107 protein-coding genes and 2 pseudogenes (1 of these 109 cut by a window edge) are annotated in these 112,503 nt (G+C 68.9%); 67 read left to right on the top strand and 42 right to left on the bottom strand.

Features of this window, described 5'->3' with window-relative positions:
• The 4 genes from TSO352_RS13465 to TSO352_RS13450 all read left to right on the top strand — a co-directional run.
• On the top strand, positions 1-1,468 hold the 3' portion of the coding sequence (locus tag TSO352_RS13465; RefSeq protein WP_109107829.1) for a nitrilase-related carbon-nitrogen hydrolase. Its footprint begins 62 nt before the window's first position; only the last 1,468 of its 1,530 coding nucleotides appear in the window; its start codon lies off the left edge, out of view; it ends in the stop codon at positions 1,466-1,468.
• Positions 1,465-2,004, top strand: a complete 540-nt coding sequence (locus tag TSO352_RS13460; protein ID WP_109107828.1) for a MarR family transcriptional regulator — start codon at positions 1,465-1,467, stop codon at positions 2,002-2,004. The genes TSO352_RS13465 and TSO352_RS13460 overlap by 4 nt, the downstream gene beginning before the upstream one ends.
• Positions 2,005-2,207: 203 nt before the next feature.
• Complete coding sequence (locus tag TSO352_RS13455; RefSeq protein WP_109107827.1) at positions 2,208-3,308, top strand: mechanosensitive ion channel domain-containing protein; 1,101 nt, start codon at positions 2,208-2,210, stop codon at positions 3,306-3,308.
• A gap of 115 nt (positions 3,309-3,423) precedes the next feature.
• A complete protein-coding gene (locus tag TSO352_RS13450) occupies positions 3,424-5,673 on the top strand; it encodes a cation:proton antiporter (RefSeq protein ID WP_199231594.1) in 2,250 nt (749 codons plus the stop codon).
• A 33-nt stretch (positions 5,674-5,706) separates the two neighbouring features.
• Here TSO352_RS13450 and TSO352_RS13445 read toward each other — a convergent pair whose 3' ends face one another.
• Complete coding sequence (locus tag TSO352_RS13445; RefSeq protein WP_348770614.1) at positions 5,707-6,924, bottom strand: MFS transporter; 1,218 nt, start codon at positions 6,922-6,924, stop codon at positions 5,707-5,709.
• Between the two features lie 308 nt (positions 6,925-7,232).
• Between TSO352_RS13445 and cyoA the strand changes: the two genes are divergently transcribed.
• The 7 genes from cyoA (at position 7,233) to TSO352_RS13410 (ending at position 14,065) form a co-directional block, all read left to right on the top strand.
• Positions 7,233-8,321 carry a ubiquinol oxidase subunit II gene (gene cyoA / locus TSO352_RS13440; protein WP_199231593.1) on the top strand — a complete coding sequence of 363 codons (1,089 nt, stop codon included), beginning with the start codon at positions 7,233-7,235 and terminating at the stop codon, positions 8,319-8,321.
• Positions 8,322-8,336: 15 nt separating this feature from the next.
• Positions 8,337-10,346 carry a cytochrome o ubiquinol oxidase subunit I gene (gene cyoB, locus TSO352_RS13435; protein WP_109107823.1) on the top strand — a complete coding sequence of 670 codons (2,010 nt, stop codon included), beginning with the start codon at positions 8,337-8,339 and terminating at the stop codon, positions 10,344-10,346.
• Positions 10,343-10,972 (top strand): cytochrome o ubiquinol oxidase subunit III, encoded by a 630-nt coding sequence (gene cyoC, locus TSO352_RS13430; protein WP_109107822.1) that lies wholly within the window; start codon positions 10,343-10,345, stop codon positions 10,970-10,972. Before cyoB ends, cyoC begins: the two co-directional genes overlap by 4 nt.
• A complete protein-coding gene (gene cyoD, locus TSO352_RS13425; protein WP_109107821.1) occupies positions 10,969-11,379 on the top strand; it encodes a cytochrome o ubiquinol oxidase subunit IV in 411 nt (136 codons plus the stop codon). The genes cyoC and cyoD overlap by 4 nt, the downstream gene beginning before the upstream one ends.
• Positions 11,376-12,170 carry an SURF1 family protein gene (locus tag TSO352_RS13420; protein WP_348770613.1) on the top strand — a complete coding sequence of 265 codons (795 nt, stop codon included), beginning with the start codon at positions 11,376-11,378 and terminating at the stop codon, positions 12,168-12,170. The genes cyoD and TSO352_RS13420 overlap by 4 nt, the downstream gene beginning before the upstream one ends.
• Before the next feature lie 97 nt (positions 12,171-12,267).
• Positions 12,268-13,542, top strand: coding sequence for an ATP-binding protein (locus TSO352_RS13415; protein WP_247872079.1), 1,275 nt, complete (start codon positions 12,268-12,270; stop codon positions 13,540-13,542).
• Complete coding sequence (locus TSO352_RS13410) at positions 13,532-14,065, top strand: response regulator transcription factor (RefSeq protein ID WP_109107819.1); 534 nt, start codon at positions 13,532-13,534, stop codon at positions 14,063-14,065. Before TSO352_RS13415 ends, TSO352_RS13410 begins: the two co-directional genes overlap by 11 nt.
• A gap of 130 nt (positions 14,066-14,195) precedes the next feature.
• Here the strand turns inward: TSO352_RS13410 and TSO352_RS13405 are convergent, their stop codons facing one another.
• The 7 genes from TSO352_RS13405 to TSO352_RS13375 are packed head-to-tail and all read right to left on the bottom strand — an operon-like array spanning position 14,196 to position 22,133.
• A complete protein-coding gene (locus tag TSO352_RS13405; RefSeq protein WP_109107818.1) occupies positions 14,196-15,290 on the bottom strand; it encodes a glycosyltransferase in 1,095 nt (364 codons plus the stop codon).
• Entirely contained in the window at positions 15,287-16,381 is a 1,095-nt protein-coding gene (locus TSO352_RS13400) for a glycosyltransferase (RefSeq protein WP_109107817.1), read from the bottom strand. Before TSO352_RS13400 ends, TSO352_RS13405 begins: the two co-directional genes overlap by 4 nt.
• Positions 16,378-17,502, bottom strand: coding sequence for a glycosyltransferase (locus tag TSO352_RS13395; protein WP_109107816.1), 1,125 nt, complete (start codon positions 17,500-17,502; stop codon positions 16,378-16,380). Before TSO352_RS13395 ends, TSO352_RS13400 begins: the two co-directional genes overlap by 4 nt.
• Positions 17,499-18,665 (bottom strand): glycosyltransferase family 4 protein, encoded by a 1,167-nt coding sequence (locus TSO352_RS13390; RefSeq protein ID WP_109107815.1) that lies wholly within the window; start codon positions 18,663-18,665, stop codon positions 17,499-17,501. The genes TSO352_RS13395 and TSO352_RS13390 overlap by 4 nt, the downstream gene beginning before the upstream one ends.
• A complete protein-coding gene (locus TSO352_RS13385) occupies positions 18,650-19,954 on the bottom strand; it encodes a TIGR04295 family B12-binding domain-containing radical SAM protein (RefSeq protein WP_109107814.1) in 1,305 nt (434 codons plus the stop codon). The genes TSO352_RS13390 and TSO352_RS13385 overlap by 16 nt, the downstream gene beginning before the upstream one ends.
• The gene (locus TSO352_RS13380; RefSeq protein WP_109107813.1) at positions 19,954-21,024 is read right to left on the bottom strand and encodes an SDR family NAD(P)-dependent oxidoreductase; all 1,071 of its coding nucleotides are present in this window, start codon (positions 21,022-21,024) and stop codon (positions 19,954-19,956) included. The genes TSO352_RS13385 and TSO352_RS13380 overlap by 1 nt, the downstream gene beginning before the upstream one ends.
• Positions 21,021-22,133: an SDR family NAD(P)-dependent oxidoreductase gene (locus TSO352_RS13375; RefSeq protein WP_109107812.1), complete on the bottom strand. Its 1,113-nt coding sequence runs from the start codon at positions 22,131-22,133 to the stop codon at positions 21,021-21,023. Before TSO352_RS13375 ends, TSO352_RS13380 begins: the two co-directional genes overlap by 4 nt.
• Positions 22,134-22,572: 439 nt before the next feature.
• On the opposite strand from TSO352_RS13375, the gene TSO352_RS13370 reads away from it, so the two are divergent.
• The 16 genes from TSO352_RS13370 (at position 22,573) to TSO352_RS13295 (ending at position 39,882) form a co-directional block, all read left to right on the top strand.
• On the top strand, positions 22,573-23,553 hold the full coding sequence (locus tag TSO352_RS13370) for a myo-inositol-1-phosphate synthase (protein ID WP_247872078.1): 981 nt from the start codon (positions 22,573-22,575) through the stop codon (positions 23,551-23,553).
• 8 nt (positions 23,554-23,561) lie between these two features.
• Positions 23,562-24,170, top strand: a complete 609-nt coding sequence (locus TSO352_RS13365) for a histidine phosphatase family protein (RefSeq protein ID WP_109107810.1) — start codon at positions 23,562-23,564, stop codon at positions 24,168-24,170.
• Positions 24,167-24,976, top strand: coding sequence for a TIGR04290 family methyltransferase (locus TSO352_RS13360; RefSeq protein WP_109107809.1), 810 nt, complete (start codon positions 24,167-24,169; stop codon positions 24,974-24,976). The genes TSO352_RS13365 and TSO352_RS13360 overlap by 4 nt, the downstream gene beginning before the upstream one ends.
• Positions 24,973-25,899, top strand: coding sequence for a glycosyl hydrolase (locus TSO352_RS13355; RefSeq protein ID WP_109107808.1), 927 nt, complete (start codon positions 24,973-24,975; stop codon positions 25,897-25,899). Before TSO352_RS13360 ends, TSO352_RS13355 begins: the two co-directional genes overlap by 4 nt.
• Positions 25,900-26,008: 109 nt before the next feature.
• Complete coding sequence (locus TSO352_RS33960; protein WP_158284588.1) at positions 26,009-28,006, top strand: sensor domain-containing diguanylate cyclase; 1,998 nt, start codon at positions 26,009-26,011, stop codon at positions 28,004-28,006.
• A 288-nt stretch (positions 28,007-28,294) separates the two neighbouring features.
• On the top strand, positions 28,295-29,794 hold the full coding sequence (gene ccoG / locus TSO352_RS13345; RefSeq protein WP_109107806.1) for a cytochrome c oxidase accessory protein CcoG: 1,500 nt from the start codon (positions 28,295-28,297) through the stop codon (positions 29,792-29,794).
• 121 nt (positions 29,795-29,915) lie between these two features.
• Entirely contained in the window at positions 29,916-31,340 is a 1,425-nt protein-coding gene (locus tag TSO352_RS13340; protein ID WP_247872077.1) for a PLP-dependent aminotransferase family protein, read from the top strand.
• Positions 31,341-31,373: 33 nt separating this feature from the next.
• Positions 31,374-33,293 (top strand): methanol/ethanol family PQQ-dependent dehydrogenase, encoded by a 1,920-nt coding sequence (locus tag TSO352_RS13335; RefSeq protein ID WP_247872076.1) that lies wholly within the window; start codon positions 31,374-31,376, stop codon positions 33,291-33,293.
• On the top strand, positions 33,265-33,831 hold the full coding sequence (locus TSO352_RS13330) for a c-type cytochrome (RefSeq protein WP_109107803.1): 567 nt from the start codon (positions 33,265-33,267) through the stop codon (positions 33,829-33,831). Before TSO352_RS13335 ends, TSO352_RS13330 begins: the two co-directional genes overlap by 29 nt.
• Positions 33,828-34,856, top strand: a complete 1,029-nt coding sequence (coxB, locus tag TSO352_RS13325; RefSeq protein WP_109107802.1) for a cytochrome c oxidase subunit II — start codon at positions 33,828-33,830, stop codon at positions 34,854-34,856. The genes TSO352_RS13330 and coxB overlap by 4 nt, the downstream gene beginning before the upstream one ends.
• Positions 34,853-36,799: a cytochrome c oxidase subunit I gene (gene ctaD / locus TSO352_RS13320; protein WP_109107801.1), complete on the top strand. Its 1,947-nt coding sequence runs from the start codon at positions 34,853-34,855 to the stop codon at positions 36,797-36,799. The genes coxB and ctaD overlap by 4 nt, the downstream gene beginning before the upstream one ends.
• Entirely contained in the window at positions 36,799-37,407 is a 609-nt protein-coding gene (locus tag TSO352_RS13315) for a cytochrome c oxidase subunit 3 (RefSeq protein WP_109107800.1), read from the top strand. The genes ctaD and TSO352_RS13315 overlap by 1 nt, the downstream gene beginning before the upstream one ends.
• A 1-nt stretch (position 37,408) precedes the next feature.
• Positions 37,409-37,756: a hypothetical protein gene (locus TSO352_RS13310; protein WP_109107799.1), complete on the top strand. Its 348-nt coding sequence runs from the start codon at positions 37,409-37,411 to the stop codon at positions 37,754-37,756.
• Complete coding sequence (locus TSO352_RS13305) at positions 37,753-38,658, top strand: cytochrome c oxidase assembly protein (RefSeq protein ID WP_109108312.1); 906 nt, start codon at positions 37,753-37,755, stop codon at positions 38,656-38,658. Before TSO352_RS13310 ends, TSO352_RS13305 begins: the two co-directional genes overlap by 4 nt.
• Positions 38,659-38,677: 19 nt before the next feature.
• Entirely contained in the window at positions 38,678-39,094 is a 417-nt protein-coding gene (locus tag TSO352_RS13300) for a c-type cytochrome (protein WP_247872075.1), read from the top strand.
• On the top strand, positions 39,094-39,882 hold the full coding sequence (locus tag TSO352_RS13295; RefSeq protein WP_109107797.1) for a substrate-binding domain-containing protein: 789 nt from the start codon (positions 39,094-39,096) through the stop codon (positions 39,880-39,882). Before TSO352_RS13300 ends, TSO352_RS13295 begins: the two co-directional genes overlap by 1 nt.
• Positions 39,883-39,901: 19 nt before the next feature.
• Here the strand turns inward: TSO352_RS13295 and TSO352_RS13290 are convergent, their stop codons facing one another.
• The 4 genes from TSO352_RS13290 to TSO352_RS13275 form a co-directional block, all read right to left on the bottom strand.
• Positions 39,902-40,801 (bottom strand): LysR family transcriptional regulator, encoded by a 900-nt coding sequence (locus TSO352_RS13290; RefSeq protein ID WP_109107796.1) that lies wholly within the window; start codon positions 40,799-40,801, stop codon positions 39,902-39,904.
• Between the two features lie 198 nt (positions 40,802-40,999).
• Positions 41,000-41,341 carry a hydrogenase maturation nickel metallochaperone HypA gene (hypA, locus tag TSO352_RS13285; protein WP_109107795.1) on the bottom strand — a complete coding sequence of 114 codons (342 nt, stop codon included), beginning with the start codon at positions 41,339-41,341 and terminating at the stop codon, positions 41,000-41,002.
• A gap of 84 nt (positions 41,342-41,425) precedes the next feature.
• Positions 41,426-43,597 (bottom strand): formate dehydrogenase subunit alpha, encoded by a 2,172-nt coding sequence (gene fdhF / locus TSO352_RS13280; RefSeq protein WP_109107794.1) that lies wholly within the window; start codon positions 43,595-43,597, stop codon positions 41,426-41,428.
• A 52-nt stretch (positions 43,598-43,649) separates the two neighbouring features.
• Entirely contained in the window at positions 43,650-44,192 is a 543-nt protein-coding gene (locus TSO352_RS13275) for a 4Fe-4S dicluster domain-containing protein (RefSeq protein WP_109107793.1), read from the bottom strand.
• A gap of 549 nt (positions 44,193-44,741) precedes the next feature.
• Between TSO352_RS13275 and TSO352_RS13270 the strand changes: the two genes are divergently transcribed.
• The 12 genes from TSO352_RS13270 to TSO352_RS13215 are packed head-to-tail and all read left to right on the top strand — an operon-like array spanning position 44,742 to position 57,043.
• On the top strand, positions 44,742-45,281 hold the full coding sequence (locus TSO352_RS13270) for a 4Fe-4S dicluster domain-containing protein (RefSeq protein WP_247872074.1): 540 nt from the start codon (positions 44,742-44,744) through the stop codon (positions 45,279-45,281).
• Complete coding sequence (gene hyfB, locus TSO352_RS13265; RefSeq protein WP_109107791.1) at positions 45,278-47,302, top strand: hydrogenase 4 subunit B; 2,025 nt, start codon at positions 45,278-45,280, stop codon at positions 47,300-47,302. Before TSO352_RS13270 ends, hyfB begins: the two co-directional genes overlap by 4 nt.
• 12 nt (positions 47,303-47,314) lie before the next feature.
• Positions 47,315-48,253, top strand: a complete 939-nt coding sequence (locus TSO352_RS13260) for an NADH-quinone oxidoreductase subunit H (RefSeq protein ID WP_109107790.1) — start codon at positions 47,315-47,317, stop codon at positions 48,251-48,253.
• Between the two features lie 19 nt (positions 48,254-48,272).
• Positions 48,273-49,736: a hydrogenase 4 subunit D gene (locus TSO352_RS13255; RefSeq protein WP_109107789.1), complete on the top strand. Its 1,464-nt coding sequence runs from the start codon at positions 48,273-48,275 to the stop codon at positions 49,734-49,736.
• Positions 49,737-49,751: 15 nt separating this feature from the next.
• Positions 49,752-50,405 (top strand): hydrogenase 4 membrane subunit, encoded by a 654-nt coding sequence (hyfE, locus tag TSO352_RS13250; protein WP_109107788.1) that lies wholly within the window; start codon positions 49,752-49,754, stop codon positions 50,403-50,405.
• Between the two features lie 5 nt (positions 50,406-50,410).
• Positions 50,411-52,045, top strand: a complete 1,635-nt coding sequence (locus TSO352_RS13245) for a hydrogenase 4 subunit F (protein ID WP_247872073.1) — start codon at positions 50,411-50,413, stop codon at positions 52,043-52,045.
• Complete coding sequence (locus TSO352_RS13240; RefSeq protein WP_109107786.1) at positions 52,042-53,757, top strand: hydrogenase large subunit; 1,716 nt, start codon at positions 52,042-52,044, stop codon at positions 53,755-53,757. Before TSO352_RS13245 ends, TSO352_RS13240 begins: the two co-directional genes overlap by 4 nt.
• A 13-nt stretch (positions 53,758-53,770) precedes the next feature.
• Positions 53,771-54,343: a formate hydrogenlyase complex iron-sulfur subunit gene (locus TSO352_RS13235; RefSeq protein ID WP_109107785.1), complete on the top strand. Its 573-nt coding sequence runs from the start codon at positions 53,771-53,773 to the stop codon at positions 54,341-54,343.
• Positions 54,340-55,143, top strand: a complete 804-nt coding sequence (locus TSO352_RS13230; RefSeq protein ID WP_109107784.1) for an NADH-quinone oxidoreductase subunit B family protein — start codon at positions 54,340-54,342, stop codon at positions 55,141-55,143. Before TSO352_RS13235 ends, TSO352_RS13230 begins: the two co-directional genes overlap by 4 nt.
• Complete coding sequence (locus TSO352_RS13225; RefSeq protein WP_109107783.1) at positions 55,140-55,619, top strand: formate hydrogenlyase maturation HycH family protein; 480 nt, start codon at positions 55,140-55,142, stop codon at positions 55,617-55,619. Before TSO352_RS13230 ends, TSO352_RS13225 begins: the two co-directional genes overlap by 4 nt.
• Positions 55,616-56,074: a hydrogenase maturation peptidase HycI gene (gene hycI, locus TSO352_RS13220; RefSeq protein WP_109107782.1), complete on the top strand. Its 459-nt coding sequence runs from the start codon at positions 55,616-55,618 to the stop codon at positions 56,072-56,074. The genes TSO352_RS13225 and hycI overlap by 4 nt, the downstream gene beginning before the upstream one ends.
• A gap of 57 nt (positions 56,075-56,131) precedes the next feature.
• Entirely contained in the window at positions 56,132-57,043 is a 912-nt protein-coding gene (locus TSO352_RS13215) for a formate/nitrite transporter family protein (RefSeq protein WP_247872072.1), read from the top strand.
• Positions 57,044-57,119: 76 nt separating this feature from the next.
• Here TSO352_RS13215 and fdhD read toward each other — a convergent pair whose 3' ends face one another.
• Positions 57,120-57,980 carry a formate dehydrogenase accessory sulfurtransferase FdhD gene (fdhD, locus tag TSO352_RS13210; RefSeq protein ID WP_109107780.1) on the bottom strand — a complete coding sequence of 287 codons (861 nt, stop codon included), beginning with the start codon at positions 57,978-57,980 and terminating at the stop codon, positions 57,120-57,122.
• A gap of 464 nt (positions 57,981-58,444) precedes the next feature.
• Here fdhD and hypA (TSO352_RS13205) point away from each other — a divergent pair, with 464 nt between their 5' ends.
• The 3 genes from hypA (TSO352_RS13205) to TSO352_RS13195 are packed head-to-tail and all read left to right on the top strand — an operon-like array spanning position 58,445 to position 59,686.
• A complete protein-coding gene (gene hypA / locus TSO352_RS13205) occupies positions 58,445-58,786 on the top strand; it encodes a hydrogenase maturation nickel metallochaperone HypA (RefSeq protein ID WP_109107779.1) in 342 nt (113 codons plus the stop codon).
• 46 nt (positions 58,787-58,832) lie between these two features.
• Entirely contained in the window at positions 58,833-59,114 is a 282-nt protein-coding gene (gene hypC / locus TSO352_RS13200; protein ID WP_109107778.1) for a HypC/HybG/HupF family hydrogenase formation chaperone, read from the top strand.
• A gap of 26 nt (positions 59,115-59,140) precedes the next feature.
• Positions 59,141-59,686 carry a HupE/UreJ family protein gene (locus TSO352_RS13195; RefSeq protein WP_109107777.1) on the top strand — a complete coding sequence of 182 codons (546 nt, stop codon included), beginning with the start codon at positions 59,141-59,143 and terminating at the stop codon, positions 59,684-59,686.
• A 47-nt stretch (positions 59,687-59,733) separates the two neighbouring features.
• Here TSO352_RS13195 and TSO352_RS13190 read toward each other — a convergent pair whose 3' ends face one another.
• Positions 59,734-60,501, bottom strand: coding sequence for a DeoR family transcriptional regulator (locus TSO352_RS13190; RefSeq protein WP_109107776.1), 768 nt, complete (start codon positions 60,499-60,501; stop codon positions 59,734-59,736).
• A 252-nt stretch (positions 60,502-60,753) separates the two neighbouring features.
• Here TSO352_RS13190 and deoC point away from each other — a divergent pair, with 252 nt between their 5' ends.
• From deoC to TSO352_RS13145, 9 genes are all read left to right on the top strand, one after another.
• Positions 60,754-61,425 (top strand): deoxyribose-phosphate aldolase, encoded by a 672-nt coding sequence (gene deoC / locus TSO352_RS13185; protein ID WP_109107775.1) that lies wholly within the window; start codon positions 60,754-60,756, stop codon positions 61,423-61,425.
• A gap of 190 nt (positions 61,426-61,615) precedes the next feature.
• Entirely contained in the window at positions 61,616-62,662 is a 1,047-nt protein-coding gene (locus TSO352_RS13180) for an autoinducer 2 ABC transporter substrate-binding protein (protein ID WP_109107774.1), read from the top strand.
• 100 nt (positions 62,663-62,762) lie between these two features.
• The gene (locus tag TSO352_RS13175) at positions 62,763-64,265 is read left to right on the top strand and encodes a sugar ABC transporter ATP-binding protein (protein ID WP_109107773.1); all 1,503 of its coding nucleotides are present in this window, start codon (positions 62,763-62,765) and stop codon (positions 64,263-64,265) included.
• Between the two features lie 11 nt (positions 64,266-64,276).
• The gene (locus TSO352_RS13170; RefSeq protein ID WP_109107772.1) at positions 64,277-65,254 is read left to right on the top strand and encodes an ABC transporter permease; all 978 of its coding nucleotides are present in this window, start codon (positions 64,277-64,279) and stop codon (positions 65,252-65,254) included.
• Positions 65,255-65,265: 11 nt separating this feature from the next.
• Positions 65,266-66,273, top strand: coding sequence for an ABC transporter permease (locus TSO352_RS13165; protein ID WP_109107771.1), 1,008 nt, complete (start codon positions 65,266-65,268; stop codon positions 66,271-66,273).
• 37 nt (positions 66,274-66,310) lie between these two features.
• Positions 66,311-67,396, top strand: coding sequence for an aldose 1-epimerase family protein (locus TSO352_RS13160; protein ID WP_109107770.1), 1,086 nt, complete (start codon positions 66,311-66,313; stop codon positions 67,394-67,396).
• Between the two features lie 21 nt (positions 67,397-67,417).
• Positions 67,418-68,341 (top strand): ribokinase, encoded by a 924-nt coding sequence (rbsK, locus tag TSO352_RS13155; protein ID WP_109107769.1) that lies wholly within the window; start codon positions 67,418-67,420, stop codon positions 68,339-68,341.
• A gap of 29 nt (positions 68,342-68,370) precedes the next feature.
• The gene (locus TSO352_RS13150) at positions 68,371-70,014 is read left to right on the top strand and encodes an FGGY-family carbohydrate kinase (protein WP_109107768.1); all 1,644 of its coding nucleotides are present in this window, start codon (positions 68,371-68,373) and stop codon (positions 70,012-70,014) included.
• Positions 70,015-70,784: 770 nt separating this feature from the next.
• Positions 70,785-72,479, top strand: a complete 1,695-nt coding sequence (locus TSO352_RS13145; RefSeq protein ID WP_109107767.1) for a cache domain-containing protein — start codon at positions 70,785-70,787, stop codon at positions 72,477-72,479.
• Positions 72,480-72,555: 76 nt separating this feature from the next.
• Here the strand turns inward: TSO352_RS13145 and TSO352_RS13140 are convergent, their stop codons facing one another.
• The 4 genes from TSO352_RS13140 to TSO352_RS13125 all read right to left on the bottom strand — a co-directional run bounded on the left by TSO352_RS13140 (position 72,556) and on the right by TSO352_RS13125 (position 75,948).
• Positions 72,556-72,810, bottom strand: coding sequence for a hypothetical protein (locus tag TSO352_RS13140; RefSeq protein WP_109107766.1), 255 nt, complete (start codon positions 72,808-72,810; stop codon positions 72,556-72,558).
• 69 nt (positions 72,811-72,879) lie between these two features.
• Complete coding sequence (locus tag TSO352_RS13135) at positions 72,880-73,221, bottom strand: hypothetical protein (RefSeq protein WP_109107765.1); 342 nt, start codon at positions 73,219-73,221, stop codon at positions 72,880-72,882.
• A 1-nt stretch (position 73,222) separates the two neighbouring features.
• The gene (locus TSO352_RS13130) at positions 73,223-74,566 is read right to left on the bottom strand and encodes an acyclic terpene utilization AtuA family protein (RefSeq protein WP_109107764.1); all 1,344 of its coding nucleotides are present in this window, start codon (positions 74,564-74,566) and stop codon (positions 73,223-73,225) included.
• Positions 74,567-74,598: 32 nt separating this feature from the next.
• Positions 74,599-75,948, bottom strand: coding sequence for a citrate:proton symporter (locus TSO352_RS13125; protein WP_109107763.1), 1,350 nt, complete (start codon positions 75,946-75,948; stop codon positions 74,599-74,601).
• A 330-nt stretch (positions 75,949-76,278) separates the two neighbouring features.
• On the opposite strand from TSO352_RS13125, the gene TSO352_RS13120 reads away from it, so the two are divergent.
• Positions 76,279-77,214, top strand: a complete 936-nt coding sequence (locus tag TSO352_RS13120) for a LysR family transcriptional regulator (protein WP_109107762.1) — start codon at positions 76,279-76,281, stop codon at positions 77,212-77,214.
• Positions 77,215-77,220: 6 nt separating this feature from the next.
• On the opposite strand, the gene TSO352_RS13115 is transcribed toward TSO352_RS13120, so the two are convergent.
• Complete coding sequence (locus TSO352_RS13115; protein ID WP_109107761.1) at positions 77,221-77,997, bottom strand: SDR family NAD(P)-dependent oxidoreductase; 777 nt, start codon at positions 77,995-77,997, stop codon at positions 77,221-77,223.
• A gap of 367 nt (positions 77,998-78,364) precedes the next feature.
• On the opposite strand from TSO352_RS13115, the gene TSO352_RS13110 reads away from it, so the two are divergent.
• The 8 genes from TSO352_RS13110 (at position 78,365) to TSO352_RS13075 (ending at position 85,889) form a co-directional block, all read left to right on the top strand.
• Positions 78,365-79,105 (top strand): IclR family transcriptional regulator, encoded by a 741-nt coding sequence (locus TSO352_RS13110; protein WP_348770629.1) that lies wholly within the window; start codon positions 78,365-78,367, stop codon positions 79,103-79,105.
• Positions 79,106-79,164: 59 nt separating this feature from the next.
• Complete coding sequence (locus TSO352_RS13105; RefSeq protein WP_109107759.1) at positions 79,165-80,136, top strand: tripartite tricarboxylate transporter substrate binding protein; 972 nt, start codon at positions 79,165-79,167, stop codon at positions 80,134-80,136.
• 80 nt (positions 80,137-80,216) lie between these two features.
• A complete protein-coding gene (locus TSO352_RS13100; protein WP_109107758.1) occupies positions 80,217-80,747 on the top strand; it encodes a tripartite tricarboxylate transporter TctB family protein in 531 nt (176 codons plus the stop codon).
• A 31-nt stretch (positions 80,748-80,778) separates the two neighbouring features.
• A complete protein-coding gene (locus TSO352_RS13095) occupies positions 80,779-82,329 on the top strand; it encodes a tripartite tricarboxylate transporter permease (RefSeq protein WP_109107757.1) in 1,551 nt (516 codons plus the stop codon).
• A gap of 62 nt (positions 82,330-82,391) precedes the next feature.
• Entirely contained in the window at positions 82,392-83,945 is a 1,554-nt protein-coding gene (locus TSO352_RS13090) for a carboxyl transferase domain-containing protein (RefSeq protein ID WP_109107756.1), read from the top strand.
• 9 nt (positions 83,946-83,954) lie between these two features.
• Positions 83,955-84,347 carry a hypothetical protein gene (locus TSO352_RS13085; protein ID WP_109107755.1) on the top strand — a complete coding sequence of 131 codons (393 nt, stop codon included), beginning with the start codon at positions 83,955-83,957 and terminating at the stop codon, positions 84,345-84,347.
• Positions 84,344-84,751, top strand: a complete 408-nt coding sequence (locus tag TSO352_RS13080) for a biotin/lipoyl-containing protein (RefSeq protein ID WP_109107754.1) — start codon at positions 84,344-84,346, stop codon at positions 84,749-84,751. Before TSO352_RS13085 ends, TSO352_RS13080 begins: the two co-directional genes overlap by 4 nt.
• 10 nt (positions 84,752-84,761) lie before the next feature.
• Positions 84,762-85,889, top strand: a complete 1,128-nt coding sequence (locus tag TSO352_RS13075; protein WP_247872070.1) for a sodium ion-translocating decarboxylase subunit beta — start codon at positions 84,762-84,764, stop codon at positions 85,887-85,889.
• Positions 85,890-86,062: 173 nt separating this feature from the next.
• On the opposite strand, the gene TSO352_RS13070 is transcribed toward TSO352_RS13075, so the two are convergent.
• The 7 genes from TSO352_RS13070 to TSO352_RS13045 all read right to left on the bottom strand — a co-directional run bounded on the left by TSO352_RS13070 (position 86,063) and on the right by TSO352_RS13045 (position 89,982).
• Positions 86,063-87,148 (bottom strand): AAA family ATPase, encoded by a 1,086-nt coding sequence (locus TSO352_RS13070; protein ID WP_109107753.1) that lies wholly within the window; start codon positions 87,146-87,148, stop codon positions 86,063-86,065.
• 185 nt (positions 87,149-87,333) lie between these two features.
• A complete protein-coding gene (locus TSO352_RS13065) occupies positions 87,334-87,759 on the bottom strand; it encodes a diheme cytochrome c (RefSeq protein WP_109107752.1) in 426 nt (141 codons plus the stop codon).
• Positions 87,760-87,770: 11 nt separating this feature from the next.
• The gene (locus TSO352_RS13060; RefSeq protein WP_109107751.1) at positions 87,771-88,301 is read right to left on the bottom strand and encodes a flavin reductase family protein; all 531 of its coding nucleotides are present in this window, start codon (positions 88,299-88,301) and stop codon (positions 87,771-87,773) included.
• A gap of 10 nt (positions 88,302-88,311) precedes the next feature.
• A complete protein-coding gene (locus TSO352_RS13055) occupies positions 88,312-88,746 on the bottom strand; it encodes a DUF1924 domain-containing protein (RefSeq protein ID WP_109107750.1) in 435 nt (144 codons plus the stop codon).
• The gene (locus tag TSO352_RS13050; protein ID WP_109108310.1) at positions 88,743-89,279 is read right to left on the bottom strand and encodes a hypothetical protein; all 537 of its coding nucleotides are present in this window, start codon (positions 89,277-89,279) and stop codon (positions 88,743-88,745) included. Before TSO352_RS13050 ends, TSO352_RS13055 begins: the two co-directional genes overlap by 4 nt.
• Before the next feature lie 52 nt (positions 89,280-89,331).
• Positions 89,332-89,469, bottom strand: coding sequence for a hypothetical protein (locus tag TSO352_RS33220; protein WP_158284587.1), 138 nt, complete (start codon positions 89,467-89,469; stop codon positions 89,332-89,334).
• A 102-nt stretch (positions 89,470-89,571) separates the two neighbouring features.
• Positions 89,572-89,982, bottom strand: a complete 411-nt coding sequence (locus tag TSO352_RS13045; RefSeq protein ID WP_146210759.1) for a cytochrome c maturation protein CcmE — start codon at positions 89,980-89,982, stop codon at positions 89,572-89,574.
• Between the two features lie 227 nt (positions 89,983-90,209).
• Between TSO352_RS13045 and TSO352_RS13040 the strand changes: the two genes are divergently transcribed.
• The 3 genes from TSO352_RS13040 to TSO352_RS13030 are packed head-to-tail and all read left to right on the top strand — an operon-like array spanning position 90,210 to position 92,576.
• A complete protein-coding gene (locus TSO352_RS13040) occupies positions 90,210-90,542 on the top strand; it encodes a PepSY domain-containing protein (RefSeq protein WP_109107748.1) in 333 nt (110 codons plus the stop codon).
• Between the two features lie 4 nt (positions 90,543-90,546).
• A complete protein-coding gene (locus TSO352_RS13035) occupies positions 90,547-91,206 on the top strand; it encodes a response regulator transcription factor (protein WP_109107747.1) in 660 nt (219 codons plus the stop codon).
• Positions 91,203-92,576 (top strand): sensor histidine kinase, encoded by a 1,374-nt coding sequence (locus TSO352_RS13030; protein WP_109107746.1) that lies wholly within the window; start codon positions 91,203-91,205, stop codon positions 92,574-92,576. Before TSO352_RS13035 ends, TSO352_RS13030 begins: the two co-directional genes overlap by 4 nt.
• A 38-nt stretch (positions 92,577-92,614) precedes the next feature.
• Here TSO352_RS13030 and TSO352_RS13025 read toward each other — a convergent pair whose 3' ends face one another.
• Complete coding sequence (locus TSO352_RS13025; RefSeq protein WP_109107745.1) at positions 92,615-93,991, bottom strand: cation diffusion facilitator family transporter; 1,377 nt, start codon at positions 93,989-93,991, stop codon at positions 92,615-92,617.
• Positions 93,992-94,739: 748 nt separating this feature from the next.
• On the opposite strand from TSO352_RS13025, the gene TSO352_RS13020 reads away from it, so the two are divergent.
• A complete protein-coding gene (locus TSO352_RS13020) occupies positions 94,740-95,156 on the top strand; it encodes a HutP family protein (protein WP_109107744.1) in 417 nt (138 codons plus the stop codon).
• Between the two features lie 149 nt (positions 95,157-95,305).
• On the opposite strand, the gene TSO352_RS13015 is transcribed toward TSO352_RS13020, so the two are convergent.
• From TSO352_RS13015 to mdcB, 15 genes are all read right to left on the bottom strand, one after another.
• Positions 95,306-95,881, bottom strand: coding sequence for a biotin transporter BioY (locus TSO352_RS13015; RefSeq protein WP_109107743.1), 576 nt, complete (start codon positions 95,879-95,881; stop codon positions 95,306-95,308).
• Positions 95,878-96,459 (bottom strand): energy-coupling factor transporter transmembrane protein EcfT, encoded by a 582-nt coding sequence (locus TSO352_RS13010; protein ID WP_158284586.1) that lies wholly within the window; start codon positions 96,457-96,459, stop codon positions 95,878-95,880. The genes TSO352_RS13015 and TSO352_RS13010 overlap by 4 nt, the downstream gene beginning before the upstream one ends.
• An 86-nt stretch (positions 96,460-96,545) precedes the next feature.
• On the bottom strand, positions 96,546-97,418 hold the full coding sequence (locus TSO352_RS13005; RefSeq protein WP_109107741.1) for an ABC transporter ATP-binding protein: 873 nt from the start codon (positions 97,416-97,418) through the stop codon (positions 96,546-96,548).
• 151 nt (positions 97,419-97,569) lie between these two features.
• The gene (gene madM / locus TSO352_RS13000; RefSeq protein ID WP_109107740.1) at positions 97,570-98,337 is read right to left on the bottom strand and encodes a malonate transporter subunit MadM; all 768 of its coding nucleotides are present in this window, start codon (positions 98,335-98,337) and stop codon (positions 97,570-97,572) included.
• A gap of 16 nt (positions 98,338-98,353) precedes the next feature.
• The gene (madL, locus tag TSO352_RS12995) at positions 98,354-98,752 is read right to left on the bottom strand and encodes a malonate transporter subunit MadL (RefSeq protein ID WP_109107739.1); all 399 of its coding nucleotides are present in this window, start codon (positions 98,750-98,752) and stop codon (positions 98,354-98,356) included.
• Positions 98,753-98,935: 183 nt separating this feature from the next.
• The gene (locus TSO352_RS12990) at positions 98,936-99,145 is read right to left on the bottom strand and encodes a biotin/lipoyl-containing protein (protein WP_109107738.1); all 210 of its coding nucleotides are present in this window, start codon (positions 99,143-99,145) and stop codon (positions 98,936-98,938) included.
• Between the two features lie 36 nt (positions 99,146-99,181).
• Positions 99,182-99,871 (bottom strand): malonate decarboxylase holo-[acyl-carrier-protein] synthase, encoded by a 690-nt coding sequence (gene mdcG, locus TSO352_RS12985; protein WP_109108309.1) that lies wholly within the window; start codon positions 99,869-99,871, stop codon positions 99,182-99,184.
• Positions 99,872-99,909: 38 nt separating this feature from the next.
• Positions 99,910-100,998, bottom strand: coding sequence for an AMP-binding protein (locus tag TSO352_RS12980; protein WP_109107737.1), 1,089 nt, complete (start codon positions 100,996-100,998; stop codon positions 99,910-99,912).
• Between the two features lie 30 nt (positions 100,999-101,028).
• Positions 101,029-101,919: a biotin-independent malonate decarboxylase subunit gamma gene (gene mdcE / locus TSO352_RS12975; protein ID WP_109107736.1), complete on the bottom strand. Its 891-nt coding sequence runs from the start codon at positions 101,917-101,919 to the stop codon at positions 101,029-101,031.
• A gap of 16 nt (positions 101,920-101,935) precedes the next feature.
• On the bottom strand, positions 101,936-102,892 hold the full coding sequence (locus tag TSO352_RS12970; RefSeq protein ID WP_109107735.1) for a biotin-independent malonate decarboxylase subunit beta: 957 nt from the start codon (positions 102,890-102,892) through the stop codon (positions 101,936-101,938).
• 17 nt (positions 102,893-102,909) lie between these two features.
• Complete coding sequence (gene mdcC / locus TSO352_RS12965) at positions 102,910-103,224, bottom strand: malonate decarboxylase acyl carrier protein (protein ID WP_109107734.1); 315 nt, start codon at positions 103,222-103,224, stop codon at positions 102,910-102,912.
• Positions 103,225-103,236: 12 nt separating this feature from the next.
• Entirely contained in the window at positions 103,237-104,901 is a 1,665-nt protein-coding gene (mdcA, locus tag TSO352_RS12960; RefSeq protein WP_109107733.1) for a malonate decarboxylase subunit alpha, read from the bottom strand.
• On the bottom strand, positions 104,898-105,761 hold the full coding sequence (locus tag TSO352_RS12955) for a biotin--[acetyl-CoA-carboxylase] ligase (RefSeq protein WP_109107732.1): 864 nt from the start codon (positions 105,759-105,761) through the stop codon (positions 104,898-104,900). The genes mdcA and TSO352_RS12955 overlap by 4 nt, the downstream gene beginning before the upstream one ends.
• 28 nt (positions 105,762-105,789) lie before the next feature.
• Positions 105,790-107,004, bottom strand: coding sequence for a Na+-transporting malonate decarboxylase, carboxybiotin decarboxylase subunit (gene madB / locus TSO352_RS12950; RefSeq protein WP_109107731.1), 1,215 nt, complete (start codon positions 107,002-107,004; stop codon positions 105,790-105,792).
• A 135-nt stretch (positions 107,005-107,139) separates the two neighbouring features.
• The gene (mdcB, locus tag TSO352_RS12945; protein WP_109107730.1) at positions 107,140-108,060 is read right to left on the bottom strand and encodes a triphosphoribosyl-dephospho-CoA synthase MdcB; all 921 of its coding nucleotides are present in this window, start codon (positions 108,058-108,060) and stop codon (positions 107,140-107,142) included.
• An 855-nt stretch (positions 108,061-108,915) separates the two neighbouring features.
• On the opposite strand from mdcB, the gene TSO352_RS12940 reads away from it, so the two are divergent.
• The 3 genes and pseudogenes from TSO352_RS12940 to TSO352_RS12930 all read left to right on the top strand — a co-directional run.
• Complete coding sequence (locus TSO352_RS12940; protein WP_158284585.1) at positions 108,916-110,031, top strand: glycosyltransferase family 4 protein; 1,116 nt, start codon at positions 108,916-108,918, stop codon at positions 110,029-110,031.
• Between the two features lie 52 nt (positions 110,032-110,083).
• Positions 110,084-110,180: pseudogene (locus TSO352_RS33955) on the top strand (IS6 family transposase); the annotation flags it as partial.
• Positions 110,181-110,271: 91 nt separating this feature from the next.
• Positions 110,272-112,110: pseudogene (locus tag TSO352_RS12930) on the top strand (tetratricopeptide repeat protein); the annotation flags it as partial.
• Positions 112,111-112,503: the final 393 nt, after the last annotated feature.

Raw genomic sequence — 112,503 nt, 5'->3', positions numbered from 1 at the left:
CCACGCCCTGGCCGGGCGGCTGGAGGCCGACCACGAACGCTCCGGCCGCCTCGCCGCCCAGGCGGCGGAGCGCCTGCGCGACGGTGCGGCGGCGCTGGCGCATTGGGTGCCGGAGGGGGATGACGACGCCGCGCTGGAACGCGCGTTAGCGGCGGCGCAGGCAATCGACCGCTGGTTCGCGCCGCTCGCCTCCTGGTACGACACCCCGTCCTCGACCGACCATCCCCTCGCCAGTGCGCGGGTCGAGGCGCTGCGGCGCTACAACCGCGACAGCCGCTTCAACGCCGATCCCGGCGACGGGCAGTTGATCCTGCGGCCCGGCCTGCTGGCACGGGCGCTCAACATCCGGGAGACCGCGCCGCCGCCCGCCGATTCCGACCCGTTCGATCCGGTCGACCTGTTCCAGACCCTGTTGGTGGTGCCGCCCAGCCTGACCATCGGCGCCCGCCATGACGGCGATCCCGAACGCCGCATTGCCGTGCAATACCATCGCGTCGCCGGGGCGGCCGACCAGACCCCGGCCGATCCCGACTGGACCCCGGTGATCAGCGTCGTGCCGCTGGCCGAGGCGGAGGACGACCTCGCCATCCGACAATTCCGCCGCGACGGCGAGGATTGGTACGATCCCATCCCACGCGCGCTGGGCCAACGCGCCGCCGACGCCATCGCGGCGCTGGCCGAGCGGGGCGCCACCATCGTTCTGTTCCCCGAGGTGTCCGTTCACCCCGACACGCTGGTCGCCATCAAGGACGCCCTGCGCCGGCAGGCGGTCGACGGGTCGATCCGCTACGCGCTGGTCGGCGTCAAGGACGACGGTGCCGACAGCGAAGGCGGCCGGCCGCGCAACCGCGCGCTGCTGCTCGACCGCCGCGGGGAGGAGATCGCGCGCCAGACCAAGCTGCATTGCTGGGACCTCGACAGCGACCAATGCCGGTCCTACGACCTGCGCGACCGCAACGGCCGGCTGCTCGACTGCGCCAAGGAGGACATCGCAACCGGCGACCGCTTCACCATCGTCGAGCTGCCCGATTTCGGCCGGCTCGCCGTCGCCATCTGCGAGGATCTGGGACGGACGGAGCCCAGCGCCTGGATCACGTCGGGCATGATGGTCGACTGGCTGGTGACGCCGGTGATGGACAGCGGCCTGACCACCGAGCGCTGGCAGGCGCGCGAAGGCGGCGCCTCGTCGCGCACCGGCGGGTGCCGGGTGATCGTCGCCAACAGCATGGCGCTGTCGCACCGCTTCAACCGCTATTGCCGCCGGAACGGCCAGGAGGAGGCGATCATCCGCGACTGCGGTGTCGCCCTGCTGTTCCAGCCGCGGGCGAGCCAATCCAGCGCGCCGCACATCGCCTGCCTGACGCTGGACCTGGAGGACCCCTCCCCCGGCCATGTCCACGCCCGCTGGGAGCCGGACCGCTGGCCGACGCTGCCCGACCCCGAGCCGGAAGAAGGATCCGACGCATGACCGGCTTCGACGCCGCGATCCGCTCGCTGACCGACGGGCTGCTCGCCGCCATCGAGCAGGACCGCTGGCGGGAGGCCGACGCCGAGCTGGACACGCTGGCGCAGGAGGCGATGGCTGCGGCGCTTCAGGGCCGGACCGACGAGATGGAGGTCATCGCCCGGCTGACCGCCCGTTGCCACACCGCGCTGGCCCTGCGCGAGGGGTTGAGCGCCGAGGCGATGCACCGGCTCGGCCAGTTGCGCACCATCGCGGTGATGGTCGCCGCTGCCCGCAGCCGCAGGCCGCCGCGCCCGGCGGCGACGCTGGCCGGGGACGGCACGCCGGCGGCGGCCGTGCTGGCGGCGTTGCGGCGCGGTCCGCTGACCGGGCAGGAGTTGGTCGCCGCGACCGGCCTGTCGTCCGACGCGGTGGCGCGGGCGCTGCCGGAACTGCGCGCCGCCGGCCTCGTCCGCTCCTGGCCGGCCGGGCGGCTGACCGTCAACGCGCTGGCCGGAGACGGGGACGGCTCACGCGCCCCGGACGCTGGCGGCGGGTGAACCGCCGGACGGCCCCCTTTCGATTGTAAGACCTGTCTTAAGATTGACCGCTTCCGGAACGGCACCCGCTGCCCGCGGCGGCACGTCCTGCCACCGGCGCTATGCCGGCCGGGCGCATCGCAGCCCATCGGGACAGTCACCCGTACCAAATCCCGCCCCCGCATGTTCACCAGGGGCATCGCGTCCCTTTTCCGATGGAACCGATGGATTTCCTGACCTCCTCGACGGTGATCGCCTTCGCGGCCCCGCTGTTTGCCATGGCCGTGGCCCTCGCCGCCCATCAAATTCTGCTGCGCATCCTGCAACGGCTGTTCCGCCCGGACAACGCGCCGGTGCTGAGCCGCGTTGTCCGCTGCGGCAGCCACGCCACCCGTTTCGCCGTCGCCTTCGCCGTCCTGCTCGCCGCGGTGCCGGCGCTGCCCCTGCCCGCCACGGCGATGGAGATGGTGGCGCGCGCCGTCGGCATGTGCTTCATCGGCGCGCTGGGCTGGACCATCGCCGCCAAGGTCGGGGCGGTGTTCGACGCCTATCTGCACCGCAGCGGCCCCAACGAAAGCGGATCCGAATGGCGGCGCCGGCGCACCAAGCTGACGGTGTTCCGCCGGCTGGCGCTGCTGACCATCATGGCGCTCACGGTGGGCTTCATGCTGATGACGGTGCCGCTGGTGCGAACCATCGGCATCAGCCTGTTCGCCTCGGCCGGCGTCGCCGGCATCGTGCTCGGCATCGCCGCGCGGCCGACCATCGCGAACCTGATCGCCGGCATCCAGATCGCGCTGACCCAACCGATCCGCATCGGCGATTCCGTGGTCGTCGAAGGGGAATGGGGCAATGTCGACGAGATCACCTCGACCTATGTCGTGGTGCGCATCTGGGACGACCGCCGGCTGATCGTGCCGCTGGGCTATTTCCTGGAGAAGCCGTTCCAGAACTGGACCCGCGACGCGCCGAACATCCTGGGATCGGTGATGCTGTACGTCGATTACTCGGTGCCGATCCCGGCGTTGCGCGACCATCTGCGGGCGGTGCTGGACAGCACCAGCCTGTGGGACAAGCGGGTGTGGAACCTCCAGGTCACCGACCTGAAGGAACGCACGATGGAACTGCGCGCCCTGGTCAGCGCCCCCGACGCCGGCACCGCCTGGGACCTGCGCTGCCTGGTGCGCGAGGAGATGATCCGCTTCCTGACCGAGCGCTACCCCGGTTCGCTGCCGCGCGAACGGCTGGACGTCGCCCGTTCGACGGTGGAGCGGGCGGCGGAACGGTCCTTTCCGGAACCGGAGCGGATCAACGGGCAGGCCTGAGGCGTTACCAGCACCCCGCCCGTCGCCCACCACGGAGTCTCCCGATCGTGGCCCTGGTCTTTTCCACACCATTCGCGTCGCTTCCCGCCGTCATTGGCGGACCCGCATGAGGGGCGTGGCCATCCTCCTGGCCGCGCTGCTGCCGGCTTCGGTCGCGCTGGCGGCCGCGCCGGGGGCCGGCGGCGCATCGCCGGCGCCATCGGAAACCATCCTGATCGCCCAGATCGTCGTGCTGATCCTGACCGGCCGGCTGCTGGGCGAGGTGATGCAGCGCATTGGCCAGCCTGCCGTCATGGGGCCGCTGATCGCCGGAATCCTGCTGGGCCCCACCGCGTTGGGCAGCCTGTGGCCCGGCGCCCAGCACGCGCTGTTCCCCTCCGCGCCGGCGCAGACCGGCATGTTGAACGCGGTGTCGCAGATCGGCGTCCTGCTTCTGCTGCTGCTGGCCGGCATGGAGACCGACCTGTCGCTCATCCGCCGGGTGCGGCGGGCGGCCTTCAGCGTGTCGCTGACCGGCATCTTCGTGCCCTTCGCCTGCGGCTTCGCGCTGGGGCAGTTCATCCCCGATGCGATGCTGCCGAACCCGGACCAGCGGCTGATCGCCTCGCTGTTCCTGGGAACCGCGCTGTCGATCTCGTCGGTGAAGATCGTCGCCATGGTGGTGCGCGAGATGAACTTCGTCCGCCGCAACGTCGGTCAGGTCATCCTGGCGTCGGCCATCATCGACGACACCATCGGCTGGATGATCATCGCCATCACCTTCGGGCTGGCGGCGCAGGCGACCTTCGAATGGACGTCGCTGGCGGAAAGCGTGCTGGGCACCGTGGCGTTCATCGCGCTGAGCCTGACGGTCGGGCGCCGGCTGGTCGCGCGGGTGATCCGCTGGACCAACGACAGCCTGGTCAGCGAGGCGCCGGTGCTGTCCGCCGTGCTGGTCATCATGGGGCTGATGGCGCTGGCGACCGACGCCATCGGCGTCCACACCGTGCTGGGCGCCTTCGTCGCCGGCATCCTGGTGGGGTCCTCGCCGATCCTCACCCGGCGGATCGACGACCAGTTCCGCGGGGTGACGACCGCCCTGTTCATGCCGGTGTTCTTCGGCGTCGCCGGGCTGAAGGCCGACCTGACCATCCTGGCCGACCCGATGCTGCTGGGCCTGACCGCCGGGCTGGTGCTGATCGCCAGCATCGGCAAGTTCACCGGCGCCTTCATCGGCGGCTGGATGGGCGGGCTCGACCGGCGGGAGGCGCTGGCGCTCGCCACCGGCATGAACGCGCGCGGCTCGACCGAGGTGATCGTCGCGTCGATCGGCCTGTCGATGGGGGTGCTGACCCAGGAACTCTTCACCATGATCGTCACCATGGCGATCCTGACGACGCTGGCGATGCCGCCGACCCTGCGCTGGGCGCTGCGCCGCCTGCCGATGGGCCGGGAGGAGAGCGAACGGCTGGAGCGCGAAGCCTTCGAGGCCAAGGGCTTCGTCCCCAATGTGGAGCGCGTGCTGCTGGCGGTCGACGAAACCCCGCCCGGCCGCCTCGCCGCCCGGCTGGCCGGCATGCTGGCCGGCCTGCGCGGCGTGCCGGTCACGGTGGTCGGCCTCACCGAGACGGCTCCCGCGGCCGACGCCACCGAAGCCGATGCCCGCCAAACCGACAGCCCCGACACCGGGCATGAGGCGGTGATCCTCGCCAGCGTCGAAGCCACGCAGGAGCGCACCACCAAGCCCGACGAACCGTCGCCGGAGGTCGAGGTGCTGACCCGCCCGTCCGACATGCCCGCCGAGGACATCATCGAGAGCGAGGCGACCAAGGGCTACGACCTGCTGATGGTCGGGACGGAGGAGGAGACGCGGCCGGTGGCCGACCTGCCGGCCCGCCTGTCGGAGCTGGCGAACCGTTTCGACGGGCCGCTGGCCGTGGTGTCGGCCCGCGGGACGCACCAGGACCGGCCGGTCGACGGGCGCCTGGACATACTGGTGGCGGTCAGCGGCACCGAGGTGTCCCGCCGCGCCGCCGAGGTGGCGCTGGCGCTGGGCCGTGCGGGCGACGCGCCGGTCACCGTGCTGTATGTCGGGCTGACGGCGGTCCGCGCCTCCCGCCGCAACCACCGGCAGGCCCGGCGCGACGCCGAGGCGGCGCTGGACGAGATCTCCGGAATCGCCGAGCGCTATGGCCGCTCGGTCCGCACCATCGCCCGCACCGACCTGTCGGCCGAGGACGCGGTGATGGAGCAGGCCCGCCGCGGCGGACACACGCTCGTCGTGATGGGGGTCAGCCGACAGGGCAACGAGGTGCTGTCCTTCGGCGCCGTGGCCGGCGCCCTGCTGGAGCACGCCGACCGCTCGCTCCTGTTCGTCGCCACCTGAGGTGGCGGCGACGAACAGGAGCGTCGTGCCCGGCTACGACGACAGCGTCTTGTTCAGGCGCAGCGCCACCAGGGTGCAGACCGCGCCCGACAGCAGGTAGGCGCCCGACGCGATCAGCCCGAAATGGCTCGACAGGATGAGGGCGACGAAGGGGGCGAAGCCGGCGCCGAACAGCCATGCCAGATCCGAGGTCATCGCCGAACCGGTGTAGCGGTAGTGGCGCGAGAAGCTGGAGGCGACCGACCCCGAGGACTGCCCGAAGGACAGGCCGAGGATCACGAAGCCAAGGATCATGAACACCAGCTCGCCGACCTTGCCGCCGTCGAGCAGCTGCGGGGCGAAGCCGCTGAACACCGCGATGGCGGCGGCGCTGCTGCCCAGCAGGGTGCGCCGCCCGACCCGGTCGGCGACATAGCCCGACGCGAAGATGGCGGCGATGCCGAAGACCGCGGCGATCGACTCGATGATCAGGAAGGAGGCGGTTTCCTCCTTGGTGAACAGGAAGATCCAGGACAGCGGGAAGACGGTGACCATATGGAACAGGGCGAAGCTGGCCAGCGGCGCGAAGGCGCCGACGACGACCCGCTTGCCCTCCATCCGCAGCGTGTCCATCACCGGGGCCGGCTGCAGCTCCCGGCTTTCGAACAGCCGGGTGAATTCCGGCGTCACCACCAGCCGCAGGCGGGCGAACAGCGCCACGACGTTGATGGCGAAGGCGACGAAGAACGGGTAGCGCCAGCCCCAGCTGAAGAAATCCTCCGCCGACAGGCTGGCGACGAAGTAGGCGAACAGCCCGCTCGCCACCATCAGCCCGATCGGCGCGCCGAGCTGCGGGATCATCGCGTACCAGCCGCGGCGGTTCTCCGGCGCGTTCATCGCCAGCAGCGAGGCCAGACCGTCCCAGGTGCCGCCGAGCGCGATGCCCTGGCCGACGCGCGACAGCGCCAGCAGCCACGCCGACGCCACGCCGATGTCGGCGTAACCCGGAAGGAAGGCCAGCGACACCGTCGACCCGCCGAGCAGGAACAGGGCGATGGTCAGCTTGACGCTGCGGCCATGGGCGCGGTCGACCGCCATGAAGATGAAGCTGCCGATCGGTCGCGCGACGAAGGCCAGCGCGAAGATGGCGAAGGACCAGAGCGTTCCGGTCAGCGGGTCGACGTAGGGAAACACCAGTTTCGGGAACACGATCACCGAAGCAATGGCGTAGACGAAGAAGTCAAAAAACTCGGATGTGCGGCCAATGATCACGCCAATCGCAATCTCACCGGGGTTGACCCCGTGATGCCGCGCGTTCACCAGCCTCGCATCGCGTTCACCCGCCGCAATCGATGAAGTCATCATGTCGGCTCCGGCTGCGCTGTTTCTATTGTATGATCCGCAGATCACACAATATGTCACCCCAACATTCTAGGGTGAGTCAAGCGCGCAGGAGTCGGCATTGGACAAATTGTCCAATGTCCACACCGTGGTGCGGTCGCTAGCTCTCTCCCCAAAGCAAACCTTTGCTAAAAGGTCCCGCCTTGAGCCGTTATCGCGCTATAGCCCTGCTGCCAGTGATGGCCGCGCTGAGTGGCTGCAACCTGGTCGTGCTGAACCCATCCGGCGACGTCGCCAGCCAGCAGGGAGACCTCGTGGTCATCTCCACCCTGCTGATGCTGCTGATCATCGTCCCCGTCATGGCGCTTACCGTGCTGTTTGCCTGGCGCTATCGCCAGTCCAATAGCACAGCGCGCTATGAACCGGACTGGGACCATTCGACGCAGTTGGAACTGGTGATCTGGGCGGCCCCGCTGCTGATCATCATCTGCCTCGGTGCCATCACCTGGGTGGCCACCCACAAGCTCGACCCCTACCGGCCGCTCGACCGCATCGCGGCCGACAAGCCGATCGCCGCCGGCGCCAAGCCGCTGGACGTCCAGGTGGTCGCGCTCGACTGGAAATGGCTGTTCGTCTATCCGGAATACGGCATCGCGTCGGTGAACGAGATGGCGGCCCCGGTCGACCGGCCGATCCGCTTCAGCATCACCGCCTCCACGGTGATGAACTCCTTCTACGTTCCGGCGCTGGCGGGGCAGGTCTACGCCATGCCGGGGATGGAGACGAAGCTGCACGCCGTCATCAATCAGGCCGGCACCTACAAGGGCTTCTCGGCCAACTACAGCGGCGCCGGCTTCTCGCACATGCGCTTCGCTTTCCACGGCCTGTCCGACGCCGACTTCGGCGGCTGGGTGGCCAAGGTGAAGGCCGACGGCGGCGCGCTCGACCGCAACGGCTACCTGACGCTGGAGCAGCCGAGCGAGAACGCCCCGGTCCAGCATTTCGGCAAGGTCGATCCGGAGCTGTTCAAGGCGGTCGTCAACATGTGCGTCCGCCCCGGCACCCTGTGCATGAGCGACATGGCGGCGATCGACGCCGCGGGCGGCCTGAACGCCGGCGGTCTCGCCGCGGTGAACGGGCTGATGAAGGCCAGCGCCCTGACCGCCTGGCCGGACGGCCGCTCGGCCACCGGGCTGTGCACCGTCGCCGAAGCGGTCGACGCCGCGGCCGCCCCCATCGCCGGCGCGGATCTGCGCCCCTCCTTCACGCCGAGCAGCGCGCCTTCGACCGGGTATCCGGGCGGGGCGCCGCGGCTGGCCAATCCCTGATTGGGCACACCGGCAATGTTCGACATCTCGTCACTGACCCATTTCGTCTTCGGGCGCCTCAGCCTGGAGTCGCTCCCCTATCACGAACCCATCCTGGTCGCGACCTTCGCCGCCGTGATGCTCGGCGGCGCGGCGCTGGTCGCCGGGCTGACCTATTTCAAGCTGTGGGGCTACCTGTGGACGGAGTGGTTGACCTCCGTCGACCACAAGCGGATCGGGATCATGTACATGATCCTGGGGCTGGTCATGCTGCTGCGCGGCTTCGCCGACGCGGTGATGATGCGCATCCAGCAGGCCATCGCCTTCAACGGCAGCGAGGGCTACCTGCCGGCCCACCACTATGATCAGGTCTTCACCGCCCACGGCGTGATCATGATCTTCTTCGTGGCGATGCCGCTGGTGACCGGGCTGATGAACTACGTCGTGCCGCTGCAGATCGGCGCCCGCGACGTGTCCTTCCCGTTCCTGAACAACTTCAGCTTCTGGATGACGGTCGGCGGCGCCGTGCTGGTCATGATGTCGCTGTTCATCGGCGAGTTCGCGCGCACCGGCTGGCTGGCCTACCCGCCGCTGTCCGGGCTGGAGGCGAGCCCCGACGTCGGCGTCGACTACTACATCTGGGCCCTACAGGTGGCGGGTGTCGGAACCACGCTGTCCGGCATCAACCTGATCTGCACCATCGTCAAGATGCGCGCGCCGGGCATGACCATGATGAAGATGCCGGTCTTCACCTGGACCTCGCTCTGCACCAACGTGCTGATCGTCGCCTCCTTCCCGATCCTGACCGCCGTGCTGGTCCTGCTGTCGCTCGACCGCTATGTCGGCACGCACTTCTTCACGAACGACATGGGCGGCAACCCCATGATGTACGTGAACCTGATCTGGATCTGGGGCCATCCGGAAGTCTACATCCTGATCCTGCCCTGCTTCGGCATCTTCTCCGAAGTGACCTCGACCTTCTCGGGCAAGAAGCTGTTCGGCTACACCTCGATGGTCTACGCGACCGTCGTCATCACCATCCTGTCCTACCTGGTGTGGCTGCACCACTTCTTCACCATGGGCTCGGGCGCCAGCGTGAACTCGTTCTTCGGCATCACGACGATGATCATCTCGATCCCGACGGGTGCGAAGATCTTCAACTGGCTGTTCACCATGTACCGCGGCCGCATCCGGTTCGAGCTGCCGATGATGTGGACGATCGCCTTCATGCTGACCTTCGTCATCGGCGGCATGACCGGCGTGCTGCTGGCGGTGCCGCCGGCCGACTTCGTCCTGCACAACAGCCTGTTCCTGATCGCCCACTTCCACAACGTCATCATCGGCGGCGTGCTGTTCGGCCTGTTCGCCGGCATCGCCTACTGGTGGCCGAAGGCGTTCGGCTTCAAGCTGAACGTGTTCTGGGGCAAGCTGTCCTTCTGGTTCTGGGTGGTCGGCTTCTACGCCGCCTTCATGCCGCTCTACGTCCTGGGCCTGATGGGCGTCACCCGCCGCCTGCGCGTGTTCGAGGACCCGTCGCTCCAGATCTGGTTCGTCATCGCCGCCATCGGCGCCGCGCTGATCGCCGCCGGCATCGGCTGCTTCCTGATCCAGATCGCCTACAGCGTCTGGAAGCGGGAGGAACTGCGCGAGGTGACCGGCGACCCGTGGGATGGCCGCACGCTGGAATGGGCGACCTCCTCGCCGCCGCCGGGCTACAACTTCGCCTTCACGCCGGTCATCCACGACAACGACGCATGGTGGGACATGAAGAAGCGCGGCTACAAGCGCCCGCTGGAGGGCTTCCGCCCGATCCACATGCCCAGCAACACCGGCACCGGCGTCATCCTGGCCGGGATCAGCGTGGCCTTCGGCTTTGCCATGATCTGGCACATCTGGTGGCTGGCGGCGCTGAGCTTCCTCGGCCTGCTGGCGGTCGCCATCGGCCACACCTTCAACTACAACCGCGACTTCCACATCCCGGTCGATGACGTCATCCGGACCGAGAGCGAGCGGACCCGGCAGCTGTCCGGGCAGGTGCAAGCATGACCACGACCGTCAACACCCTGCGCAGCGGCGACGCCCCCGATTTCTATGTGAGGGACGAGGTCGCGCACGAAGGCGGCAGCACCGCGCTGGGCTTCTGGATCTACCTGATGAGCGACTGCCTCATCTTCGCGGTCCTGTTCGCCACCTATGGCGTGCTCAGCACCAGCTACGCCGCCGGGCCGACGCCCAAGGAGCTGTTCGACCTGCCGCTGGTGGCGGTCAACACCTCGATGCTGCTGCTGTCCTCCATCACCTACGGCTTCGCCATGCTGGCGATGGAGCGCGGGCGGACCGGGCAGACCCAGGCGTGGCTGGCGATCACCGGGCTGTTCGGCCTCGCCTTCCTCGGCATCGAGCTGACCGAGTTCGCGCACATGATCCATGAGGGCGCCGGCCCGTGGCGCAGCGCCTTCCTGTCGTCCTTCTTCACGCTGGTCGGCACCCACGGTCTGCACGTCACCTTCGGCACCGTCTGGCTGGTGACGCTGATGGTCCAGGTCGCCCGCCGCGGCCTGATCCCCGCCAACCGCCGTCGCCTGATGTGCCTCAGCATGTTCTGGCACTTCCTGGACGTCATCTGGATCGGCGTCTTCACCTACGTCTACCTGATGGGAGTGCTGCGATGAGCACCCACGCGCACAGCGACCACCACGGCCACGGCGCGCATGGCGGCCACGGCCACGACCAGGGGCACGGCGACGGGCACGCCCACGGCAGCTTCGGCAGCTACATGATCGGCTTCGTGCTGTCGGTGATCCTGACGGCGATCCCGTTCTGGCTGGTGATGAACGGGACGCTCGACAACGGCACCACCACCGCGGTGGTCCTCGGGCTCGCCCTGGTGCAGATCATCGTCCACATGGTGTATTTCCTGCACATGAACAGCCGCTCCGAAGGCGGCTGGACCATGCTGGCGCTGATCTTCACCCTGATCGTGGTGGTGATCATGCTGGCCGGGTCGCTGTGGGTGATGTACCACCTGAACGCCAACATGATGCCGGGCATGAGCCACGACATGAGCCGGATGCCGTGAGCCCTGCCGGCCGCATCGACCCGCAGCCGGCACCGCCACCCGCCGGTGGCACGACGAAGGGGGCCCGCCCGGTCTGGGCGCTGGCCCTCTTCGGCGTTCTGGCCCTGGCCGGGATCGCCGGGCTGACCGCGCTCGGCGTCTGGCAGCTCGAACGGCGGGTGTGGAAGCTCGACCTGATCGAGCGGGTCGACGCCCGCATCCACGCCGCCCCGGTCGCCACGCCGGGACCGGACACTTGGCCCGCCGTCACCGCCGCCAAGGACGAGTACCGGCGGGTCCGCGTGACCGGCCGCTTCCTGAACGACCGCGAAACGCTGGTGCAGGCCGTCACCGATCTGGGCGGCGGGTTCTGGGTGCTGACGCCGTTGCGGACCGACGACGGCTTCACCGTGCTGGTCAACCGCGGCTTCGTGCCGCCGGAAAAGCGCGACCCGGCCAGCCGGGCCGCCGGACAGCCGGAGGGCGAGACCAGCATCACCGGCCTGCTGCGGATGACCGAGCCGAAGGGCGGCTTCCTGCGCGCCAACGACCCGGCCGCCGGCCGCTGGTTCTCCCGCGACGTCGCCGCCATCGCCGCCGCCCGCGGTCTGGGCGAGGTGGCGCCCTACTTCATCGACGCCGACGCCACGCCGAACCCCGGCGGTGGCCCGGTCGGCGGCCTGACCGTCGTCAGCTTCCCCAACAGCCACCTCGGCTACGCGCTGACCTGGTTCGCGCTGGACCTGATGCTGATCGGCTGGGTTGCGCTGGTCGCCCGCAGCGAAGCACGCCGCCGGCATCGCCTGTCCTGACCGCCGCGACGGCCCCGGCTGCGGTTCCATCCCGGCTTGATTAGCCTATATAATGGTCGGGAGGCTAATGTATCCGGTGAGGAGCAGGACGATTTCTGTGCGCGACACGACCGACCGGAAGAACCTGTTCCTGCTCGTCCAGTTACGCTGGCTCGCCGTGGTCGGTCAGGTGGTGACGATCCTGATCGTGCATGTCCAGATGGGCATCGCCCTGCCGCTGCAGCCGATGAGCGCCGTCGTGGTCTTCCTGATCGCGCTCAACACCGCCAGCCTCGTCCAGATCCGCCGCAAGTCGTCGGTGTCCAACACCCAGCTGTTCCTGGAACTGCTGATCGACGTCTTCGCGCTGACCGTTCAGCTCTATCTCAGCGGCGGGGCGACGAACCCGTTCATCTCGCTCTACCTGCTGCAGGTGGCGCTCGGCGCGGTGTTGCTGGAGGCGTGGTCGGCCTGGGCGCTGGTGCTGGTGGCGACCGCCGGTTTCACCTGGCTGACCGGCACCTACCGCGCCCTGCCCCTGCCGCACCAGCTTGAGGGGGGGCTGTTCAGCCTGCACATCCAGGGCATGTTCATCTGCTTCGTGCTGGCGGCCAGCCTGCTGGTGCCCTTCCTCACCCAGATCAACCGCAACCTGCGCGCGCGGGACGCCTATCTGGCGGAACTGCGCCAACGCTCGATGGAGGAGGCGCACATCGTCCGCATGGGCCTGCTGGCGTCCGGCGCCGCGCACGAGCTGGGGACGCCGCTCGCCACCCTGTCGGTCATCCTCAACGACTGGCGACGCATGCCGGCGCTGACGGCCGACCCCGACCTGTCGGAGGAGATGGCGGAGATGCAGAGCCAGATCGACCGCTGCAAGGCGATCGTGTCCGGCATCCTGCTGTCGTCCGGCGAGGCGCGCGGCGAGGGCACGGTCCGCACCACGGTCCGTGACTTCATGGACGATCTGGTGGAGGACTGGCGGTGCAGCCGCTCCCCCGCCCGTTTCGACTACGAGAACGCCTTCCGGTCGAAGGAACGGATGATCTCCGACCTCGCGCTGAAGCAGGTGCTGTTCAACGTGCTCGACAACGCGCTGGAGGCGTCGCCGGGCTGGATCGGCGTCGCGGTGCGCCGGCAGGGCGACAATCTGGTCGTCGCGGTGAACGACGCCGGCCCCGGCTTCGACGACGCCATCCTGGCCGAACTGGGCAAGCCCTATCGGTCGACCAAGAACCGTCCGGGCAGCGGACTCGGCCTGTTCCTGGTGGTAAACGTGCTGCGCAAGCTGGGCGGCACCGTGTCGGCCAAGAACCGCAGCGGCGGCGGCGCCTCGGTCACGCTGACCCTGCCGCTGTCCACCCTGTCGCCGGAAGGCACCGATGGACACTGACCGCACCCTTCTGATCGTCGAAGACGACGATTCCTTCGCCCGCGCGCTGCGGCGGTCGTTCGAACGCCGCGGCTACGCCGTGCATGCCTGCGGCGGGCTGGAGGAGATGCGCGGGCTGCTCGACGCCGTCCGCCCGGGCTACGCCGTCGTCGACCTGAAGCTCGGCAACGGGTCGGGGCTGGAGTGCGTCAAGGAGCTGCACGAGGTCGATCCCGCGGCGAAGATCGTCGTGCTGACCGGCTTCGCCAGCATCGCGACGGCGGTCGAGGCGATCAAGCTCGGCGCCTGCCACTATCTGGCGAAGCCGTCCAACACCGACGACATCGAAGCCGCCTTCGACCGGACGGAGGGCGACACCTCGATCGCCCTGGCGGCGCGGACGACGTCGCTGAAGAACCTGGAATGGGAACGCATCCACGAGACGCTGGTGGACACCGGCTTCAACATCTCGGAAACGGCGCGCCGGCTGGGGATGCATCGGCGGACGCTGGCCCGCAAGCTGGAGAAGAAGCGGGTGCCGTGAGGGTGGCTGTGTCGGTTGGCCCCCTCCCCATCCCTCCCCCGCCTTTGGCGGGAGAGGGGGCGGAATGCTTGTCGGCGTGATTTGATCGCGAAGCGGCGGCAGTCCCCTCTCCCGCGGGAGCGGGGGAGGGTTAGGGAGGGGGCACGAGTGACGACGGGGAGGCAACCCTCCCCCGCTCCACCGCCGCCAGCAACTCCCGCTCCAGCGTCTCTGCCCGGTGAGCGGCGGTGTGGGCGCCCAGGATCCGGCGCCGCGCCTGCTCGCCGATCTCGCCCTCGGCCGCCGGCTGGCGCAGCACGCTCAGCACGTCGTCGGCGGTTTCCGCCAGGATGATTTCGCGCCCCGGCTCCAGCAGGCTGTCGATGCCGTCCCAGATGTCGGAGATGATCGGGGTGGCGCAGGCCGCCGCCTCGAACAGGCGGACGCTGGGGCTGTAGCCGGCGCGGATCATGTCGTCGCGCGTCACGTTCAGCGTGAAGCGGCTGGCGGCGTAGAAGGCCGGATGGTCGGCCGGCGGGACGTGGTGCAGCCGCTCCACATTCGCCGGCCAGACGATGTCGTCAGGGTATTGCGGCCCGGCGACGACGAAGCGCAGGTCGGGCGCGTGGCGGGCCGGTTCCAGCAGCAAGCGGTCCAGCGTCGGCTGGCGGTCGGCGCTGTAGGTGCCGAGATAGCTGAGGTCCCAGCGCTTGGGCACCGGCAGCGGCGCGTAGGCCTCCGCATCCACCGAGCAGTAGAGCGCCCGCGCCGCCGGCGAGCCGTACCGCTCCATCAGCCGGTCGAGCGTCGGCCCGCCGGTGAAGGAGAAATAGACGTCGTAGCCGGGGATGATCGCCGGCGACAGATACTCGAAGTCGCCGCGTTCCAGCTTGGCCAGCGTCACCGGGGTGTCGATGTCGTAGAAGGCGACGACACCCTGCGCCGTCTCCTGCGCCCAGCGGCCGACCGTCACGCCGTCGGGCACGTAGGAGCCGACCAGCACCGCGTCGGCCCCGGCCACCGCGGCGGTGAAGCGCTTCAGATCGTCCAGGTCCTTATAAAAAGCCAGTTCGCACCAGGACGGGTTCGGCAGGTCGCGGTTGTCGGCGTACCAGGGGACGTCGCGTTCGAGGAACAGGATGTCGTGGCCGCGCGCGGCGTAGGCTTTCAGCAGCGCGCGGAAGGTGGTGGCGTGGCCGTTGCCCCAGGAGGAGGACAGGCTGAGCCCGAGGACGACCAGCCTCATGCTGCGCTCCGTTCCCGGCGGGCGGCCAGCGCGCCGCGCAGCAGGGCGTCGACCTCGACCGCGCGGCGGGCGTAGGTGTGGCCGGCGAGGATGCGACGGCGGGCGGCTTCGCCGATGGCGCGGGCGCGCTCCGGCGTCAGGGCGCGCAGATGCTCGGTCACGTCCTGGCCGTCGCGGGCGACCAGCACCTCCTCGTCGGGGGCGAGAAACTGCTCCACCCCTTCCCAGGCATCGGTGATCAGGCAGGCGCCGGCCCCGGCCGCCTCGAACACCCGGGTCGCGGGCGAGAAGCCGACCTCCGCCATGCTGTCGCGGGCGATGTTCAGCACCGCCAGCGCCGAAGTGTTGAAGGCGTTGTGGTCGGCGGTGCCGACATGGCCGATGTGGGTGACGTTGGCCGGCAGGCCCTTGGTCTCCCAGCCGCTGCCGCCGATGATGTAGCGGCCCTGCGGGTTGCGCGCCGCCGGCTCCAGGAAGAAGCGCTCCACCCTCGCCTCGCGGTCGGGCAGCCGGTTGCCGAGGAAGTTCAGGTCGGCCTTGAAGCGCTCCTGCGGCGGCACCGGGTGGTGGGTCGACGGGTCGAGCGCGTTGTAGATCGGCCGGCAGACCGGCGCGCCCATCGCCTGATAGGCCGACACCACCGGCGGCCCGCCGCCATAGGTCAGCACGAAGTCGAGCTGGGGCAGCCGGCGGCGCAACACATGGTCGGGCGCCTGCCGCAGTTCCGCCAGCGTCGCCGGGGCGTCGACGTCCCAGTAGACGCGCAGCGCCTGCGGCCCGGCAGCGTCCATCACCCCGTCGAGCAGTTCGTCGTCGAAGACGCCGACGCCGTTGGCCTTCACCACCACGTCGGCGTTCACCGCCTGCCCGATCACCGCGCGGCAGGCCTCCGGCGTCGCGTCGTAGACGACGACCTTGGCGTAGTCCGGCGGCTCGATGTCGCGATGCTGCTGCCGGTCGAAGGCGTCCGGCTCGTAGAAGGTGATGTCCCAGCCATGCCGGGCGAGTTCGCTCAGCATGCCGCGGTAGTAGGTGGCCGCACCGTTCCAGTAGGAGGACAGCAGGCTCGAGCCGTAGAAGGCCATCTTCATCGGGCGGACTCCAGAAGGGTCGGTGTCTTGTCGGCGCCGCGCAGGGTGTCGACAATGGCCAGCAACTCATCGACGCGGTGGGCGCAGGTGTGGCGGGCGCGGATGGTCTCCAGCCCGTTGCGGATCAGCTCGGCCCGCAGGTCGGCGTCCTGGTCGATGGCACGCAGACAGGCGGTCATCTCGTCACCGCTGCGGGCGTAGAGGAAATCCCGGCCGGGGCGGAACAGCCCGTCCGCGTCGCTCCACGGCGCGCTGACCAGCGGGATGCCGCAGGCCAGCGCCTCGAACACGCGGATGGTCGGGATGCCGGGCAGCGATTCGACGTAGAAGCGCCGCGGCACATGGACGGTGGCGCGGTGGCGGGCAAAGACCTCCGGCGCGCGGGCGTTCGGCAGCCAGCCCTTGTAGGCGATGCCGTAGCGCTTCAGCGTCGCCAGCGCCTCCCGCGGGTAGCGCACGCCGTAGATGTCGAGCGGCAGGCCCGCCGCCCGCGATGGCGCGAAGAGAAAGCGTTCCAGCTCATCCGTCCGCTCGCCGTCGCCCCAGTTGCCGATCCACACCGCGCCGGCGCGTGGTCCTTCCTCGGCCGGCGGGTGGAACAGGCGGGTGTCGGCGGCCTCGTGCCAGACGAAGACCCGGTCGCCCCAGCCCCAGCGGCGGTAGACCGCGGCCAGCGCCTCGCCGAAGGCCAGCACGCCGTCGTAGCCGGACAGATCGAAGGCGTTGATCGCCTTGGGGTCGCTGACCGCGCGGTGGTGGGTGTCGTGGAACAGCAGGGTGAAGGTGCCGCCGCGCCGCCGCGCCGCGCCGACCGCCGCCACCAGCGCCGGGTCGTTCCATTCATGCACGATCACCAGATCGGCGCCGTCACAGGCCGCCGCGACGTCGAACCCCTCCGGCATGCCGCGCGACGACAGCTCCGGATAGGCGCTGCGGTAGGCGTCGAGGCCGGGCTCGCCATGGTCGGCCAGCAGGTTCTGCAGGCTCCAGGCACCCTCGGGTTCGAAGACCCGGACGTCATGGCCGCGGGCGATCAGGTCGCGCAGCACGCCGCGCAGGAAATGGGCGTTGCCGTGGTTCCAGCAGGAGGCCAGCGAATGGGTGAAATAGACGACCCTCACGCGATCACCTCCGAGCGGACCGGATAGGCCGGGCGGCCGATCATCACCGAGCGGTAGACGTTCAGCATGCCGGTGGTGAGGCGGTCCATGCCGTAGCGGGCGGCCCGGCGCCGCGCGGCACCGCCCCGGCGCTTCGCCTCGGCGGGATCGTCGAGCAGCCGGCGCAGGGTCGCGGCCAGCGCGTCGGCGTCGGTCGGGTCGGCGAAGATCGCGGCGCCGTCCCACAACTCGCGGAAGCTGGCGATGTCCGACAGCACCAGCGCGCAGCCGGCCTGCGCCGCCTCCAGCACGGTCAGGCCGAACGGCTCGTAGAGCGGCAGGGAGGCGAAGACCGGCGCCCGCGCCATCCAGCCGGCGACCGACGCGCCGTCGAGCCGGCCCAGCGCCTTGGCGTTGTCCAGCGCCACCCGGTGGCCGGTCGGGCTTTCCAGCGGGCCGGCGGCGAACACCGGCGCGTCCAGCCGCCGCGCCGCGGCGTCGAGCAGGGCGACGTTCTTGCCGCAATCCCACAGCCGTCCGGCGGTGAAGACGAAGCGCTCGCGCCCGCCGCCCGCCCGCCGGGGCGTCGCCTTGCGCGCGCAGCGGCCGTTGCGCACCACCACCGGCCGCTCCACGCCGTAGAGCGCGGCGGTGGCGTCGGCGAAGGCGGCGCTGGGGGCGACCAGCAGGTCGCAGGACTGGTAGCCGCGGCGCAGCAGCTCGGTCCGCCAGCGGAAATCCTCCGGCATGGCGCCGCCGCGCACCGCGCTCCACCAGCTCGCCATGCAGGAATGGCAGACGCCGACCACCGGCATCTCGAAACCGGCATCGGCGGCCAGCGCCGGGCTGTTGAGATGGACGACGTCGGGGCCGAGTTGGCCGGCGAGGTCGCCCAGCGCCTCCGCGGTGCGCCGGACCGTCGCGGCGTCGGCGGCGGTCCAGTCCAGCGCCAGGCCGGTGTCGATCAGCTCCAGCCCGTCCACCGCGTCGGCGGCGGCGACCTGGTCCGGGTGGGGCGACGGGCCGAGGACGGCGAGCGTGACCCGCGTGCCCTGCCCCGCCAGCTCGCGGGCAAGGTCGAGCGCGTAGGTCCACACGCCGCCGACGCTGTCTGCCGTCATCAGCACATGCGGCGGCTTGGCCCAGAGTTTCGGGTTGGGCACGATCCTCAACGGCACGAGCATGCCGCCTCCAACTCCGTCAGCGGCAAGGGTTCATCCTCCTGGATGTCGCTCAGGCGGTCGAACTGGCCCAGATAGTGGGCGTGCGCCCGTTCCCAGGCGCGATCGTCGGGCTCGCCCCACAGGCGGCGGTAGTCGGGCGAGGCCGGATAGGGGTAGAGCGGCACCGGATCGTTGGCCCATACCCCGGCGGCCAGCAGCTTTTCGCGCCACGCCGTTACCAGACCGGCGTCGTCGTCGGCCATGGCGATCAGGTTGGCCTGGACGAAGGGCACGGTGCGGCGGGCGTGGATCAGCCGGTCGGCCAGCTCATCGGTGCTCATCCGGCACTTCTTGTCCAGCGCGGCGCGGCCTTCCTCGGTCAGGCTTTCCACCCCGGCCTCGATCGACACGCAGCCGGCCGCCCCCAGCAGGTCGAGCATCTCCGGCTTCCACAGGTCGATGCGGGTCTGCACCCCGAACTCGATCGGGCGGTCGACCAGCGCTTCCAGCAGGTCGCGGCGGGGCAGGAAGATCTCGTCGACGAAATAGACGTAGCGCACGCCGGCGGCGACCAGCCCGTCGATTTCCTCCAGGATCAGCGCGGTGTCGCGCCGCCGGTACTGGTCGCGGAAGTCGATCTTGGCGCAGAAGGAGCAGTTGTAGGGGCAGCCGCGCGACGCCTCCACCTCGGCCCCCGGCCCGACCGGCTCGGTGCCGTAGCGGTGGTGGTGATGGTGGTGGCGCTGCAGCCACGCGGACGGCCAGGACAGCGCCGGCAGGTCGGTGAAGCGCCCGGCGTGCGGCGCCCCGGTGACCACCATCCCGCCGTCGCGGAGGAAGGCGAGGCTCGGCACGTCATCCAAAGCCGGGGCCAGCGCCGGCCGTTCGGCCAGCCGGGCGACGATCTCCTCGCACTCGCCGCGCACCACCACGTCGACGCCCAGCTTGTCGAGCGCCGCGCGTGGCGTGGTGGAGCCGTGCGGGCCGACCGCGACGGTCAAGCCGCCACGCCCGTCCAGCGCCAGCAGGAACGCCTTCGGCACCCGCAGTTCCGGTTGGGCACAGCGCCAGAACAGGTAGGTCGGCGCCGTCGTCAGCACCGTCATGTCCGGCGCGAAGGCGGCGACCGCGTCGGCCAGTTCCGGGTTGGAGCGCTCCATCAGCGCGCCGTCGAGCAGCAGCACCTCGTGCCCGGCCCGCTCCAGCAACGCCTTGGCGTAGCCGAGCTCCAGCGGCAGGTGCGGCTCGCGGCATCCGAAATAGATGCTGTGCTCGAAGCTCCAGGCCGGGTTGACCAGCGCAACCCTCATCAGGCGGCCTCCACCGACGGGGAGGTCGCGGGCAGCGTGCTCTTCTCCGCCCGCAACCATTCGGCGAGCAACGCGACGCCGCGCCGCCAGTCGGTCGGCTCCCGCAGTTCCAGGGTCCGCCGTACCAGGCGGGTGTCGGACACGTAGTAGCGCTGGTCGCCGGCGCGCCAGTCGCCGTAGCTCACCTCGACCTTGCGGCCCATCAGATGCTCGATGTGGGCGATCAGCTGGCGCAGGCTGATGGCGTTGGCCGGGCCGCCGCCGAGGTTGAAGGCGCGGCCCTTCACCTGTTCGATCCGCTCCCAGGCGGAGACGTAGGCCTGCACCGCGTCGGCGGCGAACAGCACGTCGCGCACCTGCCGGCCGTCGCCGTAGATGGTGATCGGCTCGCCGTTCAGGGCGCGGATCAGGAAATGGGCGACCCAGCCCTGGTCCTCGGTGCCCATCTGGCGCGGGCCGTAGATGCAGCTCATCCGCAGCACGGCGGTCGGCAGGTCGAAGCTGCGGGCGTAGTCCAGCACATACTGGTCGGCGGCGCCCTTCGAACAGCCGTAGGGGGTGTGGAAATCGAGCGGCCGGCCTTCCCCCACGCCATGGGCGCGGGTGTAGGAATCGGCCGGGGCGTAGGCGTCGTTGACCAGCTCCAGCGGCACGTCGGCGAGGTCGCCATAGACCTTGTTGGTGCTGGCGAAGACCAGCGGCGTGCGGTTGCCGTGGCGGCGCAGCGCCTCCAGCAGGGCCAGCGTGCCGCGGATGTTGACCTCGAAATCGTCGATCGGGTCGACCATGCTGGTGGTCACCGCGACCTGGGCCGCCAGATGGAACACCGCCTTGGCGTCCTTGGCGGCATCGGCCAGCGCCTGCTCGTCGCGCAGGTCGGCGACCACGGCGCTGACCCGGCCGGGGTGGCGCGATTGCAGCCAACGCAGGTTGCGCTCCACGCCCGGACGGCGCAGCGCGTCGTAGACCAGCACGTCGTGCCCCTCGCCCGCCAGACGGTCGGCGAGGTTCGATCCGATGAAGCCGGCGCCGCCGGTGATCAGGACCGGTTTCGTCTTGGTCCCGCTCATGCCACCAGCCCCCGCGCCTCGAGTTCACGGCGGGCTTCGGCGACGCGGTCCTGCGCCTCCTGCCGGGCGACCCATTCGGCCAGCTCGGCCAGCCCCTCCGCAAAGTCTTCCCGACGGTCATAGCCCAGCACGGTCCGCGCCTTGGTCAGGTCGGGGATGTTGTGGCGGATGTCGCCGGCGCGCGCCTTGCCGGTGATCTCCGGCGTCAGGTCGGGGCGGCCCATCGAGGCGGCCTGGAGCAGCGCCACCTCCTCCACCGTCCGTTCCTCGCCGGAGCCGATGTTGAACACCTCGCCGTTGGCCGCCGGGTTGTCGAGCGCCAGCAGGAAGGCGCGGGCGACGTCGCGGACATGCACGAAGTCGCGGCGCTGCTGCCCGTCCTCGAAGATCATCGGCCGCTGGCCGTTGGCGATGCGCGAGGCGAAGATCGCCAGCACGCCGGTGTACGGGTTGGACAGCGCCTGCCCCGGCCCATAGGCGTTCCACAGGCGGAGCGCGGCGCCCTCCATGCCGTACTGGGCGGTCAGCGTCAGGGTCAGCCGTTCCTGGACATACTTGCCGATGGCGTAGACCGACTTCAGCGCCGGCTGCTTGCTCTCCGGCGTGCGCACCGGCACCAGCGGGCGGCCGTCGGCGTCGAGCGGGTCCCAGGAGCCGTCGGGGTTGCGCCCGCCGCGGACCACGTCCTCGCGCAGCGCGCCGTCGGCGCCGCGGTACAGCCCTTCGCCGTAGATGCTCATGGAGGAGGCGACGACGACGCGGCGGACCGGCTTGTCGATCAGCCGCTGGAACAGCACGGCGGTGCCGTAGTCGTTGACCGAGGTGTAGCGGTCGACGGCGTACATGCTCTGGCCGACGCCAACCTCGGCGGCGAGGTGGATCACCGAGTCCACCCCCTCCAGCGCGCGGCCGACCATGGCGTCGTCGCGCACGTCGCCGACCAGCAGCTCGACGTCGGGGTCCAGTTCGTCGGGCCGCCGGCGGGTCGGGTGCACCTGTTCGATCAGGCTGTCGAGGACCCGGACCCGGTCGCCCCGGGCGAGCAGGGCCTTGGCGACGTGCCGGCCGATGAAGCCGGCCCCACCAGTGACGAGAACGGTCTCTCCCACAAGTCCCTCCGAGGAATTTGAACGATTCTTGACGTTGACGCCCAAGAGCGGACCCGCGGCGTTGCCGTCCCTTCCGGGAGGCACCGGCCGCTCCGCCTCGCACGTTGCCCAGGGAACCCTGTGCGGTTTTGTTTCGGCAATGGTCCGCAACTACTTAGCGCAGTTGTGACGGCCGAGCTGTCAACGTTAACATCGGCTTTGAAAATTGCGCACCTTGTCCAAAAGGTGTGCCACCAACGACCAATCTTCCGATGATTCCCTTTCGCGTCTACAAATATACATGCTCCGTTGAGCGTCGTGCATTCAGGGATGGGAGATCTCGGTGACTGGAAAAAAGCTCCGGGTAGCAGTCACAGGTGTTGGAAACTGCGCATCGTCTTTCGTGCAAGGACTATGCTATTACGCCGATGCCAAAGACAACGAGCCGCCTCCGGGGCTTATGACCGTTGATCTCGGTGGGTACCACGTTGGAGACATCGAGATTTCCGCGGCCTTTGACGTGAACGCCTCAAAGATTGGTCTGGACGTCGGCGAAGCCATTTTCGCCTCGCCCAACAACACGTTTCGTTTTGCCAAGCCGCCGCGGTTGGGCGTACCGGTGGAGCGTGGGCCGACGCTGGACGGCATCGGCAAGTATCTGGTGGGCGACATCGAGGAATCCGACCGGCCGCCGGTGGACGTCGCCGAAACCCTGCGTCGGACCGGCACCGACATCCTGGTGTCCTACCTCCCGGTCGGCTCGCAACGGGCGACCGAGTTCTACGCCGAACAGGCGCTGGAGGCCGGCTGCGCCTTCGTCAACTGCATTCCCGTCTTCATCGCCTCCAACCCCGACTGGGCGAAACGCTTCACGCAGCGCGGGCTGCCGATCATCGGCGACGACATCAAGAGCCAGGTCGGCGCCACCATCGTCCACCGCATGCTGGCCAACCTGTTCCGCGAACGCGGCGTGCGGCTCGACCGCACCTACCAGCTGAATTTCGGCGGCAACACCGACTTCAAGAACATGCTGGAGCGCGAGCGTCTGGAATCGAAGAAGATCTCCAAGACCCAGGCGGTCACCAGCCAGTTGGACGTTCCGCTCGATGCCGACGACATCCATGTCGGCCCCAGCGACCATGTGCCGTGGCTGACCGACCGCAAATGGGCGCACATCCGCCTGGAGGGCACCACCTTCGGCGGCGTGCCGCTGAACCTGGAGCTGAAGCTGGAGGTGTGGGACAGCCCCAACTCGGCCGGGATCGTCATCGACGCGGTGCGCTGCGCCAAGCTGGCGCTCGACCGCGGCATCGCCGGGCCGCTGGTCGGTCCGTCGAGCTACTTCATGAAGTCGCCGCCCGAGCAGTTCACCGACCACGAGGCGCGCGAGCGCACGCTCCGCTTCATCGCCGGTGAACCGCTGCCGCCCCGGCTGGTATGAGCGGTTCGATGGAGACGGTGTTCGTCCTGGTCCGCCACGGGTCGCACGACCGGCTGGGCTCGGTGCTGTGCGGCCGGATGCCCGGCGTGACGCTGAGCGAGCAGGGCCGGCGCGAAGCCGAGGCGCTGGCGAATCGCCTGTCGGCGTTGCGGCTGGCCGCCGTGCTGTCCAGCCCGCTGGAGCGCGCAGTGGAGACCGCCACCCCGATCGCCGCGCGGCAGGACCTGCCGGTGACGGTGGAACCGGAGTTGATCGAACTCGACCTCGGCGCCTGGAGCGGCCTGCGCTTCGACGCGTTGCGCGGCGATCCGGCCTGGGATCTGTGGAACCAAGCCCGGACCCACACGCGGCCACCCCCCGGCGACACCCCGGGCGAATCCATGGCGGAGGCGCAGGCGCGGATCGCCCGCGCCCTTGACCGCCTCCGCCGGGCCCATCCGGGGCGGACGGTGGCGCTGGTCAGCCATGGCGACGTCATCAAGGCGGCGCTGGCCCAGGCGCTGGGCCTGCCGCTCGATTTCCATGGCCGATTCGACATTGGCCCGGCCTCCACCAGCGTCCTGATCGCCGGCGACTGGGGGCTGAAGGTCCACAGCATCAACGAGGGTGCGGCATGACGAGCCTGACGGCCGACCAGATCCGCGAACGAGTCGAAGCGCTCGGCGACTGGTTCCACAACATCGACCTCAACGGCGTGCGGACGGCACCCAACCATTTCCTGAACGATTATCCGAACGTGAAGTGGCAACGCTTCGCCCACGCGGTGCCGAAGGACCTGACCGGCCGCACCGTGCTCGACATCGGCTGCAACGGCGGCTTCTATTCGATCGAGATGAAGCGGCGCGGCGCCGACCGGGTGGTCGCCATCGACTTCGACGACCGCTATCTGGCCCAGGCGAAATTCGCCGCCGAGGTAACCGGCCAGGACATCGAATTCCACAAGATGTCGGTCTACGACGTCGCCAAGCTCGGCGAGACCTTCGACGTCGTGCTGTTCATGGGCGTGCTCTACCACCTGCGTCACCCGCTGCTGGCGCTGGACCTGATCCACGACCATGTCGCCAAGGATTTGATGATCTTCCAGTCGATGCAGCGCGGCTCGGCCGAGGTGGCGCCGGTGCGCGCCGACTACGACTTCTTTGAGCAGGACCATTTCGACAACCCCGGCTATCCGAAGCTGCACTTCATCGAACACGAATACGCCCGCGACTGGACCAACTGGTGGGCGCCGAACGCCGCCTGCGCCGAGGCGATGCTGCGCAGCGCCGGCTTCCGGATCGTCGAGCATCCGGAACGCGAGGTCTATGTCTGCCGCCGCGTCGACCGGCCGACCGAGGCCGGCGCCGTCTACCCCGCGCCGCCGCCGGCCCCGACCGGCATGGCCGGCGACACCGACCACAATAAGAAGGGGACCGAGGGATGATCGAAGCCGCCAAGATCTGGAACGAGCCCAACAACAAGTCGCACTGGGATCCCAACCTCGACCCCGAATGGGACCTGTTCGCCCGCATGACCATCCTGGCCGGCCAGGCGATCCGGGCGGAGAACCCGGCGATCACCCGCGTGCTGGGCGGCATGTCGCCGATCGACCCGTCCTTCGTCCGCCGGCTCGATGAGCGCGGCGTGCTGGAGGAGGTCGATGTGGTGGCGGTCCACGGCTTCCCGCTCGACTGGAACCTGTGGCAGATCGACGAGTGGCCGAACAAGATCGACGAGATCCGCGCCGTGACGACCAAGCCGATCTGGGTGACCGAGGCCGGCGTGTCGTCCTTCGGCGCCGAGGAGGTCCAGGCCTGGGGCGTCAAGCGCACCGCCGAGCTGCTGATCGGCAAGGTGCCGCGCATCCACTGGTACAGCCTGTACGACCTTCCCAGCCATTGGGAGGCCACCACCCGCCACAAGGAGGCGGAGGGGTCGTCCTACTACCGCCATTTCCACATGGGCCTGCTGCGCGCCGACGGCACGCCGAAGCCGGCGGTGGAGGCCTTCGCCCCCTACGCCGCCCAGATGGGCATCTGCCAGTGGTTCCATTTCGAGGACCACCGGTTGGATGAGGCGGTCGGCTGGTTGAAGCGGCTGGGCGTGCGCCACCTGCGCACCGGCCTGTCCTGGGCCGACAGCTTCCGCCCCAACGCGCTCGACTGGTTCGACCGCCAGATGGAGGCGCTGGCCGATTTCGACGTCACCGTCACCTTCTGCTTCACGCCGGAACACCGCGGCGTGGAGCCGCACCACACCAGCCCGCCGCAGGTCGCCGAGGAGTTTGCCGAATTCTGCGGTGCGATGATCCGCCGCTATGGCGCCACCACCCCGGCGGCCGCAGCGCCCTTGGCGGCGTTCGGCTGACCGGCGGCCAGGAGGCAGATCGGGAGCGACCAGAGCCGCCATATTCGGATGCCATTAACAATTGCGGCGTAGACAATACCTCCTTCGAATGCGGGGGATTGTGTCGTCCATGGGTGCAATGGCGCAGGCCACCATGCTGCCGGGCCGGGTTTGGTCGCTCGCCGACCTGGCAGCGCTGAATCTGATCGCCGACGCCGCGTGGATCGTCGATTCGCGGAGCGTCGGCGTCTGGTGGGCCAACGACGCCGCCCGTGCCCTGACCGGCGCGGGGACGGCCGACGAGCAATCGTTCCGGCTGCTCGCCGGCCTGCCCGATCCGGCCAGCCTGGACGCCCTCCTCCGCCGCCTCGCCGATGGGGAGCGCGTGACGGAGCGCTGGACCGTTGCCGGCGGCGGGGGCCCTGTCGCCCTCTCCTGCCTCTGCTCCGGCATCCGCATCGACGACGGGCGCATGGCGATGCTCGTCGTTGCCCGGGAAGCGGACGCGGCGGCCGTCGAATGCCTGCGTGGGATGGAACTGCTGCAGCACGCCATGGTCGGCATGGCGCTGTACAGCTGGCCGGACGGCCACGCGCTGATGCGCAATCCCGCCGCACGGGACTGCTGCGCCGACCCGGACGTCGGGTTCCAGGACCGCTTCGTCGATGCCGATGATGCGGCCGCAGTCATGACGGCGCTGGCCACCACCGATGCCTATCACGGTCTGGCGCGGATCCGGACTAACCAAGGCGAACGCTGGCATGGCATGGACGCCCAACGGACCCGTGACCCGGTGACGGGGCAGCCGGCCATCGCCGTCAACGAGCGGGACGTGACGGACTATGTCCTGGCCAAGGAAGCGTTGCACCAGTCCGAGCAGCGACTCGCCCGCATGGTGGAGCATCTGCCGGTCGGCGCCGCCTATGTCGAAGGCGAGCGGATTTTCCTGAACCAGTCGGCCGAGCGGATCACCGGCTACCACCGCACCGAACTGCCGACGCTCGACGCGTGGTTCAAGGCCGCTTACGCCGACCATCACGACGAAATGCGCCGACGCTACGACGTGGCGCGACAGGCTGGCGCCCCGGTGCTCAGCGAACTTCAGATCCGGTGCAAGAGCGGCGCGCTGCGCTGGATTCGCTTCTCCGCCTACCTGACGCCCGGCGGGGAGGTCTGGTTGTTGGAGGACGTGACGGAGCATCGCGCGACGCTGGAGGCGCTCCACCAGGAGCGGGCGGTGCTCCAGAGCCTGATCGAATCGATGCCGGACATCGTTTTCTTCAAGGACCGGGACGGCGTTTATCTGAACTACAACCGCGCGGCGAGCGATTATGTCGGGCGAGTTCCGAAACCCGACGAGCGGGTGCGGGACATCGACCTCGTCGACGCCGAAACCGCCGCACGGCGGCGGCAGGTCGATGCGCTCGCCATCGAACAGGGGGTCGTCCGCAACGAGGAATGGTTCGTGTATCGCGATGGCCGCCAACGGTTGATGGAAACCGTGAAGACCGCCTGCCGCGACCGCGACGGACAGGTTCTCGGCGTCGTCGGCATTTCCCGCGACATCACCGACCGCCGGGCGATGGAGGAGATGCTTCGCCGCAGCGAGGCGGAGAAGGACCATATGGCCAACCACGACCCGCTGACCGGGTTGCCGAACCGCCGGCTGTTCTTCAGCCGGGCCAGCGCGGCGCTGGCGCGGTCCCGGCAGACCGGCCAGCAGGTGGCCCTGCTGTTCATCGATCTCGACGGCTTCAAGCCGGTGAACGACCGGCTGGGGCACGACAGCGGCGATCAGGTCCTGCGGGTCACGGCGGAGCGTCTGACCCACAGCCTCCGCGCGTCGGACACGGTGGCGCGTGTCGGCGGCGACGAGTTCGTCGTCCTGTTGGAGGGGGTGACCGCGCTGGCCGACGTCGACCGGCTGGCCGCCAAGCTGGTCGAGGCGCTGTCGGTCGACATCCCCCTCGACAGCGAAACGGTGTCCGTCGGCACCAGCATCGGCGTTGCGCTCTATCCCCATGACGCCAGCGATCCCGGTTCGCTTCTGAAGGCCGCGGACAACGCGCTCTACCAGGCAAAGCGGCTTGGCCGCGGACAGCACGTCTTCTGCCAGCCGCAAGAGTGACATTGTCCGCATTGCCCGCTTGATCGCACCGACACCGGTCCTGGTGATCGAGCGCCAAACCACTTATTTCCGCTGGGGCACACTGATTGTAGGTGCGGCAGAGCGCCGCACCGCGCCGATTGCATGGCATCACTCCGTACAATCCCGTTGCGCGCCGCCTCAGCAAGCCATACAAAGCGCCATCGCTCGATGGTTGCCGGGTGCGCCCGCACAAGAAAAAGGGGCCTGCGCCGCCGTTGAGGGCCGCCCGAGCGCGGCCGGATGCCTCTTTTCGGAAACAGGTGCCCCATGCTGAGCGACCCCACCCGCATCACCCGCCGCCCGGTGCCGGCCGATCCCGCCCCGCTCCCCCCGCCGATCTCCTACGCGTCGCGGCCCAGGATCCACCCGAAGGCGGTGCGCGGGCATTACCGGCGGATCAAGACGGCGCTGGCGGCGGTGCTGCTCGCCCTGTTCGCGGTTCTGCCCTGGCTCCGGTGGGAGCGCGGCCCCCACGCCCCGAACCAGGCGGTGCTGTTCGACCTCGGCAACCAGCGCTTCTACCTGTTCTCGGTCGAGCTGTGGCCGCAGCAGATCTACTACATCACCGGCGTGATGATCATCGCCGCGATCGGGCTGTTCCTGATGACGGCGCTGGGCGGGCGGGTGTGGTGCGGCTTCACCTGTCCGCAGACGGTGTGGACCGACCTGTTCGTCTGGGTCGAACGGCGGATCGAGGGCGACCGCAGCGCCCGCATCCGGCTCGACCAGCAGCCCTGGACCCTGCGCCGGCTGGCGCAGAAAGCCGCCAAGCACAGCATCTGGCTGCTGATCGCCTTCGCCACCGGCGGCGTCAGCGTGTTCTACCTGACCGACGCCCCGACGCTGGTGGTGGACCTGCTGCACGCCGACGCGCCGGCGCTGGCGGTCGGGTCGATCCTGTTCATGACCGGCTCCACCTATCTGATGGCCGGTTTCATGCGCGAGCAGATGTGCTTCTACGTCTGCCCCTGGCCACGCATCCAGGCCGCGATGCTCGACGAGGAAAGCCTGGTCGTCACCTACCAGGACTGGCGCGGCGAGGGGCGTGCGCCCCTGCGCAAGAGCCAGGGCTGGGACACGCGGGCGCATCAGGGGTTCGGCGACTGCATCGACTGCGACCAATGCGTCCAGGTTTGCCCGACCGGCATCGACATCCGCGACGGCATCCAGATGGAATGCATCAGCTGCGGGCTGTGCATCGACGCCTGCAACGACGTGATGGCCCGCATCGGCCGCCCCGGCGACCTGATCCGCTTCGACACCCAGGCGGCGCAGTCGGCCAAGGCCGTCGCCGTGCCGCCGGCCCCGTACCGGCTGATCCGGCCGCGCACCATCGTCTACAGCCTGATGCTGGTCGTCGTCGGCGGGATGATGGCGATCGGGCTGGCGCTGAGGCCGAACGCCGACATCTCCATCCTGCGCGACCGCGCGCCGCTGTTCGTCACGCTGAGCGACGGACGCATCCAGAACGCCTACACCATCAAGATCTCCAACATGACGCTGGGGGAACGGCATTACCGCCTGACCGTGTCCGGTCCGGCCGAAGCGCGGCTCAGCCTCGCCGGCGACGGTGCGGAACGGAGCGAGCTGGCGCTGTCGGCCCGCGCCAACGCGGTGGAGACCTACCGCATTCAGGTCCGCGTCCCCCAGACGGCGCTCAGCCGGCCCTCGACGCCGCTCATCGTCACGCTGGCGCCGGAACCGGCGGCCGGCAGCGCCGCCCGGCCCGAGCCGGTCCGCCACGACACGGTGTTCCTGGCCCCCTGACGGGCCGGCAAGACCTCTTGCAGCCGAGGGCGCCGGACGGTCATATGGAACCGGCGTCCGGGGCGGCCAAGCGGGGCGGAACGGGACGGCGATGCGCGCAGAGGAACGGTCAGGACAATCCATGCAATCGGACAGCAGCGTCTGGCAACCCGACCTGTCGAACCGGGACAAGCCGGTCTATCTCGCCATCGCCGACGCCATCGCCGACGATGTCCGCAACGGCCGGCTGGCGGTCGGGCAACGGCTGCCGCCGCAGCGCACGCTGGCCGACCGGCTGGGGGTCGACCTGACCACGGTCAGCCGTGCCTACACCGAGGCCCGCCAGCGCGGCCTGCTCGACGCCCGCGTCGGCCAGGGCACCTTCATCCGGGCCCAGAGCGCGCCGCCGCCCCGGCCGGCCGGGAGCGAGGCCCCGCCGACCGTCCCGGCCTCCATGGCTCTGGTCGACATGACGATGAACCAGCCACCGCTGCCCGACGCGCCGGAGCTGATGGAACGGGTGCGGCAGACCATGGCCCAGGCGGTGCTGCAGACCGACCTGCGCAGCATCCTGCGCTATCCCGAAGCGGGTGCCGGCGCGGCGGACCGGGCGGCGGGCGCCCGCTGGCTGGGCCGGCGGCTGGCGGACGTGCCGGTCGAGCGGGTGGTGGTCTGCCCGGGAACGCAGAGCGCCCTGCTGTCGCTGCTGACGATGCTGGCCCAGCCCGGCGACACCGTCTGTGCGGAGGCGCTGACCTATCCCGGCTTCAAGGCCATCGCCCGCCAACTGGGGTTGCAGGTGGCCGGGGTGGCGATGGACGGCCAGGGGCTCGACCCCGAGGCGTTGCGTGCCGCCTTCGCCGCCCACGCGCCGAAGGCGCTCTATTGCACGCCGACCCTGCACAACCCGACGACGGCGACCCTGCCGCCGGACCGCCGCCACGCGGTCGCCGCCCTGGCCCGCGAGTATGGCGTGCCGATCATCGAGGACGATATCTACGGCGTCCTGCCGGACTCCAGCCCACCGCCGATCGCCGCCCTGGCCCCCGACATGACCTTCTACGTCGCCGGTCTGGCGAAATGCGTCGCCCCCGGGTTGCGCATCACCTACGTCGCCGCCCCGGACACCCGGCAGGCGATGCGGCTGACCGGGGCGCAACGGGCGACCACGCTCGGCACCCCGCCGCTGCCGGCGGCCATCGCCACGCAGTGGATCGGCGACGGCACCGCGGAGCTGCTGCTGGCGTCCATCCACGGCGAGGCGGTCGCCCGCCAGCGCATGGCCCGCGACACCTTGCCCGCCGCCAACGTCGCCGCCCATCCCGAGGGCTTCCATCTGTGGCTTCGCCTGCCCACCGCCTGGACGCGCGGCGAGTTCGCCACCCACCTGCGCAGCCGCGGCATCGCCGCCGTGGTCAGCGACGCCTTCACCACCACCGCCACCGCACCGGAGGCGTTGCGCATCTGCCTGGGCGCCCCGGCGGACCGGAGCGGAACCCAGCGGGTCCTCGATATCCTGGCCGACGCGCTCGACCAGATTCCGGCCATGGCCGGTGTCGTGATTTGAGAACATCCCCCGCGCCGCTCGACTGACCGTAGGGTGTACACCGTCGGCGCGAGCGCGGCGCTGGAACACCAGGGTAGGCGCCGCCGTTGCTTCGGGCTGAACATTCCCGACGCCGAAGCGGGGGCCGACGTGGTGATTTCCCGTCTGACAGGGGCCATGGTGCTGGTGGCGTGCGCGCTGGGCGCCGCCGTTCCCGCGCCGGCGCAGGATGCCTCCGCGGGCAAGGCCATACCGGCGGCGGCCGCCTCGCCGGCCGACGACGGCAACTGGGTCATGCCGGGCAAGGATTACGCCAGCACCCGCTACAGCGCGCAGGACGAGATCAACACCGGCAACGTCCGCGACCTGCAGGTGGCCTTCACCTTCTCCACCGGCGTCGAGCGTGGGCACGAGGCGCCGCCGCTGGTGGTCGGCGGCACGATGTACATCGTCACCCCCTACCCCAACCGCCTGTTCGCGCTGGACCTGACCAAGCCCGGCGCCCCGTTGAAATGGAGCTTCGACCCCAAGCCGGCGGCCTCCGCCCAGGGGGTCGCCTGCTGCGACTACGTCAACCGCGGCCCGGCCTTCGCCGACGGCCGGCTGTTCATCAACACGCTGGACGGACAGACCATCGCGGTGGCGGCGGAGACGGGGCGGGAGCTGTGGCGCACCCAACTCGGCGACATCAACAAGGGGGAGACCATCACCATGGCCCCCCTGGTGGTGAAGGGGAAGGTGCTGGTCGGCAACTCCGGCGGGGAGTTCGGGGTGCGCGGCTGGCTGACGGCGCTGGACGCCGGGACCGGCACCATCGCCTGGAAGGCCTACAGCACCGGTCCCGACGCCGACGTGCTGATCGGCCCCGATTACAAGCCGTTCTACGACAAGGAGAAGGGCAAGGATCTGGGCGTCACCAGTTGGCCGCCCGACGCCTGGACCATCGGCGGCGGCACGGTGTGGGGCTGGATTTCCTACGATCCGGAACTGAACCTGATCTACCACGGCACCGCCAACCCCGGCCCGTGGAACCCGGAGCAGCGGCCGGGCGACAACAAATGGACCGGCGGCATCTTCGCCCGCAACCCCGACACCGGGCAGGCCCGCTGGTTCTACCAGGTGGTGCCGCACGACCTGTACGACCACGACGCCATCAACGAACTGCTGCTGCTCGACCTGCCGGTCAACGGGGCGATGCGCAAGACCGTCGTCCGGCCGGAGCGCAACGGCTACCTCTATGTCCTCGACCGCGCGACGGGGGAGGTGCTGTCGGCCGATCCCTACGCCGCCATCAACTCGTCCACCGGCGTCGACCTGAAGACCGGCGAGCTGGCGATGGTGGAGGCGAAGGCGCCGAAGCTGGGCAAGGTCGTGCGCGACATCTGCCCGACGGCGCCGGGGGCGAAGGACTGGAACCCGTCCGCCTTCTCGCCGCGCACCGGGCTGATCTACATCCCGCACATGAACCTGTGCATGGACTGGCAGAGTTCGGAGGCGAACTACATCGCCGGCACGCCCTATGTCGGGGCGGAGGTGCGGATGTTCGCCGGTCCCGGCGGCCACCGGGGCGAGCTGTCGGCGTGGGACCCGGTCAAGCGCGCCAAGGCCTGGAGCGTCAAGGAGGATTTCCCGCTGTGGAGCGGCGCGCTGACCACCGCCGGCGACCTGCTGTTCTACGGGACGATGGAGGGCTGGTTCAAGGCGCTGGACGCCCGCACCGGCGAGGAGCTGTGGCGGTTCAAAACCGGCTCCGGGATCATCGGCCAGCCGATCGCCTACCGCGGGCCGGACGGGCACGAATACGTCGCCGTGCTGTCGGGGGTCGGCGGCTGGGCCGGCGCGGTGGTGGTCGGCAACCTCGATCCGCGCGACGCCACCGCCGCCAAGGGCTTCGCCACCGCCGTGGCCGACCTGAAGACCAAGACCACCAAGGGGGGGATGCTGTATGTCTTCGCCCTGCCGCAGCGCCGTTAGCCTCGCAGCCCTTGCGGTCCTGACGGTCGCCGCCTGCGACCGCGAGGAGCGCGAGCCGCGCGGCGCCCCGGTCGGCGACAGCGGCCCGGCCGCCATCACCCAGGGCACGCTCTACGCCGGCCAGCCGTCGCCGCCGGGTCCGAGCCACCGTGAGTACGAAGGCAACGCCTACCACATCTCCCAGGGCAAGCAGCTCTACGTCTGGTTCAACTGCGGCACCTGCCACGCCAACGGCGGCGGCGACATCGGCCCGCCGCTGATGGACGACCAGTGGATCTACGGTGGGACGCTGGAGAACATCCACGCCACCATCCTGCAGGGGCGGCCCAACGGCATGCCGTCCTTCCGCGGCAAGATCCCCGAACAGCAGGTCTGGGAGATCGCCGCCTATGTGCGCTCGCTGAGCGGTCAGACGCCCAAGGCCGCCTCCCCCGGCCGCAGCGACTCCCTGAACGCCAAGCCGGACGAACAGCGCATGCCCAGGGAAGAGCCCAAGGGCAGCAGCCCGGGCGGGCCGAACCTGGAAGGGCGGCAATGAGCAGGGCGCTGCGGATCGGCAGCCTCGGGCTGGCGCTCTGCCTGGCATTGCCGGGGTGCCAGGGCGTCCAGTCGGCGCTCGACCCCGCCGGGCATCAGGCCGGGCGGATCGCCGGCCTGTGGTGGCTGTTCCTGGGGGTGCTGGCCGTCGTCTACCTGGTGGTGCTGGCCGGCCTGCTGATCGCGGCGTCCCGTCCGCGCCGCCGCGGGGTCCTGCCCAACGGCCCGTCCTTCGCCCGGGAGGAGCGGATCGAACGCCGGCTGACCGGGGGCCTGACCGCCTGGGCGGTCGGGACCGGAGCGATCATCCTGACGCTGACCGGGCTGAGCTACGCCGTCGACCGTGACATCCTGGGGCTGACCGACAAGGCCGAACTGGAGATCGAGGTCACCGCCAAGCAATGGTGGTGGCAGGTGAAGTACAACGATCCGGTCCCCAGCCGCAGCTTCGAGACCGCCAATGAAATCCGCCTGCCGGTCGGCGTGCCGGTGCGCATCGTCCTGAAGTCGCAGGACGTCATCCACAGCTTCTGGGTCCCGAACCTGCACGGCAAGACCGACCTGATCCCCGGCCGGGTCAACGAGACGACGCTGGTTGCCGACCGCGAGGGCCGGTTCCGCGGCCAATGCGCCGAGTTCTGCGGCTTCCAGCACGCCAACATGGCGCTGGACGTGGTGGCGATGCCGCGCGACCGGTTCGACGCCTGGCGCGAATCCCAACTCAGCCCCGCCGCCGCCCCGGCCGACGATCTGGCCAGGCAGGGGCAACAGGTCTTCCTCAGCGCCGCCTGCGTGATGTGCCACACCATCCACGGCACGACGGCGGCCAGCCGGGTCGGGCCGGACCTGACCCACGTCGCCAGCCGCCCGTCGCTCGCCGCCGGCACCCTGCCCTACAGCAAGGGCAACCTCGCCGGCTGGATCGCCGACCCGCAGCGCATCAAGCCGGGGAACCAGATGCCGATCACCAGCCTGTCGCCCGACCAGCTTCAGGGCGTGGTCGCCTACCTGGACAGCCTGAAATGACGGCCGGCACCGATACGGCCGTCGTCCGCCGCGACGGCCCCGGGCTGGGCGAGGCGGAGACCAACGCCCGGCTGGCGCGGAGCTGGGCGACGCCGCCCGGCCTGTGGGGCTGGCTGTCGACCGTCGACCACAAGCAGGTCGGCCGGCGCTACGTCGTCACCGCCTTCACCTTCTTCGTGCTGGCCGGACTGCTGGCGCTCGCCATGCGGATGCAGTTGGCGGGGCCGGAGCGGACGCTGCTGTCGCCCGACCGCTACAACCAGATCTTCACCATGCACGGCACGACGATGATGTTCCTCTTCGCCGTGCCGATGATGGAGGCCTTCGCGATCTATCTGGTGCCGCTGATGGTCGGCACCCGCGCCATCGCCTTTCCCCGCCTGAACGCCTTCAGCTATTGGGTCTATCTGGCCGGCGGCATCATGCTGTGGGTCGCCTTCATCCTGAATGTCGGGCCGGACGTCGGGTGGTTCAGCTATGTGCCGCTGGCCGGCCCGCAATACAGCCCCGGCAAGCGCGTCGATTTCTGGGCGCAGATGGTCACCTTCACCGAGGTGGCGGCGCTGGCGGTCGCGGTCGAGATCATCGTCACCGTGTTCAAGCAACGGGCGCCGGGCATGTCGCTGAACCGCATCCCGCTGTTCGTCTGGGGCCAGCTCGTCACCTCCTTCATGGTGGTGTTCGCCATGCCGGCGGTGATGGTGTCCAGCAGCATGCTGATCATGGACCGGCTGATCGGCACCCATTTCTTCAATCCGGCCGAAGGCGGCGACGCGCTGCTGTGGCAGCACCTGTTCTGGTTCTTCGGCCATCCGGAGGTCTACATCATCTTCCTGCCGGCGACCGGCTTCGTCTCGTCGATCCTGCCGACCTTCGCGCGCCGGCCGATCTTCGGCTACACCGCGCTGGTGCTGGCGCTGTTCGCGACCGGCTTCCTCGGCTTCGGGCTGTGGGTCCACCACATGTTCGCGACCGGGCTGCCGCATCTCGGCAACAGTTTCTACACCGCGGCCAGCATGGCCATCGCCATCCCCAGCGGCATCCAGATCTTCTGCTGGATCGCCACCCTGTGGGACGGACGGCCGCGCTTCGCCACGCCGCTGCTGTTCGTGATCGGCTTCATCGTCGTCTTCGTGCTGGGCGGCCTCAGCGGCATCATGCTGGCCTCCGTCCCGCTCGACAGCCAGGTCCACGACACCTACTTCGTCGTCGCCCACTTCCACTATGTTCTGATCGGCGGCGCGGTGTTCCCGCTGTTCGGCGCCTTCTATTACTGGTTCCCGAAATTCACCGGGCGGATGCTGTCGGAACGGGTGGGGGCCTGGAACTTCGGCCTGTTCTTCGTCGGCTTCAACCTCGCCTTCTTCCCCATGCACATCCTGGGGCTGATCGGCATGCCGCGCCGGGTCTACAGCTATCCGGCCGGCGTCGGCTGGGACGAGCTGAACCTGCTGGCGACGGCGGGCGCCGTGATCCTCGCGGCCGGCGTGGCGACCTTCGTCGGCAACGTCTGGCACAGCCTGAAGCACGGCGTCTCGGCCGGCGACAACCCGTGGGGGGCCGGCACCCTGGAATGGGCGACGTCGTCGCCGCCGCCCAGCTACAACTTCACCCACATCCCCGTGGTCACCGGGCAGGAGCCGCTATGGACGCTCCCCCAGGGTCTGCCCGCCCAGGGTCTGCCGGTCGTCGGCGGCCTGCGGGTGGACCAGCGCGAGCTGCTGCTGACCACCGTGGTCGACGCCGATCCCGACCTGCGGGAGCCGTCGCCGGAACCGTCGATCTGGCCGCTGCTGTCGGCGTTGGCGGTGACGGCGCTGTTCATCGGCTCGATCTTCACGCCCTGGGCGGTGGTGTGGGGGGCGATCCCGCTGGCGGTCGGGCTGATCGGCTGGTTCTGGCCCAAATCGCCGCCCGACACCCCCGAACCGGTGATCGACTGATGGAAAAGGCGCCGCACTTCGTCACCGACCTCGCCCATCTGCCGACCAGCGCGCACGGACCGCGCTCGGCCACCTGGTGGGGGACGCTGGGCTTCATCCTGATCGAGGGCACCGGCTTCGCGCTGGCCGCCGCCGCCTATTTCTACCTGATGGGCCAGCCGGAGACTTGGCCGCCCGGGCAGGCGCCGCCGGACTGGCTGTGGGGGACGGCGCAGTTGATCCTGATGCTGGCGAGCCTGCTGCCCAACCTGTGGACCGACCGGGTGGCCCACCAGGAGGATCTGCGCAAGGTCCGCGTCGGCCTCGTCGTCATGTCGGCGGTCGGGCTGCTGACGCTGGTCGTCCGCGCGTTCGAGTTCGGGGCGCTGAACTGCCGCTGGGACGACAACGCCTACGGCTCCATCGTCTGGGTCCTGCTGGGGCTGCACGCGACCCACCTCGTGACCGACATCGGCGACACGCTGGTGCTGACGGCGCTGATGTTCACCCGGCATGTCGAGCCGCGCCGCTACACCGACGTCACCGACAACTGCGTCTACTGGAACTTCGTGGTGCTGGCCTGGGTGCCGCTGTGGGGCCTGCTCTACGTCGTGCCGAGGCTGGTCTGAGATGGCGGCGCGGCACATCCCCGTCACCGCCTGGGCCGGCTGGATCGCCGGACCGGCCGGCTGGCTGATCCAGCATCAGGGCGGCTCCGACACCGTCTATTGGAACTGCGCGCTGGGCAGGCCGTCGCTGGTGGTGACGCTGGGCGTCGTCGGCGCGCTGGTGGCGCTGGCCGGCGGCTGGCTGTCCTGGCGGGCGGCGCGGGCGGCCGGACCCGTCGACAGCGAATCCCCCGGCCGCGGCAGCCAGCGCTTCATCGGAACGCTGGGAGCGCTGGCGGTGGCGATCGTCCTGGTGGCGATCACCGGCCAGACCATGGCCGGGCTGATCCTGCAGGGGTGCGGGCGATGACCGGCGCGCGGACCTCCGCCATCCTGCTGGCGACGCTCCTGCTGGCGCCCGCCCCGGCGCTCGCCCACGGCGGCGGGGTGGAGCTGGCGGTCGACCCGTGGCTCGGCCTGCCGCTGCTGGGAAGCGGGTTGTTGTACCTGGCCGGGTGGCGGCGGCTGGCGCTGCGGCGGCAGGGCCGCCCGGCGGCCGGGCGGGCGACGGGAGCGCGGCGGCGTGCCCTGCTGTTCGCCGCCGGCTGGCTGCTGCTGGCGTTGCCGGTGATCACGCCGCTGCATGTCTGGGGCGGGCGGTCCTTCGCCGCGCATATGGTGGAGCATGAGATCATCATGGTGCTCGCCGCGCCGCTGCTGGCGCTGGGGCGGCCGTTGGGCGTGCTGCTGTGGGGGCTGCCGGACAGGTTGCGGCGCCGGCTGGTGCGCGCCGGGCGGACCGGCCTGCGCGGGACATGGCGGCGGCTGACCGACCCGCTGACCGCGACGCTGCTGCAGACGGTCGTCCTGTGGCTGTGGCACATCCCCGCCGCGTTCGAGGCCGCCGTCACCACGCCGGTCCTGCACGCGGCGCAGCACGCCAGCTTCCTCGGCGCGGCCCTGCTGTTCTGGTGGGCGCTGTCCGTTGGGCGGGCGGGGCGGCTCGGCCATGGCGCCGCCGCGCTGTGCCAGTTCCTGACCGCGTTGCAGAGCGGGCTGCTCGGCACCCTGCTGACGCTGGCCCGCACGCCCTGGTACCCGACCTACGCCGCGCAGGCCGGCGGCCGGCTGTCGCCGCTGGAGGACCAGCAGTTGGCCGGCCTCGTCATGTGGATACCGGCCGGGCTGGTCCACGCGGCGGCGGCCTTCGTCCTGATCGCGCTGTGGCTGAACCGTTCGGGGAGGGGCCGCGATGTCCTATGGGCGGAGTAGACGCGGGCGTCCCGGCCCGGTGCGGGCCCGGCCGGCGGCCGCCGTCGCGCTGGCGCTGGCGGTGATCGCCGCGGCGGCCGGGGCGGCGTGGCAGGGCGTGCAGCAGCGGCAGAAGACGTTGCGCCACGTCGCCGAGATCACCGGCGGCGATCCCCACGCCGGGCAGGAGGCGGTGCTGCGCTACGGCTGCGGCAGTTGCCACACCATCCCCGGCGTCACCCGCGCCCGCGGACTGGTCGGCCCGCCGCTGGCCGGCTTCGGCAGCCGGGTCTATGTCGCCGGCGTTCTGGCCAACACGCCCGACAACGTCATGAGCTGGATCAAGGATCCGCCGGCGGCCTCGCCCCGCACGGCGATGCCCAACCTGGGCGTCAGCGACCAGGACGCCCGCGACATCACCGCCTATCTCTACACCCTGACGGAGGGACATTGGTGATGCGCCGCATCCTGGTCGCCGCGCTGGCCGTGCTGCTCCCGGCGGCGGGGGCCGGTGCCGAGCCCCTGCGCGTCTGCGCCGATCCCAACAACCTGCCCTACAGCAACGACCGCGGCGAAGGGTTCGAGAACCGGATCGTCGACCTGCTGGCCCGCGACCTGGGCGTGGCGGTCGAGTACACCTGGTGGGCGCAGCGCCGCGGCTTCATCCGCAACACGCTGAAGGCCGGCCTGTGCGACGTCGTCGCCGGGGTGCCGGCGACGATGGACATGCTGGCGACGACGCGGCCCTATTACCGCTCCACCTATGTGTTCGTCACGGCGGCCGGGCGCGGGCTGGACATCGGCAGCTTCGACGATCCGCGGCTGCGCAGCCTGACGGTCGGGGTGCAGATGATCGGCGACGACTTCTCCAACGCCCCGCCCGCCCACGCGCTGAGCCGCCGCGGCATCGTCCGCAATGTGCGCGGCTATCTTGTCTATGGCGACTACACGAAACCGAACCCGACCGCCCGCATCGTCGACGCGGTGGCGAGCGGCGAACTGGACGTCGCCGTGGTCTGGGGGCCCCAGGCCGGCTATTTCGCCGCCCACGAAGCGGTGCCGCTGACCCTGACCCCGGTCGCCCCGCGGATCGACGGGCCGGTCCCGCCGATGGTCTTCGATATCGCCATGGGGGTGAGGAAGGACGACGACGCCTTGCGCAACCGCCTGGGCGCCGCGCTGGAGCGCAACCGCGATGCGATCGACCGGGTTCTGGCGGATTACGGCGTCCCCCGCGCGCCCTGACCGACCGGCGGGCCCGCCGTCAGGCGACCAGCGCCAGTTCCGGGGCGAGCCGCCGCGCGTCGGCGATCAGGGCGGCGGTCAACGGCGGCTGCGGGGTGCGCCGGGCGACGACGAGGCCGATCAGGGTCGTCACCTCGGGCGCCACGATGGGGATGGCGCGGATGGTGGGGAGCAGCAGCAGCGAGTCGGCCATGATCCGCGGCATGATGGTCGCCCACATGCCGGTGCAGAGATGGTTCGCCAGCACGACGATCGAGTTGGACTCCAGCATCGGTTCGGCGTGCACCCCGGCCTCGGCGAAGGCGCGGTCGATGATCCGGCGGTTCTGCATGTTCGCGTTGAGCAGGCAGAGCGGCAGGGTGGCCGCCTCCTCCCAGGTGACGGTGTCGCGCGACCCGAACGGGCCGTCCGCCGCCGTGATCAGGTGGTAGCGCTCGTGGTAGAGCGGCACCTCGTCGACGTTGCCGACCGGCTCGTTGTCGAGGTAGGTGATCCCCGCCTCCGCCTCCAGATTCTCCAGCCGCGACAGGATCTCGGTCGAGCTGTGAGAGGAGATGATGATCTTGATGCCGGGGTGCAGCGACCAGAACATCGAGGTCAGCCGCTGCACCAGCGGCAGGGCGGTCGGCACCACGGCCAGACGCAGCGTTCCGGTCAGGCCGTGCTTCATCGTCTCGACGTCGGCGCGCATCGCCTTGTAGTCGCCGACGATCCGCCGCGCCCATTCCAGAACCCGTTCCCCCTCCGCGGTGAAGCCGATGAAGCGCGCCCCGCGATCGACCAGCGGCACGCCCAGCGTCGACTCCAACTGCTTGATCGCCGCGGACAGGTTCGGTTGCGACACCCCGCAGACCTGGGCGGCCCGGCCGAAATGCTTTTCGGTCGCGAGCGCAATCAGAAATTCCAGCTTTTCCTGCATGCCGGGGCTCCTCCCAGGTCTTTGGACACACACCGACCGGTCCGGTAGCCGGTGCCGGGGCTCCAGGTCCTGCGCCGGTTGTTTTCTGTCTTTGACGCGGCAACATCATTGATACGGATCATCGTTTCGCCCACCGGCCGCCGTGGCGCAGCGGCAAAGCGCCGCATCGTTGGTCCACGAACCATCCCCGGTTGTCGATCATGCGACCTCCATCTCGATGAAACGGTAACCGTCGCCGCCGTCGATCCGCAGGCGGTGGCCGGCGCAGGCCGGGCATCGGGCGACGCGGCTGTCGACCTCCGACTCGGCACCGCAATCCTCGCAGACGGCGTGCCCCGGCGGACGCTCGATCCGCAGGGCGGCGCCCTCCAGGAAGGTGTCGCGGCTGAGAAGGTCGAAGGCGACCTGGAGCGCCTCCGGCTCCACCCGGCTCAGCCGGCCGACCGACAGGCTGACGCGGACCACCCGGGCGAAGGGCCGGGCGTCCCGCGCCGCCATGGCCTGTTGGAGCAGGGATTGGCAAACGGCGATCTCATGCATGGGCGGGCTCCCTCCGGACGAAGGACAAGGACACGGCCGCCCCCTTGCGGAAGGACGGCCGTGCTCGGCGACTCGGGTTGCGGCTCAGGCGTAGGCCGGGGCCTTCTTCGCGGCGCGGCTCACAGCGCCGCTGAGACCGCTCTTCAGCGTCGCGTACTCCTGCTGGACGTGGTTCTCGGCCCAGACCTGATCGGCGATCGGTTCGACCCGGACGGCGGCGTATTTGTATTCCGGCGTCTTGGCGATGGGATCGACCGCGTGGATGGTCAGCTCGTTGCAGGCACCGATCCACCACTGGTAGGTCATGTAGACCGCGCCCTGGTTGGTGCGGTCGGTGACGCTGGCGCGGCTGATGACCTTGCCGCGGCGCGAGGAGACCCAGACCAGTTCCTGGTCACGGATGCCCAACGCCTTGGCGTCCTTCGGGTTGATCGTCACATAGCCCGGCTCGTCGGCCAGCGTCTGCAGGGCGGCGCAGTTGCCGGTCATCGAGCGGCAGGAATAGTGGCCGACCTCGCGGACGGTGCAGAGGACCAGCGGGAACTCCTCGTTCAGCTGGTCCTGCGGCGGCCGCCATTCGCTGGCGAACAGCAGGCCCTTGCCGCTCGGCCGCTGGAAGATGTTGCCCTCGTAGAGGTACTTGGAACCGGGCGAGTCGAGCGTCCGGCACGGCCACTGCACACAGCCCAGCCCCTCCATCTTCTCGTAGGTCGCGCCGTAATAGAGCGGGCACAGCTCGCGCAGTTCGTCCCAGATCTGCTTGGTGTCGGTGTAGTGCATCGGATAGCCCATCGCCGTGGCGAGCAGGCTGATGATTTCCCAGTCGTGCTTGACGTCGCCCTTGGCGTCGACCGCCTTGGTGAAGCGCTGGAAGCTGCGGTCGGCGGCGCTGAACACGCCCTCATGCTCGCCCCAGGAGGTCGCCGGCAGGATCAGGTCGGCGAACATCGCCGTCTTCGTCATGAAGATGTCCTGGACGATGATGAAGTCCAGCGCGGCGAAGCCCTTGCGCACCTGCGCCAGGTCCGGCTCGGTCTGGGCGGGATCCTCGCCCATGATGTACATCGCCTTCAGCGCGCCGGTTTCCGCCAGATGCGGAACGTCGGTCAGGCGGCAGCCGACCTTGTCGGGCAGGCTGGGCACGCCCCACGCCTTGGCGAACTTCGCGCGCGCCTTGGCGTCGTCGACCCGCTGGTAGCCGGGGAAGTTGTCCGGCAGCACGCCCATGTCGCAGCTGCCCTGCACGTTGTTCTGGCCGCGCACCGGGCCGACGCCGACGTTCGGGCGGCCGAGGTTGCCGGTCAGCAGCGCCAGTCCCGACAGGCCCTTCACCACGTCGACGCCCTGCCCCCACTGGGTGACGCCCATGCCCCACAGGATGGTGGCGGTCGGCGCCGCGGCGTAGATGCGCATCGCCTCGCGGATGTCGGCGGCGGCAAGGCCGGTGATCGACTCGACGTATTCCGGCGTGTATTTGGCGACCGTCGCCTTGTACTCTTCAAAGCCCTCGGTGTGGTTGGCGACGTAGTCCTTGTCGTAGAGCTTCTCGGTGATCAGGACATTGGCGAAGGCGTTGACCAGCGCCATGTTGGAGCCGTTCTTCAACGGCAGCCACAGGTCGGCCAGCCGGGCGGTCTCGATCTTGCGCGGGTCGCAGACGATGATCTTGGCGCCGCGCTCCTTGGCCTTGATGATGCGCCGGGCGATGACCGGGTGGCTGTCGGCGACGTTGTAGCCGAAGACCAGAACGCATTTGGTGTCCTCGATCTCGGGGATCGAGTTGCTCATCGCGCCGTTGCCGAGCGTGGTCAGCAGGCCGGCGACCGACGGGCCGTGGCAGACGCGCGCGCAGTTGTCGACGTTGTTCGTGCCGAGCACCGCGCGGGTGAACTTCTGCATCACATAGTTGGTCTCGTTGCCGGTGCCGCGCGACGAGCCGGTCGTCATGATCGAGTCGGGGCCGTGCTTGGCCTTGATCTCCGACAGCCGGGTCGCGGCGTACTGGATCGCCTCGTCCCACGACACCGCCTCGAACGCGGCGTCGCGGCTGCGGCGCAGCATCGGGTTGCGCAGGCGCGGCGTCAGGATCTTGGTGTCGTTGATGAAGTCGAAGCCGAAATAGCCCTTCAGGCACAGCTCCCCTTCATTGGTCACGCCGTTCAGGGGCTCGGCGCCGACGACCTTCCCGCCCTCGACCAGCAGATTGAGTTTGCAGCCCGTACCGCAGTAGGGGCAGACCGCCATATGCTTTTCCATCTCGACCTCGATGTTCCTGGCTCGATTTTCGTGGCTTGGGGTTCGGCTGGTGTCAGGCCGCAACGTCGGCGGCTTCCAGCGCGGCGCGCTCGCGGCGCTGGCGCAGGGTTTCGTCCATCGATGCCCGGTCCATCAGGGTCAGGGCGTTGGTGGGACAGACCGACACGCAGGCCGGACCGGCCTCGCGGTTGACGCACAGGTCGCATTTGTGCGCCTGCGCCTTGACGCCCAGGCTGAGCGTCATGCCGGCGAACTGCCGGACCGCCGGCACCGTCACCACGTCCATGGCGCCGAACGGGCAGGCCAGCACGCAGTTCTTGCAGCCGAGGCAGCGGTCCTGTTCGACCTGCACGCTGTGCTGGCGATAGACGATCGCGTTGTTGGGGCAGGCGTTGACGCAGGGCGCGTCTTCGCAGTGGTGGCACATCACCGCGGTGCTGACGCTGGCCGTCTTCACCATGTGGATGCGCGGCTTGAAGGTTTCGGGCGCGAGGGTGTCGACCCCCGCCCCGTCGGTATGGGCAAGCGCACAGGCGACTTCGCATGTGCGGCAACCGATGCACTTGCTCGGGTTTGCAGCGACGAATCTGTTCATTCCTGTCGTCCTTGGTTGGTGCTCGCGCCGCTCCGCCGGTGTGAAAACCGCTGGCGTCACGGCTGATAGGATTCGCTTATCGCCCAATAATAACAAGTAATCGACATCGATAAGGCCGCCTTATCGGCCATCACTCTTTTCAAATCGATGTTGTTCAGCGGATACATGGAATTCAGATAGCGCTTGTGTCCGCTCGAATTCATGTGCGGCACCTTATACCCACTTTTTTTGTGTGTCCAGTTGACATGCGATGACTAAGGCGCCTAGCGTAGCGACAAGCAACGCGCAGTCACAGATGCGAGACAATCGCAAATGAGATTCGCCGTTGATGGCTCCCCTTCTGCCGGATCGCTTGGGCCAACTGGCGATCTCAAGGGCGTGTGCGAGCCAATACTTTCTTCTTATTGGCCGATCAGGATTTCTTATCGGGGTATCGGCCAATCCAAGCGTTTTGCCCGATTTAACGCACCCGCCCGGGAAGCCGGAGGTCTGGACATGAATCGCTTCGTTATCGCGGAACCGAGAAAGTGCATCGGGTGCAACACCTGCATGGCCGCATGCACCGAGATACACAAGAAGGCGGGGCTGCAGGCGCATCCCCGCCTGACCGTCATGCGGATCGCCGACGACACGGCCCCCGTCCTCTGCCACCAGTGCGAGGACGCGCCGTGCGCCCGGGTCTGCCCGGTCAACGCCATCACCCACGCGGCCGACGCCATCGTCCTGGACGAGAAGATCTGCATCGGCTGCAAGATGTGCGCGCTGGCCTGCCCGTTCGGCGCCATCACGCCGAGCGGCACCAGCGTCGCCGGGGTCGCCGGCATCCGCACCGCCACGCCCACCCAGCCGGCCGCGCTCGATCCGCTGCTGGCCTGGGAGATCGGCGTGAAGAGCGTCGCGGTGAAGTGCGACCTCTGCGCCTTTGCCAGCGACGGACCGGCCTGCGTGCGCGTGTGCCCGACCGCCGCCCTCTACACCGTCGACGCCGCCACTGCCGGGCAGGCCGCAGCCGTCAAGCGCACGCTTGCGGCCGCGGCGCCGGTCAGCCTGGAACGGACGCCCGCCGCCCTGGAGGGGCTGGACCCATGATTCCAATCTCCCTTCTCATCCTGTCGCTGCTGCTGTCCTGCGGCGGCGCCATCCTCAGCCTCCTCCTGAAAACGCGGGAGGGGGATGTCCGTCTGTCGACCAGCGTGATCGGCGCCGCCGCGGCGCTCGCCGGCCTCGGCTCCGGCCTCGCGGCCATCGCGGGACCGACGCGGGTGCTCGACGCGGCGGGGCCCTACCCCTTCGCGCATTTCGTCCTGCGGCTCGACCCGCTGGCCGGGCTGATGATCACCGTCATCTCGCTGCTGTCGCTGGTGGCCTGGGTCTACGGCTTCGCCTATGTGCGGGAGTATGCCGGGCGCGGCATCGGCGCCATGGCCTTCTTCATGAACGCCTTCATCGCCTCGATGATGCTGGTGGTGGCGGCCGACAACGGCTTCTGGTTCCTCATCTTCTTCGAGATGATGTCGCTCGCCTCCTACTTCCTGGTGATCTTCGACCAGGATGACGAGGCGGTCGGCGCCGGCTTCCTCTATTTCCTGGTCGCCCATGGCGGCTCGGTGCTGATCATGGCCGCCTTCTTCCTGATGGCGAACCAGGCCGGCAGCTTCGACTTCGCCGCCTTCCGCGCCCATCCCCTGCCGGCCCCGCTGGACAGCGTCGCCTTCCTGCTCGCCTTCGTCGGCTTCGGCGCCAAGGCCGGCATGATCCCGCTGCACATCTGGCTGCCGCGCGCCCATCCGGCCGCGCCGTCGCACGCCTCGGCGCTGATGTCGGGCGTGATGATCAAGATCGGCATCTTCGGCATCGTCAAGGTCGGCATCGACCTGCTGGGCGCCAGCGCCGGGCCGTCGATGCTGGGCTGGGGCCTGCTGGTTCTGGCCTTCGGCGCCGTGTCCTCGGTGCTGGGCGTCGTCTACGCGCTGGCCGAGCACGACATCAAGAAGCTGCTCGCCTACCACTCGGTCGAGAACATCGGCATCATCCTGCTGGGCGTCGGCGTCGGCATGATCGGCATGGCGCTGCACCAGCCGGTGCTGGCGGTGCTGGGCCTGATGGCCGGCCTCTACCACCTGCTGAACCACGCGGTGTTCAAGGGCCTGCTGTTCCTCGGCGCCGGCTCCACCATCTTCCGCATGCACACCAAGGACATGGAGAAGATGGGCGGGCTTGCCCGCAACATGCCGTGGACCGCGCTGTCCTTCCTGGTCGGCGCCCTGGCCATCTCGGCGATCCCGCCGCTAAACGGCTTCGTGTCGGAGTGGTACACCTACCAGGCGCTGTTCGCCGCCGCGCTCAACGGCACGCCGCTGGTCGCCTTCGCCGCCCCGATCGCCGCGGTGATGCTGGCGCTGACCGGCGCGCTGGCGGTCATGTGCTTCGTCAAGGCCTACGGCATCATGTTCGCCGGCGCGCCGCGCAGCCACCACGCCGAAGAGGCGCGGGAGGCACCCTTCGCGATGGTCGCCGGCATGGTGATGCTGGCCGTGGCCTGCGTCGTGCTGGGCCTGTTCGCCCCGCTGATCGCCCCGGTGATGGGCCGCATCGCCGCGTCGACCATCGGCGTGGCGCCGGTGACGCTGGCGGTGGGCGCCACCCTGCTGCCGGGCGATCCGCAGCAGGCGACGCTGTCCACCCCGCTGATCGCCATCCTGCTGCTGGCGCTGGCGACCCTGCCGATCGCGCTGAAGGCGGTGTTCTCGTCCCGTCGCGGCGTCACCCGGCGGGCGGCGGCGCCGTGGGCGGCCGGCTATCTGCCGGACAGCCACATGCCGGCCACCGCCGGCAGCTTCGCCCAGCCGATCCGCATGTTCTTCGCCCCGCTCTACACCATGCGCCGGACCATCGCCGGTCGCTGGACCGGTGTCGCGCTCGGCTTCGAGCGGGTGATCACGCTGGCGCGGCGCACCGAACCGCTGGCCGACCGCGCGCTGATCGCGCCGATCGGCGAGGCGGTGGATGCTGGCGGCAAGTGGCTGCAGGTGATCCAGGGCGGCGATTTCCGGATCTACTGCCTCTACATCGTCGCGGCGCTGATCGCGCTCCTCGCGCTGGCCGTCTGACAGGAGGATGCCGTGCTCACATTCCCACACCTCGTTCTGGGGCTCGTCCAGGCACTCCTTCTGCTGGCGGTGGCGCCCCTGATCTCCGGCCTGTCGCGCACGCTGCGGGCCAAGCTCCACACCCGCCGCGGGCCCGGCCCGCTGCAGGACTACCGCGACATCGCCAAGCTGCTGACCCGGCAGGATCTCAGCCCGCCCGACAGCGGGCTGGTGTTCCGGATCATGCCGGCGGTGATGCTGACGACGGTGCTGGTCGTCGCCATGGGCATCCCCATGCTGACCCGCTTCACCCCGGTGGCGCCGATCGGCGACCTGATCACCGTCATCTACCTGTTCGCGCTGGCCCGCTTCTTCTTCTCGCTGTCGGGCATCGACAGCGGCAGCTCCTTCTCGGGCATCGGCGGCAGCCGCGAGCTGACCATGGGCGTCCTGGTCGAGCCGGTGATGATGCTGTCGCTGTTCGTCGCCGCGCTGCTGGCGGGCTCGACCAACCTCGGCGCCATCGGCACCGCCATCGCCGACGGCCATGTGCGGTCGGCGACCGCCACGGTCATCGCCGCCCTGTCCTTCGCCTACGCCATCTACATCGAGCTGGGCAAGCTGCCCTACGACATGGCGGAGGCCGAGCAGGAGCTGCAGGAAGGCCCGCTGACCGAGTATTCGGGGCCGTCGCTGGCGGTGATCAAGCTGGCGATGTCGCTGAAGCAGGCGGTCGTCGTGGCGTGGTTCATCGGCGTCTTCCTGCCCTTCGGCAGCGCGCCGGAGATGACGTTCTTCGGGCTGCTGTTCGGGCTGATCGCCTTCGCCATCAAGCTGGTCGCCATCTTCGCGGCCGTCGGCGTGGTCGAGAACAGCGTCGCACGCGTCCGGTTCTGCCTGACCCCGCAACACAGCTGGATCGGTGTCGGCGCCGCCTCGCTCGCCTTCGTCTTCTATTTGGTCGGCCTGTGAGCCGGCGAGGGGCAGCATCATGACAATCCTACCCACAGAACCACTCGGCATCCTCGCGCTCGCGGCCATCCTCGTTCCCTTCGCGGGTGCAGGCCTGATCGCCGCCTCGGAACGGGCGTCGGCGAAATGGCTGTGCCAGATCTTCGCGGCGGCGACCTTCGGGGTGATCGGCATCCTGGCCGCCACCCTGCTGGGCGACGGCAAGATCGGCGGAACCTATGAACTGATCGCGCTCGGGCCGGTCGCCATCCTCGGCCTGACGGTCGACAGCGTCAGCGTGCTGATCGCGCTGGCGGTCATCGGCATCGGCCTGCTGGTCGCGGTCTATTCCGCCGCCTACCTGAACGCCGGCAACCGCGAGCATCCCGACACCGGACGGCGGCGCTTCTACGCCTTCCTGCTGGTGTTCATCGGCGCCATGACCGGCCTGGTGTTCAGCTCGACCATCGTCGGCCAGCTCGCCTTCTTCGAGCTGACCGGGGCCTGCTCCTGGGCGCTGATCGGCTACTACGAGTCGCCGAAGGCGCTCCGCTCCGCCGCCAAGGCGCTGCTGGTCACCCATGTCGCCTCGCTCGGCCTCTATGTCGCGGCGGCGCTGCTGTTCCTGTCGACCGGCACCTTCGCGCTGACCGCCATCGCCGACCTGGCGCCGGGCATGAAGGCGGTGGTGCTGCTGGCCATCCTGTTCGCCGCCTGGGGCAAGTCGGCCCAGCTGCCCTTCCACATGTGGCTGCCCGACGCCATGGAGGCCCCGACCCCGGTCAGCGCCTACCTGCACGCGGCGTCGATGGTGAAGGTCGGCGTCTACATCTTCGCCCGCGGCCTGATGTCGTCGGGCGGCGCGCCGGAGATCGTCGGCTGGGTCGGCGCCACCATGGCGGTCCTGACCCTGATCTACGGCTTCCTCATGTACCTGCCGCAGGTCGACCTGAAGCGCCTGCTCGCCTATTCGACCATCACCCAGCTCGCCTACATCCTGTTGGCGCTGTCGCTGTCGGTCTTCGGCTCCGACCTCGCCTTCAAGGGCGCCATCGCCCACATCTTCAACCACGCCTTCGCCAAGACCCTGTTCTTCCTGGTCGCCGGCGCGCTGAGCTACACCGCGGGCACCCGCCTGCTGCCGTCGCTGCGCGGCATCGTCACCAAGTCGCCGCTGCTGGGCATCGCCTTCGTCTGCGCCGCCCTGGCGATCACCGGCGTCCCGCCCTTCAACGGCTTTTTCAGCAAGTTCGCGATCTTCGCCGGCGGGTTCGAGGTCGGCGCGCACCACTGGGCGCTGATGCTGCTGGTGGTCATCGCGCTGGCGGAATCGGTCGGGTCCTTCGCGTGGTTCCTGAAATGGCTGGGCCATTCGGTGCCCGGCAAGCCATCCGCCACGATGGCCGCGGCGTCGCCGCTGCCCGCCGGCATGAAGTTCGTCCTGGTCGCGCTGATGGTCATGACGGTCTTCTCCAGCTCCATCGCCGCGTCCTGGCTCGGTTGAGGGAGGATTGAGGTCATGAACGGATTTCTCATCGTCAACGGCCTGTCCGGCCTGCTGATCGTCACCTCCCTGCTGGTCACCCTGGCCGGGAACCCCGCAAACTCCGCCCGCTTCTACGCGCTGCAGTCCTTCATCCTGGTCATGCTGTTCGTGGCGCTGGCCGGGGCCACCGGATCGGGCGAACTCTATCTCTGGTCCTTCTCGGCCTTCGTCACCAAGGTCGTGCTGGTCCCGACCATCATGTACCGCGCCTTCCGCAAGCTGAGCGACCCGGCGATCGGGTCGGGTGCCGTCATGTCGACGGCGCTGTCGATCGTCGCGGCGGCCGCGGTCGTCATCCTGTGCTTCGGCGTGGCGTCCAAGGTGACGCTGCCCGCGGCCGACGCCATCAAGCCGGCGCTGGCCGTCTCGCTCGCCCTGTTCTTCGTCGGGCTCGGCTGCATCGTGGCGCAGCGGAACATCCTGAAGCAGGTGTTCGGCTACTGCCTGATGGAGAACGGCTCACACCTGACCCTGGCCCTGCTGGCCCCCAACGCCCCGGAACTGGTGGAGATCGGCATCGCCACCGACGCCATCTTCGCGGTCGTGGTCATGGCGGCTCTGGGGTCGCGGATTTTCGGCACGCTGCACACGCTCGACGCGCGCCAGCTCACGACCTTGAAGGGATGACCGCCATGGTGCCCTCAATCATTCCCCCCCTGCTGCTGATCGGTCCGCTGGCCGTCGCGCTGTTCCTGCTGACGCTTCCCTGGTTCCGCGAGTCGCTGCCCGACGCGATGGCCTCCGACCACACCAGCGTCCGCCTGCTGGAGCGCATCCATCTGGGCTCCATCGCCTATGTGTTCATCCTGAGCATGGTGGCGCTGGCCGAGGTGATCGCCGGCAGCTCGCTGACCTCCTTCGGCGACTGGCTGTTCATCGATCCGCTCGGCGCGATCTTCATGATGCTGATCGGCGTCGTCGGCCTGCTGACCGGCGTCTACTCCATCGGCTACATCCGGCACGATGTGGAGGCCGGGCTGCTCGACGCCGGCAAGGTGCGCGTCTACTACGGCTTCTTCAGCCTGTTCCTGTTCACCATGCTGCTGGCCGTCACCGCCAACAACATCATCATGATGTGGGCGGCGATCGAGGCGACGACGCTGGGCTCCGCCTTCCTGGTCGGGCTGTACGGCCAGAAATCGTCGCTGGAGGCGGCCTGGAAATACGTCATCATCTGCACGGTCGGCGTCGCCTTCGGCCTCTACGGCACGGTGCTGGTCTTCTCCAACGCCGCCGACGTGCTGGCCGACCCGCACCAAGCGGTGCTGTGGACGGCGCTGGTCGGCCACGCCGCCGAACTCGACCCGATGCTGGTCAAGCTGGCCTTCGTCTTCGCGCTGATCGGCTTCGGCACCAAGGCCGGCATCTTCCCGATGCACGCCTGGCTGCCCGACGCCCACTCCGAAGCGCCGAGCCCGGTGTCCGGCCTGCTGTCGGGCGTGCTGCTGAAATGCGCCCTGCTGATCGTCATCCGCTTCTACGTCATCACCGTCGGCACCGTCGGCATCGCCTTCCCGCAGATGCTGCTGCTGACGCTGGGCGTGCTGTCGGTCGGCGTGTCGTCGCTGCTGTTCTTCGTGCAGCAGGACCTGAAGCGCAAGCTGGCCTATTCCAGCATCGAGAATGTCGGGCTGATCGTCGTGGCGCTCGGCATCGGCGGTCCGCTCGGCATCGCGGCGGCGCTGCTGCACTCGATCAACCACAGCTTCACCAAGGCGCTGTTCTTCTGCAGCTCCGGCAACGTGCTGATGAAGTACGGCACCCGCGACCTGCGGTCGGTGAAGGGCATCCTGCGCGTGGCGCCGGTCACCGGCCTGCTGATGATGGGCTGCGCGCTGGCGCTGGCCGGCTTCCCGCCCTTCAACATCTTCGTCAGCGAATTCATGGTCTTCATGGCCGGGCTGAACGAAGGCTATGTCTGGGTGATGCTGCTGTGCGCCCTGTTCCTGTGCGTCACCATCGCCGGGCTGGTCAAGATGGTCGCCGACAGCGTCCTGGGCAAGAGCCCGGAGACGATGGCCAAGGGTGACGTCGGCTGGCGGGCGCTGGCGCCGCTGGCGGTGCTGTTCGTCCTGGTGCTGACCATGGGCTTCGCGGTGCCGACCCCCGTTTCCAACCTGATCCAGCAGGCGACCGCGGTGGTCCTGAACGGCGACAGCCGTCCGGTGGTCGCGGCGCCCTGGCAGTCCATTCCCACGGTCGGCAAGGCGGACACCGCCAGCGCCGCGCTGGTCGGCGGCCTCCCGCAGACGGAGATTTCCAAATGAACCTCATCACTCCGGAACGGGTCGGGACCGGCTACATCGCCGCGCTGCGCGAGACCCTGCCCCACGCCATCCTCGACGAATCCTGGCAGACCGATGCCCAGGTGACCATCACGGTCAAGACGCAGTCGCTGCCCGACGTCGTCGCCTCGCTCTACTACGACCAGGGCGGCTGGCTGTCGGTGGTCGTCGGCAACGACGAGCGGCCGCTGAACGGCGCCTACGCCGTCTACTACGTGCTGTCGATGGAGGCCGCCGAGAAGTGCCACGTGATCGTCCGGGTCGAAGTGCCCGCCGACACGCTGGAATACCCGTCGGTCACGCCGCGCGTCCCGGCCTGCGTCTGGGGCGAGCGCGAGGTGCGCGACATGTTCGGCCTGCGCCCGGTCGGCCTGCCCGACGAGCGGCGGCTGGTCCTGCCCGACGACTGGCCGGACGAGCTGTACCCGCTGCGCAAGGACTCGATGGACTACCGGCTGCGGCCGCCGCCGACCAGCGACGACGAGACCTACCAGTTCATCAACGAGGCCAAGCAAGAGACCCGGGTGGTGCCGCTCGGCCCGCTGCACATCACCTCGGACGAGCCCGGCCATTTCCGGCTGTTCGTCGACGGTGAGGACATCATCGACGCCGACTACCGCATGTTCTACGTCCACCGCGGCATGGAGAAGGTGGCCGAGACGCGGATGGGCTACAACGAGGTCACCTTCCTCGCCGACCGCGTCTGCGGCATCTGCGGCTACGCCCACAGCGTCGCCTACGCCAACTCGGTCGAGAACGCGCTGGGCATCACGGCGCCGCCGCGGGCGCAGGCGATCCGCGCCATCCTGCTGGAAACCGAGCGGATGCACAGCCATCTGCTCAACCTCGGGCTGGTCTGCCACTTCATCGGCTTCGACACCGGCTTCATGCAGTTCTTCCGCGTGCGCGAGAAGGCGATGACGCTGGCCGAACTGCTGACCGGCGCGCGCAAGACCTACGCCATCAACCTGATCGGCGGCGTCCGCCGCGACATCCTGGGCGAGCAGCAGGCCAAGACCCGCGCGCTGGTCGCCGAGCTGCGCGACGACGTCACCCGGCTGGTCGAGATGCTGATGTCCACCGCCAACGTCAGCGGCCGGGTCAAGGGCGTCGGCCGGCTCGACCCGCAGATCGCCCGCGACTACAGCCCGGTCGGGCCGGTGGTGCGCGGCAGCGGCCACCGCCGCGACACCCGCGCCGACCACGCCTTCGCCGGCTACCGGCTGCTGGACATGCCGGTGCATGTCGAGCAGGGCTGCGACGTGCTGGCCCGCACGCTGGTCCGCGTCTCCGAGTTCTTCGACAGCCTGTGGATCATCGAACAGCTTCTGGACAAGGCGCCCAGCGGCCCGATCCTGACCGAGGATTTCACCTACACCCCGCACAAGTTCGCGCTGGGCTTCACCGAGGCGCCGCGCGGCGAGGACATCCACTGGTCGATGACCGGCGACAACCAGAAGCTCTACCGCTGGCGCTGCCGGGCGTCGACCTACAACAACTGGCCGGTGCTGCGCTACATGCTGCGCGGCAACACGGTGTCCGACGCCCCGCTGATCGTGGGCAGCATCGACCCCTGCTACTCGTGCACCGACCGCGTGACGGTCGTCGATGTTCGCAAGAAGCGCTCCAAGACCATCGCCTACAAGGAGATGGAGCGCTACTGCCGCGAACGCACGGATTCACCGCTGAAGTAACGGGAGGCGATCGATGCTCAAGCTTCTCAAGGAAATCTTCCGCACGGGCGAAGCGACGGTCCAGTACCCCTTCGCCCCGTTGGAAGTGTGCAAGGACTTCCGCGGCAAGCCGGAACACGACGCGGAACTCTGCGTCGCCTGCGCCGCCTGCACCGTCGCCTGCCCGCCCAACGCGATCCGGATGGAGACCAACACGGCGGCGGGAACGCGGACCTGGTCGCTCAACTACGGGCGCTGCATCTTCTGCGGCCGCTGCGAGGAATCCTGCCCGACCGGCGCCATCCGCCTGTCGGCCGATTTCGAACTGGCGGTGGGCAGCAAGGCCGACCTGACGCGCAAGGCCGTCTTCACCCTGGCCGGCTGCGCCTGCTGCGGCAAGCCCTTCGCCCCGGCCAAGGAGGTCGACTACGTCGCCCGGCTGCTGGGCCAGTCGGCCCGCGACGCCGAGGAGGCGGACCGCCTGCGGCTGACCGTGTCGACCTGCCCCGAGTGCAAGCGCAAGCAGGACGTCCATCAGGTCGCCCGGATGGGAATCGACCGTCAGATGAACCACCGGACGGACTCTGAACTGGAGACCACGCCATGAACGCCCCGGTCAATCCCGACGCCCTGGTGGCGGAACTGCCGAACCTGTCCACCGCCGATCAGATCGCCACGATGAAGAAGGCGCTGCTGAAGAACATCCAGCGGTCGGCCTACGTCTACCGGGTCGATTGCGGCGGCTGCAACGGCTGCGAGATCGAGATCTTCGCCGCCATCACCCCGCTGTTCGACGCCGAGCGTTTCGGCATCAAGGTCGTCTCCTCGCCGCGCCACGCCGACATCCTGCTGTTCACCGGCGCGGTGACGCGCTCCATGCGCATGCCGGCGCTGCGGGCGTACGAAGCGGCCCCCGATCCGAAGATCGTCGTGTCCTACGGTGCCTGCGGCTGCACCGGCGGCATCTTCCACGACATGTACTGCGTGTGGGGCGGCACCGACAACATCGTGCCGGTCGACGTCTACATCCCCGGCTGCCCGCCGACGCCGGCCGCGACCATCCATGGCTTCGCCGTGGCGCTCGGCCTGCTGGACCAGAAGCTGAAGGCCGAGACCCACATCGAGGGTGCGGGCGAGGCCGCCGCCCTGGCGCACCCCGGCATCCCCTATGCCCTCCGCGTTCCGCTGGAGCGCGAGGCGCGGCGGATGGCCGGCTACCGCCAGGGCCGCGACATCGTCGAGGAGTTCCTGGCGCTGCTGGAGGCCCAGGCGACCGCCCCCGGAACGGTGACGCTGCCGGAGCGGATGGGCGCCTTCATCGCCGGCGAGCACGACCCGCGCCGCGCCGAGATCTTCACCCGTCTGGCCGAGGTCGTCCACCAGACCATCCGCGGGGGCACGCCATGACCGGCACCGCAAGCACCGCCAGCCAGGCGAGCCCGGCCTCGGCCGCCGGGCTGCGCGCCCATGGCGGCACGACGCCCGAGGTGGTCTTCTACCAGTTGAACGCCAAGGTGCTGGAGCGGGCCGAGGACATCCCCGAGGACGCCAAGCAGGTGGTCTACTACTCGCTGGCGATCGGGCATCACATCGGGGTGTTCGACTGCTTCAAGCCGGCCTTCCGCTGCACCGCCGACGTCTTCGACCGCGTGCTGGAGACGCTGAGCGGCAACGCCGAGGCGCACCGCAAGCTGTCCGGCCTGCTGCGCTTCGGCGAGATCACCGTGGATGCCAGCCACACCCGGCTGCTGATCGCGGCCATCGAACAGGTCCTGCCGACCGCCCCGCCCGACGTCGGCGCGTGGCTGGACCGGCTGCGGACCGCATTGGACGCCATCCGGCGCGAGCCGGCGATCTATCTGATGGGGAGGCGACTGCCATGACCGATGTCGTATTCACGGTCGGAAACATCCTGCGCGGCGACGACGGGGCCGGTCCGCTGCTGGCGCAGTTGCTGGATGAACAGCCGGCGCCGGGCTGGGTCGTGGTGGACGGCGAGGATGTCCCGGAAAACCACACCCATCACATCCGGTCGCTGGCCCCGCAACGGCTGCTGATCGTCGACGCCGCCGAGATGGAGCTGCCGCCCGGCGAGGTGCGCTTGATCGACCAGGACAGCGTCGCCGAGCAGTTCCTGGTGACGACGCACGCGATCCCGCTGAATTTCCTGATCGACAGCCTGCGGGAAACCATCCCGGAAGTGCTGTTCCTCGGCATCCAGCCGCAGGACACCAGCTTCTTCGCGCCGGTGACCGACACCGTGCGGCATTCGGTCGAGGCGGTCCACGACCGGCTCGTCCGCGGCGAGGCGATCGAGGCGTATCAAACCGTGGGCTGACGCATGGAATGGGGAGCGGTCACGACCGAAACCCCCCAAGAACGGAGGACCTTCAACATGGCAACGGATCCTGCATCGAAAGACACACCACTGCTCGGCATGGACGCCTATTCGCCCGCCGAGATCCAGGACAAGGTCGAGAAGCTGGGCGTGAAGAAGGCGACGATGCCCTTCCTGCCCGAATTCATGCTGGCGGTGGTCGCCGGCGGCGGCATCGGCATCGGCGGCATGTTCTTCGTCATCGTGCTGGCCGACCCGGCGCTCAGCTTCGCCGTGCAGCGGGTGCTGGGCGGCCTCGTCTTCTCGCTCGGCCTGTCGCTGGTCATGGTCGGCGGGGCGGAACTGTTCACCGGCAACTGCCTGATCGTGATGGCCCGTGCCAACGGCCAGATCTCCACCGCCCAGGTCCTGCGCAACTGGGCGACGGTGTGGATCGGCAACGCGGTCGGCGCGCTCGGCCTCGTCTTCCTGATCTTCATGTCGCATCACACCGAACTGAACAACGGCGGCGTCGGCGCGGCGGTGCTGAAGCTCGCCATCGGCAAGATCGCGCCCGACGCGGTGACGATCTTCTTCAAGGGCATCATGTGCAACCTGCTGGTCTGCCTGGCGGTCTGGCTGGCCTATGCCGGCCGCACGGTGACCGACAAGATCGTGGCGCTGACCCTGCCGGTCGCCGCCTTCGTCGCCGCCGGGTTCGAGCACTGCATCGCCAACCTGTACTTCCTGCCGCTCGCCTATGTGCTGAAGGTGACGGGGCATGTGCCGGCCGGTCTGGACGTGTCGACGATCACGGCCGGCGGTGTCCTGCACAACCTGCTGTTCGCCACGCTGGGCAACATCGTCGGCGGTTCGGTCTTCGTCGGCGGCATCTATTGGCTGATCTACCGCAAGGGCATGGGCGGCCTGACCCCGCTGCCGTCGCGCAAGACCGCGCCGATGATGGGGCAACCCGCCGTCACCCACTGAAACGGCATGCGGGCCGGGCGATGCGGCGGAGGTCGCTGCGTCATCCGGCCCGTTTCGGGTGTGTTGAAAGCGCGGTTCAGGCGAGCGTCGCGACCCGCGAGGGCACGGCGTAGACGGTGAAGCGGCCGTCGCGCACGAAGGCGACGACGCCGACGCCGACGGTCCGGGCAAAATCCACGCACAGCGAGGTCGGGGCGGAGATGGCGGCGATCAGCGGGATGCCCGCGGCAGCGGTCTTGTGCACCATCTCGAAGGAGCAGCGGCTCGACACGACGACAAAGCCGCCGGTCGGGTCGAGCCGGTCGCGGGCCAGCGCGCCGATCAGCTTGTCGAGCGCGTTGTGGCGCCCGACATCCTCGCGCACGGCGACCAGTTCGCCGTCGGGCCGGGCGAAGCCGGCGGCGTGGACGGCGCCGGTTTCCCGGTTCAGGCGCTGCCCGGACGGAAGCGCGGCCATGGCGCGGCGGATCGCCTCCGGTGCGATGCGCGCGGTGGACGGGATCGGGTCGAGCGGGCGCAGGGTCTCGGCGAAACTGTCGGTGCCGCAGCGGCCGCAGCCGGATCCCCCCATCAGGTTGCGCTTGCGGCGCAGCAGCGTGGCGAGCCGCTCCACCGGCAGTTCCATGCGGATGCGCACGCCGTCGGCCAGCTCGTCGATGCTGGTGACGGCCAGCTCGTCCGCCCGGCCGACGATCCCCTCGCTGAGGGAGAAACCGGTGGCGAAATCCTCCAGGTCGGTCGGAGTCGCCAGCATGACCGCGAAGAGGTCGCCGGCATAGACCAGCCCGACCGGCACCTCGTCGATGATCGCCTCCTCCCGGCCGGCGACGGTCGCCCCGGTGCAGAGCGTCGCCGCGACATGCCGGACGCCATGGTTGGCGAGCGGCTGCGCCAGGATGAGGGGTGCCGGAGCGGCACAGGTGATTGCGTGATCCATGATGCGACCGACACCCGGGCTTGAGGAACGACGCTCGACCGGCCATCCGGCGGCAAGACCAGACGGAGACCGGCGGGCGAACATGGGCCGACTCTGCGCCCTCCGGCCGCAAAACGGCATGCGACATTCTGGCTCACCGTTAGTATTCGCAAACGAATTTCCGAATAGTCTCTGGTTATCGCCCCATAGGATTTGCTTATCGGCGCCTGAATATAAGATGAACCGCCGTTGCTCATGGGTTTGTGATTTGCACAAGACCATCCGTAGTGATATAGCAGTGAGGGTGATATTTGAGAAGTCTCGGCGTCACCCCCGCGAAGGCGGGGATCCAGCGGCTTCCACAACGGCACCACAGGGCAACCTGGATTCCCGCCTCCGCGGGAATGACGGCATCAAGGGAATGACGGGTCGACGGTGGCTTCGGGTGCGCAGGGATGCCCCCCGCTCCGCAGCGGAGAAGGACGATGCACGAGCTTTCATTGTGCGAGAACCTGCTGGACCTGCTGCAGGACGAGGCGCGCCGCCACGCCTTTCGCCGGGTCACGCGGATCAGGCTGGCGGTCGGACGGTTCGCCTGCGTCGATCCCGACGCGCTGCGCTTCGCCTTCGACGTGGTCCGGCGCGACACGCTGGCCGACGCGGCGGTGGTCGAGATCGACCAGCCGCCCGGCCTGGTGTGGTGCGGCGACTGCGCCCGCGAGGTGGAGGTGCCGACACGCCTCTCCCCCTGCCCCGATTGCGGCGGCCTGCGGCTGGTCCCGCGCGGCGGCGACGATCTCACCCTGGTCGAGCTGGAGGTGGCCTGATGCGCAGGCCACCCGACTGTCCAGCGCAGCGATAAGGAATCACCCGATGTGCCTCGGCGTACCAGCCAGGATCGTCGCCATCCTCGACGCCGAGCGGATGCTCGCCACCGCGGAGATCCTGGGCGAGCGGCGGGAGGTCAACCTCTCCTGCATCGCCGACCCCGGCGGGACGCTGTCCGACGAGGTCGGGCGGTGGGTGCTGATCCATGTCGGCTTCGCCGTGTCCCGCGTCGACGAAACGGACGCGCAGATCACCCTCGACATGCTCCGCCAGGTCGGCGAGGCGGAGGACGAGCTCGGCGACCTGAAGGCGGCGCTGCTCGCCTGAGCCGACATTCACAGGAGACAAATCCGATGAACAGGTTGTTTTCCGCCGGGCTCGCCGGCGCGCTCACGGTGACGCTGGCCCTGCCGGCGGCGGCCCACCCCGGCCATGCCGCGGACGCCATGTTCCTACAAGGCTTCCTTCACCCGCTGAGTGGCATCGACCATCTGCTGACCATGGTCGCGGTCGGCGTCTGGGCCGCCCAGAACGGCGGCCGTGCGGTCTGGCTGCTGCCGGCCGCCTTCGTCGCCATGCTGGCGGGTGGCGCCGCGCTGGGCATGGCGGGCGTCGAACTGCCGGCGGTCGAAGCCGGCATCGCCGCCTCGGTCGCCGTGCTCGGGCTGCTGGTGGCGCTGAACAAGCGGGTGCCGGTGATCGCCGGCATGGCGTTGGTCGGTGCCTTCGCCGTCCTGCACGGCCATGCCCATGGCGCCGAGATGCCGGAGGCGGCGCAACCGCTGCTCTACGGCCTCGGCTTCATCGTTTCGACCGTGCTGCTGCATGGGGTGGGCATCGCCATCGGCATGGCCCGCCGTGGGTTGCGCCTTCCGGTCATCGGTCGGGCGACGCGCTGACGGGACGTCCGGCGTGGCGGACGAGCCTGTCCGCCAGGCCGCGCCCTTCAGGCCACCAGCGGCCGAATCCCGCCCTGGCGCAGCCGCTCCATCACCGCGGCGTCCAGGCCGCGGTCGCAGCACAGCGCGTCGAAGCTGTCGAGCTTGGCGAAGAAGGCCGGCTTGACCGTGTCGAACTTGGTCGAGTCGACCACCAGCGCCTTGGTCACGGCGTTGGCGATGGCGGTCTGCTTGATCTCCACCTCGTGGAAGTTGGAGCAGCTGATCCCCAGCGTCTCATGCACGCCGCCGGCCGAGATGAAGGCGGTGTTGATGCCGATGCCGCGCAGCGTCTCCAGCGACTCCGGGCTGGAAAACGACGCCGACGAGGCGTGGTAGAGCCCGCCCAGCATGACCACCCGCACGCCCGGCTTCTTGCAGACGATCTCCGCGATGTTCATCGCGTAGCACACCACGGTGATCCGGCTGTCGGACGGGATGCGGCTGGCGAGATGGGGCGTGGTGGTGCCGCAATCGATGAAGACGGTTTCGCCCGGCGCGATCAGCGTCGCCGCCGCGTCGCAGGCGGCGCGTTTCAGCTCGATGTGGGCGTCCCGCTCGCGGTCGAGGATGTAGCCCATGCCGCCCGACGTCTCCAGCCCGCCGGCGATGTAGCCGCCGAGGTAGGTGAAGCGGCCGTTGGCGGCGGCGATGTCGCGCCGCACCGTCATCTCCGACACACCCAGCAACTTGGCCGCGTCCTTCAACCGAAGGTATCCCCCGGTCTCCAACGCCGCGTGCAACTGGTTCAGGCGATCGGCCCTTCGCATCGACATGTCCGCATTCCCGCATCGCTTCGGTCCGCCCGGCGCCCCGGCAGGACGGCTGCCGCACCCCCGATCGGACTAGACCGCAATGGTCCTGGGCCTGAGCTGCGCCGCCGTGTCACCACGCTCGTGTCGCCCTGCTCACAGGAGTATGCATTGATCTTGACACACAGCGGCTCCTCATGAAACGATCCTCTCACAAAATGTTAGAATAATAACATCGGAAAGACTCAAACGGACGGAGCTTTCCGGGAGGATCACATGTCCAAGCCCAGCGTTCCGACCGCCTCGGCCGATCTGGCGGCGTTCATCGACCACACCCTGCTGCGCCCCGACGCCCAGCCCGCCGAGATCGCGCGGCTGTGCGACGAGGCCCGCGCGCACAGCTTCAAGGCGGTCTGCGTCAACCCGATCTTCATCCCGCAGGTGACGGAGCGGCTGGCCGGCTCGCCGGTCGTGCCCTGCGCGGTGATCTGTTTCCCGTTCGGCGCCGATCCCACCGCGATCAAGGCCGCCTCCGCCGACTGGGTGGTGGGCCACGGCGCCGGCGAGGTCGACATGGTGATCCCGATCGGCCTGCTGAAGGCCGGCGACGCCGCGGCGGTCCGCGACGACATCGCCGCGGTGAAGCGGGCTTGCGGCGACGCGCTGCTGAAGGTCATCATCGAAACCTGCCTTCTCACCGACGCGGAGAAGGTCCTCGCCTGCCGGCTGTCGCAGGAGGCCGGGGCCGACTATGTGAAGACCTCCACCGGTTTCGCCGGTGGCGGCGCCACGGTGGAGGACGTCGCCCTGATGCGCCGGACCGTCGGTGACACGATGGGCGTCAAGGCGTCGGGTGGTGTCCGCACGACGGAGGATGCCCGGCGCATGATCGCGGCCGGCGCGTCCCGTGTCGGCGCCAGCGCCAGCGTGGCGATCGTCACGGGATAGGATCGTCCCGGCGCATTGCACGCGTGTTTGGTGCGCGTGCCGGGCGGGCGGCTGTTCCGTTCGTCCCACCCGGCACGGCTTCAGTGAAACGGAACGAAGCGGAGGGGGGCGCACAACGTGCCCCGGCGTTGCCGACGGCCCGACGGTCGCCGCGCAGTGTGGAATCGCCTGCCATGGGAGTCTCGTCAACATGAAGAAGCTGCTGTCTTCGCTCATCGTCGCCGCCGCGCTGGTCGCGGGACCGGTGATGGCCGCCGACCCGGTGCCGACCCCGGACGCCGTCAAGACGCTGAAGTCTGACGCCACCAAGAAGAAATACACCATCGCCACCGTCGTGAAGGTCGACGGCATCGCCTGGTTCGACCGCATGCGCGACGGCGTCAAGCAGTTCGCCGCCGACACCAAGCACGACACCTGGATGGTCGGCCCGAGCCAGGCCGACGCCGCGGCGCAGGTCCAACTGGTCGAGAACCTGATCGCCCAGGGCGTCGACGCCATCGCCATCGTCCCCTTCTCGGTCGAGGCGGTGGAGCCGGTGCTGAAGAAGGCGCGCGACCGCGGCATCGTCGTCATCGCGCATGAGGCGTCGAACATCCAGAACGCCGACTATGTGCTGGAAGCCTTCGACAACTTCGCCTACGGCGCCAAGCTGATGGAAGTGCTGGGCAAGTCGATGAACGGCGAGGGCAAATATGTCTGCACGGTCGGCAGCCTGACCTCGAAGTCGCAGAACGAGTGGATCGACGGCGCCATCGCCTATCAGAAGGAACATTTCCCGAAGATGCAGATGGTGACGAACCGTCTGGAGACCTATGACGACGCCAACACCGACTACAACAAGCTGAAGGAAGTCCTGACCACCTATCCGGACCTGAAGGGCATCCTCGGCGGTCCGATGCCGACCTCGGCCGGCGCCGGGCGCCTGATCGCGGAACGCGGCCTGAAGGACAAGCTGTTCTTCTCCGGCACCGGCCTCGTCTCGGTGGCGGGCCAGTATCTGACCCAGGGCAACATCCAGTACATCCAGTTCTGGGATCCGGCGGTCGCCGGCTATGCCATGAACATGCTGGCGGTGATGGCGCTGGACGGCAAGAAGGACCAGATCAAGGCCGGCCTGAACCTCGGCCTGCCGGGCTACACCGCGCTGACGACGCCGCAGGGCGCCAAGGCCAACCTGCTGTACGGCCAGGGCTGGGTCGGCGTGACCAAGGACAACATGAACGCCTACGACTTCTAAGTCCGCCCCGGCGGGTGCGGGATGCCGGCCGACGGCCGCCTCCCGCACCCGCCGCAACGTCTCTCAATGCCATGTCATCAAGCGGGCGGGCGGGGAAGCCATGTCAGACGGTCTCATCGAACTCCGCGGCATCCGGAAGGAGTTTTCCGGCGTGGTCGCGCTGGACGCCATGTCCCTCGTCATCCATCCGGGCGAGATCCATTGCCTTGCCGGCGAGAATGGATCGGGCAAATCGACCGTCATCAAGATCATGTCCGGCGTCTACGCGCCGGACGGCGGCGAGGTCCTGATCGACGGCAAGCCGGCCGGACCGCTGACGCCGATCAGCGCGATCGGCCACGGCATCCAGGTCATCTACCAGGACTTCTCGCTGTTCGGGAACCTGACCGTCGCCGAGAACCTGGCGATGAACGTCCATCTGCGCGAAAAGCGGCGCCTGATGAACTGGCGGCGCACCCGCGCCATCGCGCGGGAGGCGGTCGGCCGGCTGGGCGTCGACCTCGACCTCGACGCCACCGTCGACTCGCTGCCCACCGCGGGCAAGCAGCTGGTCGCCATCGCCCGCGCGCTGATGTCCGACGCCCGCCTGATCATCATGGACGAGCCGACCACCGCCCTGACCCGCAAGGAGGTCGAGACGCTGTTCCGCATCGTCCGCGACATCCAGGCGCGCGGCATCGCCATCCTGTTCGTCAGCCACAAGATGCGCGAGATGCTGGAAATCAGCGAGCGCATGACGGTCATCCGCAACGGCCGCAAGGTGGCGGAGGGGCCGACGGCCGACTTCGACGAGGCGTCGATCACCCGGCACATGACCGGCAGCGACATCCTGAACGAACCCTATGTCTGGACCCCGCCGCCCGGCGCCCCGCCACCACCCCGGCTGGAGGTCCGCGGCCTGACCGTGCCCGGCAAGTGCGAGGAACTGGATCTGTCGATCCGGCCCGGCGAGATCGTCGGCCTGTCGGGCCTGCTGGGGTCCGGCCGCACCGATCTGGCGCTGGCGCTGTTCGGCATGGCGCCGCGCTACCAGGGGGAAATTCGGATCGACGGCGCGCCGGTGCGGCTGCGCTCGACCCAGGACGCCATCGCCGCCGGCATCGCCTATGTGCCGGAGGACCGGCTGACCGAGGGGTTGTTCCTGACCCAGAGCATCAACCGCAACATGCTGGCGACCTCCTACGAGCGGCTGGCGCCGCGCCTCGTCATCGACCGCGAGCGCGCCGAGACGATGACGCAGGGCATGATCCGCGCCATGCAGATCGCCACCCCGACCGGCGAGAAGCCGGTGATCCAGCTGTCCGGCGGCAACCAGCAGCGCGTGGTCCTGGCCCGCTGGCTGCTGACCGACGCCCGCGTGCTGATCCTCAACGGACCGACGGTCGGCGTCGACGTCGGATCGAAGGCCGAAATCCACGCCAAGATCCGCGAGTTGGCCCAGGCCCACGGCCTCGCCGTCCTGATGATCTCCGACGACGTGCTCGAACTCGTGCAGAACTGCAACCGCATCGTGCTGATGCACCGCGGGCGCTTCGTCGATGACCTGTCCTGCGCCGACGCGACCGAAGAAATGGTCAGCGACCGGCTGAAGACCTTCACTTAAGGGAGGAACCGATGGCCTTGCTCCGTCGTTCGGAAATGGTCATCGCGGGCATCCTGCTGCTCGCCATGGTCCTCATCGGCACGATCAACCCCGCCTTCTGGCAGCTCGACAACCTGTTCAGCCTGATGCGCAGCAACGTCATCATCGGCATCATGGCGATGGGCGTGCTGCTGGTGCTGATCTCCGGCGGCATCGACGTGTCCTTCCCGGCCTTCGCCGTCGCGGCGATGTACCTGACGGTGAAGGGCATGCTGCTGATCGGCTACAACGGCGTCGTGCTGCCGCTGCTGGCGGCCACCGCCATCGGGTTGCTGTGCGGCGCCGTCAACGGCTTCTTCGTCTACAAATTCCGCATGATCCCGCTGATCGTGACGCTGGGCACCAGCGCGATGGTGCGCGGATTCCTGCTCGGCGTGGTCGGCACCAGCATGATCAACATCAACAAGATGCCGACCGCGCTGATCGACTTCGCCCGCACCGACGTCGTCAGCGTGACCAAGGCGGACGGCAGCACCTACGGCCTGACGGCGATGGTGCTGATCTATGTCGGGCTGGCGCTCGCCATGCACCTGATGCTGCGCTACACGATGATCGGCCGCAGCGCCTACGCGCTGGGCGGCGATCCGGAGGCGGCGCGGCGCGCCGGCTTCGACCTGCGCAAGACCATCTTCTTCATCTACTGCGTCGCCGGCGCGCTCGCCGGCTTCGCCGGGCTGCTGCACAGCGGCATGATCTGGCTGGCCAACCCGCGCGACTTCGTCGGGTTCGAGCTGGACGTGATCGCCGCGGTGGTGCTGGGCGGTGCCTCGATCTTCGGCGGGCGCGGCACCGTGCTCGGCACCATGCTCGGCGTCTTCATGCTGGTGATGGTGAAGAACAGCCTGATCATCATGAAAGTGGACACCACCTGGCAGCTCGTCGCGGTGGGTCTGATCGTCATCATCGCCACCGCCCTGTCGGCGTGGCGCGACCGTCGCCAGCCGGCGTGAGGAGACGGACCATGAAAGCCCAGACGACGGCCCCCACCCTGACGGTCCGCAGCCTGATCAACCGCGACAACAACATCGTCCAGCTCCTGGTGATGACGGTGCTGATCTTCGCGGTGATGACCGCGCTCAGCCCGGACAAGTTCCTGCGCTACTACAACTTCGAATCGATCACCTACATCTTCCCGGAACTGGGCCTGCTGTCGATCGCCATGATGATCGCCATGCTGACCGGCGGCATCGACCTGTCGGTGGTCGGGGTGGCGAACCTGTCGGGCATCCTGGCCGGGGTGCTGTTCCACAAGATGGCCGGCGCGGCCGGCATCGCCGACACCGGCATCCTGGTGGTGCTGCTGGGCGCGGTGGTGGCGCTCGGCACCGGGCTGGTGGCCGGGACGGTCAACGGGCTGCTGATCACCCGGCTCGGCATCACGCCGATCCTGGCGACGCTCGGCACCGGGCAGGTCTTCACCGGGCTGGCCATCGTGCTGACCGGCGGGCCGGCCATCGTCGGCTTCCCCACCGCCTGGGCCTTCCTCGGCAACGGCAAGATCGCCGGGCTGGCGACGCCCTTCGTCCTGTTCGCCGCCATCGCCGCGCTGATCGCCTTCATCCTGACCCGCACCGCCTTCGGCATCAACCTGATGCTGATCGGCACCAACCCCAAGGCGGCGCTGTTCGCCGGCCTGAAGCGGGAGCGGATGGTCCTCCACAGCTACATGCTGACCGGCGTGCTGGCCTCGGTCGCCGGCATCATCCTGTCGGGGCGGACCAACGCGGCGAAGTCGGACTACGGCAATTCCTACCTGCTGCAGGCGGTGCTGATCGCCGTGCTGGGCGGCACCAACCCGGCGGGCGGCAAGGGCAGCGTGCTGGGCATCACCATCGCCGTGGTGGCGCTGATGCTGCTGTCGAGCGGCTTCCAGATCCTGCGCTTCTCCAACCACCTGATCGACTTCATCTGGGGCGGCTTCCTGCTGCTGGTCATCGTGATCAACGCCTACAAGAACCGCACCCGCTAAGCAGACCAAGCCAAACCCGACCACCGGGAGACGTCGCATGAGCGCCCGAACCGCGATCCATTTCCGCAAGAGCTTCTTCGGCGAGGCCGAACGCGTCATCGCCGAGGCGCACGACATGACGGCCGCCCTGTTCCGCTACGACAGCGGGATCGAGGCGGTGCGCCTGACCAACCGGCGCGGCCATCTGGTGGTGCTGCCCTATTACGGCCAAATGGTGTGGGATGCCGTGTTCGACGGCGTCGACCTGACCATGGCGAACATGTTCGACATGCCCCGCCATGCTACCGAGATCGTCGGCACCTACGGCTGCTTCGCCTTCCATTCCGGACTGCTGCGCAATGGCTGCCCCGGTCCGCAGGACAGCCATCCGCTGCACGGCGAGATGCCCTGCGCGCCGATGGACACCGCCGGGCTGGAGGTCGGCGAGGACGACGAAGGCCCCTACATGGCGGTGACCGGCCTGCGCGAGTACGTGATGGGCTTCGGCGCCCATTACATGGCGCGGCCGCGCGTCGTGCTGCGTCCGGGCTCCACCCTGTTCGACATCCAGATGGCGGTGGAGAACCGGTCCGGCGCGCCGATGGACCTGATGTACATGTGCCACGTCAACTTCGCCTTCGCCGAGGGCGCCCGTATCGTCCAGCCCGCCCCCTTCACCCCGCAGGCGACGGCTGTGCGCACGGTGGTGCCGGCCCATGTGCCGCGCAGCCCCGGCTACGACGCGCTGCTGGAGGCGCTCGCCCGCGACCCCGCGGTGATGGAGGTGCTGGACGAGCCCCATCGCTACGACCCGGAGCAGGTCTTCTACATCCGCGGCCTGCGCACCGACGGGAACGGTGACACCGCGCTGATGCTGCGCCGCCGCGAGGGCGACGCCTTCCACATCGCCTACAACACGCAGGATTTCCCCCGGACGGTGCGCTGGGTGCTGGTCAACAGCGACCAGAAAGTGTGCGCCTTCGCCCTGCCCGCCACCTGCGAGCCCGAGGGGTTCACCGCCGAGCGCGCCAAGGGCAACCTGCAGACGCTGAAGGGTGGCGAGACGCGCCGCTTTTCGGTACGGCTGGGCTATCTGGCGGCCGAGGAGGCCGACGCTGCCGAACACGCCATCCGGGCGCTGTAAGAACAAGAGGGGGAAGACGCTATGGGCAAGATCGCCGTGGTCGGCAGCAACATGGTCGACCTGATCACCTACACCGACCGCATGCCCGGCCCCGGTGAGACCATCGAGGCGCCGCGCTTCGAGATGGGCTGCGGCGGCAAGGGCGCCAACCAGGCCATCGCCGCCGCCCGGCTGGGCGCCGAGGTGATGATGGTCACCAAGGTCGGCGACGACGCCTTCGCCGACACCACCATCCGCAACCTCGCCGACGCCGGCATCGACACCCGTTACGTCGAGCGGGTGCCCGGCACGTCGAGCGGCGTCGCGCCGATCTTCGTCGAGCCGTCGGGCGAGAACAGCATCCTGATCATCAAGGGCGCCAACGCCCGGCTGTCGCCGGCCGACGTCGACCGCGCGGCCGACGATCTGAAGGGCTGCGACCTGATCGTCATGCAGTTGGAAGTGCCGCTGGAGACGGTCTACCACACCATTGAATTCGGCGCGCGGCACGGCATCGAGACCCTGCTGAACCCGGCGCCCGCCCCGGCCGACCTCGACGCCAAGCGGATCGAGCAGGTGACCTTCCTGGTCCCCAACCAGACGGAGCTGGCGACCATCTCCGGCTTGGCCGTGACCTCGGAGGCCGACGCGGAGGTGGCGGCGCGGGCGCTGATCGCGCGCGGCATCCGCACGGTGATCGTCACGCTCGGCGCGCGCGGCGCGCTGCTGGTGACGGCGGGCGAGGAAACGCGGCGGATCGAGCCGGTGCGCGTCACGCCGGTCGACACCACCGGCGCCGGCGACGCCTTCATCGGCAGCTTCGCGCGCTATTACGTCGAGAACCACGACCTGGACGCGGCGCTGCGCATGGCGGTGCGCTACGCCGCCGACAGCATCACCCGGCCGGGAACGCAGAAATCCTACGCCACCCGCGAGGCGTTCGAGGCGTTCTGCGCCGGCCTGTGAAGCGGAAAGGGTCCTGGGGAGGGCATGCCATGACACGCGCCGTGATCGGGGTGGATGTGGGGACCGGCAGCGCCCGCGCCGGGATCTTCGACCTGGCCGGGCGGCGGCTGGCGCGGGCCTCCCGCCCGATCCGGATGTGGCGCCCCGACCCCGACTGGGCGGAGCAGTCGTCGGACGACATCTGGGCCGCCGTCTGCGCCGCCGTCCGCGAGGCGCTCGACGGCTGCGCCGAGCGGCCGGAGGTGGTCGGCATCGGCTTCGACGCCACCTGCTCGCTGGTCGTGCTCGACGCGGCGGGGCGGCCGGTGACGGTCAGCCCGGAGGGCGACGACGCCCGCAACGTCATCGTCTGGATGGACCACCGGGCGCTCGACCAGACCGGCCGCATCAACGCCGGCGACCACGAGGTCCTGCGCTATGTCGGCGGACGCCTGTCGCCGGAGATGCAGACGCCAAAGCTGCTGTGGCTGAAGGAAACCCTTCCGGCAAGCTGGCGCCGCGCCGCCCATTTCTTCGACCTGCCCGACTTCCTGACCTGGCGGGCGACCGGGGCGACGCGGCGGTCGCTCTGCTCGCTGGTCTGCAAATGGACGTACCTCGGCCATGAAGGGCGCTGGGACGACGGCTATCTCCGCGCCATCGGCCTCGGCGATCTGGTGGAGGAGGGGCACGCCCGCATCGGCACTGATGTCGGCGCGGTGGGCAGCGCGATCGCCGGCGGGCTGACGGCAGAGGCCGCCCGCGAGCTCGGCCTGACGCCGGGGATTGCGGTCGGCACCTCGCTGATCGACGCCCACGCCGGGGGCATTGGCGTCATCGGTGCCGCCCTGCCGGGCGCCAATGTCGATTTCAACCGCCGGCTGGCGCTGATCGGCGGCACGTCGAGCTGCCACATGGCGATGACGCAAGCGGCGCCGCGCTTCATCCCCGGCGTCTGGGGGCCCTATCACTCCGCCATGCTGCCGGGGCTGTGGCTGAACGAGGGCGGGCAGTCGGCGACCGGCGCCCTGATCGACCATGTCGTGCAGGGGCATCCCCGCCACGCCGACCTCGCCGCCGCGGCCCGGCAGCGCGGCACCACGGTCTATCAGTTGCTGAACGAGGAACTGGCGGCGCTCGCCGGACGCAGCGGCGAACCGCTGGCGGCGCTGACCCGCGACCTGCATGTGCTGCCCTATTTCCACGGCAACCGCTCGCCGCGCGCCGACGCCACCCTGCGCGGCGCCGTCAGCGGCTTGCGCTTGTCCGACAGCCTGGAGGATCTGGCGCTGCTCTATCTGGCGACGGTGCAGGCCATCGCCTACGGCACGCGCCACATCATCGCGGCGATGGACGGCACCGGCTACGCCATCGACACCATCCTCGCCTGCGGCGGCGGCACCAAGAACCCGGTGTTCCTGGAGGCGCACGCCGATGCCACCGGCTGCACCCTGGTCCTGCCCGCGGAGCCGGAGGCGGTGCTGCTCGGCGCCGCCGTCCTGGGCGCGGTGGCGGGCGGCGCCTTCCCCGACGTCGCCGCCGGCATGGCCGGCATGAGCCGGGCCGGACGGGTGATGGCCCCGGCCGATGGCGCCTTGCGCGACTATCACGACGCCAAATACCGCGTGTTCCTCCGGCTGTACGAAGACCAGATGGCTTACCGCGCGCTGATGGAGCCGACAGCCGGTTCCTGACCGGAGGCGAACACGGCCTTCGTCGATGAGGGTGCTTCCCGCCTCGACGTTACGGCGCGCACAGATCTCCACGTATCGGGAAATCACTGGAATTGAAGGGTTGTACGTCATCCCCGCGAAGGCGGGGATGACGGCCGAGGAAACCCTTTGTCTCCAGTGTCCTGCATAACCCTGAGATGGCACGGGTTCTGCGACGCCTCGATTCCTTTGAGCCGGCACCCATGCACGTGCACGGGAACGCTGAACGACAATGGCTTCCCGCCAATGGTGGCGATTTTCAAAACGGCTCTTAAACGATCTCTTTACCTTAATGACTTCCTAATAGAGTCGCTCCGTTACTCCCATACGGAAATCTGATTACTGACATCCGATAATTTTATTTCCTTCATCTTGATCATCATTCGTATCATGCCCGCCTCGGGCAGCAGGGCCTGCGCCATTGGCGACTGAGCCCCCATCGACTGCCGGGATCAAGAACCGACGTCGTTGTCTTGCCATGAACCATCGCGGCGCGGCAGATGCCGATGTCACATTATTTTAAGAAATCGTTCAACAAAAGAGCGCACCAAAAACGCTTCAGTCGATGCGATGAGAATTTCTTCATGCACTCCCTGCCCTGCTTGGCGACCGAAACTATAAACTGATCACCTCCACGCCACTGGCATCACCACCCACCGCGATGACCGGGATCGGAGAACCATCCCACCCCTACCGCGTCGCTCCGTCGCGAACGCAAGCATCAAACCCTCAGTTCAGGAACACTGCGTGCCATGAAGATGCTCGAAAACCTGACGATCCGCGTCAAGCTGATCGTCCTTGTCGTCGTTTCTCTTGTGACCGCGCTGGTGGTCATCGCCGTCAGCAGCAGCTTCGCCCACCAGCGCATGGTCGACGATCGCGTCGACACCATCCGCGCGGTGGTCGAAATGGCGGTCGGCATGGCGAAGGGGCTGAACGCCGAGGTCGACTCGAAGGCCATCACCCGGGAGGAGGCGTTGACGCGCTTCCGCAACGCCGTGCACAGCATGGCCTACCATGATGGCGCCGACTACCTGTTCGCCTACGACATGAAGGGCATCGCGGTCGCCAACCCATCCAACCACAAGGCGGTCGGCACCGACCGGACGCAGTTGCAGGACAAGACCGGCAAGTATTTCGTCCGCGAGATCGTCGACGCGATGCAGAGCAAGGACAGCGCCATCGTCCGCTACGTCTGGCCGAAGCTGGGCTCCGACGTTCCGCTGCTGAAGACCAACTATGTCCAGCGCTACCAGCCGCTTGGCCTGATCGTCGGCTCCGGTGTCTACACCGACGACATCGACGCCGCCTACCAGGAGTTCCTGGTCAAGCTGGGCTCGATCACCGCCGTGCTCGTCTGCGGGCTGGTGCTGATCGCCTTCCTGATCAACCGCGGCATCGTGCGCTCGCTGCACGGCCTGCGTGCCAAGATGACCTCGCTGGCCGCCGGGGACCTCGGCGTGACCTTCCCCGAAGCGGCGCGGCGCAACGAGATCGGCGGCATGGCCCAGGCGCTGCAGGTGTTCAAGGAGAACGCCCTCGCCAAGGCCGAGCTGGAGGTCCGGCAGGCTGAATTGGCGCAGCGCAGCGACTCGGAAAAGCGCAACGCCACGGCCCAGCTCGCCGATCGGTTCGAGCAGAGCGTCGGCAATCTGATCCACGAGGTCGCCACCGAAGCGGAGGAGATCGAGCGCCGCGCCCAGGAGATGGCCCGCGCCGCCGACCAGACCGGCACGCTGGCCGGCGCCGTCGCCACCGCGACCGGGCAGACCTCCGCCAACGTCCAGACCGTCGCCGCCGCGACCGAGGAATTGACCAGCTCGATCGGCGAGATCAGCCGTCAGGTGGGCGAGTCGGCGCAGATCGCCGGGGAAGCCATGCAGATCGCCGAGCGCGCAAACGGCAAGGTGGCCGGGCTCGCCAGCGCGGTGGAACGGATCGGCGCGGTGGTCGAGCTGATCAACTCGATCGCCAGCCAGACCAACTTGCTGGCGCTGAACGCGACCATCGAGGCGGCGCGCGCCGGGGAGGCCGGCAAGGGTTTCGCCGTGGTGGCGAGCGAGGTCAAGCAACTGGCCAGCCAGACCGCCAAGGCGACGGAGGACATCGCCACCCAGGTCGCCAACATCCAGAACGAAACCGCCCAGGCGGTCCAGGAGATCAAGGGCGTCGCCCATGTGATCGGCCGCGTCAACGACGTGGCGACCTCCATCGCCTCCGCGGTCGAGCAGCAGGGGGCGGCGACCCGCGAGATCAGCCGCAACGTCCAGCAGGCGGCCCAGGGCAGCCACGAGGTGTCGACCAGCATCGACGGCGTGAACACGGCGGCCGGCCAGAGCGGCAAGGTCGCCTACGAGGTGTTGGAAAGCATCCGCCAGTTGTCGGTCCAGGCGGACGACCTGCGTGGCGAGGTGACCCGTTTCCTGTCGCAGGTGCGGGCCGGCTGAAGGATCGAAGGAGGGTGGCCGTCACCGTCGCCAGAGCCGGCACACAGGGCCCTGGCGACGGTGTGACGGCCCTGGTTTACGCGGCGGCCTTGCAGAGGCTGTCGGGGTGGCTGTCGACCGCGGTGATCACGCCGGGTCCCTGCGGATGGACGCGGTTGACCTCGTTGAAGGCGCGGATCTGCGCCTGGCCGACATGGGCAAAATGCTCCGCCGCACGGACGGCGACCGCCTCGGCCAGCGCCGCGGCCTGGGTTCCGGCGGTGGCCGGCAGTTCGACGGAGATCTCGAAGGTAACGGGAACCGTCACCGTGACGGTTTTGACTGCGGACATGATCAGTGTTTCCTGTTGAGTGAAAAGGCCGCGGAAATCCCGCCGCGGCCGGGTCGGGAACGGCTTCCTTCAGCACGAGCGCTCGTTTGCCCGGCTTCGATCACCGCCGTTCGGGATGTCGAGATCCAGCAGGGCCGACGCCAGGCACTTGCCATGGGCGTCGAGGGCCAGCGAGCGGGTCACGCCGCCGCCCAGGGCCTTCTGCATCACGAAGTTCAAAGCGCCGACGCTGGGGATCGTGTAGCGGACGACCTCGCCATGCACGACCTCGCCGAACAGCTCCTTCACCCGCTCGGCGGTGACATGGGCGGCGATCAGCGGGTAATCCGCCTCGTCGAACGCGATCACGGAGATGTTGGAGATGTCGCCCTTGTCGCCGGTGCGGGAATGGGCAATGTCGCGGAGTTTCATGTCAGGCCTCCACATAGTCGACGGTGGGACTGGTCAGGTCGCGGGGCAGCAGGGCCGACAGCATGGCGACGACCTCCTTGGCCGATTTGGTGGCGCCGCCGCCGCTGGCCGGGCCGTTGGTGTAGAGGGTTTCCACCTCGTTGCCGATGCGGACCGCCTCCTTCAGGCTGTCGGTGCGGCCGGTGACGCGGACGCGGACCTCATAGGGCTCGGCGCCGCTTGCGGTGGACAGCCGGTCGCCGTGGATGGAATCGACGCCGATCAGGTCGAAGCGCAGTTCGCTCGTCCGCACCCCGGTCAGCGCGAGACGCTCGCGCACGATGTCCAGCGCCAGCCGCCCGCGGGCGACCGCCCCCGGCCCGGCGTAGGAGATCTGCCCCTCGCCGATGCAGCTGTCGAGATAGCCGACGGAAACCTTCAACGTGTCCGGCCGGGCCCGCCCGGTGGCGCCGGCCACCCGCACACGGTCCGGCCCCTCCTGGGTGAAGGTGACGCGCGAGAAATCGGCGACGACGTCGGGGGTATAGTAGGCGGCCGGGTTGTGGATCTCGTAGAGCAGCTGCTCCTTGCAGGTGGCGGTGGTCACCGCGCCGCCGGAGCCGGCCACCTTGGTGATGACCGCGCCGCCGTCCTCCTGCACCTCGGCGATCGGGAAGCCGAGCCGGGCGAGGTTGGCGACGTCCTTGACGCCGGGATCGGCGAAATAGCCGCCGGTGACCTGCCCGGCGCATTCCAGCAGATGACCAACCACCGTGCCCTTGCCCAGCCGGTCCCAATCCTCCATCGACCAGCCGAACTCGAAGATCTGCGGGGCGAGGAACAGGGCGGGGTCGGCGACGCGGCCGGTGATGACGACGTCGGCGCCGCCGCGCAGCGCCGCGACGATCGGCGCCGCCCCGAGATAGGCGTTGGCGGAGACCAGCCGGCCGGCCATCGACGACACCGGGGCGCCGGTTTCCTCGATCCGGTGGTCGCCGGAGGTCAGCGTCTCCAGCACGTCGTCACCGGACACCGCGGCGATGGTCAGGCCACCGAGGCCGAGCGACCGGGCGATCTCCCGGATTTTTGCCGCTCCCGCCGCCGGGTTGGCGGCGCCCATGTTGGTGATGATGCGGATGCCCTTCGCGTGGCACAGCCGCAGCACCGCCTGCATGCGGTCGGCCAGCAGCGGGTCGTAGCCCGCCGCCGGGTCCTTGCGCTTGGCGCCCTGGGCGATGGCGATGGTGCGCTCGGCCAGGCATTCGAAGACGAGGTACTGGATGTCGCCCTTGTCGGCCAGCTCGACGGCCGGCTCGATGCGGTCGCCGGAATAGCCGGCGCCCGATCCGATGCGGATGGTTTTCATGGAGTTGCTCCTGTGTGCTGCCGTTCCGGCGCTCAGAAGGGAATGACGCCGAGGATCGCTGCGGCGATGGTCATGACCACCGAGGCGGCGAACAGGTAGGGGATCGAGAATTTCTGGTGTTCGCCGAGGCCGATGCCGCACAGCCCGACGACCAGGAAGGTGGCGGGGGTCAGCGGGCTGACCGGGAAGCCGACGGTCATCTGGCCGAGCACGGAGGCCTGGGCGATCTGGATCGGGTTGCCGCCCAGCGTCTTATAGACCTCCGCCACCACCGGCATCATGCCGAAGTAGAAGGAATCCGGGTCGAACAGCAGGCTGAGCGGCATGGACAGGATGCCCAGCGTGAACGGGATGTGCTGCGCCATGTCCGGCGGAACGAAGGCGACGGCGGACGTCGCCATGGCGCTCAGCATCTTGGTGCCACTCATGATGCCGGTGAACACGCCGGCGGCCAGCAGGATGCTCGCCATCATCAGCGCCGCCTTGGCGTGGGCGTCGACGCGATCCTTCTGCATCTTGACGTCGGGGTAGTTGATCATCAGCGCCAGCACGGTGCCGATCATGAACATCACCACCGGGTCGACCGCGCCTTCGATCATCACGCCCATGATGACGATGGTCAGCGCCAGATTGACCCAGAACAGCTTCGGGCGGCGGATCTTGAGCTGCTCCGGCGTCAGCACGCGCGGCGCCGGCCCGATCGCAGCACCTTCGGCGCTGCCCATGGCGCCGACCGAGCGCGCCTCGCCCACCGGCAGCGTCGCGCCGGACAGGCCGAGGCGGCGTTCCTCGCGCTTGCCGAGCACGAAGGCGACGGTGAAGATGAACAGCAGGCCGACGCCCTGCACCGCGATCAGCGGGTTGAAGATCTCGGTCACCGGCACCTTCAGCGCGGCGGCGGAGCGGATCATCGGGCCGGTCCAGGGCAGGAAGTTGACGCCCGCCGCCATCGACACGCACAGCGCCAGGATGCGCTTGTCCATGCCCAGCCGCTCATACAGCGGCAGCATCGCCGGGATGGTGATCAGGAAGCAGACCGCGCCGGAGCCGTCGAGATGGATCAGCAGCGCCAGCAGCGTGGTGCCGACGGTGATGCGCGCCGGCTTGGTGCCGACCACCCGCAGGATGCGGTCGATGATCGGGTCCATCATCCCGGCGTCGGTGACGATGCCGAAGAAGATGATGGCGAAGACGAACATGCCGGCGGTCGGCGCGATGGCGCGGATGCCGTCGATGATGAACTTGCTCGTGCCGAGGCCGAAGCCGCCGACCAGGGCTGCGATGATCGGTATGGCGATCAGCGCCACCAGCGGCGACATCCGGTTGGACATGATGGCCACCAACAGCACGATGATGGTGGCCAAGCCCAGTATGGCTAGCATGGGACCTCCACTATTGTAACGTTATTATTGTTTCACGTCTTGGGTCGGCGGCTTCGGTCGTGCGAAGCGGGCATCCGGACCATCGTCGGCAAAGACATTCGCTGTCCGGGCATGCTCCGGATCCTCGGCGCTGGGTGCACCGGTGCGGGTTTGTCTGTCGCCGATGAGCGGACCGGGGCGGACCGATTGACGGTTTCTCCGTCTTGTCGTCCTGCACCGGGCCGGTGTCCTTGCCGGAGTGCTTGATTGACATCGTACGAACGGGCAACCAGATTAGGGAAATGAATTTGTTGTATCACCGTAATCCGCTTCTTTTATGGAAAGCGCCCCATGCTCCAGGGTGTCAGGCACATCAAGGCGTTCGTCGCCGTGGCACGGCTCGGCAGCTTCACGCGGGCGGCGGCGGAGGTGAATGTGTCGCAGCCGGCGCTGACCGTGCAGATCCGCCAGCTTGAGGATTCGCTGGGCGTCCGGCTGTTCGACCGCAACAAGCGGCAGGTCGTCCTGACGCAGGCCGGCCGCGACCTGCTGCCCACGCTTCAGCGCGTGCTCAACGACCTCGACGCGGTGATGAGCGCCAGCCATGACCTGGCCGGGCTGCGGCGCGGCTCGGTGTCGGTCGCGACGCTGCCGTCGGTCGCCGCCGGGTTGCTGCCGATCGCCATCCGCCGCTTCGCCGCCGACCACCCCAACATCGACGTGAAGGTCAGCGACGTCGTCGCCGAGCGGATCATCCAGCTCGTCAAGGCGGAGGAGGTGGATTTCGGGATCGGCAGCCGGGTCGGACCGGACCGCGACGTCGAGGTGATCGACTTCCTGACCGACCGGATGTGCGCCTTCTTCCCGGTCGATCACCCGCTGGCCGGCCGGCGGCCGCTGCTGCTGAAGGACGTCGCGGCGTTCCCGCTGATCCTCACCGCGCGGGGCACCAGCGTCCGTTCCCTGGTCGAGCGGACGCTGGAGAAGGAGGGGCTGGAGATCAGCCTCGCCTGCGAAGCGAACTACATGTCGACGGCGGTCGGCATGGTGCGCGCCGGTCTGGGGGTCTCGGTCCTGCCGGAATCGGCGATCGACGCCGCGTCCTGCGAGGGCATCAGCGTCGAGCCGATCCACACCCCCGGCCTGCTCCGCAGGATCGGCTTCATCCGCAAGGCCAACCGCTCGCTGTCGCCGGCGGCCGAGCGCTTCGTGCAGCTGCTGAGGGAGGTCGCCGGCCCCACGCTGCCCCATTTTTCAAGCACCGACGCAAAAGCGCGGCGGGGTTAGCCGGGGTCAGGGCATGAACTGGCCGCCGTTGACGTCCAGGATCTGCCCGGTCACATAGCCGCTGCAGGCGTTGGAGGCGAAGAACAGGAAGGCCGGCGCGCATTCCTCCGCCCGGCCCAATCGGCCCATCGGGATGCCGGTGGCGATGCGCGCCTTCGCCTCGGCGTCCTTGTCGGCGTGGAAGGCGGTGTCGAAGGTGCCCGGCGACACGGTGTTGAACCGGATGCCGTCCTTGGTGTGGAAGGCCACCCAGTTCTTCTGGATGTTGTGCAGCCAGGCCTTCGACGCCCCGTAGAGACCAGCCCCGGGGCCCCCGCCGGTGTGGCCGGCGACCGACCCGACCAGGATCACGGACGCCTTGGCACCGCTCTGCCGGACCGAGTCCTTCAGGTGCGGCAGCGCGTGCTTGGTGACCATCAGGGCCGAACGGGCGTTGAGGTCGGTGACCGCGTCGAAGAAGGCGTCGTCGATCTCGTCCAGCGGCTTGCGCGCGACCAGCCCGCCCGCGTTGTTGATGACGACGTCGATGCCGCCGAAGCGGGCGACGAACGCCTCCACCAGTTCGGCGCAGGCGGCGCTGGACGACACGTCGGCGGGGAAGAAGGCAACCTCGCCGCCCAGGCCGTTCAGGCGGACCAGCGTCGCGTCGAGGTCCGCGGGCGCCTTGCGGCCGTTCATGCCGACCTTGGCGCCGGCCCGCGCGAAGGCCTCCACCGCCGCGAGGCCGATGCCCTGGGTGGAGCCGGTCACCAGAACGCGCCGACCTTTCAGATCGTCGAACATGGAGTGTCCCTTCCTGTCGATTGTTGCAGCGGAACGGAGGCCGCGGCCGTCCGCCGCTCCGTTCCGCGTGTTCGAGGGGGTCGATTGACCAGACTACGGTTGTCCCATTATATGAGACAACCTCCCAACAGATGGTGCGATGCTAGGTTGAAGCTCTGGCAGGGTCAAGACGGCATGCAGCCGGACCGAAGCGGTACCTTGCGTCGAGTTGTCTCATTATATCGTTGTTGGATTTGCTATTTGATACCATCATGCATCGGAACAACGTCTGGCACCGGGCGTCGCCACCCTCGCGAGGAGTAGCGCCATAATCGAGTCCGCCGATCAGGACAAGACCGAGAAACGGCAGGCGGCCGGGACGCAGACCCTGTTGCGCGGCTTGGCGCTGCTGGAATGCGTCGCCGCCGGCACCAACGACGTCAAGGGAATCGCCACCCGGCTGAACACGCCGCGCAGCACGGTCCATCGCATGCTGAACAGCCTCGCGGCGGAGGGGTACCTGCACCATGTGCCCTACAAGGGCTACCTGCTGGGCCCGAAGCTGATCCACCTCGGCATGCGGGCGCTGGAGCAGCGCCCGCTGGTGGCGCTCGCCCGTCCGCACCTGGAGGCGCTGGCGCAGCGCACCGGCGACACGGTGCATCTCGGCGTCACCGATGGGGCGGAGGTCTTCTATCTCGACAAGATCCCCGGCACGCGCGGACTGGAGATGCGGTCGCGCGTCGGCCAGCGCATGCCGCTCGCCTCCACCGGGGTCGGCAAGGCGCTGATGCTGGGTATTCCGCCGTCACGCTGGCGCGACCTCTACCGCGAGGCCGGCGAGGCGACGATCGCCGGGTCCGACCGGCCGCCGCCGGTCCCCTGGGCCAAGTACGAAACGCAGATGGCCGACTATCTGCGGCGCGACTGGGTCTTCGACCTTGAGGAGAACGAGGTCGGCGTCCGCTGCGTCGGCGCCCCGGTCCGCGACATCTCCAACAGCGTGGTCGCCGCCATCAGCGTGGCGAGCGCCAGCCAATACATGCCGAACGACCGCATGGCCGAACTCGGGCCGGTCGTCCGCGCAACCGCCCACGCGATTTCCGAAGCGCTGGGATGGAAGCGGTGATCACTCGCCAGCATGAACACGCCCGCGCATAGGGCTGCAGCAAGAAAAGGGAGCCACCAATGACGTGCCTTCTGTCCGTTTCCGGCACCGCCGCCGCCGTCGCCGTCGTCTCGGCGGGGTTGATGACGTCCGGCGCGCTGGCCGCCGATTACCCGGCCAAGCCGATCGAACTGGTCGTCCCCTACGCCGCCGGCGGCGGCACCGACCTCGTGGCGCGCGCCTTCGCCGACGCCGCGAAGAAGCACCTGCCGCAGTCCATCGGCGTGGTGAACAAGACCGGCGGCGCCGGCGCCGTCGGCTTCAGCGAGATCATGGCGGCCCGCCCCGACGGCTACAAGCTGGGCGTCGGCACGGTGGAGATCGCCATGCTGCCGCACATGGGCATAGCGCGCTTCTCGGTCGACGACTTCACCCCGATCGCCCGGTTGAACGCCGAACCCAGCGCCGTCACGGTCAACGTCGACTCGCCGTGGAAGACGTTCGACGAGTTCCTGGCCTACGCCAAGGCCAACCCCGGCAAGGTCCGCATCGGCAATTCCGGCACCGGCGCCATCTGGCATCTCGCCGCTGAAGCGCTGGCGGAAAAGACCGGCACCCAGTTCAACCACATCCCCTATGACGGCGCCAACCCGGCGGTGACGGCCCTGCTGGGCAACCACATCGAGGCGGTCACCGTCAGCCCGGCCGAGGTCGTCAACCACGTCAACGCCGGCAAGCTGCGCATCCTGGCGGTGATGGCCGACCAGCGCGCCGCCGCCTTCCCCGACGTGCCCACGCTGAAGGACAAGGGCATCGACCTGACCGTCTACACCTGGCGCGGCATCGTCGTGCCGAAGAAGACCCCGGCGGCCGTCGTCGACACGCTGCGCACCGCCGCCAAGGCCACGGCGGAGGAACCGTCCTTCCGCGAATCGCTCGCCAAGATGAACCTGACCTACGCCTACGCCGACGGTCCGGAGTTCGGCGCCGCCATGCAGAAGGACAACGCCTTCTTCAAGGCCCTGATGACCAAGCTGGGCATGGCGAAGTAAGCCCGCGCCGCAAGGTGTCGGGCCGCCCCCCCGGACGGGCGACCGTCGCGGGGGGCCCCGCCCATCGAGGAGACCGCATCATGAGCCATGCACCGACCGGGCGCGACAGCGCCGCCGGGGACGCCTCCGGCATCAGCCGTGCCGACCGCATCGCCAACCTGATCATCGCCGCCATCGTGATGGTGGTCGCCGTCGCGGCGATCGTGGCAACCGCCGATTTCCCCGCCACCTCGCTGGCGGCCGACGTCGGGCCGGCGCGCTTTCCCATCCTGTACGCCGGCGCGCTGATCGTGCTGTGCGGCATCCTGATCGTCCACACGCTGCGCAAGCCCGCCGCCAGGCCCGAGCCCGCCCGACCGGCGACCGGCCGCGGCGCCGGCCGGATCAACGTGGCGCTCGGCATCGGGGCGACGGCGCTGTGCCTGGTCGCGATCTCCTACATCGGGTTCGCCATCGCCACGGCGCTCTACCTGTCGGGGATCATGGGACTGATGGGCCAGCGCGGAAAGCTGCTGAACCCGCTGATCGCCGTTGTGGCGACCGCCATCATCTACGTCACCTTCTCGACCGGCCTTCAGGTTCCGTTGCCCGTGGGCAGCCTCTTCGAATAGCCGCGGCTCCATCTCTCACCGGAGAGACGACATGTACGAACTCGACATGCTGATGAGGGGCTTCCAGACGCTCCTGACGCAGCCCCTCGCCCTGCTGCTGTGCGTGGTCGGTGTCATCGTGGGCATCGTGATCGGCGCCCTGCCCGGCCTGACCGCAACCATGGGCGTGGCCATCCTGCTGCCCTTCACCTTCGGGCTCGATCCGCTGTCGGGGCTGCTGATGATCTGCGGCGTCTTCTTCGGCGGCGTCTATGGCGGGTCGATCACCGCGATCCTGCTGAAGATCCCCGGCACGCCGGCCGCCGCGGCCACCGCCATGGACGGCTACGAACTGACCAAGAAGGGTCAGGCCGGCATCGCGCTCGGCACCGCCACCTGCTCCTCGTTCCTCGGCGGCACGCTGAGCGTCTTCGTGCTGATCTTCCTGGCGCCGCTGCTGGCGAGCTTCGCGCTGGAGTTCAGCGCGTCGGAGAGCTTCGCGCTGGCCGTCTTCGGCCTCAGCATCATCGCCAGCATCTCGGGCAAATCGGTGACGAAGGGGCTGATCGCCGGCTTCCTCGGCCTGCTGATCGCGACGGTCGGTCTCGACCCGATGGGCGGTTTCCCGCGCTACACCGGCGGCTACACCGAACTGTTCAACGTGCCCTTCATCCCGGTGATGATTGGCCTGTTCGCCGCCGCCGAGGCCTTCAAGTCGATGGAGGACCCGGCTGTCCGCAACAGCCTGGGCACCACGCTGGGCCGGATCATCCCGCCCTGGGCCACCTATCGCCGCATGCTGCCGACGGTCGGCCGGTCCTCGGTGCTGGGCATCATCATCGGCATCATCCCGGGGGCCGGCGCCGACATCGCCGCCTTCGTCGCCTACAACGAGGCCAAGCGCTTCAGCAAGACGCCGGACAATTACGGCAAGGGCGAACTGGCGGGCGTCGCCGCCTGTGAATCCGGCGCCAACGGCTGCACCGGCGGCGCCCTGCTGACCATGCTGACGCTCGGCATCCCGGGCGACGCCGTCACCGCGGTGATGCTGGGCGCGCTGACGCTCCAGGGGCTGCAGCCCGGTCCTCTGCTGTTCCGCGAGCATGCCGACCTGGTCTTCACGCTGTTCGCCGGCATGCTGGTCTGCTACGTGCTGATGCTGGTGCTGGGGCTGGCGTCGCTGCGGGTGATGGGCCGCATCCTGCAGATGCCGAAATCGGTGCTGACGCCAGTGATCCTGGCGCTGTGCATCGTCGGCACCTACGCCCTGAACAACAGCATGTTCGACGTCGGCATCATGCTGGCGGCCGGCATCATCGGCTACTTCATGCAGAAATGGGACTTCCCGGCCTCGCCGGTCGTGCTGGCCCTGATCATGGGGCCGATGGCGGAGGCCAATTTCCGGCGCGCCCTGTCGCTGTCCGGGGGAAGCTATGACTTCCTCTACAACCGGCCGATCACCGTCTGCCTCCTGGCGGTCGCCATCGTCACCCTGCTGCTGCCGCTGGTCCGGCGGCTGTGGCGGAAGCCCGGCGTGCCTGCGACGGATGGTGGCACCGACAACGCCGCGCTGGCGTCCGATCCGGCCGGCAACGGAGAATAGCGACGGGCAGGGTCCGGATCCGACCACCCCCCGGGCCCGCCCAGGATTTGGAGTGAACGGTTATGGCGATCAGGCAGGATCTGCTGAAAGACCTGGAGGAGCGCCGCCGCAAGGCACAATCGTCGGGCGGCGAGGACAAGATCGCGCAGCGGCACGCCAAGGGCCTGCTGACCGCGCGCGAGCGGCTGGACCTGCTGTTCGCGGCGGGCACCTTCCAGGAATTCGGCCTGCATGTGCAGCACGCCACCCGCCATTTCGGCATGGAGGGGAAGGAGCTGTGCTGCGACGGCGTGGTGGCCGGCACCGGTTTCGTCGACCGGCGTCCGGTGGCCGCCTTCAGCCAGGACTTCATGGTGTCCGGCGGATCGTTGGGGCGCATGCACGCGCAGAAGATCTGCGACGTGATGGACCACGCCGCGCGCGGCGGCATGCCGCTGGTCGGCTTCAACGACTCCGGCGGCGCCCGCATCCAGGAAGGGGTGGAAAGCCTGTCGGGCTACGGGCAGGTCTTCAACCGCAACGTCCTGCTGTCGGGCGTCGTGCCGCAGGTGGCGGTGATCTGCGGCACCTGCGCCGGCGGTGCGGCCTACAGCCCGGCGCTGATGGATTTCCTGATCATGACCCGGCAGAACGCCAGCATGTTCATCTGCGGCCCGCAGGTGATCAAGGCGGCAACCGGCCAAGCCACCACCATGGACGAGATCGGCAGCGCCGAGGCGCACGCGTCGGTTTCCGGCAACATCCATTTCGTGGCGGAGGACGACCGGCACGCCGCCGCCCTGGTGCGGGAGCTGCTGTCGTACCTGCCCTCCAACAACATGCAGGACCCGCCGCACCGGCTGGACGCCGACGTCACGCTGGAAGACGATTTGGGCCTGGAAGCGCTGCTGCCGGAGGCCGCCAACCAGGCCTTCGACGTGCGCGACGTGATCGGCCGGCTGGTGGACGGCGGCCGTTTCCTGGAGGTGCAGGCGATGTTCGCCGGCAACATCGTCATCGGCTTCGCGCGCGTCGACGGCATCGTGCTGGGCATCGTCGCCAACCAGCCGATGGTGAAGGCCGGCGCGCTCGACATCGACGCCGCCGACAAGGCGGCCCGCTTCATCCGCTTCTGCAACGCCTTCAGCATCCCGCTGCTCACCCTGGTCGACGTGCCCGGCTTCCTGCCCGGCGTGTTCCAGGAACGCCACGGCATCATCCGCCACGGCGCCAAGATGCTGTTCGCCTATGGCGCGGCCACCGTGCCGAAGATCACCGTCATCATGCGCAAGGCCTATGGCGGCGCCTTCCTCGCCATGTGCTCGCGCGACATGGGGGCCGACCTCGTGCTCGCTTGGCCGACGGCGGAGATCGCCGTGATGGGGGCGGAGGGGGCGGTCAACATCCTGCACCGCACCGAACTGGACCAGGCGGAGGACCGCGCCGCCCGCGCCGCCGAGCTTGCCGCCGTCTACCGGCAGGAGTTCGCCTCGCCCTACCAGTCGGCCGGGCGCCTGTTCATCCACGACGTCATCGAGCCCCGGCGCACCCGTGCCGCCGTGTCGCTCGCGCTGCGCACGCTGCTGTCGAAGCGCGAGACGCGGCCGCCGAAAAAGCACGGCAACATCCCGCTGTAGGGCGCCGCCATGCAGCAGATCCTCTTCATCCTCGGCGGCTTCGCCGTCGTGATGGGCACCCTGGCGCTGCTCCACGGCGTCATGGCGCTGATCGGCCGCGCCTTCGTTGGGCGGGAGCCGCCGGCCGCGCCCTCCCCCCCGCCGGCGGGCATCCCGCCGCACCATCTGGCGGCCATCGCCGCCGCGGTCGCGACGATCACCGGCGGACGCGGCCGGGTGCTGCGGGTCACCGCCCCGGCGCACATGGCGGCGGGTTGGACGCAGCATGGCCGGACCGAGCAGTTCGCGTCCCACCGCGTGCGCTGGGGCTGGGCGGTGCCCGGCCCGCCGCATGCCGACAATCCCCATCCCCCCTCAGCCGCCCTGCCCGCACATGGCAAAGGGCCGGAGGCCGACTCATGAGACGTTTGCGCATCACCGTCGAAGGCGTGGCCTACGACGTCACCGTTGAGGAACTGGACGGCGCCGGCGCCGAAGCGCCACGCCTTCCGCCGGCGGGCGCCGCCCCCTACCCCGTCAGCAGCGCCGCCCCGGCGACCGGCGAGCACCTGGCCCCGCCGCGGGCGGACCGGGTCGAAGCCCGGCCGGTCGCCCCCGGCGACGTCGTCAGCCCGATGGCCGGCGTCATCGTCTCGGTCGGGGTGGAGGTCGGCCGGACGGTGGAGGCCGGGCACCCCCTGCTGGTGCTGGAGGCGATGAAGATGCAGACCACCATCGCAGCACCCCGCTCCGGCACCGTGGGCGCCATCGCCGTTGCGGCGGGCGTCTCCGTGCAGGAGGGGCAAGTGCTGATGACCTTGCGCTGAGAGGCCCATCGTGGACACCCTGGCCGACCTGTTCGCCCTGACCGCCATCCCGCACCTGACCTGGAGCATGGTGGTGATGTGGGGCGTGGTGGGTGCGCTGCTCTATCTCGCGATCTGGCGGGATTTCGAGCCGCTGTTGCTGCTTCCCATCGCGTTCGGCGCCCTGCTCGCCAACCTGCCGACGGAGGGGCTGGTCAACCCGCCGACCGCCGACGCCGCGGGCGGGCTGTATTACTACATCTCCCAGGGCATCCATCTGGAGCTGTTCCCGCCGATCATCTTCCTCGGCGTCGGGGCGCTGACCGATTTCGGTCCGCTGATCGCCAACCCGCGGACGCTGCTGCTGGGCGGGGCGGCGCAGGCCGGCGTGCTGGTGACCTATCTCGGCGCCGTCGTCATCGGCTTCACGCCGGAGCAGGCCGCCTCCATCGGCATCATCGGCGGGGCGGATGGCCCGACCTCGATCTTCCTGACCAACAAGCTGGCGCCGGAGTTGCTCGCCGCCGTGGCGGTCGCCGCCTATTCCTACATGGCGCTGGTGCCGCTGATCCAGCCGCCGATCATGCGCGCGCTGACCAGCGAGGGGGAGCGGCGCATCCGCATGCGCCAGCTCCGCAAGGTGTCGCGTCTGGAAAAGGTGATCTTCGCCGTGGTGGTGACGGTCGCCTGCGTGCTGCTGGTGCCGGCGGTGTCGGCGCTGATCGGCATGCTGATGCTGGGCAACCTGTTGCGCGAGAGCGGCGTGACCGAGCGGCTGTCCAAGGCGGCGCAGAACGAGGTGATCAACGTCGTCACCATCTTCCTCGGCACCAGCGTCGGCATCACCATGACCGGCGAACGCTTCCTGCAGGCGGAAACGCTGGCGATCCTGGCGCTCGGCGTCGTCGCCTTCGCGGTGTCCACCGCGGCCGGCGTGCTGATGGCGAAGCTGATGAACCTGTTCTGCCGCGACAAGATCAACCCGCTGATCGGCTCGGCCGGCGTGTCCGCCGTCCCGATGGCCGCCCGCGTGTCGCAGGTGGAAGGGCAGAAGGCCGACGCGCAGAATTTCCTGCTGATGCACGCCATGGGCCCGAACGTCGCCGGCGTGATCGGCACCGCGGTCGTCGCCGGCTATTTCCTGGCGATGCTGCGTTAGAGTGCGATCGGTTCAAGCGGCATCGCTTGAACCGTGAATCGCACGGAAAACCAAAGAGCCCGAGTCTGTCAGGTGCTTCAGTCAGAGCCTGACAGACTCTGGGGCGCGTCCCTGGACCACGGCTTGCGTCCAGGGGCTTGCGTTCAGGGTGCGGCGCACCATCGCCGGTCCGGTCAGCCGCCCAGACTTGCCAGCACCTTGCCGAGGATGGGCGGCCCCACGACGGCGCCGAGCGCGAAGCCGATGAGCAGGCCGGCGATCAGGCCGACCAGCGCGGCCGGAAACGCCCGCCCCGACCGTGCCTGACCGCGCTCCGCCCGGGAGCCGCCGCTTCCGCCGGAGGTCTCATCCGCCTCGTCCAGGGAGGTCGTGCTGCGGTTGCTGTAGGACGCGTTGGTGGCCTCGTGCCAGGAGCGGATGCGCTCCAGCGCGGTCTTCATCGGCCCCTCGGCGGGCGTGGTGCCGCGACCGTTGATGATCTCCCAGGCCAGCGTCATGAAGCGGGCGGTCGTCCGCCCCTCCGGACTGAAGATCGCCGCGGGCATCCGGCGGTAGGTGGCCTTCACCACGTCCACGTCGTAGGGGAAGGCGGTGCGGAACATCGTCTCCGGGAACTCGGCGCGCAATTGGGTGAGCGATTCCCGCCCGACCTCGTCGTTGGTGATCGACAGCATCAGGATGCCGGCCAGCGACAGGTGGGGATTCAGCCCGTTCTGGATGTGCTCCACCACCGACAGGGTGCGCCGCAGCCCGTCCAGCGCGTAACGGCCGGGAAACACCGGCACGACGAGCTGGTCGGACGCCGCCAGCGCCCCGGCCGCCAGATGGCCCAGCGCCGGCGGGCAGTCGATCACGACATAGTCCGGCGGATCGTTGGAGAAGTGCAGCGCCTTGCGCAGGCCGCGCTGGGACCCGCCGCGCTGGTCCAGCGAGTGCTCCAGCGAATAGAGCTTGCGCGCACCGATGATCATCGACAGCCCGTCGAAGGCGGTCGGCGTGATGGCATCCTCGACGAAGGTTTCCTTCCTCAGCAGGTCGTTGATGCCGACCTTCGCCTTGTCGCGCAGCAGGAAGTTGCTGGTGGCGCTGCTCTGCGGGTCGAAATCGATCAGGACGACGCTCTTGCCCAGCGCGGCCAGCGCCAGGGCAAGATTCACCGAGGTCGTCGTTTTCCCGACGCCGCCCTTCTGATTGTAGACCGACAGAATGATCGGCTGCCGTGTCCCTGGCGTATCGAAGACGTCTTCGTGGCTGGTCATGTCCGTTCCGCTTCGCCGTTCTGCGGCCATACTCCCGCCCGGGAACAGGGAACCCTGCCCCGGGCGCGCGGGCGCACTATAAGCATCGCGTCGGCTCGAGTCTCCACAGACGTTCAACCGCTCGCCCCGCGGCGCCGGCCGGCGCCGGCCGGACCGCGTCGCCGACCGGCCGCTTGCCGGGTTCCTCAGTCATCCTCGTAGAGGCCCCGCGCCGCCGTGCGGTGGCATGCCTCGCAATTGCTCTTCGCGCCGACCGTCTTGCGCGTCCAGATCGCCGGATCGAAGTCGTGCTTGCGCTGCCACCAGCGCTGCTCGGTGATTCGGATCAGCCGTCCATCGCCACTCCCGGCGTTCTGCGTCAGGTAGTTGCGGATGGTCGCGGCGGTCTCGGCCGGCAGGCTGGCGTTCTCGCCGAAATGGTCCGAGAGGCCGTCCATGATGCGGTTCCAGCTGGATGCCGGCAGCAGGCCCGGCTGGTAGGCCATGTGGCACTCGCCGCATTCCTTCTGGGTGGCGGCGTGGGTGACCGGCGGCACCCGCTCGAACTCGTTGGCCAGGGCGGCTCCGGCGGTCACCGCCAGGGCGGCGACGGCACCGATCAGGATGCGCATGGTGTCCCTCCTCACGCTGCGGTGGCTGCCGCCGGCACGCCGCGCAACGCGGCGTAACGGCTGGCGAAGAACAGGAGCGGTTCGCCGTCACCGTGTTCGAAACGCTGCACGCCACCGAGAAGGACGATGTGGTCGCCCGCGTCGACGTGGCTGTGGGTGGCGCATTCGAAGCGTGCCAGGCAGCCGGGCAACAGCGGCACGCCACCGAGGCCGGCCTCCCAGTCGACCCCGGCGAACCGGTCTTCGACGCGCGCGGCGAAGCGGGTCGCAAGGGACCGCTGGTCGTCCGTCAGGACGTTCACGGCGAAACGGCCGGCGCCCAGGAACACCGGCAGGCTGGCGGCGGAGCGCATCAGGCTCCACAGGATCAATGGCGGGTCCAGCGATACCGAACTGAAGGAATTCACCGTCAGCCCGACCGGGGCGCCCGTCGACGCCAGGGTGGTGATCACGGCGACGCCGGTGGCGTAGCGGCCGTAGGCATCGCGCAGCGCGCGACAGTGCGGATCGCGTTGAGGCTCGCGTTGGGGATCGGGGGGCATCGGCTGCTCGCTATTGGTTCGCCAGGAAGGTGATGAAGTCGCCCTTCTCCCGCGCGGTGCAGGCGCGGCCAAGGACGTTGACGCAGTCGCGCTCGAAGCGCTTCTCGACTTCGGCCGGGTCGGTGAACCGCTTTGGGTTGGCGGAGACCGCCATCGGCAGGATGTCGCGCCCGGTCTTGTAGTGGCGGCCGGGGCCGGCGGGGTTCGCGGTGTGGCAACTGGCGCACCCCGGGGTTTCGGCCACCTTGCCGCCGGCGTGCGGTCCCATGTAGAGGGCGCGTCCGCTTGCCGCCGAAAACCCGGCGAAGTCGGGGCTCTGCGCCTTCGTCTGGGCGGCGTAGCCGTCGAGGATCCGGGCGCGTTCGGGGTCGCCGGCCGCCGCCAGGGCAACGCCGGCACCAAGTGCCACCAGGGCGGCGGCAAGGAGAAGGGTCGGTTTCTTCATGGGATCACACGGTTGGAAAAGGTTGAGAGCCACGCGGTGCAGCGGGCCGCCATGTCGGGCGGAAGCCGCTTCAGACCGTGCAGCACGAACACCAGGGCGACGTGCGCCAGGATGAGGTAGAGGGAGGCTTCGCCCAGCGCCTCGTGCAGGTCCTCGACCTTCACCACGAAATCGGCGACGGCGCCGGTTCCCGCCGCCAGCCCGACACCGAGGAGAAGGGCGGCGGCCATCCAGCCGACCAGCGGGCTGCGCCCGGTGCGGGCCTTCGCGTCGCCGGCAAGCAGACGCCCGAACCACGCTGACACCGCGCTGACCGATGGCCTGGGAAGGCCGAGCGGGCTGCCCTTCGGGGCCAGCGCGGCGGCCGCCAGCCGCAGAACGATGGCGACGAGCGCGGCATAGCCGGAGAAGACGTGCATGCCGTAGGTGTCCTCGTCCCCGGTGAGGTACGCGACGATGAACGCACCCGAGACGATGGCGTGGAAGGCCAGAAGGGCGGTCATCTCGGCGGCGGTCGGCTTGCGGGCGGACATGGTGGTCTCCATTTCGGATGGCGGTGGCACTCGGGGCGCTGGCCTGGACGGCTCAGTCGTCGTGGCTGCGCCCGGCGCTCCAGAGCCCGGCAACGCTCGCCGTCCCTTCCGCACTGGCCTGGTAGGTGACGGCCATGGCGCCGATGGCGAGCATCGCAATCAGGGTGTGGACGATCATCGTCTTCAGCATGGGGGAAACCTCGGATCAGGGTTGGGCCGGCGGCCGGTGCACGGGCTGGAGCGGGCCGGACCCGGCCCCTGCTCCGGCCGCGGCCCGGCCTCCCGGACCCGGTCAATCATCGTCGTGATCGCGGCCGTGGTCGCGGCCGTGGCGGCGGCCGCCCCGATCCTGGACGGCGTCGCGGCCGAAGGCGGTGCCGTCCTGGCGGATGATCTGCCCGGCCTGCAGCGCGCCCTGGCGCACACCACCGACGACGGTGACCTGATCGCCGGACTGGAGTCCTTCGGGAAGGAAGCCGTGGCTGGCGACCTCGATCTGATTGCCGCCGTCGGCCAGGACGAACCAGTTCGCCGCGACCTTCCCGACGGTGCCGGTCACGGTGCCGCCGCCGGCCTTCAGCACGTCCGCGATCGGCTGCGGGCTGGTCGGCTGGAAGGCCGCCGCATGGCGATGCCCCTCCGCCCGGGCGGCGCCGGTCATCGTCAGGGCGGCGAGAGCGGCAACGGTAAGGACTTTCAACATGGCTTGACCTCTGGTGCTGGAGAGCGCCGAAGCGCCCGATGGACCGCACTCTGGTCCATCGCACCTGAGCCGAGCCTGAACAGCCCGTTCATCCGCCGTTCAGGCGGTGCGGCACGAGGCCGCCCGCCGGCGGGAACATGGCATTCAGCGGCGGTTCAGGGATGCGACGATATGCTGGTCCAATCCCGCGCGCCGATGCGCGATCCTGTCCAGGCGTGAGGTTGAGCATGAGGATACGTCCCACACTGCCCGTTCTGGCCGCCGTCCTGCTCCTTGGGGCCGGAACCCCGGCCTGCGCCGGGGAGGACGACCATGACCGCGCCCGCGACGCCCTGCGTGAGGGGCGCATCCTGCCGCTGGAGCGGATCGTCGAAAGCGCCCGGCAGCGCTTCGGCGGCGATGTCCTCGACGTCGGGCTTGAGGATGAGGATGCCGGCTTCCGCTACGAACTGAAGATGATCGCCCCCGACGGCCGCATCATGAGGCTGGAGTACGACGCGGCCACCGGGGAACTCCTGCGGACGAAGGGGCGCCACCGGGACCACGGTGGACGGAGGTAACGCCATGCGCGTGCTCGTGATCGAAGACACGCTGGAACTGGCCCGCCAGTTGACCCAGCGCCTGGAAGGCGAAGGCTACGCCGTCGACACCGCGGCCGATGGCGAGGAGGGCCGGTTCCTTGGCGAAACCGAGCCATACGACGCCGTGATCCTGGATCTGGGGTTGCCGAAGGTCGATGGGCTGACGGTGCTGCGGTCCTGGCGGCGGACCGGCATGACCGCGCCGGTGCTGATCCTCACCGCACGCGGCGCCTGGAACGAGAAGGTCCAGGGCATCGACGCCGGTGCCGACGACTATCTGGCCAAGCCCTTCAGCATGGAGGAGCTGCTTGCGCGCGTGCGCGCACTGATCCGCCGCGCCAAGGGCCACGCCACCGCCGAGATCGCCTGCGGCGGCGTCGTGCTCGACACCCGCACGGGACGGGTCACCGTGAACGGCGAGCCGATCGAACTGACCGCTTTCGAATACCGGGTGCTGTCCTACCTGATGCACCGCAAGGGGCAGGTGGTGTCCCGCACCGAGCTGATCGAGCATGTCTACGCCCAGGACTTCGACCGGGATTCCAACACCATCGAGGTGTTCGTCGGCCGCCTGCGCCGCAAGCTGGGCGCCGACATCATCAAGACGGTGCGCGGGCTCGGCTATCGGGCGGACGAGCCATGAGGTGGGCCCAGTCGCTGCGCTTCCGGCTTCTGGCCGGGGCGGCCGTCTGGGTCGTCCTGGCGCTGATGATGGCGGGATGGATCATCGCCGACCTGTTCCAGACGCATGTGCGCCAGCGCTTCGAGGCCGAGCTGGCCAACCACCTCGAACAGTTGGCGGCGGTTCTGGAACTCGATCCCGATGGAAAGCCGGTGTTGCGCCAGCCGCTGAGCGATCCACGCTTCCGCCGGCCGCTCTCGGGCCTGTACTGGCAGGTCGGCGAAAGCGGAAGCACGGCCCTGCGCTCGCGTTCGCTGTGGGACGCCGCCCTGGACCTGCCCCACGACACGGTGGAGGGCGGCTCGATCCACCGACACGGCGCGATGGGGCCGGCGAACCAGACGCTGATCGTCCTGGAACGTTTCGTCCTGCTCCCCGACCGCGCGGAGCCGGTGCGCATCGCCGTGGGCGCGGATCAGGCCGATCTCGTCCGCGTCACCCGCGCCTTCAACGCCACCCTGACCCTGTCGCTCGCCGTGCTGGCCGCGGCGCTGATCGTCGCGGCGCTGATCCAGGTGCAGGTCGGATTGAAGCCGCTGTCCCGCCTTCATGGCGAGCTGACCGAGGTCCGCGCCGGCCGGAAGAAGCGCTTCGATGTGGCGATGCCGACGGAGATCCGGCCGCTGGTCGAGGATCTGAACGCGCTGCTGGCCCACGCGGAGGAGATCATCGGCCGCGGGCGGCTGCAGGCCGGCAACCTGGCCCACGCGCTCAAGACGAATCTGGCCGTGCTGGCGAACGAGGCCGGCGCGCTGGACGAACGCAACGCGCGCGACGTCGGTGCGACGATCGTCCGCCAGATCGACATCATGCGCCGGCATGTGGATCACCATATGGCCCGCGCACGGGCGGCGGCCGCGCGCGGCGTGCCCGGCATCAGCACGCCGGTGCTCGACTGCGTTTCGGCGCTGGCCCGCGTCATGCGCAAGCTGCATTCCCCGGCCATGCTGGATATCCGCGTCGACGCCGCGCCGGAGCATGTGTTCGCCGGCGAGCGCGAGGATTTGGACGAGATGCTCGGCAATCTGGTGGACAACGCCTGCAAATGGGCGCGCCGGCGCGTCGACATCACGACCCGGATCGACGCCGACGGCATGTTGAGCATCATCATCGACGACGACGGCCCCGGCCTCCCCGACCATTGTCGCGACGCGGCGCTGGAGCCCGGCGTCCGCCTCGACGAAAGCACCCCCGGAACCGGCCTTGGCCTGGCGGTCGTCCGGGATGTGGCCCGGCTGTACGGCGGCGGCATCCACCTCGCCGAATCCCCGCTGGGTGGTCTCCGCGCGACGGTGCGCCTTCCCTCGGCCGGGGCGTCATTTCCGGGGTGAACAGCGGCCGGGCCGGCTGGCCGCCGTCATGCCTCCGCTCATGCCTCCGCGTGGGCGGGTTCGGCGTGGCCGACGATGCGCTGGATCGCCGGCCAGGACGAACGGACCCGCCGTTCCACCCGATCGATCGCCTCGTGCGCGTCCTCCACCGGCATCGCCGCGTCGGCGTGGCAGTGGAAGACGACATAAAGCCGCCCGTCCGCCTCGCGGACCCTCAAGGCATGGACGTCGTGCAGGCCGGGCGAGGCCGCCACCGCCTCGACCAGTTGGGCACGGATCGCCGCCAGGGTCGCGGGCGCGGCATCGCGGCTGTGCACGGGGTGGTCGCCGCGCGGCTCGATGTGGGTCTCCACCTCGACGGCGTCGCCCAACTCGGCGCGGATCGCCGCCTCCAGCTCGCAGGACAGGGCGTGCGCCTTGGCCAGCGGCAGGGTCCCGTCGGTTTCGAAGTCGTAGGCGACCGACCATGCCTCGCCGACCCGCTGCACCGTGACGTGATGGACGGCGCGGCCGAGATGGCCGGCGATGGCGACCACCCGCTCGGCGACGGTCTCGTCGTCGAGGGCGAACGGCTGGGTCCGCACCCGCGGTTCCGCTTCCGGCATGGCGGCGCGGATGGTGCGGACCACGCTGTCCTGCACCTCCGCCACCCGCCCCGGCGGCAGCAGACGGCTGACCAGGATGTCGAGGTCGATGAACAGCGTGCTGCCGCCCGGACGGACGCGCACGCCGGACACCCCGGCCACGCCGGGGACGGCGGCAACCATGTCCTGCACCCGTTCGGCGGCGCCGACGGGGGCCGCGTCGATCAGGGTGTCGATGGTGCGCCGCCCCAGACGGTAACCGGCGAGGCAGACGAACAAGGCGACGCCGATCGCGGCGATCGGATCGCCCTTCGGATAGCCGAGCCAGACCAGCCCGAGCCCGACCAGGACGACCGAAGAGCTGAGGATGTCCGACGAGAAGTGCAGCGCGTCGGCCTCCAGCGCTTGGCTGTTGGTCTCCTTGGCCACCCGCGACAGCGCCCGCGCCCGGAAGACGTCGATGACGATGGACGCGACGATCACGCCGACCGACCACCAGGTCGCCTCCACCTCCACCTGCGGGCTCAGCAGCCGCTGGACGGCCTCGAACACGATCCAGGCGCTGGTCAGGAAAAGCAGCGCCGTCTCGGCCAGCGCGGCGATGCTCTCCACCTTGCCATGGCCGTAGGGGTGGGTCTCATCCGGAGGTGTGTCGCTCACCCGGACGGCCGCATAGGTCATCGCGGTGGCGACGAAGTCGAGAAGGCTGTGAACGCCCTCCGAAAGGACGCCGAGGCTTCCGGTGGCGAGCCCGACGGCAAGCTTGCCGACGGTCATACCGGCGCTGGCGACCATCGAGGTCAGGGCGACGGCCTGCTTTTGGTTGGACATGGTTACGGCCCGGGGATCAGGAGGGTGGCACGGTCGGCGGGGCGCCGGCAGGATCGTGGCGGTATCGCCGAGTGTGGAAGAATGAGCATGGACCGATGGCAGCGTCTGAATCGTGGTCGACCAATAGGGCCGGGTACCTGAACCCAGGCTGAACGGCGTTGCCGACACACCCCCGCCGACATGGTCGCAAGGCGGCGTGCCGCACGATCAATAAAAGCGGTTTCGTGCCGTCCCGCAAGCCGCACGCCTGATCGGCAACCGCGGCAATCGTCCTGCCCGCGCACCCGACGCCCGTCGCGACCGCTGCAAGGCGGTCGGCGCTCCGACCAAATTCCGGATTTAAAAGCGCGGATCGACGTTTCCGGCGCCATGATGCCGCTCGCCATGGCAAGCCCGCTGTTCCGACGAGTCTGCCACCGAAGTGGTCGTCAAACGGACTTTCTGGGGCGCGCACCATATACACATGATCAGACCTTGTTGACACATGGTCCGGTGCGAAGCGCTACCTACAGGAGGTTGCGTCTCGACAATTCGCGTCTCTTCTGTGGAACTCAGACCCCACATTCCAATCAACAGGCTGGTTCTTGCAACTCTATCCTGCTACGGGAAATTTTCCCCTTCACTGGATATCATGGGAAGGAGGGATTTGATGACCGATGACTTTTTAATAGACCTCCCTCTTACCTTTTGTTATGCACTAAGGTTCTAGAAACCTTGTTCTATCGCATCTTCTAAGGGAGCTTTCTGAATGGATATTTATCCAGACCGCCTAGGCAAGGTTGCTATTCTTGCAGCGATCAGCTCTCGAGAAGAGGAAGATATCTTTAAGGAGCATATTTCCAAAAACACGAAAATAAAGCTCGGATTTACGATGGTCTCTGGTACGCGGTCTGACGTTACTCGGACATTTGTCAAATCAATCGTCGGATGCGCACTGCAGACAAATCTGATTCACCACACCCACAACGAAATCCATGCCGTAATCCACGCCGGCCTCGAGTGCCTCAAGGGCTTGAGTTCGGATGTTGCCGCTGAATCGAGCCTGAAGGTCAAGGTTGCCATCGCGACGGATGGCCGCTGGCTTGTTGTCGCGGCTTACGGCGAGTCCGCCTTCCACCCGGAAACGAACCACGAGCGGGTTGGCTTCGGCGTCATGCATATTTAGCCACCCCCCTCAAACGGCACCAGACTCCGGCGGACGGAGGCTCGGACGTTGTCGCCCCCTCCAGGCTCCAGCCATGGTCAGAACGCTGGCGGCCACCTTCACTCAACGGACGGCACCCCTCCGGGATCGATGACGGAACGAAGCGTCGGTCAGCGACGGTCGAGTGTGATGAAGGTTTCGATCCGCCGGCACACAACCGCGGCGAGGATCGCTTTGACGATGTCGCCGGGCGCAAAAAGGAGCGTTCCGGACAAGGCTGTCCACCAACCCAGCCCGGTGACCAGCGAGAGCCAGACCACCCCGCACGCGTGGACGATGATCACGCCGCCGAGCAGGCAGGCGGCGACGTCGCTTGCCCCACGGACAAGGGGGTTGCCGATCCGCTCGAATCGGCGGGCGAGACCGCCGACGACGAACGCGGCGGGAATCCAGCCATAGAGATACCCGGCGCTCGGCCCGACGAGAACGCCGAGGCCGCCGCGACCGCCGGCGAGAACGGGCAGCCCCAAAGCGACAAGCGCGACGAACACCAGCATCGCGGTCACCGCCCGGCGCGGGCCGAGCACGAGGCCGGCCAGCATCACGCCGAACGTCTGCAATGTTATGGGAACCGGCAGGATGCCGAGCGGGATCGGTGGTGTCGCACCGAGCGCCACAACCATTCCGGCGCCCAGTGCGGCCAGGGTCATGTCACGGAAACCGAGCGATGGTGCCACGCTGTTCATGAGGCGGCTCGCGAGGAAAGAGAGGGATTTATGATGGACGTGCGTCCATCGCGGTGATGGGTTCGCACCGAGCGTCCGGCGCGCAGGTCGACCGCTTCGGCAATCTCTTCGGCACGCAGCAGGATCCGCAGCGCGAGAGGGACCGCCAAGGCAAGGACGGATCGGTTGCGCCCGCGCAACGCCTGCGCCTCGCGTATCTCCGCGATCTCTTCCGACATCACCGGAACGAAGCGGATGGCGAGCATCAGGGTGAAGGCGCACCGCTCGGCGTCGAGCAGGCCGATGCGCTCGAAGGGGCGCAGCAGCACGACCACCGCATCGCCGAGTTCGGCCCAGCTCCACAGGGTCGTGACGATCTGGGCGGCGCAGACCAGCGCCGAAAAGCGCAGGAAAAGCCGAAGACCGCTCAGACCACCCCCCGTCACCGCGTCCAGGAGCGCGGTGATCGCGACGATCAGCAACGTGGTCCTGATATCCCGGAAAGACGTCCGAAACGAGCCGCTGGCGACGACGAGTCCGGCAGGAACCGCAACCGCGGCCATCGCCAGGAACTCGATGCGATCGATCTGGGTCAGCACCGTTCCGAGGCCGGCGAGGACACACAACCCGGCGACGGCTCCGGACCGTCCCGCCGATCTGCCACGCGACTGGCCACGCGTTGCGCTCATCCGTACCTCCGCCGATAGAAGGCGACCGCATCCGCCGGATCGCTGTCGGCGACGATGCGCCCGTCGCCGACCACAAGCACCCGGTCGAAGCCGGCGACGAGATCGAGGTCGTGGGTGACGACGACGGCCTGCTGCGGCAAGCCGGCAAGGACGTCGCACAGGCGGTTGCGATTGGCGAGGTCGAGCTGCGAGGTCGGCTCGTCGAACAGGATGGTGCGCGGGTTGCGCGCGAGGACACCGGCCAGCGCGACCAGTTGGCGTTCGCCGCCCGACAGCTCGTGGATGCGGCGGTCGGTCAGCGTCGCGATGCCCAGCCGGTCGAGCGCCCCGGCGATGGCGGCGTCGACCTCCTCGGCATCGCCGTCCAAGCCGAACGCCAGGTCCTCACGCACGATCGGATGGACGATCTGGTTGTCGGCGCTCTGGAACAGAAAGCCGGTGCGCGTCCGAACGGTCGCGGCATCGGCACGGGGCGAGAGCCCGTCGACGCTGACGCTGCCGGATGTCGGCGCGAGCAGTCCCACCATCAGCTTCAGGAGGCTCGACTTGCCCGAGCCGTTGAGGCCGAGCACGCCGACACGGCGTTCCTCGATGACCAGATCGATGCCGGCCAGGGTCCTGCGGCCGCCGCGGTCGAGCCGGACATCGGAGAAGACGATCGTCTGGCCGCCGGAGCGGGGCTCGAAAGGCCGTTCGACGACGGGTCGCTCGGCCGTGACCGGGTCGCCGGCGACCGCAGTCAGCGGCGAAACCGGGTAGAAGGCCACGTGGCGTATCGATCCCCTGCTGAGGAGGACCGATCGGCGCCCTCCGGCGACGGCACCCTCGTCCGCCCCCTCGCCGATGGCTTTCGGCAGGCGGCGCAGCATGTCCGGCAGTCGACCTATCAAGCGCATGGTGACTTTCCTCTCGGCTGGCTTTGCGAACACGCCAGCCGCCGCGGGCCAGCAACTCTTCACGACTGGCCGTTCGTGATCGAAAAGGGGCTGTGGCGCCCCCTCCAACGGCGGGGCGAAGACCTCAACCGAAGATCGTCTTCATCACGATGAAGCCAATGGACGGGCAGACGAGGCAGCCGAAGCCGGTGTAGAAGGTCGCGGTCAGCGCGCCGTAGGGCACGAGGCGTGCGTCGGTGGCGGCGAGACCGGCGGCGGTGCCGCTGGTGGTTCCCATCAGCCCGCCATAGACCATGGCCGCGGCCGGGTTGGTCAGGCCGAAGGGCTTGGCCAGGAACGGCGTCAGGATCATCACCGCGATGGACTTCACGACGCCGGCGGCGACCGACAGGGCGATGACGGTCGAGGAGGCGCCGACCGCCGTACCGGTCACCGGGCCGACGATGAAGGTCACCGCACCGGCACCGATGGTGGTCAGCGAGGCGGTGTCGCGGTAGCCGAAGGCATAGGCGACGGCGACGCCGACGACGAAGGCAAGAGCGGTGCCGATGACCAGCGACAGGAAGCCGGCAAGACCGGCCTTCTTCAGTTCCTCGAGCTTCACGCCATAGGCGGTCGAGACGATGCAGAAGTCGCGCAGCATGGCGCCGCCCATCAGGGCGAAACCAACGAACATCGGGATGTCGGCGATGCCCTTTTTGCCGCCGGTGGAGACGCCGCCGATATAGGCAAGGACCAGGCCGATGATGATCGCCACCGCCGAACCGTGGATGCGGCCCTTGGTGATGTGCTTGGAGAAGGCGAAGCAGAGCCAGGTCAGGAGGCCGACGACCACGAAGGCAAAGATCAGCGGGCGGTCACCGACCAGGGATGCGACGAATGGGGTGTTCATGGCGATGTCTCTCCGCTCAGGATTGCGTGGACTCGGCTTCGTCGCCGAAGCTCGATGTCGCCGCTCCCGCCATCGCCGCCAGCGGACGGATCAGGGCGAAGCAGACGACGACGGACAGAATCCCGGCGATGAAGGCGATCCAGCCACCCGACAGGGCGGCCGCGACGTTCTGGGTCGCCGCCATGGCGATGACGACGGGGATGTACATGGCGTTCCAGAACATGATGCCGTCCTCCGACGCCTTGGGCAGCCAGCCTTTGCTTTTCACCCATGGCGTCACGAAGACGAGCAGCAGCATGGCGAAGCCGACGCCGCCGATGTCGCTGGGGATTCCGAGCAGAATGCCGAGGGTCAGGCCGATCGCTGTTCCGACGAACATGCACAGACCCAGGACCATCACTCCGTAGATGATCATTTGGCGATTTCCTCGAAGAGAATGCCGACGCGGACCCGGAAGGGCGGCGCCCCGCATTCAGGGGTGGTTTATTTTCTGTGCAACCGCATCGACTTCACCGCTCGCCAGTTTTGTCAGAACTGTTCGACGGAAGTCGGGCTCCCGGGGCCGGACGATGCGGGCCCCGGGAGTGCTTTGCTCAGATCACTCGACGACCATGATCAGCGCGCCCGGCTTGACGCGGTCGCCGACCGCAACGGCGATCGACTTGACGATGCCGTCGACCGGGCAGATGAGCGGATTCTTCATCTTCATCGCCTCGAGCACCGCCAGCTCGAAGCCCTTGGTCACGCTGTCGCCGACGGCGACTTTGATGGCGTCGATCTTGGACGGCATCTTCGACTTGAGTTCCATGGTTTCTACTCCTTGATGTGGGCCTGTGGCCCGGGTTCACGGCGCCGGGGCCGAGGGGGGCAACGTGTCGATCTCATCGAGCACCCGGCGTCGATCGACGAGACGGACGCCGTTCATGCCGCGGCCTACGACCGCGGCGACGTCCGACACGAGTTCTGTGAGCTTGATGCCGAGGCCGCCGGGAACGGCGACTTCGACGTCGCAGGATCGGTTGTGCCGCCCTGCGAAATCCGCAAGCGCGGCATGGAAGGAGCGCAGTCCGGCGGCCGAGCGGGCGACGACGACCGCGTCGATGTCGGACCGCGGCTCCATGTAGGGAAGACCGGTCAATGCCTGGAGCGCCGCCGATCCGAAGAGGCCAACGGCGATGCCATGGGCACGGCCGAGTTCGACGAGCTCCAGCAGCTCCTCCGCCGCCGGGAAGGCGCCCGCACCGATGCGGCCGGCGACATCCCAGGGGGTGTGGACCTTGCCGACGCCGCCGCAAGGCAGCGCCACGGCGGAGCGCACCCGCACCCCGTCCTCGCGGAAGGGGAAGGACACGCCGATCTGGATCCGTCCCGCCGGCAGCGCCGCCTTGGGCGTGCAGACGATCCCCGGAACCGCCGTAGCCAGGAAGACGTCGCGGACGCGATCCTCCACGTCGGGACGGCGATGCATCGGCAGGAGACCGTCGCGGAGCGCATCGGCAACGAGACGGCGATGGTCCGGCTCGATGTCGATCATGACGTGCCGCGTCAGCACCGGGAGGGTTGGTGCGGCTGTCATCGCGTCTTCGTCCAGGTCGGATCGGTCTTCGACATCGCCTGGACGTCGGCCTGGGCACGGACGAGATCGTCGAAGGCGCGGGTGGCAACGGGGCCACGCACCTCGAAGGGGTCCGCCCCGTGGCCGATGCCGGGGACGAGATGAAGAACGGTGGCGGGGGCCGAGGTCTGCAGGCCGGGATCCACCTTCACCACCCGGCCCTTGATGCGCAGGATGGTGCGGGCGGCCCGTTCGACGGTCTCGCGGTTGGCGAGCGTCGTGGCCCGCACGACGACCTCGTATTCGGGATGCGTGCGCCGGCGGCGGTAGCTGATGATCCGCCCGGTCGGGGAGCACACGTGGCCGGTCTCCGAGATCGGGAAGCTGTCACCGGTCGGCAGTCCGCCGACCACCAGTTCCGCCCACCCCTCGCCGGCCGGCGACGGCGCGAGCGAGAGATCGTCGCGCAGCGAATGGCCGTCGAGGGTGAGCCAGCCGAATTCCTGGCAGCCGTAAAGGTCGTGGACCGGCCAGCCGAAGCGCTCGACCCGGCTCAGAAGGTCGAGATCCAGCGGCGTGCCCGCCACGACGATGCGGCACTGCCCGGGGAAGTCGCCGGCCAGGCCGAGGGAGACGGCCTCGCCGATGCTGGCCCGGATGAAGGACGATTCACCCAGCACGATGTCCGGGCGCTGCCGGCAGAAGGCGGTGATGAAGGCCCCGCGGCTCGACCGGTCGAGAAAGAACCACTCGATGCCGCAGCGCTCCAACGCCAGACGGGAGAAGACGTTGACGAGCGGCGGGTAGGTGACGAGCATCCGGTCGCCCGGCTTCGCCCCGATGGCCTCCATCACCCGGCGGGTCGCGTCGCAGCGTGCCTCGATCTCGCTGTGGGCGACACCGACGATGTTCTGGAACGCGGACGATCCCGTCGTGAAGGTCAGATAGGCGAGGTTGAAGGGTGTGTGCACCTCCTCGACGACGTGCGCGGCCGTCGGACCGGCGATGCCCTTGTCCGCCAGCGTGCGGCGCGGCATCTCGGCGAAAGTCGGCACGGTCGAGAAGGCGTCGGCGACCGCCGCGTATTGTTCGAAGATCTCGGACATGACACACCCCCTTTCCTCACCGTCCGCGCGTCAGTTGGCGCGCGGGCGGAAGCGTTCCTCGACGGCGGCGAACTCGGAGCGCAGCAGCTCCTGGACCTTCGGACGCACCGTGCGGCCGCCCCGCTCGGCGCCGAGTGCGCCGCGGCCGCGCGGACCGGTCAGCGCCGTCGCGGCCTTGTCGGCCTTGGCCTTGCGGATGTCGGCGATCTGGGCGGCGATGGCCGGGCGCATGCCGTCGATCGTCTCGACCAGCCGCTCCACGCCACCGAGCTTGAAGAAGAAGGCCGGACCGGCGGCGAAGACCGGGTTCGACTTCGCCAGCGCCTCGAGCAGTTCGACGTCCTTCTTGATGATGCGCGACACCGAGGTGATCGGCATCACGTGGATCATCGTCTGGAACTCGGAGGTCAGGGAGAGGATGCGGTCGGCCTGCAAGCCATGGCAGAGGAAGGCGCCGGAAATGGCGCGCCCCACCACCATGGCGACGATCGGATGGCCGGCGAGCCGCGCCTCGGCCAGCGCCAGCTGGTAGGCGCCGGTCGCCTTGTTCATGCCGAAGATCTCCTCGACCTTGCCCGGGCCGTTGCCGGGGGTGTCGACGATCAGCACGATCGGGCGCTTGCTGGCCGCCGCCTTCTCGGCGTCGGCGGCGAGGGTGGCGTAGACGGCTTGCGCCATCTTGTAGCCTTCCTCCAGACCGATGATGCCCGAATAGACGACCGGGAACTTCTCGTTGAAGGCCTCGGCGTCGGAGGCGATGACGGTGACCGTCTCACCCTCGAGCGAAGCGGTGCCGACCACGGCGCCGGGGCCGAAGTCCGGGTCGTCGAAGGTCCGGGCACCGACGGTGCCCTCGGTGAAGCTGCCGGCGTCGACGATCAGGTCGATGGCCGCGCGGCCTTGTCCCAAAAGAGTTTCCATGGGGTCTTTCTCCCGATCACAGGGCCAGACGGCGGACGGACTTGCGGAAGTCCGCGAGCGGACCGTCGGCGAGACCGACAGGGTCGTTGTTGCCGGCGTGGCGCCAGACGTCGCGCGCGTCGGACGGCTTGAGTTCCGCGGCGAGCGCGACGCCGCGCAGCTGCTTCTCGACCAGTTCCGGCGATCCGATCCGGCGCATCGCCTCGAAGGACGAGACCGGCAGGGCGCACAGGTCGGCGAGCTGGGCGCGGAAGGCGGCGACGGTGTCGTCGACCAGGAAGTTGGCGTCGCCCATCACGTATTTGTGACGGCCACCGGTCGTCCGGTACACCAGCGCGCGGTTCGACGCATCGAACTCGTCCTTGCCCATTTCCTGCTCGATCACCTCCGGGCCGGTAAGGCCGAGGCGACCGAACTCGCTCATGACGATGGCGTCGGTGGCGGCGGCGACGAAGCCCATGCCGCCGAAGCAACCGATGCGCGAACCGATCAGCGCGACGACCGGCACCTTGTGGCGGGCGCGCTGCAGGGCGTCCATCACCTCGGCGTGGGCGAGAAGGCCGGCGTTGGCCTCGTGCAGGCGGACGCCGCCGGTCTCGAAGGAGATGGCGACCAGCGGACGGGCCGACGGCGGCAGGTCGGGGAACTCGGCGACCAGACGATCGTTGAAGTCGATCGCCATGTCGATGATGCCGACCATCTTGGCGCCGCCGACCTCGCCGACCGACCCGCCGATGAAGCGGCCTTCCTGCGAGATCACGAAGACCGGGCGGGCGCCGATGCGACCGACGCCGGTCACGATGCCGTCGTCGTTCTCCACCGCTTCGCCGAGAGCCACGAGGTGCGGGCTGACCAGACGGTCGAACGGACCGCCGAGTTCAACGAAGCTCCCCTCGTCGACGAGACCAACGGCGCGGTCGCGCGCGCTGCATTCCAGGAAGGAATTCGTCTGAAGTCTGTTCCAGTTGGGCATGCTCGGAACTCCTGGCTTCAGCCCTGCGCCTCGGCCAGCGCCTGACGCAGGCGCAGGGCGACGATGGCGGGCGAGGCGTTGTTGTCGTTGATGTCGATGGACAGGCCGGACAGGCCGGTTTCGGCGACGAAATGCTCGACCACGCGCTTCCACAGGGCGTCGAAGCCCTTGACGGGGGTCACGATCCGCACCGACACCGCGGCGTCGGCGGTCTTGGGCTCGAGCAACACTTCAAGGTCGCCGGAGCCGACCACGCCGCAATGGGCACGCCTGGAGAGGGAGACGGACCGGCCATCCCCGGCGACGGTGAATTCGATCGTTTCGAGAGACATGAGGGACTCCGATCACCAGTTGCGGAAGCGGGCCGGCGGGTTGTAGAGGCCGCCCGAGATGTCGACGAGGTCGCGCATCGAGCGCGCCGCGAGCAGGTCGCGGTTGGCGCGGTTGCGGTCGATGCCGAGGTCTTCCGGGGTCTTGAAGATGTTCGCGTCGCGCAGGCGCCTGGTCTCGGCCGGATCGGCCTTGAGGCCGACTTCGGTGTAGCCGGCGGCGGCGCGGATCGCGGCCATGCGGGTGGCCATGTCCGGGGCGCGGTTGAGATAGGCGACGCCTTCCTCGGTGACGATGTGGGTGACGTCGTCGCCGTAGATCATGACCGGCGGCAGGTCGAGGCCGGCGTTCTCCGCCAGCTGCCAGGCGTCGAGCTTTTCCACGAAGGTCGGGGCGCGGCCCTCGCCGAAGGTTTCGGCGCCCTGGACGACCAGGCGCTTGCCGCGCGGCATGGCGCCGATCTGGTCGGCCATGTGCGGCACTTCCTGACCGCACTTCAGCCAGCTCTCGGTCGCGTGGCGCCGGCCCTTGGCGTCGCAGCCCATGTTCGGCGCGCCGCCGAAGCCGGAGACGCGGTTGGCGGTCGCGGTGGAGGAGTTGCCCCACTCGTCGATCTGCAGCGTGCCGCCGATGAACATGTCGAGCGCGTAGTGGCCGGCGGTCTGGGCGAACGCGCGGTTGGAGCGGAGCGAACCGTCCGGCCCGGTGAAGAAGATGTCGGAGCGCGCCTTGACGTAGTCCTCCATCCCCAGTTCGCCACCGAAGCAGTGGATGGTGTCGACCCAGCCGTCCTCGATCGCCGGGATCATGGTCGGGTGCGGGTTCAGCACCATGTGGGTGCAGACCTCGCCCTTGAGGCCGAGTTCGGCGCCGTAGGTCGGCAGGATCAGCTCGATCGCCGAGGTGAGGAAGCCGATGCCGTGGTTGATCCGCTTGACCTTGTACTCGGCGTAGATGCCCTTCAGCGCCAGCATGCCGAGCAGGATGTGGTTGTCGGTGACAAGGCCGGGATCGCGGGTGAACAGCGGCTCGATGAAGAAGGGCTTCGGGCTCTCGACGACGGCGTCGACCCAGTCGGCCGGAATGTCGACGCGCGGCAGCTTGTCGACGATCTTGTTCACCTGGGCGATGACGATGCCCTGGCGGAACTTGGTCGCCTCGACGATGACCGGCGTGTCCTCGGTGTTGAAGCCGGTGTAGAGGTTGCCCTCGCGGTCGGCTTCGTAGGCGCAGATCAGCGAGACGCGCGGCGTCAGGTCGAGGAAGTAGCGGCCGAACAGCTCGAGGTAGGTGTGGATGGCGCCGAGCTGGATCTTGCCCTCTCGGATGAATTTGGCGACGCGGCCGGCCTGCGGTCCACCGAAGGCGAAGTCGAGCTTCTTGGCGATGCCGCGCTCGAACATGTCCAGGTGCGAGGCCAGCGGCACGCAGGACTGAACCATGTGAAGGTCGTGGATCTCGGCCGGATCGACCTTGTTCAGGCAGTCGGCGAGAAAGTCGGCCTGCTTCTGGTTGTTGCCTTCGATGTTGACGCGGTCACCGGACCGGATCACCGCCTTCAGCAGGGCGACGGTGTCCTCCGCCTTCACACGCTTGCCGGCGCCGATGTAGGCCGAGGCGGCCTCGAGGCGTTGGCGGGTGTCGGCTGCGAGCTTATCCCACCGTTGTTCGGTCTTCATGAGAATGCCCCCATGTGGGTCTTGGGAAGTTGCAAGGGGATCGGCCCCACGGACGGAGCCGTGCCGATTTCCCCGGAATGGACGTCACGAATGGCCCCGGCGGCGTCGCGGATGCGCAGCGCTCCATCGCCCGCAAGGCCGATGAGGGTGGCGCAGATCTCGTCGTCGCCATCGTCGAGGCTGACGACGTGGCCGAGGTGGAGGGCGTGGGCGGTCCAGGTCCCGGCAAAGGCGGAGAGCCCATGCCGTTCCCAGAGCTTCACCCAGCGATCGAGAACCAGGCCGAGGGTCTCCACGAAGGCGTCGCGGTCGACCGGACGGCCCGAGAGGGTGGCCAGGGAAGCGGCGCTCGCCCGCAGATGGTCGGGGAACGCGGCGTCGGGGATGGCAAGGTTGAGCCCCATGCCAATCACCACGAAATCGAGTTCGCCGCAATCGTCGCAAGCCGCCTCGGCCAGAATGCCGCAGATCTTGTGACCGCCGACCAGCAGGTCGTTCGGCCATTTGATTCCGGCGTCGACACCAGTCTCCGCCAGGATCGCCTCGCGCATCGCGACCGCGGCGAGCAGAGGCAGCTGGGCCGCTTCGGCAAGGCTGCGCCCGGTCCTCACCAGGACCGACAGGCAGAGGCTGCCGTCGGGGATGGAGAACCACCCCCGCTCGGCCTTGCCGCGGCCGGCGGTCTGATCGCGGGCGATCAGGACCGTGCCGTGGTCGGCGCCGGCCCGACCGAGTTCCACCAGGCGGTGGTTGGTGCTGTCGACCTTGTCGACCTCGATGACGATCCGGCCGATGCCGTCGCTCCGCTCGAACGCAGAGAGCCGCGTGGCACCAGGATCTTGGAAGGCAACGGTGGGCATGGGATCGATCTCCGAGGCAGGGCCCGGTTCAGTGCGCGGCGACGAGGCCGATGGTCGAGGCGAAGATGCCGACGGCGATGGCCGAGACGATCAGGCCGCAGACGTTGGCGCCCATGGCGACCGGAAGGACCATCGCGTAGGGGTTTTCCTCGGCGGCGACCTTCTGGGCGAGCTTCGCGGTGGTCGGCACACAGGACACACCGGCGATGCCGACCAGCGGGTTGAAGCCGTTCTTGTTGAAAAGCCACACGATCCAGCCGCCGAGCAGGCCACCGATGCCGGACACCAGCAGCGCGGTGATGCCGAGGACGAGCAGGATGGCGACGCGCTTGTCGAGCAGGGTCGACGCTTCGCAAAGCACGCCGAGGACCAGGCCCAGCATCAGGGTCGAGGAGTAGGTGATCGTCTTTTCGAGCAGTTCCTGGTACGGCTCGATTTCCGCTTCCTTGATGGCGACGCCGAGGAAGAACGACAGGATCAGCGGCGCGGCCACGGGCAGCAGCAGGCACAGCAGGGCGGCCGAAACGATGGTGAAGATGAATTTCGACTTGGACGACACTTCCGGGAATGTCATCTCGACGTCCATTGCCCGGTACTTGGCCGGAACCAAGAACTTCATCAGGTACGGATAGCCGGCGTAGGTCAGCGACAGGTAGAGGTAGGCGATGATCGAGATGGGGACGAAGAGTTCCTTGGCCATCATCAGCGAGGCGAAGAGGACCATCGGGCCATCGGCGCCGCCGATCGAACCGACCGCCGCCGCTTCGCCGGGGGTCAGGCCGCAATAGTAGCCGATCACCAGGGTGACGAAGGTGCCCATCTCGGCGAAGATCGCGCAGGTCATCGCCGCCCACGGCCGGGCGAGGATGAAGGAGATGTCCGCCATGGTGCCGATGCCGAAGAACAGCATGCAGGCGACGAGCGAATTCGAGAAGGCAAAGTTGTAGATCGGCTGCAGGAAGTAGATCTGCATGTCGTTGACGAGCTGAATCGGATCCGAGATCATCGGATCCAGCATCAGCGTGCCGATCTTCTGGGCCTGCAGGAACATGACGCCGGCGTTGACGCACATCATCGCGACGCCCATCGGCACCATGATCAGGGGCTCGAGGGTGCGCTTGAAGCCCAGATAGGCCAGGAAGAAGCCGAAGCCCATCAAGGCGATGCGGGAAAAGGCGATCGTCGGATCCTGGACGAAGAGCGTGCCGATGCCGGGAAAGACGGTGAAAAGTTGCTGTAGCATGGGGGTGTTCTCCTCAGCGCACGGCTTATTCGGCTGAACCAGCCATGGTTTTGTTGAGCAGAAGGATCACCCCGATGACGGCGTAGGCGATCACCGCGGTGAGGCCGTAGGCCATCAGCGCGTAGGCGACGACGTTCATGGATTTTCTCCTGGAACAGGGGCGTTCGGTGGGGGCGCGTCGAAGCGGGACGTGGCCGAAGCCGGGAAGGTCTCCACCTCGAGCAGATGGACGGCGGCGGTGACCGCCAGCAGATCGGCGGCGCCGCCGGGGCTGAGCCGGCGGGCGACGCAGTCATCGGCAAAGCGATCGATCTCGGCGACACCACGCTCGGTGAGCGCCCCGCCGAGGTCGCGCACACGGGCAGCGCGCTCACGCACAAAGGCAAGGCCTTCGGGTCCGCCGCGCCACAGCACGGTGGTGTCCTCGGCCTCGGCGACGATGGCGACGAGCGCATGAAGAAGGGCACGATTGAGGCTGGCTTCCCGCGCCAGGGCGGCGCGCAAGGCCGGCAGACCATGCGTGGCGACGGTCGGGAACCCTGCCTCGGCCTCGCCACGGATTCCGGTGGCACCGTGTCGGGCGTACAGGATCTCGCCGGCGGTCAGGCGATCGCGGCGACACGTCTCCAGTTCGCGTTCGACGAGGCCGCGGGTGATGGCGGCGACGGCGGCAAAGAGACGGTCGGGGGAAAACGGGCGGTGGCCGTCATGGGACAGGCCGGCGGCGGCGGCGGTAAGGCCAAGCGCGAAGAGCGCGCCACGCTGCGTGTTGACGCCGTTGGAGGCGGCGAACAGACGCCGGTCGTAATCGAGGCCGACGGTACGGATCAGCGGCAGCACGGCCGACGGATCGCCGACATGGGCGAGACCGATGGCCGCGCAGCGATGAAAACAGGGAGCGATGGCCGCAGACGTCAGCATGAACGTCTGCAGATCCATGTCTGAATGCGATCCCATTGAACGCGGCGTGACAAGGCCGGGCTTGGGATGGACGGAAACTTCGAGAAGAATGCCGGTCAGACAGGCCGAACCGATCACCCAGACGGCAGGCGCCATCTCTTCATGTCGGTGCGGAGTGATGCCGGGGCCGGCGAGGCCGGCATGAGGTGACAAATACATGATGGCAACCCATCAGGTATCATCCGGCGGAGCTACGCTCCGCAGACGAACCCAATAACGACGCCCGTGTCGCTCGACACACGTCGTTTGGAGATCACCTTCACGCAGTCACTGTATCACTTGGTGAATACCCGACACGCCATCCATCATGCGATGTTGATGCAGGGCGAGCCGGAGTCTGGTTGGTCGATCACATTTCTCTTTGCTGATCTCGCGACCCCGACGATCAGCATGGAAACGAATGACATACCCCTATGGAGGTGTCAATGGACCAAAGCCGCACCCCAAAGGCCCAACGGATGAATATTCCCAATATCCCATAGGATTCCCAAGAACATGACCGATAAACTGCGGCAGCATGCCGCATCTATTCCGCAAAGTCTGTTCGGGCATCGACTGATGGCGATATCAACTTGTCAGTCTCTGACCCGTTTGCAGGCATCGTCTGGAGGCTGCCTTGCGGGGCCTGTCGGCTCCTGACGGTTCCGGCTGGAGGCCCATCCGCATTCCCGGTGCAGGGCCGCCGCCTATGCGTGGCCATTCAGATGGCCTCAAGCACGCGGTGATGCAGAAAAAATGGGCCGCCAGCATGACACGATCATCGTCGACCGCGACCTGATCGGTGATGAGGCCGGCTGGCAGTCGGGAAAGCCGCGATGTGGACAAGACGGCCTCATCCTTATGGGCTCCCACGCCGGGGCGGCCCATGCCGTCGGGATTTTTGATTCCGATAGGTCAGGATCGAAAGCCGCGGGTATAAGGACAACCGTCGCCACGCCATGGATGCCGGTCATGCACGTCGCCTTCCTCGATTTCATGGGCATCGACTACACGGTCGACACGCCGCGGCGGCGGCCGATCGGCGGCAGCCAGTCGGCGGTCTGCTATCTGGCGGAGCGGTTGGCGGCCGGCGGCTGGCGAGTGACGCTGTTCAACGGGGCGGCGGTGGCGTCGGACAGCGGTGGGGTCGACGTGCGACCGGTGGCCGACGTTTATGGCGACGGGCTGGCCGGCGTCGACGTGGCGGTCGTGTGCGGCGGCAGCACGATGCAGTTCGCCCAGGCCATGGCCGCCCGGCCGGGGCGGCGGCCGTTCCTCGCCTACTGGACCGGCCACATGACCGACCAGGCCGCCGTCGCTGGCCTGAACGATCCGGCCTTCGCCGCGCTGTGGGACGGCTTCGTCTTCGTCAGCCGCTGGCAGGCCGACGCCTACGCCCGCGACTTCGCCATCCCGATGGAACGGTCGGTGGTGATCGGCAACGCCGTCGCCCCGGCCTTCGAGGCGGTGGCGCGGGCCGGCGTCCCGCCGCTCGGCGCACGGCTGGCCGATCCGGTCCTGGTCTACACCAGCACGCCGTTCCGCGGGCTGGACGTGCTGCTGGCCGGCTTCCCCCGCATCCGCGCCGCGGTTCCCGACGTCCGGCTGCGGGTGTTCTCCAGCATGGCGGTCTATGGCGTACCGGCGGGCCAGGACCCCTACGCCCCGCTCTACGAACAGGCACGCGCCACGCCGGGGGTGGAGTATGTCGGCGCCGTCGACCAGCCGCGCTTGGCCGAGGCGCTGCGCGGCGCCGTGGCGCTCGCCTACCCCAACAGCTTCGACGAGACCTCCTGCATCGCGGCGATGGAGGCGATGGCCGCCGGCTGCGTCGTCGCCAGCAGCGAGCGCGGCGCCCTGCCGGAGACGCTGGCCGGCTTTGGCCTGCTGATGACGCCGCCGGCCGACCCGTTGGTCCACGCCGACCATTTCGCCCAGATGGCGGTCTGGCTGCTCACCGCTGCCCGCAACAACCCCGCCGCCTTCGAGGCGCGCCAGCGTCAACAGGTCGCCTACACGCTGGAGCAGCTGACCTGGGAAGGCCGGGCCCGGCAATGGCGGGACTGGCTGTGCAGCGTGCTGCGCTGATACCGGCACGCCGAACTCATACGCCGCCAAGCGGGAGCCGGCGATGGGCGGGGACCATCGCCGGCACAAAGCGCCGAACAACCGAGCTGGAAACTCACACCAGCCCACCCGACGGCGGGAACGCCAGAGGAAGCGCTTCCGCCCCGCATCGCCCTTTGCCCGGTGTTGCAATCTGGGTATGGTCCGCAACCGGGCCGTGGGTGCGGCCGTGGGCGTGATACCGGGTGAGGGGCCGAGCGGATGGCGACGATACGGGAGGCCCTGGCGGTCGCGCTGGACCATCACCTCGCCGGCCGGCGGCTGGAGGCGGAGACGCTGTACCGCCGCATCCTCGACGCCGACACCGGCAACCCGGACGCGCTCCATCTGCTGGGGGTGCTGTGCGCGCAGACCGGCCGGACCGAGGAGGCGATCCGGCACCTGACCGCCGCCGTCGCCGGGACCCCCGCCGTCCCCGATTACCACGTCAACCTCGGCAATGCCCTGCAGGTCGCCGGCCGCTTCGACGAGGCCGCCGGCTGCCACCGCGCCGCGCTGGAGCGGGCGCCGGGCCGCGCCGACGCCGGCTTCGGCCTGGCGGTGGCGCTGGCCGCCGCCGGCCGCCGGGACGAGGAGGCCGCGGCGCTCGACGCTCATCTGCGCCACCATCCCGGCCATGCCGAGGCCTGGACCCGGCTCGGCCTTGCCCTGCGGGCGTTGGGACGGGTGGAGGACGCCATCGCCCCACTGACCGAGGCGGCGCGGCGGGCGCCGCTCGACGCCGGGGTGCAGGCCAACCTGGGACTGACCCTGCTGGCGTTGGGCCATGCCGCCCTGCCGGTGTTCCGGCGGGCGTTGGCGCTCGACCCCGCCTTCGCCCGTGTGCTGGCCGCGGTGGCGGAGGAGGCCGAGCGCGACGGCGAGCCGGCGCGGGCGGAACGCTTCCACCGCCGCGCCCTTCGCCTCGATCCCGGCCGGGCGGCGTCCCAAGCGGCCCTGGCCCGGTTGCGGCGGGATGCCCCGGACGCCGTGGCACAACGCCGCCGCGCCCTGGTGCTGAGCCCCGACGACGTCGATGGCTGGAACGAGCAGGGCCTGCTCGACCGCCGCGCCGCCCGGATGGCGGCGGCGGCGGTGGCCTTGCGCCGCGCGCTGCGGCTGCGGCCCGAGCTGGCCGCCCTGCGCAGCAATCTGGCGGTCACCCTGCGGGCGCTGGGGCAGCCCGAGTCGGCGCTGCTGCAGGCACGGCTGGCGGTGGCGCTCGACCCCGGCGACGCCGCCATCGCCGGCAATCTGGCGATGGCGTTCGAAACGATGGACCAGCCGGCGGTGGCGGCCCTGTGGATCGGCCGCGGCCTGCGCGGATCGCCGCAGGATGCGGCGGGCTGGGCCTATCGCGGCGCCATGCTGCGGCGGTCGGGGCGGATCGCCGACGGGCTGGCGGCCGGCGAGCGGGCGGTGGCGCTGGAGCCGGGCGGGTTGGGCGGCTGGCAGAACCGGGCCGCCATCCTCCAGGATCTGGGCCGCACCGGCGCCGGCATCGCCGCCAACCGCCGGGCGCTGGTGCTCGATCCCGCGGCGTCCGGCCTGCATTCGAACCTGCTGCTGGCCCTGCATTACAGCCCGGACATCGGCCCGATGGAGCTGCTGGAGGAGCATCGGCGCTGGGACGCCCGGCACGGCCGCCCGCTGGCCCCACCGGCCGGCTTCCGCCACCCCAACCGGCCCGACCCGGACCGCCGGCTGCGTGTCGGCTACGTCTCCGCCGACTTCGGCTATCACCCCGTCGGCTATTTCCTCGCCCCGGTGCTGCCGGCGCACGACCGCGCGGCGGTGGAGGTGTTCTGCTACAACGTCAAGCCGCGCGAGGACGGGATGACCCGCCGGCTGCGCGCCGCCGCCGACCAGTGGCGGTCGCTGTGCGGGGTGGATGACGAGGCCGCCGCCGCGATGATCGCCGCCGACGGCATCGACATCCTGGTCGACCTCGCCGGCCACACCGCCGGCAACCGGCTGCCGCTGTTCGCGCGCAAGCCGGCGCCGCTGCAGGTCACCTGGGCCGGCTATGTCGGCACCACCGGTTTGTCGACGATGGACGCGCTGATCGCCTGCCCGCGCCAGATGCCACCGGGCAGCGAAGCAACGGCGGTGGAGCGCGTGCTGCGGCTGCCCGATGATTACGTCTGCGTGTTGCCGCGGGAGAACGCGCCCGCGGTCGGTCCGCTGCCGGCACGGACCAACGGGTTCGTCACCTTTGGTTGCTTCAACAACCGGGCGAAGCTGTCGGGGCCGACGCTGTCGCTGTGGGCACGGCTGCTGGCGCGGGTGCGGGATGCCCGGCTGCTGCTGAAGACCCACCAATTCGACGACCCGGTGGTGCGGGCCGGGCTGCTGGCAGAGTTCGCCGCGGCGGGCGGCGACCCGGAGCGCGTCGATTTCTCCGGCACCGCCCGGCATTTCGACCTGCCGGACTGGTACAACCGGATCGACGTG

The organism is Azospirillum sp. TSO35-2, from assembly GCF_003116095.1.
GTDB lineage: Bacteria > Pseudomonadota > Alphaproteobacteria > Azospirillales > Azospirillaceae > Azospirillum.
This window is presented reverse-complemented; position numbering and strand designations above follow the sequence as displayed.

What these genes read in the sequence shown, in the direction of transcription:
- TSO352_RS12990 (WP_109107738.1), bottom strand. Translation starts at nt 99,145, where the DNA reads ATGGAACTCAAGTCGAAGATGCCGTCCAAGATCGACGCCATCAAAGTC.
- TSO352_RS13165 (WP_109107771.1), top strand. Translation starts at nt 65,266, where the DNA reads ATGAAAGCCCAGACGACGGCCCCCACCCTGACGGTCCGCAGCCTGATC.
- TSO352_RS13030 (WP_109107746.1), top strand. Translation starts at nt 91,203, where the DNA reads ATGAGGTGGGCCCAGTCGCTGCGCTTCCGGCTTCTGGCCGGGGCGGCC.
- TSO352_RS13105 (WP_109107759.1), top strand. Translation starts at nt 79,165, where the DNA reads ATGACGTGCCTTCTGTCCGTTTCCGGCACCGCCGCCGCCGTCGCCGTC.
- TSO352_RS13315 (WP_109107800.1), top strand. Translation starts at nt 36,799, where the DNA reads ATGGAAAAGGCGCCGCACTTCGTCACCGACCTCGCCCATCTGCCGACC.
- TSO352_RS13460 (WP_109107828.1), top strand. Translation starts at nt 1,465, where the DNA reads ATGACCGGCTTCGACGCCGCGATCCGCTCGCTGACCGACGGGCTGCTC.
- hycI (WP_109107782.1), top strand. Translation starts at nt 55,616, where the DNA reads ATGACCGATGTCGTATTCACGGTCGGAAACATCCTGCGCGGCGACGAC.
- cyoA (WP_199231593.1), top strand. Translation starts at nt 7,233, where the DNA reads ATGGCCGCGCTGAGTGGCTGCAACCTGGTCGTGCTGAACCCATCCGGC.
- TSO352_RS13005 (WP_109107741.1), bottom strand. Translation starts at nt 97,418, where the DNA reads ATGCTGCGCCGCCTGCCGAAAGCCATCGGCGAGGGGGCGGACGAGGGT.
- coxB (WP_109107802.1), top strand. Translation starts at nt 33,828, where the DNA reads ATGAGCAGGGCGCTGCGGATCGGCAGCCTCGGGCTGGCGCTCTGCCTG.
- TSO352_RS13025 (WP_109107745.1), bottom strand. Translation starts at nt 93,991, where the DNA reads ATGTCCAACCAAAAGCAGGCCGTCGCCCTGACCTCGATGGTCGCCAGC.
- TSO352_RS12940 (WP_158284585.1), top strand. Translation starts at nt 108,916, where the DNA reads ATGCACGTCGCCTTCCTCGATTTCATGGGCATCGACTACACGGTCGAC.
- cyoC (WP_109107822.1), top strand. Translation starts at nt 10,343, where the DNA reads ATGACCACGACCGTCAACACCCTGCGCAGCGGCGACGCCCCCGATTTC.
- TSO352_RS13060 (WP_109107751.1), bottom strand. Translation starts at nt 88,301, where the DNA reads ATGCCCCCCGATCCCCAACGCGAGCCTCAACGCGATCCGCACTGTCGC.
- TSO352_RS13065 (WP_109107752.1), bottom strand. Translation starts at nt 87,759, where the DNA reads ATGCGCATCCTGATCGGTGCCGTCGCCGCCCTGGCGGTGACCGCCGGA.
- TSO352_RS13215 (WP_247872072.1), top strand. Translation starts at nt 56,132, where the DNA reads ATGGCAACGGATCCTGCATCGAAAGACACACCACTGCTCGGCATGGAC.
- TSO352_RS13100 (WP_109107758.1), top strand. Translation starts at nt 80,217, where the DNA reads ATGAGCCATGCACCGACCGGGCGCGACAGCGCCGCCGGGGACGCCTCC.
- TSO352_RS12970 (WP_109107735.1), bottom strand. Translation starts at nt 102,892, where the DNA reads ATGCCCAACTGGAACAGACTTCAGACGAATTCCTTCCTGGAATGCAGC.
- TSO352_RS33960 (WP_158284588.1), top strand. Translation starts at nt 26,009, where the DNA reads ATGGGTGCAATGGCGCAGGCCACCATGCTGCCGGGCCGGGTTTGGTCG.
- hyfE (WP_109107788.1), top strand. Translation starts at nt 49,752, where the DNA reads ATGAACGGATTTCTCATCGTCAACGGCCTGTCCGGCCTGCTGATCGTC.
- TSO352_RS13085 (WP_109107755.1), top strand. Translation starts at nt 83,955, where the DNA reads ATGCAGCAGATCCTCTTCATCCTCGGCGGCTTCGCCGTCGTGATGGGC.
- hypA (WP_109107779.1), top strand. Translation starts at nt 58,445, where the DNA reads ATGCACGAGCTTTCATTGTGCGAGAACCTGCTGGACCTGCTGCAGGAC.
- hypC (WP_109107778.1), top strand. Translation starts at nt 58,833, where the DNA reads ATGTGCCTCGGCGTACCAGCCAGGATCGTCGCCATCCTCGACGCCGAG.
- TSO352_RS13360 (WP_109107809.1), top strand. Translation starts at nt 24,167, where the DNA reads ATGACGAGCCTGACGGCCGACCAGATCCGCGAACGAGTCGAAGCGCTC.
- TSO352_RS13040 (WP_109107748.1), top strand. Translation starts at nt 90,210, where the DNA reads ATGAGGATACGTCCCACACTGCCCGTTCTGGCCGCCGTCCTGCTCCTT.
- TSO352_RS13340 (WP_247872077.1), top strand. Translation starts at nt 29,916, where the DNA reads ATGCAATCGGACAGCAGCGTCTGGCAACCCGACCTGTCGAACCGGGAC.
- TSO352_RS13225 (WP_109107783.1), top strand. Translation starts at nt 55,140, where the DNA reads ATGACCGGCACCGCAAGCACCGCCAGCCAGGCGAGCCCGGCCTCGGCC.
- hyfB (WP_109107791.1), top strand. Translation starts at nt 45,278, where the DNA reads ATGATTCCAATCTCCCTTCTCATCCTGTCGCTGCTGCTGTCCTGCGGC.
- TSO352_RS13400 (WP_109107817.1), bottom strand. Translation starts at nt 16,381, where the DNA reads ATGAAGATGGCCTTCTACGGCTCGAGCCTGCTGTCCTCCTACTGGAAC.
- TSO352_RS13405 (WP_109107818.1), bottom strand. Translation starts at nt 15,290, where the DNA reads ATGAGGCTGGTCGTCCTCGGGCTCAGCCTGTCCTCCTCCTGGGGCAAC.
- TSO352_RS13150 (WP_109107768.1), top strand. Translation starts at nt 68,371, where the DNA reads ATGACACGCGCCGTGATCGGGGTGGATGTGGGGACCGGCAGCGCCCGC.
- rbsK (WP_109107769.1), top strand. Translation starts at nt 67,418, where the DNA reads ATGGGCAAGATCGCCGTGGTCGGCAGCAACATGGTCGACCTGATCACC.
- TSO352_RS13295 (WP_109107797.1), top strand. Translation starts at nt 39,094, where the DNA reads ATGCGCCGCATCCTGGTCGCCGCGCTGGCCGTGCTGCTCCCGGCGGCG.
- TSO352_RS13080 (WP_109107754.1), top strand. Translation starts at nt 84,344, where the DNA reads ATGAGACGTTTGCGCATCACCGTCGAAGGCGTGGCCTACGACGTCACC.
- TSO352_RS13235 (WP_109107785.1), top strand. Translation starts at nt 53,771, where the DNA reads ATGCTCAAGCTTCTCAAGGAAATCTTCCGCACGGGCGAAGCGACGGTC.
- fdhD (WP_109107780.1), bottom strand. Translation starts at nt 57,980, where the DNA reads ATGGATCACGCAATCACCTGTGCCGCTCCGGCACCCCTCATCCTGGCG.
- TSO352_RS13015 (WP_109107743.1), bottom strand. Translation starts at nt 95,881, where the DNA reads ATGAACAGCGTGGCACCATCGCTCGGTTTCCGTGACATGACCCTGGCC.
- TSO352_RS13310 (WP_109107799.1), top strand. Translation starts at nt 37,409, where the DNA reads ATGGCGGCGCGGCACATCCCCGTCACCGCCTGGGCCGGCTGGATCGCC.
- fdhF (WP_109107794.1), bottom strand. Translation starts at nt 43,597, where the DNA reads ATGGAAAAGCATATGGCGGTCTGCCCCTACTGCGGTACGGGCTGCAAA.
- TSO352_RS13380 (WP_109107813.1), bottom strand. Translation starts at nt 21,024, where the DNA reads ATGAGCGGGACCAAGACGAAACCGGTCCTGATCACCGGCGGCGCCGGC.
- TSO352_RS13135 (WP_109107765.1), bottom strand. Translation starts at nt 73,221, where the DNA reads ATGAAACTCCGCGACATTGCCCATTCCCGCACCGGCGACAAGGGCGAC.
- mdcA (WP_109107733.1), bottom strand. Translation starts at nt 104,901, where the DNA reads ATGAAGACCGAACAACGGTGGGATAAGCTCGCAGCCGACACCCGCCAA.
- TSO352_RS13125 (WP_109107763.1), bottom strand. Translation starts at nt 75,948, where the DNA reads ATGCTAGCCATACTGGGCTTGGCCACCATCATCGTGCTGTTGGTGGCC.
- TSO352_RS13230 (WP_109107784.1), top strand. Translation starts at nt 54,340, where the DNA reads ATGAACGCCCCGGTCAATCCCGACGCCCTGGTGGCGGAACTGCCGAAC.
- TSO352_RS13050 (WP_109108310.1), bottom strand. Translation starts at nt 89,279, where the DNA reads ATGTCCGCCCGCAAGCCGACCGCCGCCGAGATGACCGCCCTTCTGGCC.
- TSO352_RS13305 (WP_109108312.1), top strand. Translation starts at nt 37,753, where the DNA reads ATGACCGGCGCGCGGACCTCCGCCATCCTGCTGGCGACGCTCCTGCTG.
- TSO352_RS12955 (WP_109107732.1), bottom strand. Translation starts at nt 105,761, where the DNA reads ATGCCCACCGTTGCCTTCCAAGATCCTGGTGCCACGCGGCTCTCTGCG.
- mdcB (WP_109107730.1), bottom strand. Translation starts at nt 108,060, where the DNA reads ATGGCGCCTGCCGTCTGGGTGATCGGTTCGGCCTGTCTGACCGGCATT.
- ccoG (WP_109107806.1), top strand. Translation starts at nt 28,295, where the DNA reads ATGCTGAGCGACCCCACCCGCATCACCCGCCGCCCGGTGCCGGCCGAT.
- hypA (WP_109107795.1), bottom strand. Translation starts at nt 41,341, where the DNA reads ATGCATGAGATCGCCGTTTGCCAATCCCTGCTCCAACAGGCCATGGCG.
- TSO352_RS13365 (WP_109107810.1), top strand. Translation starts at nt 23,562, where the DNA reads ATGGAGACGGTGTTCGTCCTGGTCCGCCACGGGTCGCACGACCGGCTG.
- TSO352_RS13130 (WP_109107764.1), bottom strand. Translation starts at nt 74,566, where the DNA reads ATGAAAACCATCCGCATCGGATCGGGCGCCGGCTATTCCGGCGACCGC.
- TSO352_RS13145 (WP_109107767.1), top strand. Translation starts at nt 70,785, where the DNA reads ATGAAGATGCTCGAAAACCTGACGATCCGCGTCAAGCTGATCGTCCTT.
- mdcE (WP_109107736.1), bottom strand. Translation starts at nt 101,919, where the DNA reads ATGGAAACTCTTTTGGGACAAGGCCGCGCGGCCATCGACCTGATCGTC.
- cyoD (WP_109107821.1), top strand. Translation starts at nt 10,969, where the DNA reads ATGAGCACCCACGCGCACAGCGACCACCACGGCCACGGCGCGCATGGC.
- TSO352_RS13255 (WP_109107789.1), top strand. Translation starts at nt 48,273, where the DNA reads ATGACAATCCTACCCACAGAACCACTCGGCATCCTCGCGCTCGCGGCC.
- deoC (WP_109107775.1), top strand. Translation starts at nt 60,754, where the DNA reads ATGTCCAAGCCCAGCGTTCCGACCGCCTCGGCCGATCTGGCGGCGTTC.
- TSO352_RS13330 (WP_109107803.1), top strand. Translation starts at nt 33,265, where the DNA reads ATGTCTTCGCCCTGCCGCAGCGCCGTTAGCCTCGCAGCCCTTGCGGTC.
- TSO352_RS13240 (WP_109107786.1), top strand. Translation starts at nt 52,042, where the DNA reads ATGAACCTCATCACTCCGGAACGGGTCGGGACCGGCTACATCGCCGCG.
- mdcC (WP_109107734.1), bottom strand. Translation starts at nt 103,224, where the DNA reads ATGTCTCTCGAAACGATCGAATTCACCGTCGCCGGGGATGGCCGGTCC.
- TSO352_RS13275 (WP_109107793.1), bottom strand. Translation starts at nt 44,192, where the DNA reads ATGAACAGATTCGTCGCTGCAAACCCGAGCAAGTGCATCGGTTGCCGC.
- TSO352_RS13095 (WP_109107757.1), top strand. Translation starts at nt 80,779, where the DNA reads ATGTACGAACTCGACATGCTGATGAGGGGCTTCCAGACGCTCCTGACG.
- TSO352_RS13190 (WP_109107776.1), bottom strand. Translation starts at nt 60,501, where the DNA reads ATGTCGATGCGAAGGGCCGATCGCCTGAACCAGTTGCACGCGGCGTTG.
- TSO352_RS13120 (WP_109107762.1), top strand. Translation starts at nt 76,279, where the DNA reads ATGCTCCAGGGTGTCAGGCACATCAAGGCGTTCGTCGCCGTGGCACGG.
- TSO352_RS13170 (WP_109107772.1), top strand. Translation starts at nt 64,277, where the DNA reads ATGGCCTTGCTCCGTCGTTCGGAAATGGTCATCGCGGGCATCCTGCTG.
- TSO352_RS13355 (WP_109107808.1), top strand. Translation starts at nt 24,973, where the DNA reads ATGATCGAAGCCGCCAAGATCTGGAACGAGCCCAACAACAAGTCGCAC.
- TSO352_RS13455 (WP_109107827.1), top strand. Translation starts at nt 2,208, where the DNA reads ATGGATTTCCTGACCTCCTCGACGGTGATCGCCTTCGCGGCCCCGCTG.
- TSO352_RS13090 (WP_109107756.1), top strand. Translation starts at nt 82,392, where the DNA reads ATGGCGATCAGGCAGGATCTGCTGAAAGACCTGGAGGAGCGCCGCCGC.
- cyoB (WP_109107823.1), top strand. Translation starts at nt 8,337, where the DNA reads ATGTTCGACATCTCGTCACTGACCCATTTCGTCTTCGGGCGCCTCAGC.
- TSO352_RS12980 (WP_109107737.1), bottom strand. Translation starts at nt 100,998, where the DNA reads ATGTCCGAGATCTTCGAACAATACGCGGCGGTCGCCGACGCCTTCTCG.
- TSO352_RS33220 (WP_158284587.1), bottom strand. Translation starts at nt 89,469, where the DNA reads ATGCTGAAGACGATGATCGTCCACACCCTGATTGCGATGCTCGCCATC.
- TSO352_RS13390 (WP_109107815.1), bottom strand. Translation starts at nt 18,665, where the DNA reads ATGCTCGTGCCGTTGAGGATCGTGCCCAACCCGAAACTCTGGGCCAAG.
- TSO352_RS13370 (WP_247872078.1), top strand. Translation starts at nt 22,573, where the DNA reads ATGACCGTTGATCTCGGTGGGTACCACGTTGGAGACATCGAGATTTCC.
- TSO352_RS13140 (WP_109107766.1), bottom strand. Translation starts at nt 72,810, where the DNA reads ATGTCCGCAGTCAAAACCGTCACGGTGACGGTTCCCGTTACCTTCGAG.
- madL (WP_109107739.1), bottom strand. Translation starts at nt 98,752, where the DNA reads ATGATCATCTACGGAGTGATGGTCCTGGGTCTGTGCATGTTCGTCGGA.
- TSO352_RS13245 (WP_247872073.1), top strand. Translation starts at nt 50,411, where the DNA reads ATGGTGCCCTCAATCATTCCCCCCCTGCTGCTGATCGGTCCGCTGGCC.
- TSO352_RS13070 (WP_109107753.1), bottom strand. Translation starts at nt 87,148, where the DNA reads ATGACCAGCCACGAAGACGTCTTCGATACGCCAGGGACACGGCAGCCG.
- TSO352_RS13055 (WP_109107750.1), bottom strand. Translation starts at nt 88,746, where the DNA reads ATGAAGAAACCGACCCTTCTCCTTGCCGCCGCCCTGGTGGCACTTGGT.
- TSO352_RS13410 (WP_109107819.1), top strand. Translation starts at nt 13,532, where the DNA reads ATGGACACTGACCGCACCCTTCTGATCGTCGAAGACGACGATTCCTTC.
- TSO352_RS13020 (WP_109107744.1), top strand. Translation starts at nt 94,740, where the DNA reads ATGGATATTTATCCAGACCGCCTAGGCAAGGTTGCTATTCTTGCAGCG.
- TSO352_RS13115 (WP_109107761.1), bottom strand. Translation starts at nt 77,997, where the DNA reads ATGTTCGACGATCTGAAAGGTCGGCGCGTTCTGGTGACCGGCTCCACC.
- madM (WP_109107740.1), bottom strand. Translation starts at nt 98,337, where the DNA reads ATGAACACCCCATTCGTCGCATCCCTGGTCGGTGACCGCCCGCTGATC.
- TSO352_RS13180 (WP_109107774.1), top strand. Translation starts at nt 61,616, where the DNA reads ATGAAGAAGCTGCTGTCTTCGCTCATCGTCGCCGCCGCGCTGGTCGCG.
- TSO352_RS13290 (WP_109107796.1), bottom strand. Translation starts at nt 40,801, where the DNA reads ATGCAGGAAAAGCTGGAATTTCTGATTGCGCTCGCGACCGAAAAGCAT.
- TSO352_RS13270 (WP_247872074.1), top strand. Translation starts at nt 44,742, where the DNA reads ATGGCCGCATGCACCGAGATACACAAGAAGGCGGGGCTGCAGGCGCAT.
- TSO352_RS13035 (WP_109107747.1), top strand. Translation starts at nt 90,547, where the DNA reads ATGCGCGTGCTCGTGATCGAAGACACGCTGGAACTGGCCCGCCAGTTG.
- mdcG (WP_109108309.1), bottom strand. Translation starts at nt 99,871, where the DNA reads ATGATCGACATCGAGCCGGACCATCGCCGTCTCGTTGCCGATGCGCTC.
- TSO352_RS13195 (WP_109107777.1), top strand. Translation starts at nt 59,141, where the DNA reads ATGAACAGGTTGTTTTCCGCCGGGCTCGCCGGCGCGCTCACGGTGACG.
- TSO352_RS13385 (WP_109107814.1), bottom strand. Translation starts at nt 19,954, where the DNA reads ATGAGGGTTGCGCTGGTCAACCCGGCCTGGAGCTTCGAGCACAGCATC.
- TSO352_RS13175 (WP_109107773.1), top strand. Translation starts at nt 62,763, where the DNA reads ATGTCAGACGGTCTCATCGAACTCCGCGGCATCCGGAAGGAGTTTTCC.
- TSO352_RS13160 (WP_109107770.1), top strand. Translation starts at nt 66,311, where the DNA reads ATGAGCGCCCGAACCGCGATCCATTTCCGCAAGAGCTTCTTCGGCGAG.
- madB (WP_109107731.1), bottom strand. Translation starts at nt 107,004, where the DNA reads ATGCTACAGCAACTTTTCACCGTCTTTCCCGGCATCGGCACGCTCTTC.
- TSO352_RS13045 (WP_146210759.1), bottom strand. Translation starts at nt 89,982, where the DNA reads ATGTTGAAAGTCCTTACCGTTGCCGCTCTCGCCGCCCTGACGATGACC.
- ctaD (WP_109107801.1), top strand. Translation starts at nt 34,853, where the DNA reads ATGACGGCCGGCACCGATACGGCCGTCGTCCGCCGCGACGGCCCCGGG.